At 67.4% G+C, this 112,374-nt stretch carries 102 protein-coding genes, 1 tRNA gene and 2 rRNA genes (2 of these 105 running past the window's edge); 46 read left to right on the top strand and 59 right to left on the bottom strand.

The features are described from left to right. Together hemH and EKM57_RS09750 are read right to left on the bottom strand one after the other, a co-directional pair. Positions 1 to 168: the 5' portion of a ferrochelatase gene (gene hemH / locus EKM57_RS09755; RefSeq protein ID WP_129792310.1), read on the bottom strand. The gene continues 840 nt to the left of window position 1, outside the view; 168 of the gene's 1,008 nt are visible here — the first part of the coding sequence; its start codon is at positions 166 to 168; its stop codon lies off the left edge, out of view. Beyond that, the gene (locus EKM57_RS09750) at positions 165 to 2,393 is read right to left on the bottom strand and encodes a xanthine dehydrogenase family protein molybdopterin-binding subunit (RefSeq protein ID WP_129792309.1); all 2,229 of its coding nucleotides are present in this window, start codon (positions 2,391 to 2,393) and stop codon (positions 165 to 167) included. Before EKM57_RS09750 ends, hemH begins: the two co-directional genes overlap by 4 nt. A 99-nt stretch (positions 2,394 to 2,492) precedes the next feature. On the opposite strand from EKM57_RS09750, the gene EKM57_RS09745 reads away from it, so the two are divergent. Further along, positions 2,493 to 2,771 (top strand): ETC complex I subunit, encoded by a 279-nt coding sequence (locus EKM57_RS09745; RefSeq protein ID WP_129792308.1) that lies wholly within the window; start codon positions 2,493 to 2,495, stop codon positions 2,769 to 2,771. Here the strand turns inward: EKM57_RS09745 and EKM57_RS09740 are convergent. The 8 genes from EKM57_RS09740 to EKM57_RS09705 all read right to left on the bottom strand — a co-directional run bounded on the left by EKM57_RS09740 (position 2,750) and on the right by EKM57_RS09705 (position 8,163). Next, positions 2,750 to 3,286 carry an NUDIX hydrolase gene (locus tag EKM57_RS09740; protein ID WP_129792307.1) on the bottom strand — a complete coding sequence of 179 codons (537 nt, stop codon included), beginning with the start codon at positions 3,284 to 3,286 and terminating at the stop codon, positions 2,750 to 2,752. The genes EKM57_RS09745 and EKM57_RS09740 overlap by 22 nt on opposite strands. Continuing rightward, complete coding sequence (locus EKM57_RS09735; RefSeq protein ID WP_129792306.1) at positions 3,283 to 3,960, bottom strand: TPM domain-containing protein; 678 nt, start codon at positions 3,958 to 3,960, stop codon at positions 3,283 to 3,285. Before EKM57_RS09735 ends, EKM57_RS09740 begins: the two co-directional genes overlap by 4 nt. After that, entirely contained in the window at positions 3,960 to 4,766 is an 807-nt protein-coding gene (locus EKM57_RS09730) for a YgcG family protein (RefSeq protein WP_129792305.1), read from the bottom strand. Before EKM57_RS09730 ends, EKM57_RS09735 begins: the two co-directional genes overlap by 1 nt. A gap of 138 nt (positions 4,767 to 4,904) precedes the next feature. Further along, positions 4,905 to 5,510, bottom strand: a complete 606-nt coding sequence (locus tag EKM57_RS09725; RefSeq protein WP_129792304.1) for a LemA family protein — start codon at positions 5,508 to 5,510, stop codon at positions 4,905 to 4,907. A 129-nt stretch (positions 5,511 to 5,639) separates the two neighbouring features. Continuing rightward, positions 5,640 to 6,068, bottom strand: a complete 429-nt coding sequence (locus tag EKM57_RS09720; protein WP_129792303.1) for a biopolymer transporter ExbD — start codon at positions 6,066 to 6,068, stop codon at positions 5,640 to 5,642. Positions 6,069 to 6,090: 22 nt separating this feature from the next. After that, positions 6,091 to 6,579, bottom strand: a complete 489-nt coding sequence (locus tag EKM57_RS09715; RefSeq protein WP_129792302.1) for a biopolymer transporter ExbD — start codon at positions 6,577 to 6,579, stop codon at positions 6,091 to 6,093. 84 nt (positions 6,580 to 6,663) lie between these two features. Next, entirely contained in the window at positions 6,664 to 7,449 is a 786-nt protein-coding gene (locus EKM57_RS09710; RefSeq protein ID WP_129792301.1) for a MotA/TolQ/ExbB proton channel family protein, read from the bottom strand. A 51-nt stretch (positions 7,450 to 7,500) separates the two neighbouring features. Continuing rightward, positions 7,501 to 8,163, bottom strand: coding sequence for an energy transducer TonB (locus EKM57_RS09705; protein ID WP_129792300.1), 663 nt, complete (start codon positions 8,161 to 8,163; stop codon positions 7,501 to 7,503). 317 nt (positions 8,164 to 8,480) lie between these two features. Between EKM57_RS09705 and EKM57_RS09700 the strand changes: the two genes are divergently transcribed. Further along, positions 8,481 to 9,230 carry a hypothetical protein gene (locus EKM57_RS09700; protein WP_129792299.1) on the top strand — a complete coding sequence of 250 codons (750 nt, stop codon included), beginning with the start codon at positions 8,481 to 8,483 and terminating at the stop codon, positions 9,228 to 9,230. 135 nt (positions 9,231 to 9,365) lie between these two features. Here the strand turns inward: EKM57_RS09700 and EKM57_RS09695 are convergent, their stop codons facing one another. Together EKM57_RS09695 and EKM57_RS09690 are read right to left on the bottom strand one after the other, a co-directional pair. Then, positions 9,366 to 9,767, bottom strand: coding sequence for a dihydroneopterin aldolase (locus EKM57_RS09695; protein ID WP_129792298.1), 402 nt, complete (start codon positions 9,765 to 9,767; stop codon positions 9,366 to 9,368). Between the two features lie 55 nt (positions 9,768 to 9,822). Next, on the bottom strand, positions 9,823 to 10,575 hold the full coding sequence (locus EKM57_RS09690) for an SDR family NAD(P)-dependent oxidoreductase (RefSeq protein ID WP_129792297.1): 753 nt from the start codon (positions 10,573 to 10,575) through the stop codon (positions 9,823 to 9,825). Between the two features lie 56 nt (positions 10,576 to 10,631). On the opposite strand from EKM57_RS09690, the gene EKM57_RS09685 reads away from it, so the two are divergent. From EKM57_RS09685 to EKM57_RS09675, 3 genes are read left to right on the top strand one after another with little or no spacing between them, the layout of a single operon-like run. Beyond that, on the top strand, positions 10,632 to 11,195 hold the full coding sequence (locus tag EKM57_RS09685) for a DUF1285 domain-containing protein (RefSeq protein WP_129792296.1): 564 nt from the start codon (positions 10,632 to 10,634) through the stop codon (positions 11,193 to 11,195). Then, the gene (locus EKM57_RS09680) at positions 11,192 to 11,797 is read left to right on the top strand and encodes a CoA pyrophosphatase (protein ID WP_129792295.1); all 606 of its coding nucleotides are present in this window, start codon (positions 11,192 to 11,194) and stop codon (positions 11,795 to 11,797) included. The genes EKM57_RS09685 and EKM57_RS09680 overlap by 4 nt, the downstream gene beginning before the upstream one ends. Beyond that, a complete protein-coding gene (locus EKM57_RS09675; RefSeq protein WP_129792294.1) occupies positions 11,794 to 13,026 on the top strand; it encodes a CCA tRNA nucleotidyltransferase in 1,233 nt (410 codons plus the stop codon). Before EKM57_RS09680 ends, EKM57_RS09675 begins: the two co-directional genes overlap by 4 nt. On the opposite strand, the gene EKM57_RS09670 is transcribed toward EKM57_RS09675, so the two are convergent. The 3 genes from EKM57_RS09670 to EKM57_RS09660 form a co-directional block, all read right to left on the bottom strand. Continuing rightward, positions 12,963 to 14,672, bottom strand: a complete 1,710-nt coding sequence (locus tag EKM57_RS09670; RefSeq protein ID WP_243450968.1) for a bifunctional diguanylate cyclase/phosphodiesterase — start codon at positions 14,670 to 14,672, stop codon at positions 12,963 to 12,965. The genes EKM57_RS09675 and EKM57_RS09670 overlap by 64 nt on opposite strands. A gap of 141 nt (positions 14,673 to 14,813) precedes the next feature. Further along, positions 14,814 to 17,051, bottom strand: coding sequence for a DNA topoisomerase IV subunit A (gene parC, locus EKM57_RS09665; RefSeq protein ID WP_129792292.1), 2,238 nt, complete (start codon positions 17,049 to 17,051; stop codon positions 14,814 to 14,816). Positions 17,052 to 17,132: 81 nt separating this feature from the next. Beyond that, entirely contained in the window at positions 17,133 to 18,059 is a 927-nt protein-coding gene (locus EKM57_RS09660) for a LysR substrate-binding domain-containing protein (protein ID WP_129792291.1), read from the bottom strand. Between the two features lie 120 nt (positions 18,060 to 18,179). Between EKM57_RS09660 and EKM57_RS09655 the strand changes: the two genes are divergently transcribed. The 4 genes from EKM57_RS09655 (at position 18,180) to purC (ending at position 21,608) form a co-directional block, all read left to right on the top strand. Further along, on the top strand, positions 18,180 to 18,374 hold the full coding sequence (locus EKM57_RS09655; protein ID WP_129792290.1) for a hypothetical protein: 195 nt from the start codon (positions 18,180 to 18,182) through the stop codon (positions 18,372 to 18,374). Positions 18,375 to 18,608: 234 nt separating this feature from the next. After that, positions 18,609 to 19,454, top strand: a complete 846-nt coding sequence (locus EKM57_RS09650; protein WP_206185370.1) for an alpha/beta hydrolase — start codon at positions 18,609 to 18,611, stop codon at positions 19,452 to 19,454. Continuing rightward, complete coding sequence (kynU, locus tag EKM57_RS09645; RefSeq protein ID WP_206185369.1) at positions 19,454 to 20,677, top strand: kynureninase; 1,224 nt, start codon at positions 19,454 to 19,456, stop codon at positions 20,675 to 20,677. Before EKM57_RS09650 ends, kynU begins: the two co-directional genes overlap by 1 nt. Positions 20,678 to 20,828: 151 nt before the next feature. Then, positions 20,829 to 21,608 carry a phosphoribosylaminoimidazolesuccinocarboxamide synthase gene (gene purC / locus EKM57_RS09640; protein ID WP_129792289.1) on the top strand — a complete coding sequence of 260 codons (780 nt, stop codon included), beginning with the start codon at positions 20,829 to 20,831 and terminating at the stop codon, positions 21,606 to 21,608. A 173-nt stretch (positions 21,609 to 21,781) separates the two neighbouring features. On the opposite strand, the gene EKM57_RS09635 is transcribed toward purC, so the two are convergent. Further along, the gene (locus tag EKM57_RS09635) at positions 21,782 to 22,192 is read right to left on the bottom strand and encodes a hypothetical protein (RefSeq protein ID WP_129792288.1); all 411 of its coding nucleotides are present in this window, start codon (positions 22,190 to 22,192) and stop codon (positions 21,782 to 21,784) included. Between the two features lie 244 nt (positions 22,193 to 22,436). On the opposite strand from EKM57_RS09635, the gene EKM57_RS09625 reads away from it, so the two are divergent. After that, entirely contained in the window at positions 22,437 to 22,835 is a 399-nt protein-coding gene (locus EKM57_RS09625; RefSeq protein ID WP_129792287.1) for a PRC-barrel domain-containing protein, read from the top strand. Between the two features lie 39 nt (positions 22,836 to 22,874). Here EKM57_RS09625 and EKM57_RS22230 read toward each other — a convergent pair whose 3' ends face one another. The 3 genes from EKM57_RS22230 to EKM57_RS21835 form a co-directional block, all read right to left on the bottom strand. Next, entirely contained in the window at positions 22,875 to 23,024 is a 150-nt protein-coding gene (locus EKM57_RS22230) for a hypothetical protein (protein ID WP_206185368.1), read from the bottom strand. 14 nt (positions 23,025 to 23,038) lie between these two features. Further along, entirely contained in the window at positions 23,039 to 23,521 is a 483-nt protein-coding gene (locus tag EKM57_RS21840) for a polymer-forming cytoskeletal protein (protein WP_165357317.1), read from the bottom strand. 109 nt (positions 23,522 to 23,630) lie between these two features. Beyond that, positions 23,631 to 24,005: a hypothetical protein gene (locus tag EKM57_RS21835; protein ID WP_165357315.1), complete on the bottom strand. Its 375-nt coding sequence runs from the start codon at positions 24,003 to 24,005 to the stop codon at positions 23,631 to 23,633. Positions 24,006 to 25,048: 1,043 nt separating this feature from the next. Here EKM57_RS21835 and EKM57_RS09615 point away from each other — a divergent pair. Beyond that, positions 25,049 to 25,750, top strand: coding sequence for a cytochrome c family protein (locus tag EKM57_RS09615; protein WP_129792285.1), 702 nt, complete (start codon positions 25,049 to 25,051; stop codon positions 25,748 to 25,750). 95 nt (positions 25,751 to 25,845) lie between these two features. On the opposite strand, the gene EKM57_RS09610 is transcribed toward EKM57_RS09615, so the two are convergent. Continuing rightward, positions 25,846 to 26,730: an LOG family protein gene (locus tag EKM57_RS09610; protein ID WP_129792284.1), complete on the bottom strand. Its 885-nt coding sequence runs from the start codon at positions 26,728 to 26,730 to the stop codon at positions 25,846 to 25,848. 286 nt (positions 26,731 to 27,016) lie between these two features. Next, a complete protein-coding gene (locus EKM57_RS09605) occupies positions 27,017 to 27,652 on the bottom strand; it encodes an extensin family protein (RefSeq protein WP_243450967.1) in 636 nt (211 codons plus the stop codon). Positions 27,653 to 27,840: 188 nt separating this feature from the next. Here EKM57_RS09605 and EKM57_RS09600 point away from each other — a divergent pair, with 188 nt between their 5' ends. From EKM57_RS09600 to EKM57_RS09585, 4 genes are all read left to right on the top strand, one after another. Beyond that, on the top strand, positions 27,841 to 28,998 hold the full coding sequence (locus EKM57_RS09600) for a phosphoserine transaminase (protein WP_129792282.1): 1,158 nt from the start codon (positions 27,841 to 27,843) through the stop codon (positions 28,996 to 28,998). A gap of 121 nt (positions 28,999 to 29,119) precedes the next feature. Next, positions 29,120 to 30,697: a phosphoglycerate dehydrogenase gene (gene serA / locus EKM57_RS09595; RefSeq protein WP_129792281.1), complete on the top strand. Its 1,578-nt coding sequence runs from the start codon at positions 29,120 to 29,122 to the stop codon at positions 30,695 to 30,697. Between the two features lie 64 nt (positions 30,698 to 30,761). Beyond that, entirely contained in the window at positions 30,762 to 31,151 is a 390-nt protein-coding gene (locus EKM57_RS09590) for a cupredoxin domain-containing protein (protein ID WP_129792280.1), read from the top strand. Positions 31,152 to 31,225: 74 nt separating this feature from the next. After that, on the top strand, positions 31,226 to 31,618 hold the full coding sequence (locus EKM57_RS09585) for a hypothetical protein (protein WP_129792279.1): 393 nt from the start codon (positions 31,226 to 31,228) through the stop codon (positions 31,616 to 31,618). Here EKM57_RS09585 and EKM57_RS09580 read toward each other — a convergent pair. From EKM57_RS09580 to EKM57_RS09570, 3 genes are read right to left on the bottom strand one after another with little or no spacing between them, the layout of a single operon-like run. Beyond that, positions 31,590 to 32,057: a CHRD domain-containing protein gene (locus tag EKM57_RS09580; protein ID WP_165357313.1), complete on the bottom strand. Its 468-nt coding sequence runs from the start codon at positions 32,055 to 32,057 to the stop codon at positions 31,590 to 31,592. The two genes, EKM57_RS09585 and EKM57_RS09580, sit on opposite strands and share 29 nt — an antisense overlap. A gap of 2 nt (positions 32,058 to 32,059) precedes the next feature. After that, positions 32,060 to 32,932 (bottom strand): NAD(+) diphosphatase, encoded by an 873-nt coding sequence (gene nudC, locus EKM57_RS09575; protein WP_129792277.1) that lies wholly within the window; start codon positions 32,930 to 32,932, stop codon positions 32,060 to 32,062. Continuing rightward, positions 32,929 to 33,930, bottom strand: coding sequence for an A/G-specific adenine glycosylase (locus EKM57_RS09570; protein ID WP_129792276.1), 1,002 nt, complete (start codon positions 33,928 to 33,930; stop codon positions 32,929 to 32,931). The genes nudC and EKM57_RS09570 overlap by 4 nt, the downstream gene beginning before the upstream one ends. A gap of 99 nt (positions 33,931 to 34,029) precedes the next feature. Here EKM57_RS09570 and EKM57_RS09565 point away from each other — a divergent pair, with 99 nt between their 5' ends. The 5 genes from EKM57_RS09565 (at position 34,030) to EKM57_RS09545 (ending at position 41,030) form a co-directional block, all read left to right on the top strand. Then, positions 34,030 to 34,536, top strand: coding sequence for a DciA family protein (locus EKM57_RS09565; RefSeq protein ID WP_129792275.1), 507 nt, complete (start codon positions 34,030 to 34,032; stop codon positions 34,534 to 34,536). Beyond that, positions 34,533 to 35,285, top strand: coding sequence for a thioredoxin domain-containing protein (locus EKM57_RS09560; RefSeq protein ID WP_129792274.1), 753 nt, complete (start codon positions 34,533 to 34,535; stop codon positions 35,283 to 35,285). The genes EKM57_RS09565 and EKM57_RS09560 overlap by 4 nt, the downstream gene beginning before the upstream one ends. A 90-nt stretch (positions 35,286 to 35,375) precedes the next feature. Beyond that, positions 35,376 to 36,077, top strand: coding sequence for a thioredoxin domain-containing protein (locus EKM57_RS09555; RefSeq protein WP_165357311.1), 702 nt, complete (start codon positions 35,376 to 35,378; stop codon positions 36,075 to 36,077). Positions 36,078 to 36,099: 22 nt separating this feature from the next. Beyond that, positions 36,100 to 39,537: a chromosome segregation SMC family protein gene (locus tag EKM57_RS09550; protein ID WP_129792272.1), complete on the top strand. Its 3,438-nt coding sequence runs from the start codon at positions 36,100 to 36,102 to the stop codon at positions 39,535 to 39,537. Positions 39,538 to 39,653: 116 nt separating this feature from the next. Continuing rightward, positions 39,654 to 41,030 (top strand): cytochrome P450, encoded by a 1,377-nt coding sequence (locus EKM57_RS09545; RefSeq protein ID WP_129792271.1) that lies wholly within the window; start codon positions 39,654 to 39,656, stop codon positions 41,028 to 41,030. On the opposite strand, the gene EKM57_RS09540 is transcribed toward EKM57_RS09545, so the two are convergent. The 5 genes from EKM57_RS09540 to EKM57_RS09520 form a co-directional block, all read right to left on the bottom strand. Beyond that, positions 41,008 to 41,598 (bottom strand): YdeI family protein, encoded by a 591-nt coding sequence (locus EKM57_RS09540; RefSeq protein ID WP_129792270.1) that lies wholly within the window; start codon positions 41,596 to 41,598, stop codon positions 41,008 to 41,010. The two genes, EKM57_RS09545 and EKM57_RS09540, sit on opposite strands and share 23 nt — an antisense overlap. A 261-nt stretch (positions 41,599 to 41,859) precedes the next feature. Beyond that, complete coding sequence (locus EKM57_RS09535; RefSeq protein ID WP_129792269.1) at positions 41,860 to 43,008, bottom strand: PepSY domain-containing protein; 1,149 nt, start codon at positions 43,006 to 43,008, stop codon at positions 41,860 to 41,862. An 11-nt stretch (positions 43,009 to 43,019) separates the two neighbouring features. Next, positions 43,020 to 43,703 (bottom strand): Fe2+-dependent dioxygenase, encoded by a 684-nt coding sequence (locus tag EKM57_RS09530; RefSeq protein ID WP_129792268.1) that lies wholly within the window; start codon positions 43,701 to 43,703, stop codon positions 43,020 to 43,022. Positions 43,704 to 43,722: 19 nt separating this feature from the next. Beyond that, positions 43,723 to 46,059: a TonB-dependent siderophore receptor gene (locus tag EKM57_RS09525; RefSeq protein WP_243450981.1), complete on the bottom strand. Its 2,337-nt coding sequence runs from the start codon at positions 46,057 to 46,059 to the stop codon at positions 43,723 to 43,725. A gap of 294 nt (positions 46,060 to 46,353) precedes the next feature. Further along, entirely contained in the window at positions 46,354 to 47,256 is a 903-nt protein-coding gene (locus EKM57_RS09520; protein ID WP_129792266.1) for a neutral zinc metallopeptidase, read from the bottom strand. Between the two features lie 99 nt (positions 47,257 to 47,355). Here EKM57_RS09520 and EKM57_RS09515 point away from each other — a divergent pair, with 99 nt between their 5' ends. Further along, positions 47,356 to 48,138 carry a 3-hydroxybutyrate dehydrogenase gene (locus EKM57_RS09515; RefSeq protein ID WP_129792265.1) on the top strand — a complete coding sequence of 261 codons (783 nt, stop codon included), beginning with the start codon at positions 47,356 to 47,358 and terminating at the stop codon, positions 48,136 to 48,138. Positions 48,139 to 48,153: 15 nt separating this feature from the next. Here the strand turns inward: EKM57_RS09515 and EKM57_RS09510 are convergent, their stop codons facing one another. Continuing rightward, a complete protein-coding gene (locus tag EKM57_RS09510) occupies positions 48,154 to 48,624 on the bottom strand; it encodes a peptidase S1 (protein ID WP_129792264.1) in 471 nt (156 codons plus the stop codon). Positions 48,625 to 48,774: 150 nt separating this feature from the next. On the opposite strand from EKM57_RS09510, the gene EKM57_RS09505 reads away from it, so the two are divergent. Beyond that, positions 48,775 to 49,434, top strand: coding sequence for a DUF4893 domain-containing protein (locus EKM57_RS09505; protein ID WP_129792263.1), 660 nt, complete (start codon positions 48,775 to 48,777; stop codon positions 49,432 to 49,434). A gap of 11 nt (positions 49,435 to 49,445) precedes the next feature. Then, positions 49,446 to 50,768 (top strand): amidohydrolase, encoded by a 1,323-nt coding sequence (locus EKM57_RS09500; RefSeq protein WP_129792262.1) that lies wholly within the window; start codon positions 49,446 to 49,448, stop codon positions 50,766 to 50,768. 55 nt (positions 50,769 to 50,823) lie between these two features. Here the strand turns inward: EKM57_RS09500 and EKM57_RS09495 are convergent, their stop codons facing one another. Further along, complete coding sequence (locus tag EKM57_RS09495) at positions 50,824 to 52,371, bottom strand: lipopolysaccharide biosynthesis protein (RefSeq protein WP_165357309.1); 1,548 nt, start codon at positions 52,369 to 52,371, stop codon at positions 50,824 to 50,826. Next, the gene (gene polA / locus EKM57_RS09490; RefSeq protein WP_129792260.1) at positions 52,368 to 55,133 is read right to left on the bottom strand and encodes a DNA polymerase I; all 2,766 of its coding nucleotides are present in this window, start codon (positions 55,131 to 55,133) and stop codon (positions 52,368 to 52,370) included. The genes EKM57_RS09495 and polA overlap by 4 nt, the downstream gene beginning before the upstream one ends. A 111-nt stretch (positions 55,134 to 55,244) precedes the next feature. Here polA and EKM57_RS09485 point away from each other — a divergent pair, with 111 nt between their 5' ends. Continuing rightward, entirely contained in the window at positions 55,245 to 56,081 is an 837-nt protein-coding gene (locus EKM57_RS09485) for an alpha/beta fold hydrolase (RefSeq protein ID WP_129792259.1), read from the top strand. Positions 56,082 to 56,103: 22 nt separating this feature from the next. Here EKM57_RS09485 and nadB read toward each other — a convergent pair whose 3' ends face one another. From nadB to EKM57_RS09465, 4 genes are all read right to left on the bottom strand, one after another. Further along, the gene (nadB, locus tag EKM57_RS09480; protein WP_129792258.1) at positions 56,104 to 57,693 is read right to left on the bottom strand and encodes an L-aspartate oxidase; all 1,590 of its coding nucleotides are present in this window, start codon (positions 57,691 to 57,693) and stop codon (positions 56,104 to 56,106) included. Beyond that, on the bottom strand, positions 57,686 to 58,615 hold the full coding sequence (locus EKM57_RS09475) for an ABC transporter ATP-binding protein (protein WP_129792257.1): 930 nt from the start codon (positions 58,613 to 58,615) through the stop codon (positions 57,686 to 57,688). Before EKM57_RS09475 ends, nadB begins: the two co-directional genes overlap by 8 nt. A 260-nt stretch (positions 58,616 to 58,875) precedes the next feature. Continuing rightward, positions 58,876 to 60,429: a Coenzyme F420 hydrogenase/dehydrogenase, beta subunit C-terminal domain gene (locus EKM57_RS09470; RefSeq protein ID WP_129792256.1), complete on the bottom strand. Its 1,554-nt coding sequence runs from the start codon at positions 60,427 to 60,429 to the stop codon at positions 58,876 to 58,878. Continuing rightward, the gene (locus EKM57_RS09465; protein WP_129792255.1) at positions 60,416 to 61,483 is read right to left on the bottom strand and encodes a polysaccharide pyruvyl transferase family protein; all 1,068 of its coding nucleotides are present in this window, start codon (positions 61,481 to 61,483) and stop codon (positions 60,416 to 60,418) included. Before EKM57_RS09465 ends, EKM57_RS09470 begins: the two co-directional genes overlap by 14 nt. Positions 61,484 to 61,804: 321 nt before the next feature. Between EKM57_RS09465 and EKM57_RS09460 the strand changes: the two genes are divergently transcribed. Together EKM57_RS09460 and EKM57_RS09455 are read left to right on the top strand one after the other, a co-directional pair. Further along, complete coding sequence (locus tag EKM57_RS09460; protein WP_129792254.1) at positions 61,805 to 63,175, top strand: NAD(P)/FAD-dependent oxidoreductase; 1,371 nt, start codon at positions 61,805 to 61,807, stop codon at positions 63,173 to 63,175. 220 nt (positions 63,176 to 63,395) lie between these two features. Then, positions 63,396 to 64,085: a Crp/Fnr family transcriptional regulator gene (locus tag EKM57_RS09455; protein WP_243450966.1), complete on the top strand. Its 690-nt coding sequence runs from the start codon at positions 63,396 to 63,398 to the stop codon at positions 64,083 to 64,085. 22 nt (positions 64,086 to 64,107) lie between these two features. On the opposite strand, the gene EKM57_RS09450 is transcribed toward EKM57_RS09455, so the two are convergent. The 3 genes from EKM57_RS09450 to EKM57_RS09440 form a co-directional block, all read right to left on the bottom strand. Next, positions 64,108 to 64,884, bottom strand: a complete 777-nt coding sequence (locus tag EKM57_RS09450; RefSeq protein WP_129792252.1) for a DUF2243 domain-containing protein — start codon at positions 64,882 to 64,884, stop codon at positions 64,108 to 64,110. Between the two features lie 330 nt (positions 64,885 to 65,214). Beyond that, positions 65,215 to 65,535, bottom strand: coding sequence for a hypothetical protein (locus tag EKM57_RS09445; protein ID WP_129792251.1), 321 nt, complete (start codon positions 65,533 to 65,535; stop codon positions 65,215 to 65,217). Continuing rightward, on the bottom strand, positions 65,532 to 66,155 hold the full coding sequence (locus EKM57_RS09440) for a hypothetical protein (protein WP_129792250.1): 624 nt from the start codon (positions 66,153 to 66,155) through the stop codon (positions 65,532 to 65,534). Before EKM57_RS09440 ends, EKM57_RS09445 begins: the two co-directional genes overlap by 4 nt. Before the next feature lie 517 nt (positions 66,156 to 66,672). Between EKM57_RS09440 and EKM57_RS09435 the strand changes: the two genes are divergently transcribed. Genes EKM57_RS09435 through EKM57_RS09410 form a run of 6 tightly spaced genes read left to right on the top strand, consistent with a single transcriptional unit; the run spans position 66,673 to position 71,089 of the window. Continuing rightward, positions 66,673 to 66,867 (top strand): zinc-finger domain-containing protein, encoded by a 195-nt coding sequence (locus EKM57_RS09435; RefSeq protein WP_129792249.1) that lies wholly within the window; start codon positions 66,673 to 66,675, stop codon positions 66,865 to 66,867. Further along, complete coding sequence (locus tag EKM57_RS09430) at positions 66,860 to 67,894, top strand: hypothetical protein (RefSeq protein ID WP_129792248.1); 1,035 nt, start codon at positions 66,860 to 66,862, stop codon at positions 67,892 to 67,894. The genes EKM57_RS09435 and EKM57_RS09430 overlap by 8 nt, the downstream gene beginning before the upstream one ends. Positions 67,895 to 67,946: 52 nt before the next feature. Beyond that, positions 67,947 to 69,371, top strand: coding sequence for a metalloprotease TldD (gene tldD, locus EKM57_RS09425; RefSeq protein ID WP_129792247.1), 1,425 nt, complete (start codon positions 67,947 to 67,949; stop codon positions 69,369 to 69,371). After that, positions 69,368 to 70,348, top strand: coding sequence for a PLP-dependent cysteine synthase family protein (locus tag EKM57_RS09420; protein ID WP_206185365.1), 981 nt, complete (start codon positions 69,368 to 69,370; stop codon positions 70,346 to 70,348). The genes tldD and EKM57_RS09420 overlap by 4 nt, the downstream gene beginning before the upstream one ends. Next, positions 70,345 to 70,884 (top strand): DUF924 family protein, encoded by a 540-nt coding sequence (locus EKM57_RS09415; RefSeq protein WP_129792245.1) that lies wholly within the window; start codon positions 70,345 to 70,347, stop codon positions 70,882 to 70,884. Before EKM57_RS09420 ends, EKM57_RS09415 begins: the two co-directional genes overlap by 4 nt. 4 nt (positions 70,885 to 70,888) lie before the next feature. Continuing rightward, positions 70,889 to 71,089 (top strand): DUF2007 domain-containing protein, encoded by a 201-nt coding sequence (locus EKM57_RS09410; RefSeq protein WP_129792244.1) that lies wholly within the window; start codon positions 70,889 to 70,891, stop codon positions 71,087 to 71,089. Between the two features lies 1 nt (position 71,090). Here EKM57_RS09410 and EKM57_RS09405 read toward each other — a convergent pair whose 3' ends face one another. Beyond that, positions 71,091 to 71,504, bottom strand: a complete 414-nt coding sequence (locus tag EKM57_RS09405; protein ID WP_129792243.1) for a TIGR01244 family sulfur transferase — start codon at positions 71,502 to 71,504, stop codon at positions 71,091 to 71,093. Further along, positions 71,501 to 73,276, bottom strand: a complete 1,776-nt coding sequence (recQ, locus tag EKM57_RS09400) for a DNA helicase RecQ (RefSeq protein ID WP_129792242.1) — start codon at positions 73,274 to 73,276, stop codon at positions 71,501 to 71,503. The genes EKM57_RS09405 and recQ overlap by 4 nt, the downstream gene beginning before the upstream one ends. A 237-nt stretch (positions 73,277 to 73,513) precedes the next feature. Here recQ and EKM57_RS09395 point away from each other — a divergent pair, with 237 nt between their 5' ends. After that, positions 73,514 to 75,673, top strand: a complete 2,160-nt coding sequence (locus EKM57_RS09395; protein WP_129792241.1) for a TonB-dependent receptor — start codon at positions 73,514 to 73,516, stop codon at positions 75,671 to 75,673. Next, positions 75,673 to 76,758 carry a PepSY domain-containing protein gene (locus EKM57_RS09390; RefSeq protein ID WP_129792240.1) on the top strand — a complete coding sequence of 362 codons (1,086 nt, stop codon included), beginning with the start codon at positions 75,673 to 75,675 and terminating at the stop codon, positions 76,756 to 76,758. Before EKM57_RS09395 ends, EKM57_RS09390 begins: the two co-directional genes overlap by 1 nt. Before the next feature lie 193 nt (positions 76,759 to 76,951). Here the strand turns inward: EKM57_RS09390 and EKM57_RS09385 are convergent, their stop codons facing one another. Together EKM57_RS09385 and EKM57_RS09380 are read right to left on the bottom strand one after the other, a co-directional pair. Further along, positions 76,952 to 78,769 carry a gamma-glutamyltransferase family protein gene (locus EKM57_RS09385; protein WP_129792239.1) on the bottom strand — a complete coding sequence of 606 codons (1,818 nt, stop codon included), beginning with the start codon at positions 78,767 to 78,769 and terminating at the stop codon, positions 76,952 to 76,954. 397 nt (positions 78,770 to 79,166) lie between these two features. Next, the gene (locus tag EKM57_RS09380) at positions 79,167 to 79,592 is read right to left on the bottom strand and encodes an NIPSNAP family protein (RefSeq protein ID WP_206185364.1); all 426 of its coding nucleotides are present in this window, start codon (positions 79,590 to 79,592) and stop codon (positions 79,167 to 79,169) included. A gap of 276 nt (positions 79,593 to 79,868) precedes the next feature. On the opposite strand from EKM57_RS09380, the gene EKM57_RS09375 reads away from it, so the two are divergent. Together EKM57_RS09375 and EKM57_RS09370 are read left to right on the top strand one after the other, a co-directional pair. Then, entirely contained in the window at positions 79,869 to 80,477 is a 609-nt protein-coding gene (locus EKM57_RS09375) for a uracil-DNA glycosylase family protein (RefSeq protein WP_129792238.1), read from the top strand. 3 nt (positions 80,478 to 80,480) lie between these two features. Continuing rightward, positions 80,481 to 81,035, top strand: coding sequence for a DUF488 family protein (locus EKM57_RS09370; RefSeq protein WP_243450965.1), 555 nt, complete (start codon positions 80,481 to 80,483; stop codon positions 81,033 to 81,035). Between the two features lie 33 nt (positions 81,036 to 81,068). On the opposite strand, the gene EKM57_RS09365 is transcribed toward EKM57_RS09370, so the two are convergent. Then, positions 81,069 to 82,892 carry an ABC transporter ATP-binding protein/permease gene (locus EKM57_RS09365; protein ID WP_129792237.1) on the bottom strand — a complete coding sequence of 608 codons (1,824 nt, stop codon included), beginning with the start codon at positions 82,890 to 82,892 and terminating at the stop codon, positions 81,069 to 81,071. A 92-nt stretch (positions 82,893 to 82,984) separates the two neighbouring features. Here EKM57_RS09365 and EKM57_RS09360 point away from each other — a divergent pair, with 92 nt between their 5' ends. Beyond that, complete coding sequence (locus tag EKM57_RS09360) at positions 82,985 to 83,284, top strand: hypothetical protein (protein WP_165357307.1); 300 nt, start codon at positions 82,985 to 82,987, stop codon at positions 83,282 to 83,284. A gap of 59 nt (positions 83,285 to 83,343) precedes the next feature. Here the strand turns inward: EKM57_RS09360 and EKM57_RS09355 are convergent, their stop codons facing one another. The 3 genes from EKM57_RS09355 to EKM57_RS09345 form a co-directional block, all read right to left on the bottom strand. After that, positions 83,344 to 86,583, bottom strand: a complete 3,240-nt coding sequence (locus EKM57_RS09355; RefSeq protein ID WP_243450964.1) for an error-prone DNA polymerase — start codon at positions 86,581 to 86,583, stop codon at positions 83,344 to 83,346. Positions 86,584 to 86,632: 49 nt separating this feature from the next. Then, complete coding sequence (locus EKM57_RS09350) at positions 86,633 to 88,204, bottom strand: DUF6504 family protein (RefSeq protein WP_371414129.1); 1,572 nt, start codon at positions 88,202 to 88,204, stop codon at positions 86,633 to 86,635. 97 nt (positions 88,205 to 88,301) lie between these two features. Continuing rightward, positions 88,302 to 89,078, bottom strand: coding sequence for an ImuA family protein (locus tag EKM57_RS09345; protein WP_129792390.1), 777 nt, complete (start codon positions 89,076 to 89,078; stop codon positions 88,302 to 88,304). Positions 89,079 to 89,279: 201 nt separating this feature from the next. Here EKM57_RS09345 and EKM57_RS09340 point away from each other — a divergent pair, with 201 nt between their 5' ends. The 4 genes from EKM57_RS09340 (at position 89,280) to EKM57_RS09325 (ending at position 94,997) form a co-directional block, all read left to right on the top strand. Beyond that, positions 89,280 to 92,138: a pitrilysin family protein gene (locus tag EKM57_RS09340; protein WP_129792233.1), complete on the top strand. Its 2,859-nt coding sequence runs from the start codon at positions 89,280 to 89,282 to the stop codon at positions 92,136 to 92,138. A 106-nt stretch (positions 92,139 to 92,244) separates the two neighbouring features. Continuing rightward, a complete protein-coding gene (locus EKM57_RS09335; RefSeq protein WP_243450980.1) occupies positions 92,245 to 93,282 on the top strand; it encodes a sensor histidine kinase in 1,038 nt (345 codons plus the stop codon). Next, the gene (locus EKM57_RS09330; RefSeq protein WP_129792231.1) at positions 93,279 to 94,079 is read left to right on the top strand and encodes a LytTR family DNA-binding domain-containing protein; all 801 of its coding nucleotides are present in this window, start codon (positions 93,279 to 93,281) and stop codon (positions 94,077 to 94,079) included. The genes EKM57_RS09335 and EKM57_RS09330 overlap by 4 nt, the downstream gene beginning before the upstream one ends. Before the next feature lie 120 nt (positions 94,080 to 94,199). After that, positions 94,200 to 94,997, top strand: coding sequence for an isocitrate lyase/phosphoenolpyruvate mutase family protein (locus tag EKM57_RS09325; protein ID WP_129792230.1), 798 nt, complete (start codon positions 94,200 to 94,202; stop codon positions 94,995 to 94,997). A 118-nt stretch (positions 94,998 to 95,115) separates the two neighbouring features. On the opposite strand, the gene EKM57_RS09320 is transcribed toward EKM57_RS09325, so the two are convergent. The 3 genes from EKM57_RS09320 to EKM57_RS09310 all read right to left on the bottom strand — a co-directional run bounded on the left by EKM57_RS09320 (position 95,116) and on the right by EKM57_RS09310 (position 97,796). Beyond that, on the bottom strand, positions 95,116 to 95,352 hold the full coding sequence (locus tag EKM57_RS09320; protein ID WP_129792229.1) for a hypothetical protein: 237 nt from the start codon (positions 95,350 to 95,352) through the stop codon (positions 95,116 to 95,118). A gap of 249 nt (positions 95,353 to 95,601) precedes the next feature. Further along, entirely contained in the window at positions 95,602 to 96,849 is a 1,248-nt protein-coding gene (locus EKM57_RS09315; protein ID WP_129792228.1) for an ABC transporter permease, read from the bottom strand. Then, positions 96,846 to 97,796 carry an ABC transporter ATP-binding protein gene (locus EKM57_RS09310; protein ID WP_129792227.1) on the bottom strand — a complete coding sequence of 317 codons (951 nt, stop codon included), beginning with the start codon at positions 97,794 to 97,796 and terminating at the stop codon, positions 96,846 to 96,848. Before EKM57_RS09310 ends, EKM57_RS09315 begins: the two co-directional genes overlap by 4 nt. Before the next feature lie 50 nt (positions 97,797 to 97,846). Between EKM57_RS09310 and queG the strand changes: the two genes are divergently transcribed. Beyond that, entirely contained in the window at positions 97,847 to 98,920 is a 1,074-nt protein-coding gene (queG, locus tag EKM57_RS09305) for a tRNA epoxyqueuosine(34) reductase QueG (RefSeq protein WP_243450963.1), read from the top strand. Between the two features lie 45 nt (positions 98,921 to 98,965). Here the strand turns inward: queG and EKM57_RS09300 are convergent, their stop codons facing one another. Both EKM57_RS09300 and EKM57_RS09295 read right to left on the bottom strand, forming a co-directional pair. After that, complete coding sequence (locus tag EKM57_RS09300) at positions 98,966 to 99,343, bottom strand: hypothetical protein (protein WP_129792225.1); 378 nt, start codon at positions 99,341 to 99,343, stop codon at positions 98,966 to 98,968. A gap of 152 nt (positions 99,344 to 99,495) precedes the next feature. Beyond that, a complete protein-coding gene (locus EKM57_RS09295) occupies positions 99,496 to 99,927 on the bottom strand; it encodes a nuclear transport factor 2 family protein (RefSeq protein WP_129792224.1) in 432 nt (143 codons plus the stop codon). Between the two features lie 140 nt (positions 99,928 to 100,067). Here EKM57_RS09295 and EKM57_RS09290 point away from each other — a divergent pair, with 140 nt between their 5' ends. Next, positions 100,068 to 100,493, top strand: coding sequence for a VOC family protein (locus tag EKM57_RS09290; RefSeq protein WP_129792223.1), 426 nt, complete (start codon positions 100,068 to 100,070; stop codon positions 100,491 to 100,493). A gap of 37 nt (positions 100,494 to 100,530) precedes the next feature. Here the strand turns inward: EKM57_RS09290 and EKM57_RS09285 are convergent, their stop codons facing one another. The 3 genes from EKM57_RS09285 to EKM57_RS09275 all read right to left on the bottom strand — a co-directional run bounded on the left by EKM57_RS09285 (position 100,531) and on the right by EKM57_RS09275 (position 104,185). After that, positions 100,531 to 101,052 (bottom strand): flavin reductase family protein, encoded by a 522-nt coding sequence (locus EKM57_RS09285; RefSeq protein WP_129792222.1) that lies wholly within the window; start codon positions 101,050 to 101,052, stop codon positions 100,531 to 100,533. Between the two features lie 95 nt (positions 101,053 to 101,147). Further along, positions 101,148 to 103,250 (bottom strand): M13 family metallopeptidase, encoded by a 2,103-nt coding sequence (locus tag EKM57_RS09280; RefSeq protein WP_165357305.1) that lies wholly within the window; start codon positions 103,248 to 103,250, stop codon positions 101,148 to 101,150. 59 nt (positions 103,251 to 103,309) lie between these two features. Next, on the bottom strand, positions 103,310 to 104,185 hold the full coding sequence (locus tag EKM57_RS09275) for an arginase family protein (protein ID WP_129792220.1): 876 nt from the start codon (positions 104,183 to 104,185) through the stop codon (positions 103,310 to 103,312). 41 nt (positions 104,186 to 104,226) lie between these two features. Here EKM57_RS09275 and hutI point away from each other — a divergent pair, with 41 nt between their 5' ends. The 3 genes from hutI to hutH all read left to right on the top strand — a co-directional run bounded on the left by hutI (position 104,227) and on the right by hutH (position 108,740). Further along, the gene (gene hutI, locus EKM57_RS09270; RefSeq protein WP_129792219.1) at positions 104,227 to 105,438 is read left to right on the top strand and encodes an imidazolonepropionase; all 1,212 of its coding nucleotides are present in this window, start codon (positions 104,227 to 104,229) and stop codon (positions 105,436 to 105,438) included. Positions 105,439 to 105,549: 111 nt separating this feature from the next. Then, the gene (gene hutU / locus EKM57_RS09265; protein ID WP_129792218.1) at positions 105,550 to 107,226 is read left to right on the top strand and encodes a urocanate hydratase; all 1,677 of its coding nucleotides are present in this window, start codon (positions 105,550 to 105,552) and stop codon (positions 107,224 to 107,226) included. Then, positions 107,226 to 108,740, top strand: a complete 1,515-nt coding sequence (gene hutH / locus EKM57_RS09260) for a histidine ammonia-lyase (RefSeq protein WP_206185363.1) — start codon at positions 107,226 to 107,228, stop codon at positions 108,738 to 108,740. Before hutU ends, hutH begins: the two co-directional genes overlap by 1 nt. Here the strand turns inward: hutH and EKM57_RS09255 are convergent. From EKM57_RS09255 to EKM57_RS09240, 4 genes are all read right to left on the bottom strand, one after another. Then, complete coding sequence (locus EKM57_RS09255; protein ID WP_243450962.1) at positions 108,737 to 109,312, bottom strand: Yip1 family protein; 576 nt, start codon at positions 109,310 to 109,312, stop codon at positions 108,737 to 108,739. The two genes, hutH and EKM57_RS09255, sit on opposite strands and share 4 nt — an antisense overlap. A 378-nt stretch (positions 109,313 to 109,690) precedes the next feature. Then, a tRNA-Met gene (locus tag EKM57_RS09250) sits at positions 109,691 to 109,767 on the bottom strand. Between the two features lie 94 nt (positions 109,768 to 109,861). Next, positions 109,862 to 109,976: ribosomal RNA gene (gene rrf / locus EKM57_RS09245) — 5S ribosomal RNA — on the bottom strand. Positions 109,977 to 110,070: 94 nt separating this feature from the next. Beyond that, a 23S ribosomal RNA gene (locus tag EKM57_RS09240) occupies positions 110,071 to 112,374 on the bottom strand (it continues 490 nt past the right edge of the window).

The raw sequence follows: 112,374 nt of genomic DNA, 5'->3' as shown, positions 1-112,374 counted from the left end.
CGGCTGCCAGACCAGCTGCGGAATCTCGATCACGCGCGGATCCGAAAGGAATTCGGCCAGATACAGCTTCACCGCTCCGGGCTCCGGCGCGTTCGGGGTTCCCAGGTTGATCAGCAGAACGCCGACCTTTTCCTCCGGTGTTTCGGGATGCTCGGCTGGCCGCTTCACCGTCGTCCTCCCAGGGGGAGGGGAAGCGTGCGCACCCGCCGCCCGGTCAGCGAGAAGAGCGCGTTGGCCACGGCCGGCGCTGCTGTCGGCACGCCCAGCTCGGTTACGCCGCCGGGCTCGTCCCCGCTGTCGAGCAGTTCCACCGTCACCTCCGGCGAATTGCGCAGGATCGGCAGGCGGTAAGCCCCGATCGTGCGCGCGGTCGGGATTCCGTTCTCGATCTCGACGGGATCGCCGACGGCCGCCGAGATTCCATGGATGATGCCGCCTTCGATCTGCTGCCGGACGATCTCGGGATTCACCACCCGGCCGCAATCGACCGCACAGACGGCGCGCAGCACCCGGACCCTCTGCTCACCACTCATCTCGATCTCCACGAGAGTCGCGACGTACGATCCGAAGGCGCTGTGCACGGCGATCCCCATGCCGCTGCCCGGCGGGCCGCCGTCCCAGCCGCCGATGGCGGTGGCGGTCTGGAGCACCCGGGCGAGCCGCGGATTCTGCCCGAGCATCGCCATCCGGTACGACAGGGGCTCCTGGCCCGCGGCGCGCGCCAGCTCGTCGACGAAACATTCGGTGAAGAAGCAGGTATAGCTGTGTGCGCCCGAGCGCCAGATTCCGGTATCGAGACCAGTCTCGACCGGGACATGATCGACGGCGACGTTGCCGATCCCGTAGGGCGGCGGCGCCCCGGCCACCGGCCCGCCGTCCGGACGGAAGAAGCTGCCTGCGGCACGTAATCGGCGCGCGACCTCGGCGCCGGTCGCAGGTGCCGCGATTCGGGCCTGCCAGGCGGCAATGCCGTTCGGCGCAACCCAGGCGGTCATCCGCGCCGCCGCGGGTGGACGGAAAGTGTCGCGCTGAATTTCCTGAATTCGTGGCCATGTGAGCTGGACGGGCCGCCCCAGCTTGACGGCGACGATCGCCGCCTGCTCGATGGCGTCGACCTCGAGCTTGCGCCCATAGCCGCCGCCGATCAGCATTGGATAGAGCGTCACCTGGCTTTCCGCGAACCCGGCGGCCCGGGCCGCCGCGGCGCGGGCGAGGCCGGGCGCCTGGGTCGGCGCCCAGATTTCGAGCCGATCCCCGATCAGCCGGGCGGTCGCGGTCAGCGGCTCGATCGGAGCGCTCGGCGCAAGGCCCACCTCGTAGCGCGCGGTGACGGCGCTCGAACCCGGAAAGGCCTGGCCGATATCGCCGGTCTCGAACATCCGGTCCGCGTCGCCGGAATCGAGCGCCTCTCCGATCCGGGCGGTAAGGTCGGCGCTCGACGGCAAATCGACGGGAACGTCATATTGAGGGTCCAACGCATCGAGCGCCCGGGCGGCCGCCCACCAATTGCCCGCCGCGACGGCGGTCCAACCCGGATTCTCGATCACCGTGAGGGCGTCCCAGATGCCTTCAGCGCGACTGTGGTCGATCGACGCGCGCCGGCTGCCGCGCGGCGCGCTTCGCAGAGCGACGTGGACCATGTCCGACAGCCTGACGTCGCCCGCGAACAAGGCCGATCCGTCGATCTTCGCCGGTATGTCGAGCCGGGGCAGAGGTTGGCCGGTCAGCCGGTTCTCGACCCCGCCCCGAATCGGCAGGTCCGGCGGGAGTTCCTGCTCGGCGGCGGCCTCGGCCAACTCGGCAAAGGCGATCCGGTCGGTGTCCCGCCAGACGAAGCCTTCGCGGGTGTCCAGTTCCTCCCAGTTCGCCTCCCAGCGCACGGCCGCGGCCTTGCTCAACAGGGCGCGAGCCCCGGCCCCGGCCTCCCGCAGTAGCCCCTCGAAGGCGCGCACCGAGGAGGAACCGGCCGTCAGCATCAGCGCCTCACGCGATGCATATTGGCGGGCGGCCCAGCGGTCGACGCCGAGCGCCGCCGGGAAGGCGCTGGCGTCCGCGGCCTCCTCGGCCAGCAGGGTATTGGCGTAGAGCGGTCCGACCGGCGCCGGTTCGACGGAGACGGTGCGCCAGTCGGCGCCGAGTTCATCGGCGAGGATCTGCGGCAGGCTCGTATAGACTCCCTGCCCGACCTCCGCCTGCGGCACGGCCACGATCACTCGACCGTCATTGGCGATCTTGAGGAAGGCGTTGAACAGGGTCTCGCCCGGAGCGACGCTTAGATTCGGCGAGTAGCTGCGCGGCCAGAAAGTCCAGGCGACGACGAGGCCGAGGCCGGCGCCGCCGCCGATCAGCAGCGTACGGCGGCTGATCCCTGGTCTCTCGCCGTCTGTGGCCATTCCGTGCCTGATAGAGAGCCTCCGCCGCACCCGCTAGACAGGAGCTTGATTCACCGGACGGAATTGGCCATCCCGGCGCCGACCAGCATGAGGGCGATCATGGCCGCGCGGATCTACCAGCGATACAAGAATGCGATGCAATCCGGGAAGGCGCGCACCGACGAATGGGTGCTCGAGTTCGAATCGGGCCGCGCCAAGCGTCCCGATCCGCTGACTGGCTGGTCGGGCGGCGCCGAGACGCAGGAGCAGGTGAAGCTTACCTTCCCGAGCCTGGAGGCGGCCCAGGCTTATGCAGAACGCCAAGGCATCGACGCGCACATCGTTCCGCCGACGCCACCCAGGCTCAAGCTCCAGGCCTACGCCGACAACTTCAAATAGTCGCCGGCGAGCAGCAGCAGCATCTTCACGTCCATCGCACAGCCTTCCGCCCGCTTCGCGGCGGCAAAGGCGGCGACTTCGGCCAGCGGCACACGATGGACGACGATATTCTCGCCAGGCACGCCGCCGCCGTCGCCGACCCGGGTCAGGCCCTCGGCCCGCATCAAATGGAAACCCTCGGACGACATCCCCGGCGATGCGTGGAAGCGGCCGAGATCGACCATCCGCTCGGCCCGATAGCCGGTCTCCTCCTCCAACTCGCGGATCGCGGCGGCCTCGGCTTCCTCTCCGTCCTCGTCGTCGCCGATCAGTCCGGCGGGGAGCTCGAGGCAGCGCGTGCCGAGCGGCACGCGATATTGCTCGACCAGGATCACGTCGCTCCCGTCGACCGCCAGGATCACCGCGGCCGTGATGCCGCGCGTACGGGAGACATATTCCCATTTCCCGCGCCGTTTGGCGGCGATGAAGCGCCCCTGCCAGACGGTCTCCTCGGGCTCCTCCGGTTCCTCGCTCACAGCTCGACCAGCCTGTCCGGAAGTTCGTTCGTGTCGCCGAGCTTGGGCGGAAGTATCCGCGCCAGCACCACGCCGACATGCTCCACCGCCTTCGCCATGCCGGAGCCGGCCCGGCCCGCTTTCACCTCGTCTACCAGGGCCGCCATCGCCTCGCCCCAGACTTCCGGCTCGACCTGATCGGCGATCGCCTTGTCGGCCAGGATCTCGGCGCGATGCTCGGCGAGCGACAGGTAGATGAGAATGCCGGTCCGTCCCCGCGTCTTCAGCTCACAGCCGGTCCGGAACAGCTCCACCGCGCGGCGATGCACCCGGCGGGTCTTGGTGCGACCCGGGGTCAGCGCCATGCGCAGCGGCCGGTAGGCGAGGATCAGGCGGACGAACAGGAAAGCGAGCGTCAGCAGGACGAACAGGGCCACCATGAGGGCGGCGCGGCTGAACTCTGCGTTCCAGCCGAATGCGATTGAGGAAGCCCAGTCGATCCAGCCCTGCGGAAGCAGCGCGAGCTTCGCAGGCACGACCAGCATCGCAAGCACCGCATAATGGAGCGCGACGTCGTGATAAGCGTCGGATTGGCGGGCGACGACGGTCACGATTTCGCCGTCGCTTTCCCGTTCGGCCGCGGCGACCGCCTCGGTGACTCGCTTATGGTCTTCGGCGCTCAGCAGCGAACTCATCACCATCCCCCCGACGCCCCCCCGCCTCCGAACGATCCTCCACCGCCCGAGAAGCCGCCGCCTCCCCAGCCGCCACCGCCACCGCCCCAGCCGCTGCCGCCCGATGAACCTCCACCCCAGCCGCCCATGCCCGGACCCCAGATGACAATCGGCCCGCCGCGACGCCGACCGCGACCGCGATACTTCCGGCCGCTGAACCCGCTGCTGACCACCATGGGGACGAATATGAAACCCAGCACGACGAGCCAGAAGACGAGCGGCAGGATCGAGCCTCCCTCCTTCCCGCCCGATTGCGCCTGCGCTGCCTCCAGCGCACGCTGCTCGGCCACTTCCGGCGGGGCCTGGAGCTGCTGGATGATCGCATCCGCTCCCGCGACGATTCCGCCGGGATAGTCGTTTTCGCGGAAGCGCGGCAGGACAATTCCATTGATGATCCGGCTCGACAGAGCGTCGGTCATGATCCCTTCGAGGCCATAGCCCACCTCGATCCTGACCTTCCGCTCGTTGGGCGCGACCAGCAGGATGATGCCGTTATTGGCCTCCTCCTGGCCGATGCCCCAGTGGCGCCCGAGGCGGTAGCCGTAATCCTCGATCGGATAGTCTTCCAGGCTGGTCACCGTCGCCACCACCAACTGGCGGGTCGACGCCTGCTCCAGCGCTTCGAGACGCTGGCTCAGCTCGGTTTCCTGCTGGGGCGGCAACAGGTCGGCCTGGTCGACGACCCTGCCGGTCAGCTCCGGAAAGCTTTGCGCCCAGGCCGGGACGGCGCACAGGAGCAGGAAAGCGACGAGGATGCGCTTGATCATGACCGTCCTTGCCTAGGTTGCCGCGCGTGGACGTTCAACATCGCGATGGAGAGATGGCGCGCCGGAGCGGACCCGTTCATGGCAACCTCCCGTCCGAAGCAGAGGCGGCGTACAGGGCGGATTCGGTTCGATCGACCGTCAGGGTGCACCGCTGTTCGTATCGAAGTCGACCGTCGGCGCGACGTCGGCATTGGGCACGGTCGCTTCGAAGGGAACCATCGGCTCCGCACCGTAGATGATCCGCGCGCCGATCACGGAGGGGAAGGTGCGGATCTCCGTATTAAAGGCCCGGACGGCTTCGTTATAGTCGCGGATGGCGATGGTGATCCGATTCTCCGTTCCTTCGAGCTGGCTCATCAGCGTCGCAAAATTCTGCTGGCTTTGGAGGTTCGGATAGGCCTCCTGCAGCCGCTGCAGCGGTATGATGGCGGCGCTGAGGCGGCTCTGCGCTTCCTGGAAGCGCTGCATCGCGGCCGGGTCGGTGAGCTGGTCGGGCGTGACCGTGATCCTGGTCGCATCGGCCCGCGCCTGCGTCACTCCGGTCAGGATCCGTTCTTCGGAGGCGGCCGCGCCGCGGACGGTGGCGACGAGATTGGGAATCAGGTTGGCGCGACGTTGGTAGGAGGCCTGGACGTCGGCCCAGCGGGCCTTCGCATTCTCCTCGGCGGTGGGAATCGAGTTGATCCCGCAGGCCGAGAGCATGACGCCCACCGCAGCGAGCAAGGCGAAGAGACGAGTGCGCATTTCGATCGCTCCCTGATCAGGTGTGTTAGTCAGGTAAGCGTTCCGGTCCGGCTCCGCAACGTCCCGGAGGCCAAAGAAAAAGGCGGCGATGTTGCCACCGCCGCCTTGGATTCTCGTCCAACGTTCCGATCAGAAGGTGGCGTAAGCCTCGTTGCCGACGAAGCCCATCGCCTGGACGTTGGCGCGCTTGGCCACGGCCAGCACTTCGTCGACCTGCTCGTAACGCGCATCCGGGTGCGGCTGGAGGTGAAGCTCCGGCGTCGGCGTCATCGTCGTCGTGATGTCGAGATACTGACGCAGCGTCACCAGATTGACCGGCGCGCCGTTCCACAGCACCGCGTCGTTCGGCATGATCACGATCTTGTTCTTGACCGGATCGATGGGCGGCGGCGTCTGATTGTCCTGGTTCTGCGGCAGGTCCAGCTTCACCGCATGGGTCTGCACCGGAATGGTGATGATGAACATGATCAGCAGCACCAGCATCACGTCGATGAGCGGCGTGGTGTTGATGTCCATCATCGGTTCGGACTGTTCAGGATTGAGGGTTGCTGCGCTCATTGTCTAACTCCTGATATCCGGATCAAAGCCTGCGGCCGCCACGGGGCGCCGGTTCGGAGATGAACCCGATCCGGGCATAGCCCGCCCGCTGCATCGTGAAGATGGCACCGCCGATGCAGCGATAGGGCGTGTCGATGTCGCCGCGGATATGCACCTCCGGCATATTTTCCTCGGTGAGGTTCTCCACCCCGCCGAGCGCCGCGATCTGGCCCTCAAGCTCGCTCACCGCCCGGTCGATCAACTGCTCGGAATCCAGCGGGGTGAGATCCCAATAGACCTGACATTCGCCGGCGTCATTCGCCAGGACCGAGAGGTTGACGTTCTCGGGCTTGGTCGTGGTCGCCTCGAACTCGACCTTCGGCAGCCGAACTGGCACCGTCTGCAGCACGACGGGAACGGCGATCAGGAAGATGATCAGAAGCACCAGCATGACGTCGACGAGCGGCGTCGTGTTGATGTCGGACATCGGTGTTTCTTCACCGTCTCCAGATTCGCCGACCTGCATTGCCATGTTTCGATTCCTATCCTGACTTCCAGCGGCCGATCGGGCCGCGGGCGGCGGCGGCGGAGCCCGGCTCCGCCGCCGCCCTTGCCGTTACGCCTTCTGACCGGCGGTTGCGCCCGTGGTCGTGGCGCCCGCCGCGGGACGGGTGGCGGTGGTGCCGGCCGCAGCCCGCGCCGGCGCAGCCGTCATCGGACGAACGGTGCCGCCCGACATCATGTAGCCGTGCACGTCGTTGGCGAAGCGCGCGAGTTCCTCGACGATCGCCTTGTTGCGGCGCATCAGCCAGTTGTACTGCATGACGGCCGGAACCGCCACGATCAGGCCGAGCGCGGTCATGATCAGGGCCTCGCCGACCGGACCGGCGACGGTGTCGATCGACGCCTGTCCCGCCGCACCGATCTTGATGAGCGCGCGGTAGATGCCGACGACGGTACCGAACAGACCCACGAACGGAGCGGTCGAGCCGACGGTGGCGAGCAGCGCCAGGCCGGTGGAGAGCTTCGACGCGATCGCGCCCTGGCTGCGCGCCAGCGAGCCGAGCATCCAGTCATGCTGGTCGATCGGATCGGTCAGCTTGGTGTGCTGCTCCTGAGCGATGATTCCGTCATCGACGATCTGGCGGTAGGCGCCATTCTTGTCGAGCTTGTTCGCCGCTTCGCGCAGATTGGCTGACTGCCAGAAGGACGTGCGGGCGCGCCGCCCTTCCTTGATGATCTTCTGCTGATCGATGAGTTTCACGAAGAAGACGTACCAGGACGCAACCGACATGATGACCAGAGCGGCGAAGGTAAGCCATGCGATGACGCCGCCCTGCTGCAGAGCGCCGACCAAACCGAAATCACCACCGCCATGGGCTGGTGCTGCTGGAGCTGCCATTGTCTCAATTCCTTCTCATGCAAAGACTGGGGATAAAGGTAACTCAGATATTTATTCGGCAATGCGCCAGGTGATGCGCGCGCTGACCGTGTCGTCGGTCGGCTGACCGAGATTGTTCCGCGCGGGAGTGAAACGAGCACGGCTGCGCATGATACGGCAGGTGGCATTGTCGAGCGCGCTCGACCCGCTCGACGAGGTGACGGTGCACTCGGTCACGCGTCCATTGGGTCCCACGGTGAGACGGAAGCCGGTCGTTCCCTCTTCCTCATTGCGAAGCGCCGAGGCCGGATAGTCGTCATTGGAGACGTAGGAGGCCAAGTTGGCGCGGGCGCGAGCGGGTTCGACGGTACGCGGAGGCGGCGGCGGGGCCGGCGGAGCCGGCGGGGCCGGCGGAGCCGTCGGCGTGATGACGACCGGAGGCGCGACCGGTGCAGTGGTGATCGGCGGGGCCGGGGTCTGGGTCCGGACGATCGGCGGCGGCGCGACCACGGGCGGAGGCTGGACCTCAACCTGTTCGGGGGGCGGCGGCAGCTCCTCGGGCGGGGGCGGCGGCTCCTCCTCCACGTCGAAGGTCTTCATATCCTCCTGGACGTTCTTGATGACCTTATATGCAAGGCCGGTCACGAACGCGTAGCCGAGCAGGGCATGGAGCAATGCGACGAGTACGATCGACCAGACGCGGCCCGTACTCATTCTCTGATCAACGTAGGACATTAACCAGCCACTCTCCCTCTCTCGTGCTGCCGGACCAAGCATAATCGCCGAGGTCCGTTTCCGGGTTCACCCATGTGAACTCCATGGGTGCGGTGGGTGTGTCTATAGTGACACTTTGGCCGACGCAATCCTTCTGTGACACATACAGAGCCGATGGATTTCTCATGCAATGAGCGGTTAAGGCTGGGAGCATTAACCGCATCTTCGCTCCACGATCAGGAAGATTCATGCGTACAACCAGCCTCGGCCTCCTCTGCTCATTGATTCTAATATGGTCGCAACCCGCTGAATCGCAACAGGTTTCTTCAGCGGCACCGATGACCTACGCCGATCTGGCCGATCTTGCGCTCGCGGCCCCCGTCGTCGCGCACGTTCGTGTCGAGCGCAGCGACGTGCTGTCCGAACGCGAGACGCCCGGCGTTCGCGCAGGGCATCGCCGATTTCTGATCGAGGCGAGTCTCGTGGCGCTGATTCGCGGCGAAGGGGGCCTCCCGCCACGCGTTCGCTATCTGGTCGACCTTCCCAATGACGAGCGTGGCAGACGACAGCGGATCCGGCGCGGCACCGAGTATCTGGTGCTCGCGACCCGCGCGCCCGGCGAGCCCGACGAGCTGCGGCTGACCGCGCCCGACGCGCAACTGCCGTTCAGCCCCGAGACCGCGGCGCAGCTGCGTGAAATATTGCGCGAATCAGCCGCCAGCGACGCGCCCCCCCGAATCGTCGGAATCGGCCGGGCCTTCCACGTTCCGGGTTCACTGCCCGGCGAGAGCGAGACCCAGTTCTTCCTGCTCGCCGCCGACGACCGCCCGATCTCGATCAGCGTCCTGCGCAGGCCCGGCGAGCAACCACGCTGGTCGGTGGCGCTGGGCGAGCTGGTCGACAATGCGGCGGCGGCGCCGAATCCGAACACGCTGCTCTGGTATCGGCTCGCCTGCACGCTGCCGCGGACCCTGCCCGCCGAGAGCCTGAGCGAGGCCGGCGCGGGCGAGGCGGAAGCGATTCGTGCCGACTACCGGCTGGTGCTCGAGAGGCTGGGGCCCTGTACACGGAACCGGCGACCCGTCTGATCCTGCCTCTGCGCCTGTCCGATCCGCTCGCCGCTTCCGGTCCCCTCTCTCTCGCCGCTTCCGGTCCCCTCTCTAATGACTCCCGCGCGCGTCGCGCGCGCGAGTCACGGATCAGGATGAAGGGTCCGCGTCGGATCAGAAGGAGGCCAGCTCGACGCCGACACCCGCACAATCGGGATAGATGTCCGGCTTGCGCGTCGACACGCGCAGCGCGGTCACGCCGGGTCGGGCGGCGACCTGCGCATAGATTTCGCGGACGAGGGTCTCCTGGAGATTGAAGCGACGGCCGGCGATAAGGGTCGCCACTTCGGTACGCAGGAAATCATAGTTCCATGCGCTCTCCGCCGCGTCCGCGGTCGAGAAGGAGGTCTCATCGACCCAGACCTCGACGGTGAGCAGCAGGCGCTGGGGATTGCCGATCTCGAAATCGTGAAAGCCGATGTCGATCTGGAGCTGGTAGTCCTCCAGCACGATCTTGCGGGTCTTCGGCCGGAGGGTCTCGGGCACGAGACCGTCAAGCGCGTCATGGTCGAGCATCAGTTTAGCTTTCGTTGCGGCCACCAGCGACGTCCGGCGCGGGAGGCATTCGGTCCTAGCCGATAAACTGGACGTCGCGGGGAAGCGACAGGAATCGCTGACCGCCGTCGAGCATGATGGTTTGACCGGTGAAGGTCGGCGTCGCGATGATGAATCGCAGGGCGCTCACAATCTCCGAGACGTCGACTCCGCGACCGAGCGCATTCAAGGCATGCACCGCTTCGAAATTGGCGCGGCTCTGGGGTCCGGATACCAGGGTCACAGAAGGCGCAATCCCGCACACCCGGATGGCTGGCGCGAAGGCGCGGGCGCACAATTCGGTAAGGCCGGCGAGGCCGATCTTCGAGACGGTGTAGCTGAAGAAGTCCGGATTGGGTGCGGCGATCTTGGCATCGAGCAGATTGACGATCAGGCCCGGACCCTTGCCGACCCGGGCCGCGAACGCCCGGGACAGCAAGGCCGGAGCGCGGAGATTGACGTCGAGATGCGCATCCCAGCCGTCGACCGGGAAATCGCCGGCGGCATCGTAGACGAAGCGAGACGCATTGTTGACGAGCAGCCGCGCCGGCGGGAGGCCGTCCAGCGCGGCCATCACCGCCTCCGCCGCTTCGGGGTCGGCGAGATCCGCGCGCACGATGCTGGCCGTGCCGAGCGAATCGGCGAGCGCGCGTGCCTCGTCGATCGACCGATTGCAATGGATCAGCACGTGCCAGCCATCCTGCGCCAAGGCACGCGTCAGCTCCGCCCCGATCCGCCTAGCGCCGCCGGTGACGATGGCTGTTCCGGGTCGTTCCAGCTCGGTCGGCATGGAGCGGCGATAGCCGCCTCCCTTGCGCAACGCCAGCCGCCGGTTAGACGCGAACCATGTCCCCTTCTCTTTCCGACCTGAGCAGCCTCGGCTTCGGCGACATCGCCGAGCTCGCGCAGGGGCGCAAGCTGCCGCCCGTCGACTCCTGGAACCCGCCGCATTGCGGACACAGCGGCATTCGCATCGCGCGGGACGGAACCTGGTTCCATGAAGGAAGCCCGATCGGGCGTCCGGCCATGGTGCGGCTTTTTGCCTCGATCCTGCGGCGCGAGCCGGACGGGCGGCATGTGCTTGTGACTCCCGTCGAGAAGCTCGACGTGGACGTCGAGGACGCGCCGTTCGTCGCCGTGGAGGTCAGAAGCGAAGGCGCCGGCCGGTCGCGCTCGCTCGCCTTCCGGCTCAACACGGGCGACGTCCTCGTCGCCGACGCCGACCACCCGCTGCGATTCGAGCAGAGTCCCGAAGGGCCGCGCCCCTATCTGCTGGTCCGCCGCGGCCTTGACGCCCTGATCGCCCGCCCGATCTATTACGAGTTGGCGGAATCGGCATTGGCCGAAGGAGCCGAGCCGCCCGGCCTCTGGAGCGGCGGGGTGTTCTTCGCGATGGATGGGCCGGAATGAGCCTGGCGGCCACCCTGCGCGCAGCGCTCGAACGCGGGCATCGCAACAGCCCGGAGCTGCTCGCCGGCGACGTGCTGGAGGGAGAGGAAGCGGAGCGCGGCATCACGCCCGCCGCGGTACTGGTTGCGGTCGTCGACCGGCCGCAGCCGACCGTGATCCTGACGCTTCGGCCCGAGACGATGCGCAAGCATCCCGGCCAGATCAGCTTTCCGGGCGGCCGGATCGATCCCGGCGACGCCGATGCGGTCGCCGCGGCCTTGCGGGAGGCGGAGGAGGAGATCGGGCTCGACCGCGCCGCGGTCGAGGTGATCGGGATTGCCGACCGCTATCGCACCATTACCGGATTCGAGGTGACTCCGGTGGTCGGGATCGTCCCGGCGGGGCTCGGACTGACCCCGCATCCCGGCGAGGTCGCCGCTCTGTTCGAGGCGCCGCTTCACTATCTGCTCGACCCCGCTCACCACCAGGTTCGCACCACCGAGTGGCGTGGCCGGCCACGATCCTATTATGAGATAGAATGGCAGGAACGTCGGATCTGGGGAGCGACCGCGGCGATGATCGTCAATCTGAGCCGTCGCCTGGCGCTCAACGAGTTGTCATGAAGCTCCCCGAAGCTCCTTGGCACACTTGGTCGGGAATGCCGCGGCTGTTGCGGACGCTCGGCGCGGACGCCGGGCACACCCGCTTCGTCGGAGGCTGCGTGCGCGATACCTTGCTCGAGCTGGAGGTGAGCGATGTCGATCTCGCCACCCGCCTCGCGCCCGAAGAGGTGATGACAAGGCTCGGCGCCGCGGGGATCAAGGCAGTGCCGACGGGGCTGGCCCATGGCACGGTCACCGCCGTGATCGGGGGCCGCCCGGTCGAGGTGACGACACTTCGCCGGGACGTCTCGACGGACGGGCGGCGGGCTACCGTCGCCTTCACCGAGGATTGGGAAGAAGATGCCGCCCGGCGCGACTTCACCATCAATGCGCTGAGCGCCGCGCCTTCCGACGGTGAGATATTCGACTATTTCGGCGGCATCGACGACCTCGTCGCGCGGTGCGTGCGTTTCATCGGGGATCCGTTGACCCGCATCGCCGAGGACCATCTCAGGATCCTGCGCTTCTTCCGCTTCCACGCCCGCTTCGGCGGGAGCGCGCCCGATGCCGCGGCGCTTGAGGCGTGCGCCGCGCGCGCCAACGATCTGATGGCCCTGTCGCGCGAACGGATTGCCGACGAACTGTTGAAGCTGCTCGCTTTGCCCCATCCCTGCGCAACGGTGCGGCTGATGATCGAGCAGGGCATATTCCGGCCGGTCCTGCCCGAGATCGAGAGCGCCAATCGGCTCGAGGCCCTGGTCGGGGCAGAGCAGGCCGCGGGCATCGCCCCCGATCCGGTTCGCCGGCTGGCGGCCCTGCTGCCGGCCGATCCGGCCATTGCCGCCGCAGTCGCGACACGGCTGCGCCTGTCCAGGCACAAGGCGAAGCGCCTGTCCAGCGCGGCCGACAGGCGGATCGACCAGCCGGAGGTGCTCGCCTACGAGATCGGCGCCGAGGAGGCCGTCGATCGCCTTCTCCTTGCCGGCGAGCCGGTGGAAGGATTGAGAGCCCTGCAGGCCTGGAGCCGGCCGCGCCTTCCGATCGGCGGCGGGGAGTTGATCGGCATGGGGCTCGAGCCCGGGCCGATCGTCGCCCAGGTGATGCAGGCGTTCGAGCGGGAATGGGCGCGTTCCGGATTTCCTGCCGACCAGGACGAGGTCAGGGATCTCGCCCGCCGGCACGTCGATCAGGCGTTGCGCGACAGTCCGAAAACGAGCGCCTCTTCCGGCGGCAGCGGCGCGGAGAAGTGATAGCCCTGTCCGTAGGTGCAGCCGAGCTCGGTCAGCATCTCGGCAAGGTCTTCGGAATCGATCCCCTCTGCGGTCGTTGCCATGCCGAGCGCGCGCGCCAGCGACAAGATGGCCCGCACGATCGCCGTCGAATCGTCGGCGGCCATCATCCCACCGACAAAGGTCTGATCGATCTTCAGAAGGTCGATCGGCAGCTTCTGCAGCATCGCCAGCGAGGTGAATCCGGTGCCGAAATCGTCCATCGCGATTCGCACCTGAGACTTCTTCAGCGCATTGAGCGCCTTCGCGACACGATCGGGATCCTGGATGATGGCGCTCTCGGTGAGCTCCAGGGTGAGCCGGTCGCCGCTGATGCCGGCCGAAGCCAGCGCTCCGACAACGGTCGCGGCGATATCGTCGCGGCTGATCTGGATCGGTGATAGGTTGACGCTCATGTTGAACGGAAGCACCGCCCCGGCGGCGCGGTCCCACTCGCTGAGCGTGCGCATCGCCGTGTTCAGCGCCCACCGGCCGAGCGGCACGATGAGGCCGGATTCCTCGGCGACCGGAATGAACTCGGCCGGCGGGATCGCATCGCCGTCATGGGACCAGCGCGCCAGCGCTTCGAAGCCGGCGACGCGGCCGGAGTCGAGGTCGATCAGCGGCTGGTAGGCCAGAGTGAGCGCGTCCGCCTCGATCGCGCAGCGCAATTCGGTCTCGATGCTGAACCGGCGCCGGACGGCGGCCGCCTGGATCGGCTCGTAGACCTGGGTAGTCCCAAGCCGCTTCGCCCGCTTGAGCGCGAACTGGGCGTTGCGCAGCACTTCGTCGGCGCTGTTCACGCCCGGGCTGAGCACGGCGCATCCAATCGCGCAATCCACCCTGATCTCCAGCTCGGACAGGCGAAAGGGCAAGGTCAGGACCGTCTTGATGCGCTCGGCGGCGCGCAGCGCATCGGACAGCCCGCGTTCCAGCCGCATGAGAACGCCGAACTCGTCGCCGGAGGTGCGCGCCAGCATGTCCGTCGGCCGCAGCGCCGACACCAAGCGGCGCGCGAAGGTGATCAGCAGCTCGTCCCCCGCCATCGCACCCATGCATTCGTTGACCCGGCTGAACCGGGTCATGTCGATCGCGAGCACGGCGAAGCTTCCTTCGCTGAAGCTGGGATCGGCAAGCACCGCATCGACGCGTTCGTTGAAGGCGAAGCGGTTGGGAAGGCCGGTCAGGCTGTCGCGCAGCATCTCGGACCTGAGGCTCTTCTCCGTCTCGACCTGCGCGGTGCGATCGATCAGCGAGACGAGCAGACGACGCGGCTGCCCCTTAGCGTGCTTGAGCCGCGAGAAACGGACGGTGAAGTGCCGCCCGGCGATGCTGCGCCCGTCGGCCGTCTCGAACTGGTAGGCGGGGTCGTCGGACTCGATGAAGTCGGCCAGCCGCGCACCGATCGGTCCCGAGCGCAGGATCGGCACGTGGGAGGCCCGCCGGTCACCGATGCGTTCATCCCATTCGGCGATGAAGCGAAAATGCTCGTTGGCGCATTCCACCAGCGTCTCCGACCCGGCGATCGAAACAATCGCGGCCGCGATCGGCAAGGCGTCGAGATAGGCCTGCCGAGACTGGGCGAGACGGCGCTCCACCTCCGACGCAATCGCCTCGGCGGGCGACACGTCTCCGGTGCTGTCCCCCGCATGCGATCGGCCTCGCCTTCGCGTCCCTGCAGCTTGCATGTCGAGGGCGATAAACGAACAGGGTTAACGCTTCATTTCGTTACGGGCGGCGATCGCCGCAACGGCCGCCGGGAACGAACGCTAGCCGAACGGGGCTTCCTTCGGAAAGCCCATGGGCGGCATACGCCCGGCGGCGCCGCGGGCGGTTCGCCAGGGATTCATGTCAGGCTCGGTTCGGATACGCTTGCTCTCCCCACCCATCGGCCAGGACAGGCCGTCGGCGAAGCGGAACCCGGTGACGTCGGCGAGGCCGCCGTCGCGATAGCGCTGGAGCTGAACACCCTGGCCTCGGCCCATCTCCGGCAGTTCGCTGAGCGGATAGACGACCATCTTGCGGTTTTCGCCGATCACCGCGACGAAATCGTCGCCTTCCTTGAGCGGCCGCACCACCTTGAGCTGCCCGCCCGACCGCAGGTTCATCACCTGCTTGCCCTTGCGAGTCTCGGCCAAGGCGGAAGCGGCAGTCGTGACGAATCCGCGGCCGTCGGAGGAGGCAAGCAGCAGCTTCTCCGCGTCGGCGGCGCGGAACAAGGCCACCACGTTGCCCTCGCCTTCTATGTCCACCATCAGCTTGACCGGCTCGCCGAAGCCTCGGCCGCCCGGCAGCTTGTCGGCGGCGAGCGTGTAGAAGCGGCCGGCAGTAGAAGCGAGCAGGAGCTTGTCGGTCGTGAAGGCGTGGAAGAAGAATTGCGGTGCATCGCCTTCCTTGAACTTCAGCGCGTCCGGGTTCGACAGCTCGACATGGCCCTTCATCGCGCGGATCCAGCCGCGCTTGGACATGATCACCGTGATCGGCTCGCGCTCAATCATCGCCTCGAGTGGGATCTCGCGGAGCGGGCCCGCTTCCTCGATCAGGGTGCGCCGGCGCCCGAGGTCCGTTGTCGGCCCATAGCGCTCCCGCAGCGCCGCCAGATCCTTCTTTAGCCGGTTGCGCTGGCGGGTCGGCGATTCGATCAGCTTCGTCAGCTCCTCCCGCTCGGCGATCAGCTTGTCGCGCTCGCGCCTCAGCTCCATCTCCTCCAGCTTGCGAAGGCTGCGCAAGCGCATGTTGAGGATCGCTTCGGCCTGCCGATCGGTGAGCGCGAACTCCGCGATCAGCACCGGCTTGGGCTCGTCCTCCGTGCGGATGATGTGGATCACGCGGTCGAGGTTGAGGAAGGCGACGATATAGCCTTCGAGCAGCTCGAGCCGGTCGTCGATCTTCGCGACGCGATGCTCGGCGCGACGGACCAGCACCTCGAACTGGAAGCGCAGCCATTCGCTGAGCACCTCCTTGAGGCCCATCACCCGCGGCGTCCGATTGGCGTCGAGGACGTTCAGGTTGAGCGAGATGCGCACCTCGAGGTCGGTCAGCCGGAACAGGCTGTCCATCAGCAGCTGTGGATCCACGGTGCGGCTGCGCGGTTCGAGAACGATCCGGATCTCCCCCGCCGATTCGTCCAGCACGTCGGCGAGGATTGGCAGCTTCTTTTCCGTGATCAGCACCGCGATCTGCTCGATCAGCTTCGATTTGGGCACCTGATAGGGGATCTCGGTGATGACCGCGGTCCACATGCCCTGGGCGCCTTTCTCGATCTCCCACTTGGCGCGCACGCGGAAAGCGCCGCGACCGGTGGCGTAGGCGGCCGCGATCGAATCCGGACCATCGACGATCACGCCGCCGGTCGGGAAATCCGGGCCGGCGACGAAGTCCATCAGGGCCGAATCCTCGGCCTTCGGATTGTCGATCAGGTGGGTCGCCGCATCGATCAGCTCGGCGACGTTGTGCGGCGGGATGGAGGTCGCCATGCCGACGGCGATGCCGCTGGCGCCGTTGGCGAGGAGGTTCGGGAACAGGCCGGGAAAGACCTCGGGCTCCTCCTCCTCGCCATTGTAGGTGGGGCGAAAGTCGATCGTCCCTTCGTCGAGGCCCGCCATCAGGTCGTAGGCGGCCTGAGTCAGCCGCGCCTCGGTGTAGCGCATCGCCGCCGCATTATCGCCGTCGACATTGCCGAAATTGCCCTGGCCGTCGACCAAAGGGTAGCGGAGCGAGAAATCCTGCGCGAGCCGGACCATGGCGTCATAGACCGACTGGTCGCCATGCGGGTGATATTTGCCGATAACGTCGCCGACGACCCGCGCGCACTTCTTGTAGCCGGACGCCGGATCCAGCCGCAGCAGGCGCATCGCCCACAAGAGACGTCTGTGGACCGGCTTCAGCCCGTCGCGCAGGTCGGGCAGCGAGCGGGCGGTGATCGTCGAAAGGGCGTAGACGAGGTAGCGCTGGGACAAGGCGTCGTCGAAGGGCGCCTCGACGATCTGGTCGAATTCGTCACTCATGGCGGAGCGTTAGCAGGGCCGGTCGCGCGAGGCGAGGTCCGCTTGATCGGCATCGATCCCCACGCGGGAGATCGGCCTAAGTCAGCCCGCCGGCGGAGGCATGAATATCTCTGCCGGCTCGCCTTTCGCCGCTTCGCGGACCTCGGCGAGCAGCCATTCGCGAAAGGCGACGATCTTCGGCTGGGTGCGTCGACCTTCCGGATAAACCAGCCACTGGCTGGATCCGGTGAGGTGAAAATGGGGAAAGGGTTGGACGAGCCGGCCCGATTCCAGCTCGGGTCGCCAGAACATCGGAGTCATCATCGCGATGCCGGCGCCGGCGAAGGCGGCATTCGCTTCCATCACCTGATTGTCGAGGACCAGACCCCGAGGCGGCGGGCCGTCGCCTGCCTCCACGCCGACGTTCGCCAGCCAGTCGCGCCACCAGGGATCGGAGGGCGCCAGCCGTGGCACTTCGAGCAGCCGCTCCGGCCGATCAAGCCGATGGCGCGCCGCGAACTCGGCGCTGCAGATCGGGCTGAAATGGGAGCGGAACAGGAAATGGCATCTGAGCCCGGGCCAATCGCCGCGCCCGATCCGCACGGCGGCGTGGAACTCGCCCGTGGAGAAATCGACCAGCCGATTGTCGGTGCTGAGCCGCACCGCCAGATCGGGATGCCGCACCTGAAAGGTGCCCAGCCGCGGCGCCAGCCAGGTGCTCGCGAAAGTTTGGGCGGTGCTGATCGACAGCAGGCCCAGATCGTCGGCGACCAGTCCGGAGAAGGCCTCCTCGAGCGTGTCGAAGGAAGAGGCGATGAGCGGCGCTATCCGCCGCCCGGCATCGGTCAACGACACACGCCCCTTCGAGCGCGTGAACAGCGGCAGCCCAAGCCGTTCTTCCAACAAGCGAATTTGATAACTCACCGCCGCCTGGGTCATCCCGAGCTCGGCTGCGGCCTGCGTGAAGTTCTCATGGCGAGCGGCGGCATCGAACACCCGGACGGCGCTTAAAGGCGGCAGACGGCGCATCGGCGCTTCATAAGGTCACCTTATATCTCTTGTCGAGACTTTCGTTGGCGCGAGCGGCCGTTCGGCGTCACATATCACGGCATCCACTGGAACCTCCGTTCACCGGAAAGGACTGGAAAGATGCGCGACGAAATCGATGCCCGGATCTGGGCCGACCACCACGAAGTTTTCGCCGAAGGAATCGATCGCGCGCTGCTGGGGCTGCGCTCCGCGGCCGCTCGATTTGCGGCTTGGGACGGGTCGTCCCACCAGCTGATCGCCTTGCTGCTCGCCTTCGCTATCACCGGACTGACCTTCAACAACACGGCAGCCTGACCGGCAGCCTCGCATCGAGGAGGATATCATGCGCGACAAGATCGAGAGCCTTTTCGCGGCATTTCTGCTGACCTTCCACAAGCTGCACGAAATCCAGTTCAACGCCCCCTGGAATCGCGGCACAGGTCGCTGCTGAAGCTTTGCGGAAGGGGCGCCCCGGTCTAACCCCGCCGGATGCGCCCCTCCCGCAATCGCCTTGCCCTTGCCGCCTCATTGGCGTTAGCCGCTTGCGCGATGACGACGAGCGGCGAACCCAGGGCCAGCGGACCAGACGGGCTGATGGCCTGGCCGGACCTGCTCGAGCGGCCACGGCCCACGCCTTCCGCCACGGTCAGTTATGGAACGGACCCGCTGCAGATCGTTGACCTGTGGCTACCGCAGGGCGAGGGTCCGCACCCGGTCGTGCTGATGGTGCATGGCGGCTGCTGGCAGACCGACATCGCCGACCGCACGATCATGAACTGGATCGCCGAGGATCTGCGTCGGCGCGGCTTCGCGGTTTGGAACATCGACTATCGCGGCGTCGATCGCCCCGGCGGCGGCTATCCCGGCACCTTCCTCGATGCCGCCGCCGCCGCGGACGCGCTGCGCGATCATGCCGGCCGGTACCGCCTCGACCCAACGCGCCTCGTGGCGGTCGGCCATTCGGCCGGAGGTCATCTCGCGCTCTGGCTGGCGGCGCGGCCGCGGCTTCCGCAAGGCTCTCCACTACGCACACGCGATCCCCTTCCGATTGCCGGCATCGTCAGCCTCGGCGGCTTGCCGGACCTCGAGGAGGCCGCGCGCGCGCCGGGCAGCGGCTGCGGCACCGAGGTGATCGGCCGGCTGACCGGCGGCCGATTCGAAGACACGTCGGTACCACGCCTCGCACCGATCGGCGCCCGCCAAGTGCTGATCAACGGCGATCAGGACAAGATCATTCCGACCGCTTACGCCGAAGCTTATGCGGGACCGATGCGCGCCGCCGGCGACACGGTGCGCGTTCGGATGATCGACCGTACCGGCCATGTCGAGCTGGTCGCGCCCGAGACGTCGGCTTGGGCGGCAGCGGTCGAGGAGATAGAAGGATTGATGGACTGATGGGGCTGACACATGCCGAAGCGGTCGCGGCCGACGCCGCCGATCCGCTGCGCCCGCTGCGCGCTCGATTCCACCTGCCTGCCGGCCTGATCTATCTGGACGGCAACTCGCTCGGCCCGCTGCCCCAGGCGGCCGACCTGCGCCAGCAAAAGGTCGTGCGCGAGGAATGGGGCGAGTCGCTGATCCGAAGCTGGAACGTGCATGGCTGGATCGACTCACCGCAGCGAATCGGCGCCAAGATCGCGCCGCTGATCGGCGCCCGGCCCCATGAGGTGATCGTCACCGATTCCACCTCGGTCAACCTGTTCAAACTGCTGACGGCGGCGGCGCGGCTGTCGGATCGGCCGGCCCTGATCTCCGAATCGGGCAATTTCCACACCGACCTGCACATCGCCAGCGGGGTGGCCGATCTGATGCGGCTTCGGCTGGACGTGGTGGCGCGCCAAGAGGTCGAGGCGCGCATCGGCGACGACACCAACCTGCTGCTGCTCACCCATGTCCACTACAAGACCGCTGAGCGGTTCGACATGGAAGCCGTGACGCGGCGGGCGAAGGCGGCCGGGGCGCTCACCGTGTGGGACCTCAGCCACAGCGTCGGCGCCGTGCCGCTCCACCTCAACGAATCGGGAGCGGAGCTGGCGGTCGGCTGCGGCTACAAATATCTCAACGGCGGACCCGGCGCGCCGGCCTTCCTCTACGTCGCCGAGCATCTCCAGGAACGGCTGGTCTCACCGCTACGCGGCTGGATGGGCCATGCCGCTCCATTCGACTTCACCGACGATTATGTGCCGGCGCGGGGAATCGACCGCTTCCTCGCGGGGACGCCGCCGATCCTCGGCCTGGCGGCCCTCGAGAGCGGAATCGACACGTTCGACGGTGTCTCGATGGAGCGACTCTGGGCGAAGTCGATCGCCCTGTTCGACGTCTTCCACGGCCTTGTCGAGGCGCGCTGCCCGGAGCTCATCTGCATCAGTCCGCGCGGTCCCGACCAGCGCGGCAGTCACATCTCCTTTCGTCATCCCCACGCGTTCGAGCTGTGCCAGGCGCTGATCGCCGAGCAGGTGATCGGCGACTTCCGCGCGCCAGACGTCATCCGATTCGGGCTGACACCGCTCTATCTCGGCTTCGAGGATATTTGGCACGCGGTAGACCGGATGGCCCGAATCCTGGAAACCGAAAGCTGGCGCGAGCCGCGCTTCGCCGTGCGCGGAAAGGTCACCTGAAGCCGGGCAAGGCCGCGGCCCTTTCGGGGCCGCTATGGGTTTGCGCCGTCGGGACCCTTGGAGTATAGCGCACGCCTTCGCCCCGTCCGTGCGTTGCCGAGCCGACGCCGGTTCGGGGCGCGCCTGTTTGAAAGCCGGGAGACCAAGTCTCATGTCCCGCCGTCGCATGATCTACGAAGGCAAGGCCAAGATCCTTTACGAGGGTCCTGAGCCGGGGACGCTGATCCAGTATTTCAAGGATGATGCCACCGCGTTCAACGCGCAGAAGAAGGGCACCATCTCCGGCAAGGGTGTGCTCAACAACCGGATTTCGGAGCACATCTTCACCCTGCTCGGGGCGATCGGGATTCCGACCCATTTCGTGCGCCGGCTCAACATGCGCGAGCAGCTGATCCGCCAGGTCGAGATCGTCCCGATCGAGGTCGTGGTGCGCAACGTCGCCGCCGGAACGCTGTCGCAGCGGCTCGGCATCGAGGAAGGCACGCAGCTCCCGCGGACGATCATCGAATATTATTACAAGGACGACGCGCTCGGCGATCCGATGATCGCCGACGAGCATATCGCCTGCTTCGGCTGGGCCAGCCAGGAAGAGATGAACGATATCGCCGACATGGCGATCCGCATCAACGACTTCCTGTGCGGACTTTTCGCGGGCATCGGCATCCGGCTGGTCGACTTCAAGCTCGAATTCGGCCGGCTTTGGGAGAATGACTACAGCCGCGTCATCCTCGCGGACGAGATCAGCCCCGACGGCTGCCGGCTGTGGGACATGAGCTCGGGCGAGAAGCTCGACAAGGACCGCTTCCGGCGCGACCTGGGCGGCGAGGCGGAGGCCTATCAGGAGGTGGCGCGCCGGCTGGGCCTGCTCAAGGAAGGCGACGCCAACATGGTGCTCGACCTGGACAGCCACAGGAAGATGCGGGGAAAGTGAGACCGGACGACCTGGCGGGCGCAGGTTGATCTAAGACGCTCAGGAGCGAGGCTGCCGAGGCAGGACCGCAGCCGTCACTCCGCCGGAGCCTATGCCTCGGCGCGGCGCCGAGGCCCTTTTCGAGACCTATTCGAGATCCCGACTTGCGTCAGGATGGCGTTGGATGCCCGCGACTATCCCGGAGCGCCGCGTCCGCCGCCGCCCAGATCGCCCGTGTCCGACGCAGTGCCGGAACCGACGGCGGCACGACCGGCGCCGGTACCGAGCCCTTCGCCGATGGTCGGGGCCAGGCCTTGCGCCGCCGCGACCTTTCCCTTCCCCAGCGCATCGCCGGCATCGCCGGAACCTTGGACCGCCGGATCCTTCTCGCGGTCCGCGGTGCCGCCACTGACGTCACCCTCCCCCGCGATCGCACCTCCGCCGCTGGAGCCGCCGGTGCCGGCCAGCGGATCCGTCTCCCGCCGGGCAAGCTCGGCGCCACTGAGGCCGCCGCCACGGCCGAGGTAGCCGAATAGCTGAGCGACATCCGGCCCGTCGATCCGGACGAAGCCATCGCGGCGGTGTTCGACGTCCTCAATCGCCATTTGTCCGCGGGACAGCTCGCGAAGATTAGAAATGCGCTGCCGAGGGGCCTGAGACTGGTTTGGGACGGCGCCGACGCCCGCATCCTCAGCGAAGCCGGCGCCTGACCGCGCGATTCGCTTCCGCTCGCATCCTCTGCGGCGGGTCTGGCGCGCTTCCCTGAAGCCTCGGATTTTGCTTCTGAAATCGTGCCTTTCGTGCACCGATCTGCTATAAGGAATCGGGGGCCACGAAAGGAGACGAATCATGTCTCAGCAAGCGCGTCCTCTCCTCGCACAGGACGAAGCAATCGATTACCGCCATCAACTCGTCTCATCGCGGCGGGTAGAGGGAACCCCGGTCTACAACCGCTCGGACCAGCGGCTCGGATCGATCCATTCCGTGATGATCGACAAGAGGAGCGGCCGGGTGGCTTATGCCGTCTTGTCGTTCGGCGGATTCCTCGGACTGGGCGAGAATGTGACGCCCGTACCCTGGGAGGTGCTCAGCTACGACGTCGAGCTCGACGCCTATGTGATCGACCTTACCCGCGAGCAGCTCGAGGCTGCGCCGACGCTCCGCCTCGATCAGGCCGACCGGCCGCAGCCGCAGGATTATGAGGAAGTCCAAGGCTATTACACCAAGCTCCCCTGGTGGGGCTTGTAAAAAGGTCAGGACGGCGACGATTTCACCACCACCTCGGCCTTAATCGAGTTGGCGATGAAACAGCACACATGCGCCGCCGCCTGCAGCCGAGCCGATGCTTCCGCCGAAGACGGCGGACGTGCGAACGCGATTCGCGATCTCAGCGTGATTCGGCTCGCGGCCGGAGGCGAACTGGCCATCGAACGCCATAGCCGCTCCGTCGATCAAGCGGCGGCTATGCGCGGCGGATCCTGACGCGAGAACAATTCGCTCCCATCCCCGTCAGTCCCGCCCTTGCCGTTGGTCGCCGGTGCCGCGATCAGCATTTCGCCCGCCGCCAAAGCCTCGCGCCGGGCCAGCCGTCCGTCGATACGGGCTCCCGCGGCAATGCTGATCGTCTCGTAGCTGATATCCCCGGTAATGCGGGCGCTGGCCTCGAGCACGACGGTCTTGCCGTTCACCGTCCCTTCGACCAGCCCGGCGATCCGCGCTTCGTCGGCGACGATGTCGCCGGCCACGATGCCGGTCGCGCCCTGGCAAAGCTGCGCGCAATGCACCGACCCATCGACCCGCCCATCGACATGCACCTGCGCGGTGGTCGCGAGATCCCCGCTAATCACCACCTCGGAGCCGATGAACGACAGGCCCGGCGGCCCCGACTTGGCCGGCCTCATTGCCGGCTTGGCCGGCTTGCTGCGTGAGAACATAGACGGCGCCTCCCTCGCCCCGCCCCGACTATCGCGCGTGGATATTACGAGATCAAGCGCAGGAGGGACCGTAACTTCACGGTCTGCGGCCGGGACCGAAGTTCGAAGCCTATTCCTCCTCGCCCGGCTCGGCCATCGGGCTGACTCCGCCCGGCGGTCGACCGTCGATGGCGCGGGCGTGCGCGCGCACGCCCCCCATTCCCCCGGGGTCGCCAGGATCCGGCGGCGAATCGAGTGCCCCCTTGCCTTCGCTGGTGCGACGGCCGCTCCGCTCCGCCGAGCTGCCGGCGCCGGCCGGTTTCCCTTCGGGGTTCCGGCCGATCGCCGCCTCGGCCGAATCATCGCCGCCGGCGAGCGTCGACTTGTCTTCCGGCCGCTCCCCTTCGGCGGCTTCCCCAGTCCTGCCGCCGCCGCTCTCGGGGTTGGTGTCAGGGGCGCCGGTGCCCGCCGTGCCACCTGTCGCGGCCTTCCTGCCGTCCGCCATTTCGCATCTCCGTTGGTTTTCACAAGCCAACGCCGGCGACGGCGCGCCGTTCCTGCCGCCTGGCGCAACGCGGGCCAGGCGGCGACGCAACAAGGCCGCATGTGCGGAGAGCAGAAAGAAATGGGGGCTGGCGTTGCCGCCAGCCCCCACTGTCCCTTCGCGGTGGTCACCAAGCCTGGGAGGCGAGGCAGTCCGCTTTGGGCTTCTTCGAGGGCCGAGCCTGAGCCGGGGGCTCGGGACCGTCCTCCGGAGTCCTTCGGGAGCTTACGCTCCTTCGGGTTTCCCCGCTGGTTCCCCGCCAGGGCCAGCCCTGACGGTTCGCCGTCGGCAGATCCGGAACCGGGGTTCCGGCACCCTGTCGTCTCGAGCCTCCGCCGAAGCGTAGGCCGTCAACGACAGGCTCCCTGGCCGAGGCCTGGGTCTGCCCGACAGTCCAAGGACTTGCATCCTGGGTCTGCCGTTTCGCAGCTCCCGGGCCGAAGCCCGGTCCTGCCCGACCGTCACAGAGCCGGGGCCCTGATTCCGCCGGTGGCAGTGCGCCGACTTTCGTCCCGCTTCTGCCGGACAGGTCGGGCGAAGCCCGGATCCTGCCTGTTCGGCACGGAACCCGAAGGTTCCGAACCTGGGTGCTTGACGATGCCTGCCACCTTCGCTTCCGCTAAAGGGCAAGCCCGCAGCTTCCGCCTGGCGGCGGCTTCGTCAGCCGCCCTGCCTTTGCTCACCCACCCTCATCGCCTGGTGGGACAAGAGGGCTTCGTGGCTCCGGCTGTGGCTGGGAAGGCTTTCGACCGTTGCCGGTCGATCGTCTCGGCCACGGATTGAAGGCTCTCATGAAAACCGAGTCGCACCAAGGGGATTCTGACTGTGGATAACGAGGATTACGGGCATAAGTCGGACCGTGTCCCGGCCCTTGCCCCATGTCACCGGATCGCACCGCTCTCGGGAAGCCCCGCTTGCGGCACGGACGATGCCCGCATAAAGGGGCGCCATTCATCTCATGGCTCGGCCGTCGCGGCCGCGCGTCTGCGGAGGTTCTTGGCGGCATGGACGATCGCTTCAACACGATTGCTGGTTGGGTGCTGGGGGGCGGCATCGTGCTGCTGGGCGCAAGCCTGATAACGGGCGAATATTTCAAAGCCGAGCGTCCCGAAACGATGGGCTATCCGATCGCCGGCGTCGTCGAGGAGGGCGCGGGCGAGGAAGAGGCCGAGCCGCCGATCGCGGCCTTCCTGCAGACCGCTGACGCCGCGGCCGGCGAAGCCGTATTCCGCAAGTGCACCGCCTGCCACACGATCAACCAGGGCGGCGCCAACAATATCGGACCGAACCTGTGGGGGACGATGGGCGCGCCGCTCGGCCACGTCGCCGGCTACAACTATTCCGACGCCCTGCGCAGCAAGGGCGGGACCTGGACCTGGGAAGCGATGAGCGACTGGCTGCGCTCTCCGCGCACCTTCGCGCCGGGCACCAAGATGACCTTCGCGGGCCTCAGCGATCCGCAAGACCGCGCCAATCTGCTCGCTTATCTGAACGCCCAGGGCAGCAACCTGCCGCTCCCGGCCCCGCCTGCCGCCGAGACACCGGCCGAGGCTGCCGCCGAGCAGGCCGACATGCCGGGGCAAGGCGACATGGCGGAGCCGCAGCCCGAGCTGGATCCGGCGACCACGCCGCGCACGCCGGGAACCGTCGGCGGTCCTGGCGCGCCGGACGTATCGGGCCGCGAGGGTCAGGAGAAGGGCCAGTAAGCCCCGGCCAGCCGCCGGCACGGATGTCGCGGCGGGAGGATGGAGCACCGCCTCCTGCGAGCTATCGGCGGTAGCCGCCCGGCAGGAAGGTCCTCTTAATCTGAGCAGCCGAGCGCGTCGGCATTGCCTGCATAGTGGCGGCAGACGCAATGCCACGCTTCTTCCGCGGTCTCACAGAAGGTGAAGAGGTCGAGATCCTTCGGCGCGATCACCCCTTCGTCCACCAGCGCCTGAAAGTCGACGACCCGGTCCCAGAATTCGCGGCCGAAGAACAGGATCGGCATCGGCTTGATCTTCTGGGTCTGGACGAGCGTGAGCAGTTCGAAGGACTCGTCGAACGTGCCGAAGCCGCCGGGGAAAACCGCTACTGCGCGCGCGCGCAGCAGGAAGTGCATCTTGCGCAGCGCGAAGTAATGGAATCGGAAGCTCAGCTCCGGAGTCACATAATCGTTGGGCTGCTGCTCGTGAGGCAGGACGATGTTGAGGCCGATCGATTCATGCCCTTCGTCGGCGGCGCCGCGATTGGCGGCTTCCATGATCGACGGTCCCCCGCCGGAGCAGACCACGAACTGCTTTCGCCCTTCCGAATCAGGCGTCACCCGGCTCGCCAGCCGCGCCAGCTTGCGCGCCTCGTCATAATATCTGGACTTGGCCTTGAGCCGCTCGGCGATCCGCCGCTGGTGGTCCGTCGAGGCCGCCTCGATCAGGGAATCGGCCTTGGCAGGCTCGGGGATCCGGGCCGATCCGTAGAAGACGAAGGTGGAAGCGATTCCGGCTTCGTCCAGCAGCAATTCCGGCTTGAGCAGCTCCAGCTGAAATCGGACAGGGCGAAGATCCTCGCGCAGCAGGAAATCCATGTCCTGGAACGCAAGCCGGTAGGCGGGGCTGACGGTTTGCGGAGTCTCGGCCGCCTGGGCCGCGACCTCGGCTTCCTCACGGGCTGGATGGAAGACGCGCTTGGGGGGTATCGGGTCGGACATGGCCGCTAGGGCTCGAGCTGGGTTCTGGAGGTGGCCGTGATCGGCCGGGAAAGGCGGGTGGGAAGGAGAGAGCCGAAGGCCGGGCCAGGCAGCCCGGGCAAGGCGATCGAAGCCCCCAGCCGCCTCTCCCGGCCGACCGCGCAGCGGCGGGTTGGCTTTTGTCGCCCGGACGGCGTCGTTACGTCGGTCACGATGGATTCACCATCGCTCCCTCCTCGCTCCTTGCCTGACAACAAAATCGAACCCGTCACGACGACCGCCTCCAGCACCCAGTTCGAGCCCGGGCTTAGCGGCAATAGGGGCCGCGACCCATATCAAAATGCATGTGGTTATAGTGGTAGGCGTCCGAATCGGGGCCGAGGCCGATATTGAACCGGCGGCAGCCGCCCTGATGGATCGCCGGCAGGAACTGGCGGACGCGCTCGTCTCCGCCATTCCATCCTTGCTGGACCGTCACGCGCCGCCCGTCATCGAGGAGGAAAGCGGACACATCCACGGCGTTGGCATAAGCATGCTCGCTCAGGCGCGCGCCCGGGCGGCTGTTGACCGAGCGGCAGGCATAGGTGCCGAACGTCTCGATCCGCCGCACCGTCGTCCCGAGCCACTGCCGGGCGGCCGGCTGCACCGACTCCCGCGTCCATCGCGCGAACTGCCGAGCGAGCGGGCAGGTCATCGCGCCCAGATTGGTCACGGGAGTCCCGATCTCGAGCAACTGGACCGCGCCCAGCGCCGAGCAGCCATTCTCGAAGCGCCGGTCCTCGAGCGCCCGGAACTCGACCGAGTTCCTGGCGAGCTCGGCATGGCATTGCCGTGTAGCCGGATCCCGCGAATCGGCGCGCGCTTCCGGCGCGGGTCGGGACGACGGCGGACGCTGCCGGTCGCCGCCCGGAATACAGGCGGTCAGCACGACCAGCGCTCCCAAGACTATCCCCCACCGCACGGGATCATTGAATCGACTGGGCGCCGGCCGGTCAAGCCGCTTGCGCCGAAAAACGGCGGCGGGACGGTTGCCGGCCGCTTCCTGTTGACAGCGCGCCGGGAAACCTTAGGAACGCCAGCGGGCCACGCCGTCCCAACGCGGCGCGTGCTCTCTGCGAGGAGAGTTGAACAGTGACGAATGTAAAGCCGGACGTGCGACCCGCACGTCCTTATTTTTCATCCGGTCCGTGCGCGAAGCCGCCCGGCTGGACCCCCGCCAAGCTCCCCATCGGATCGCTCGGCCGTTCGCATCGGTCGAAGCTCGGCAAGGCGCGCCTTGCCCACGCGATCGAGCTGACCCGGCACATCCTCAAGGTTCCGGCCAGCCATCGGATCGGCATCGTCCCGGCCTCCGATACGGGCGCGGTGGAGATGGCGCTGTGGAGTCTGCTCGGCGCCCGGCCGGTGACAATGCTCGCCTGGGAGAGCTTCGGAGAAGGCTGGGTCACCGACGTGGCCAAGCAGCTCAAGCTCGACGCGACCATCGTTCGCGCGCCTTACGGCGCCCTGCCCGACCTGTCCTCGGTCGACCCGGCGACCGACACCGTCTTCACCTGGAACGGCACGACCTCTGGCGTGCGCGTTCCCGATGCCGGCTGGATCTCCGACGCTCGCGAAGGCCTGACCATCTGCGACGCCACGTCCGCGGCGTTCGCGATGGACCTGCCGTGGGACAAACTCGACGTCACCACCTTCAGCTGGCAGAAGGTGCTCGGCGGCGAGGGCGGCCATGGCGTCATCATCCTCGGTCCGCGCGCAGTCGAGCGGCTCGAAAGCTACAGCCCGGCCTGGCCGCTTCCGAAGATCTTCCGCATGACCAAAAGCGGTAAGCTGATCGAGGGGATCTTCAAGGGCGAGACGATCAACACGCCGTCGATGCTCGCGGTCGAGGACTATATCTTCGCCCTCGAATGGGCGGAGCTTCAGGGCGGCCTTTCCGCGCTGGTCGCCCGCGCCGATGCCAATGCCGCCGCGCTCGACGAGTGGGTATCGCGGACGGACTGGATCGAGCATCTTGCCGCCGACCCGTCCACCCGCAGCAATACCAGCGTCTGCCTGCGCTTCTCGGACGAGGTTGCGGCGACGCGCGACGCGGAGGGCCAGCAGGTCCTGGTCAAGAAGATGGCGTCCCTGCTCGAAACGGAGGAGGCGGCATTCGACGTCGCCGGCTATCGCGATGCGCCGCCCGGCATCCGCATCTGGTGCGGCGCCACAGTCGACACCGCCGACATAGAGGCGCTCGGACCGTGGCTCGATTGGGCCTACGAGAGCGCCCGCTCGTCACTCTAGCCGTCCACCGGGCGCACTTTACCCCACCCTCCATTCCATTCTGGATCTCCGGCCGAAGTCCATCCCGAGCTACGCCACGGGCGGCGCGAAGGACCGGGGACGCTGCAAGGAACAAGACACCATGCCAAAAGTGCTGATCTCGGATCAGATGGATCCGAAAGCCGCCGAAGTGTTCCGCGCCAACGGCGTCGAGGTGGACGAGAGGCCGGGCCTGTCCAAGGACGAGCTCAAGGCGATCATCGGCGATTATGACGGGCTCGCCGTCCGCTCCGCCACCAAGGTGACCGCCGACGTGCTGGAAGCCGCGACCCGGCTCAAGGTGATCGGCCGCGCCGGTATCGGCGTCGACAATGTCGACATTCCGGCCGCCACGGCGCGAGGGGTCGTGGTGATGAACACGCCGTTCGGCAATTCGATCACGACGGCCGAACATGCCGTCGCCCTGATGTTCGCACTGGCGCGCGAGCTTCCGGCGGCCGACCTCTCCACCCAGGCCGGCAAGTGGGAGAAGAACCGCTTCATGGGGGTCGAGCTCACCAGCAAGACGCTGGGCCTGATCGGCTGCGGCAATATCGGCTCCATCGTCGCCGACCGCGCCCTGGGGCTCAGGATGAAGGTGGTCGCCTTCGACCCCTTCCTGACCCCGGACAGGGCCGTCGACCTCGGAGTCGAGAAGGTCGACCTGGACGAGTTGCTGGCCCGTGCCGACTTCATCACGCTGCACACGCCGCTGACCGATCAGACCCGCAACATCCTTTCGCGCGAGAATCTGGCGAAGACGAAGCCCGGGGTGCGCATCATCAACTGCGCCCGCGGCGGACTGATCGACGAAGCGGCGCTGAAGGAGGCGCTGGAGAGCGGCCATGTGGCCGGAGCGGCGCTCGACGTCTTCGTCGAGGAGCCGGCCAAGGCAAACCCCTTGTTTGGCGTCCCCGGCCTGGTCGCCACGCCGCATCTCGGCGCCTCGACCACGGAGGCGCAGGTGAACGTCGCAATCCAGGTCGCCGAGCAGATGGCCGACTTTCTGATGCGGGGCGGCGTCACCAATGCGCTCAACATGCCGTCGCTCTCGGCCGAGGAGGCGCCAAGGCTGCGCCCCTACATGGAGCTGGCCGAGAAGCTGGGATCCCTGGTCGGCCAGGCCGAGGGGCGGCGCATCGCCGGCGTCTCGATCGAGGTCGAAGGTGCTGCCGCCGCGCTCAATCAGAAGCCGATCACCGGCGCCGTCCTGGCCGGGCTGATGCGAGTCTATTCGGACACGGTGAACATGGTGAACGCGCCGTTTCTGGCGAAAGAGCGTGGCCTCGACGTGCGTGAGGTCCGCCACGACCGCGAGGGCGATTACCATACCCTGGTCCGCGTGGCCGTCTCGACCCCGGACGGCGAGCGCTCGGTGGCCGGCACCCTGTTCGGCAATGCGGCGCCGCGGCTTGTGGACATGTTCGGCATCGCCATCGAGGCCGATCTCAACGGCGAGATGATCTATATCGTCAACGAGGACCGACCAGGCTTCATCGGCAGCCTCGGCACCGCGCTGGGGGAGAAGGGAGTCAATATCGGAACCTTCCATCTCGGCCGTCGGGAAGCCGGCGGGGAGGCGGTCGCGCTCGTGTCGGTCGACGGCCACATCTCCCCGGAAGTGGTGGCGCGGCTCGAGGCGCTGCCGGGCGTCAAGAAGGTCAAGCCGCTGCGATTCTAGGATCGGAACGCAGCGAAATGTGATAAGCGCTGGAGGTTGCTCATGAGGCAAAGGATCGTGGACCATGCGTCCCGTGCTCCTGCTCCTCGCGCTTCTTCTTGCCGGCCCGGCCGCTGCCCAGCAGCCGGAATGGCGGGCGGCGCGCGAATATGAGGTGCTGATGCGGCCGTTCGCCTTCGAGCCGAAAACGATCCGGCTCGAGGCCGGCCGGCCGGTCAGGCTGCGTTTCCTGAACCAGGGACAGGCGACCTACAGCTTCTCGGCCGGCGACTTTTTCCGAGCCGCCCATGTCCGCGCCCGTGATGCCGAGCTGATCGCCGACGGTCATCTGCAGGTTGCGCCGGGCGAGCAAAAGGTGATCGCCCTCGTTCCCGCCGCCGGCCGCTACCGCGCCCGAAGCGGCAACTTCCTTCACCGCCTGCTGGGGATGAGCGCCGAGATCGTCGTGCAGTGACGGCTTGAAGCAGACGCCCTGCCTTACCAATATAAGACAGTAGAGCCCCTCTTGTGCAGGGGAGGAGAATGGACATGGCGAAGGTGAAGATCCCCAAGCGCGTCGCAGGCGTGAAGGTCCCGAAGAAGGTCCGCAAACAGGCGCGCAAGGCGATCAAGGCGACGGAGAGTCCGGTCGTCCGCAGCTTCGCCGCGGCGGCGCTCGGCGCGATGGCGGAGGCGCGCGCAGCGCAGGCGGTCGCGCGTACGCTGCGCAATGGGCGCGAGCCCGGCCGAACGGTGGCGATCGACGGCGACAGGCTGGCCGAAACGATCCGGACCGCGGCGCTCGACGGCATGCGCCGCTTTCTCGAGGGCTTCGACGAGGGCATGCGCAAGGCGTCCCGCCGCCCGGCGGAAGACGAGGAAGTGAGCGAAGCGCCGCCTCGGCGAAAGGGTGCTACCGACGCTGGCGCTGCTGACGGATGATTCCGCCGCGCAGCTGACCCCGAACGGCGCCCGCCGGATGCGAGGCGGTGTGGACGTTCACATAGAAATCGTGCGACCGCATCACCAGCTCGCGGGCGAGCGGCTGGTCGACTACGGTGCAGCCTTCGCTGCGGCCGTTCGCGTCCGGGGTGGTCAGAGTGACGACGGGGGGCCCCGCGGTCCCCGCCGGGCCGCGATGGATGTGGGCGGCTGTCGCGGGATCGATCTGGCGCACGTAGAGATTCCAGCAGACTTGCGCCGCACGCGGATCGACGCGGATCTCGGCCGTGCCGGTTCCGTCCGCATCGCCCGGCCCCGGGACCTCCTGAACGCCGGTCAGCGTGACCGCAAGGGTTGCCCGCTGGTCTTCCGGCGCCGTCGCGCATCCGCTCGCCAGCAGCAGGGCCGCGGCGCCCACGCCCATCCTCAGATAGCGCATTCTCATTCTCCCTCTTCTTCCTCGATCCAGCGGCGCAGCAACGTATTGGCGATGGCGAAAGGCGGCGGCGCCAGGAAGGGCGCGTCCGGATCACCCGCGAGAGCGGCCGTCACGCCGGCCCGGTCGACCCACATCGCGTCCTCCAGCTCGTTGCGGTCCAGCACCAGCGCGTCGGATCGCGCATCGGCGAGGCAGGCGATCATCAGCGAGCCGGGAAAGGGCCAGGGCTGGCTCGCGACGTAACGGACATTGTCGACCGCTGTGCCCGCTTCCTCGATCAGCTCTCGCGCCACCGCTTCCTCGATCGATTCGCCCGGTTCGACGAAGCCGGCGAGCGCGGAGTAGCGCCCTTGCGGATATTGCGGCTGGCGGGCGACCAGCACCCGGCCCTCATGCTCGGCGAGCATGATCACCACCGGGTCGACGCGTGGAAAATGCTCGGCGCCGCAGCCGGTGCAGCGCCTGCCCCAGCCGGCGCGGAACGGACCGTTCGGCGCCCCGCAAATGCCGCAATATCGATGCCGATTGTGCCATTCGTTGAGACTGCGCGCGGCGCCCCAGATCGCGGCGTCGCGCGGGGCCATCAGCGCCAGCAAGCGAAAGACGCTCCAGGCCCGTTGACCGAACGCCTCCACCGCCACCAGCGGCGCGAACAACGGCGCGTCCCCGTCCATTCCGAGGAAGATCAGATCGGCCGCCTCTTCGCCGAGGGGCGACCAGAGCAGCCGTCCTTCCTCGTCGAGGACCGGATCGAGCTCGGCCAGGCGCAGCAGCCTCGCGCCCTCATGCTGCGCGAGCACCCGCAACGCCGTCTCGTCGAGCCTGAGCTGGTCGGCCCGGTCTATGCCGGCGCCCGTGAAACCCGGCGCTGTCATGCGGCGCGCCTCCACTCGCTGCCGCGCACGGCCAGCTTGGCGAACAAGGTCGGCAGGCCGGCCTCGCCGATCCGCTCTACCGGCCACCATATCCCTTCCGCGGGCGTGTCGGTCTCCGCGCAGAGCAGCCGCATGGTCAAGGCGAAATGGGTGAAGACATGGTCGACCGCCCCCGCCTCGCGCCATGCCGCCTCGGCCGGAGCGCCGTCGGTCGGCAGCGCCAGCATGCCGCCGAGCAGGCCTTTCTGTGGACGCCGGACCAGAAGCACGCGGCCCCTATGCTCCAGCCAGTAAGCGACGCCCTCGCGGCGCGGCCGCGCGGCTTTCGGCGCCTTCACCGGAAAGGCGCCCGGGTCGCCGGCCGCGTATCCGGCGCAATGGGGCGTGAGCGGGCAGCGTCCGCAATCGGGGCGGCGCGGCATGCAGACGGTCTGGCCGAGCTCCATCATCGCCTGGACGAAGTCGCCCGCATTTTCCTCCGGCGTCAGCCGCTCGGCATGGTCCCTGATTGCGGCGCGGGCGGAGGGGAGCGGCGCCTCGACCGCGAACAGGCGCGCGACCACCCGCTCGACATTGGCGTCCACCGCCACCGCACGGCGGCCGAAGGCGATCGCCGCTACCGCCGCGGCGGTATAGGCGCCGATACCGGGAAGGCGCCTCAACGCCGCTTCGTCTTCGGGAAAGCGCCCCCCAAGCTGATCCGCCACTATTCGCGCGCAGGCGAGCAGGTTGCGCGCCCGGGCGTAATAGCCGAGCCCCGCCCAGGCGGCCATGACCTCCCCGTCGGACTCCGCGGCAAGCGCCTCGACCGTCGGCCACCGGTGGACGAACGTCTCGAAATAGGGCCGCGCATGCGCGATCGTCGTCTGCTGCAGCATGACTTCGGACAGCCAGACCCGATAGGGATCCGGCGCCTTTCCGGGCCCGGCCCGCCATGGCAGCGACCGCTTATCCACAGCATACCAACATAAAAGCGCCTGGCAGGCATCGACGGGCATGGGGCGGCTATGCCATGCTTGCCGCAAGGTGAAAATGGCGTGACGAAAACGGGCGGTCCACGGAAAAAAGAGGCGGCAGCGCCGGCCCGTTCGCGCCGGATGCGGCAGGTGTCCGAGCTCCTCCCGGAGATCGGGGGTGCGGCGTTCCGCCGCTTCGGCTTCGTCCAGTCCTCTATCGTCAGCCGCTGGCGCGAGATCGTGGGGCCGCGCTACGCCGTCGTGTCCTCCCCGGAATCGATCCGCTTCCCGCCGGGGAAAAAAAGCGGCGGCGTGCTGACCCTCGTCGTGGAGGGCGCGCACGCGCCGATGATGCAGCATGTCGCCCCCGCGATCGTCGAGCGGGTCAATCGCTTCTTCGGCTATCCGGCGGTGAACCGCATATCGTTCCGGCAAGGCATCGTTCAGGCGGAAAAGGCAAGGGCACGGCCGGAGCCGTCGCTTCGACCGATACCGGCCGAGCTCGGCGATTCACTGCGCGAAGTGGCGGATCCGGAACTTCGCGCTTGCCTTGAATCGCTTGCGCGCGGGCTTTCGAGCGGCGAAGTGACGCCGGTGGTGACGATGATCCCGGTCGTCGGCAGAATAGGTGGAGAACGAAAGAGATGAAGGCGAAGCTCAGCACCGGCGCGGTCGCGCTGACCCTCTTCCTCAGCGGCTGCGGCGGCGAGGAAAGCGGCAATCTCAATGCCGCGGCCGCCAATGACGCGGCCCCGCTCACCCAGATCGCGGCGCCCAACAATGGCGACTGGACCCAGGTCGTCAGCGAGACGCCCGAGGGCGGCTATCGGATGGGCAATCCGGACGCGCCGGTGAAGCTGATCGAATATGCCTCGATCACCTGCCCCCATTGCGCGGTCTTCGCCGAAGACGCGACCCAGCCGCTCGAGAACGTCTTCGTCCGCAGCGGCCAGGTCAGCTACGAATATCGTCCCTTCCTGCTGTTCCCGTCCGATCCGGCCATCTTCATGCTGCTGCGCTGCCAGGGACCGACGCCCTTCTTCCGCCTGGTGGAGCAGCTCTATGCGACCCAGCAGGAATGGTCGGCGCGGCTGCAGACGCTGTCGCCCGAACGTGCCCAGCAGATCCAGAACATGGCGCCCACCGCGCAGGCGGCAGCGATCATCGAGGTCACCGAGCTGGCGCCCTTCTTCCGGCAGCGCGGAATGCCCGAATCGCGGATCAACAGCTGCCTCGCCGACACGAGCCAGCTGGAACGGCTCGCCGAGATCACCCGGCACGGCAGCCAGGAGAACAATGTCACCGGCACGCCCACCTTCCTGATCAACGGCGAGAAAGCCGACGTCGCGGAATGGCCGGAACTCGAGCGGCGGCTCCGCGCCGCGATAGACGGATAGTCGGATGGCCGGAGTCCGGTCCGCTGGCTTGACGCCGCAATGGCGCAAGGCGTGCGGGCGGCTCCGCAAGATCCGAGTGGAGGCCGAGACATGAGGAAGCACGCCTTTTTCTTCCTGGCGGCAGCGGCCCTGGCCGCAACCGCTTTCGTCGCCCCGGCGCAGCAAAGCCAGCGACCGGCGCAGCGCGACTGGACCCGCACGGTGGTTCAGACGCCGGAAGGGGGCTTTCGGATGGGCAATCCCGACGCCCGCGTGAAGGTCGTCGAATATCTCTCGCTGACCTGCCCCCATTGCGCCGATTTCTCCCGGACCGGCGGCGCGGCACTCATCGATCAATATGTGCGCAGCGGCCGGGCAAGTCTGGAGATTCGCAACTTCGTCCTCAATGGCGTCGACGTCACCGCCTCCTTGCTGGCGCGATGCGGAGGTGCCGACCTTTTCTTTCCGATCACAGGCCAGTTCCTCGCGGCCCAGGAAGAATGGATGGGCCGGATCCAGGGCCTTTCGCAGGCGCAGTGGGACCAGATATCCGCGCTCCCGCCCGACCAGCGGCTGCCGCGACTCGCCGAAGTGGGTGGACTGACCGACATCGCGGTGCGCCACGGCGTCTCCGCCCACCGGGCTCGCGCCTGCCTGACCGACGAAGCGGCCCTCGGACGGCTGGGGGAGATGGCGCGCGCCGCGAGCGGGAGCGGCATCAACGGCACGCCCACCTTCCTGATCAACGGTAACCGCGTCGGGGCCAACGATTGGGGCGGTCTCGAGCCGCTGATCCGCCAGGCCGCGGGCTAGACGGGAGACGGGGGGGGCCGAAGTGCAGGTAAAGCGTCTCAAGCTCTCCGGGTTCAAGAGCTTCGTCGAGCCGGCGGAGCTGAGGGTCGAACCCGGCCTGACCGGCATCGTCGGCCCGAACGGCTGCGGCAAATCCAACGTGCTCGAGGCGATCCGCTGGGTGATGGGCGAATCCTCGGCCAAGTCGATGCGCGGCGCGGGCATGGACGACGTCATCTTCGCCGGCACGGCGCTTCGGCCTTCGCGCGACTTCGCCGAGGTTTCCATGCTCGTCGAGCGGCAAGCCGAAGACGTAGGCGGCGACGCCAGCGTCCCCGCCGGCGAGGTCGAGATCACCCGCCGCATCGAGCGGGGCGCCGGCTCGGCCTATCGGGTCAACGGCCGCGACGTGCGGGCAAAGGACGTCGCCTTGCTGTTCGCCGACGCCGCCACCGGCGCGCACAGCCCGGCCCTGGTCAGCCAGGGCAAGATCAGCGCGGTGATCGCCGCCAAGCCGACGGAGCGGCGCCTTCTGCTCGAGGAAGCGGCGGGGATCTCCGGGCTGCACGTCCGGCGCAAGGACGCCGAGCAGAAGCTGCGAGCGGCGGAAACGAATCTCACGCGCATCGACGAGATGCTTTCCGACATGGAGCAGCGCGGCGCCGCGCTCAAGCGGCAGGCACGCGCCGCCGAGCGCTACCGCAAGCTCTCCGAACAGATAAGGATCGCCGAAGGCCGGCTGGTCTACGCCCGCTGGAAGGAAGCGGCAGAGGCGGCGGAAGCGGCGAAGAAGGAGGCGCAGGTTGCCGAGACGGCCGTCCAGCGGACTGCCGAAGCGCAGCGCGCCGCCGCCGCCTGGCAGAATCAGGCCGCCACCGAGCTGGCGGACAAGCGCAAGGCGGCGGAAGCGGCACGCGAGCGCGCATCCGAGCTTGGCCACCGGCTTGCCACGCTGCGGGCGGAACGGGACACTGTGCGCCGCCGCATCGACGAGCTGGCCGACCGGCGAAGCACGCTCGCTGCCGACCGGATGCGCGAGGAGGCGCTGCGTGCCGACGCGGCCGCCGCGCTCACCCGGCTCGACGAGGAATTGGCGGGGATCGCGAATCGTCTCGCCGATGCGGAGAGGCGACGGGGCACGATCGAGATTCGCACGGTCGAATTGCAGGATTCCGCTCGCGAGGCCGAATCGGCCCTCGGCAAGGCTCGGGCCGTGCAGGCGGCGGAGCAGGCGGAGGCGCGGGTTGCACAAGCGGCGCTAGAGACCGCGCGCCAGAAGCTCGCGCGCGTCGAGGCCGAAGCACGGAAGCTCGAAGAGCAAATCGGATCGCTTGGCGACGAAGCGCCACTCGTCGAGGCGCTGGAGGCGGCGCGAACGCGGCGCAAGGAAGCCGAGGCCCGTCTCGAGCAAGCGGGCGAGGCGATCGGCGCGGCCGAAGCTTCGCGCCAGCAGGCCGCGGCCGCTCGCGATGCGGCGGAGAGCGAGGCGGCCGCCGCGCGCGCGGCGCTGGCGGCGCTGCAGTCCGAAGCCAAGTCCCTGGTCAAGGCGCTGGAAAATTCCGGCGGTGACCGCGCCATCAATCACGTCAAGGCGGAGGCCGGCTATGAGCGGGCGCTCGCCGCCGCTCTGGGGGACGATCTCGATGCCGCTCTGGGCGACGACGGCACGCGGCGCTGGGCCGGCGCCGAGCCCGCCGACGACGACCCAAACCTTCCGCCGGGCTGCGAGAGGCTGTCGGACCGTGTCCAGGCGCCGTCCGCTTTGCTTCGCCGGCTTCGCCAGATCGCCGTCGCCGACGGGGATGACGGGTCGGCCTTGCTGGCCGTCGGCCAGCGGCTGGTCACGCGCGAAGGCCGGCTGCGTCGCTGGGACGGCTATATCGCCACCGGCCTCGGCGCCGCCGCCGCAGAGCGCCTGATCCGGGTCAACCGGCTCGCCGAGATAGAAGCGGCACTGCCGCGATCCGCCGCCGCCGTCGAGGCGGCCGAGGAGCGAACCCGGCAGGCTCGCGTCGCGATGGACGCCGCCCGCGATGCCGCCGACGCGGCGCGACGCAGCGAGACGCAGGCCGCCGCCGCCATTCGCGAGGCGAATCGTGACGAAGATGCGGCGACGGTCGAGATGGAGCGGCTGGAGCTCCGCCGCACCGGCCTCGCGGAGCGCGCGCAGCGGGCCCAGGCCGATGTCGGCGAGGCCCGCCGCAGCTTCGATGAAGCAGAATCCTTATGGGCCACCCTGCCCGATCCGGCGGTGACCGAGACTCGGGTCGCCGAGCTTCGGGCGGCGGCCGAAAAGGCGCAGCAGGCGCTGGCCGAGGTCCGCGCCGAGGCTGCAACCCATGCGCGCGCCGTGTCCGCCGATCGTCAGCGCGCAGAGGCCGCCACGCAGGAGCAGGCCGAGTGGCGGACCCGCGTCGCCGAGGCCGAGAAACGGCATGAGGCGTTCGGCCGCCGGATCGCCGAGGCCGAGGCCGAGGCACAGCGCCTAGCCGAGGCGCCGGAGGACCTGGAGCGACGGCTCCAAGCCTTGACGAACGAATCGATCGACGCCTCCGAGGCCGCGCAGGCCGCGGCGGCGCACGAGCGCGACGGCGAGGAGAGATTGCGGCAGGCAGGGGCCCGCCTCGCCGAAGCCGCGGAAGCGCTTGCGGCCGCGCGGGAGGCCCGCGCCGGCGCTGCCGCTCGCGCCGAGAATCAGGAAAGCCGCCGCGCCGAGATGGCGCGCATCTCCGGCGAGAAGTTCGAATGCCCGCCGCCACTCCTTCCCGAGAAGCTGGGCTTCGCGGAAGCGGAGATCGCCGAAGTGGCGGTCGAGTCGGCACGGCTCGACCGGCACGTCCAGGAACGCGAACGGATCGGACCGGTCAATCTCGTCGCCGAGACCGAACTCGCCGAGCTCGAGGAGAATCGCGCCGCCTCCCAGGCAGAGCGCGAAGAGCTGGGCGTCGCCATCCACCGCCTGCGCGGCTCGATCGGCAGCCTCAACCGGGAGGGGCGCGCGCGCCTGCTCACCGCCTTCCAGGAAGTTGATCGCCATTTCCGCAGCCTGTTCACGACCCTCTTCGAGGGCGGCCAGGCGCATCTCGAGCTGGTCGAATCCGACGATCCGCTGGAGGCCGGCCTCGAAATCATGGCGCAGCCGCCGGGCAAGCGCCTCTCCGCCCTCACCCTCCTTTCGGGCGGCGAGCAGGCGCTGACCGCGGTCGCTCTGATTTTCGCCTTGTTCCTCACCAATCCGGCGCCGATCTGCGTCCTCGACGAGGTCGACGCGCCGCTGGACGACGCCAATATCGAGCGGTTCTGCGACCTGCTCGACCGGATGGTCGGCGAAACCGAGACACGCTATCTCATCGTCACCCACAATGCGGTGACGATGAGCCGGATGCACCGGCTGTTCGGCGTGACGATGATCGAGAAGGGCGTGAGCCGCCTCGTCAGCGTGGATCTGGGCGGCGCCGAGAAGCTGCTGGCGGCAGAGTAGGCCCAGCCCTCCTGTCGGCCGACGAGCGGCAGGATTACGATCTTCGATTATATTGACCCGGGCGGGCCGCGGCGCGTTCGTTTGCGTGCGCTTTCCGTGGCACGGAGCTAGGAGACATGATGGACGTGCCGAACCGCAACGCCCTTTACGTCCCGCCCTTTCCGCGGCGCACTGCCGGGCCGGTGCCGGTCTGGCGGGGCTTCTTCGGCGAGCGGGCGCGCACCGCCGTCTACGGGTGGTCGCAACGCGCCTTCGAGCTCGACTATTTCAAGCGCAACGTGTTCGGCCACAATGTCCATATCCCGCTGCACCCGGACCTGGTGCAACACGTCCTGCTCGACAATGCCGCCAATTATGTGAAACCCGACCTCGTCAAGAAGCTGCTCGTCCCGACCATCGGACGCGGCCTGCTGAGCTCGGACGGGCCGCTGTGGCGCGAGCAGCGCCGGATCGTCGCCGCCAATTTCGCGCCGGCCGCAGTCGATACGCTGGTTCCCGCCTTCGCGGGCGCCGCCTCGGCGGCGGCGGAAGGATGGGATCGAGGCGGGGTGCGCGACATGGCCGCGGAAGCGACCGCAACGACCATGCGGGTGATCTCCGACACCTTGTTCGCCGGCGACCCGCGTCTGACCACCGATGCCGCGATGGCCCATATCACCGCGGCGCTCGAAGGTGTGAGCGAGGCGCGGCTCCAGGTGCTGCTCGGCCTTCCGCTGATCCCGTTGAGCCTTCGCGGCCTCGCCGGACGGCGTGGGCAGCGATTCCTGCGCTCGACGCTGACCGCCGTGGTACGCGATCGCCTGCCGGACGGCGGGCCGGACGATTTCCTCGGAAAGCTCATCCGCGCGCTCAATGAAAGATTCGAGCCCAGGGAAGCGCTGGCGCTCGCGGTCGACAATGCCGCGACCTTCTACCTGGCGGGGCACGAGACGACGGCCAATGCGGTCACCTGGGCCTTGTTCCTGCTTTCCGAGCAAGCCGAGCTGCAGGAGCAGACGGCACAGGAGGCGCGCAAGGCGATCGCCGTCGGCAGCCAGGATCCCGAGCTGCCCGACCGCCTGCCGCTGCTGCGCCGGCTGCTCGAGGAATCCTTGCGCCTCTATCCGCCCGTCCCGCGCTTCGACCGCCAGGCGGTGGAAGCCGACCGGATCGGCGAGTCCGAGGTCGCGCCCGGCGACTTCATCTCGATCTGGCCCTGGCTCATTCATCGCCATTGCAAGCTCTGGGACGAGCCCGACGCTTTCGATCCGGACCGCTTCGCCGCCGGCCGGGTCGAACGCCATCGGTTCCAATATCTCCCGTTCGGCGGCGGGCCGCGCCTGTGCGTCGGCGCCCGCTTCGCCATGGCCGAGGCCCTGACGGTGCTGGCGCACTGGCTGGCGCGGTGGCGGTTCCAGCCCGTTCCTGGGCGCGAGGTCCGGCCGTCGGGGATGGTGACGCTTCGCCCGGCCGGCGGCCTGCCGCTCCGGATCAGCCCGGTTTCTTCCGGCTGATGTCGATGGCGCCGAGCTTGCGGCCCGCTTCGCTGTCCTCGATCAGAGTTGCGAGCCGCCGCGCCCGCGTCTCCGGCCGCTTGGCGCTCGTGACCCAGTGCAGCGCCATCCGGCGATAGCCGGGCGGTCTCTTCTCCCAATCCGCCCAGGCTGCCGCGTTCTTCCTGAACAAGCCGGTTTCCTCGGGAGAAAGCGCGCTCGGTTCGCTTTCGTAGGAATAATGGCTCCGATTCTCCCGGCCGCCGGCGAAGGCGCGCGCGCCCGCCTCGGTCATCCGGCCCGCCGCCTTCAACGCCTCGAAACGCTCCACATTCACCTTGCTCCAGATGCTGCCGGGCCGCCGCGGCGTGAAGCGTATCATGTAGCTGTCGGCGTCCAGCGACTTGCGCACCCCGTCGATCCAGCCGAAGCACAAGGCCTGATCGCGCGCCTGCGGCCAGTCGATCGAGGGCTTGCCGCTTCCTTTCTTCCAGAAGCCGACCAGCAGCTCGTCCGCTCCGGCGTGATTGGCGGCGAGCCAGCGGCGGAAATCCGCCTCGGTCGCGAAGAAGGCCGGGGTCTTGCTCACCTACATCGTCCTTCGATACGATGATCAGGTCCCCGTGTGCCCGCACATGGCTGCGGCATACCGGGGAAATTCGCACCTGATCATGTCGCCGACCCTTGCGGCTACTCAGGATGAGCGGAAAAGGGAATGGAAGCTCGTCCCAGTCCTTCCGACTTTGACGAAATCGTCATTGCGAGCGCGCCGACGCAATCCAGTGCAATGGTCGAGTCTCGCTGGATTGCTTCGTCGCCACGCTTTTCGCAATGACCATCCTGGTCGGCATCACTCCGCCGGCTGGGGGACCGGCTCGGCGCGTCCGCGCCGCTTGCGCTTCAGCTTCGCGCGCCAGCCGCGGCTGCGCAGCCACATGACGATGCCGGTGACCGCCAGCACGGCCGGGATGATCCCGCCGATGAAGATGATGGTCTGCCACAGCCAGCCCATGCCGACGCCGTCGTGCCAGCGCCGCATCAGCCGTGCCGTCGTTTCGGCGCGCGGCGGCCGCGGCGGCGTGACCTCGCCGCCCGCATCGGCCACCTCGACCTCGGCCGCGCCGCGTTCGCGGGCGAAGCCGACCTTCCATTCCGGTGCCTGGTCGGTCGGCCAGCCGATGCTGACCAGGGGCCCGGTGGCGTGCGGGCGGGCGAGCTCGAGTGCGCGGTCCGGGCTGGTCTGCGGATCGGCAAGCGGCCGCGCGCGCATGGCCCGCATCCGATCCGCGCCGCCTCCATTGCTCTTGCCCTTGGGCCGGCTCGCCTCGAACTGCCCGAAAAATGCCGGGAAGGAGATCCATGCGCCGGTGAAGGAGAGCATCGCCAGCGGCAGCAATATCCAGAAGCCCGTCTGGTGATGCAGGTTGGCATTGGTCGAATTCTGCCGCTTCCAGCGCAGACCGCGCCGCCAGCTGCCCGTGATCGGCCACCATAGCCACAGGCCGGTGAGGCACGAGACGAGCATCGCCACGCCCACCCACCCGACGATCTGCCGGCCGAGGCCGGGAATCATAAGGCTGCCGTGGAGGACATGGAGGAAGCGAACCGCGCCTTCGTTGCTGGCCGCCACGTCGAGTACCCGTCCGTCGGCCGGGTCGAGCCAGACGTTGGTCCGGACCGGCCGCCCCTCGCCGGGCTGCGGCGGCCTCGCCGCGACCACCTGGACCGGCCCCTCCCCCTCGGCATAGCGGATCGACATGACCTGCTCGCCCGGCCCAAGCGCCTGGCCTGCGGCGGCCGCATAAGCCGAGGGCGAAAGCTCCGGAGGACCGCTGACTGCGTGGCGAGCGGGGTTCAGCGTCTCGTCGAGCCAGTCGTGCCAGACCAGAGCGGAGCCGGTCAGCGACACGGGAATGATGAGGACGGCCAGAATGAGGCCGATCCATTTATGGATCTGGAGCCAGAGGCCGCGCAGCCGCAGGGTGGTCGATCGGGCCATGGACGCTCTTTCTAGCTGTCCGCCCAGCGGCGGAGCAGGTTGTGGTAGATCCCGGTAAGACGGATGATCTCCCGGTCGTCCTGCCCTCGATCGGCGGCGATCGACTGGATCGACCGGTCGAGATCGAACAGGAGGGTCCGCGCGGCGTCGTCCCGAACCATTGACTGCACCCAGAAGAAGCAGGCGATGCGGGCCCCGCGCGTGACCGGCTCGACGCGGTGCAGGCTCGAGGCGGGATAGAGGAGAAGGTGGCCGGCCGGGAGCTTGGCGGAATGGACTCCGAAATTGTCCTCGACCGTCAGCTCGCCGCCTTCATAGCTGTCCGGCTCGGCGAGGAACAAGGTGGCCGACAGGTCGCTGCGCACCCTGAACTCGCTCTCGCGGTGGATTCGCACGGCGTTGTCGACATGGACGCCGAACTCGCCGCCCCCTTCGTAGCGGTTGAACAGAGGCGGGAAGATCTTGAGCGGCAGGGCCGAGGCGATGAACAAGGCCGACCGCCCGAGCGCGTCCAGCACCAGCTTGCCCGCCTCGCGCGCCACCGGGCTGTTCTCCGGAAGCTGCAGGTTGCGCTTGGCGAGCGCGGATTGGTGCCCCGATGTCGCATTCCCGTCGACCCATTCGGCGGCGTCGACGAGGGACCGGACGCGCGCCACCTCCTCCTTGGTGAGCAGGTCCGGGACGGCGATCATCATCGATCCGAAGCCTAGCAGCTCAGAAGCTGTAGAACAGGCTCAACACCGCGGACCGCGCCTCGCCCGGCGTCGCCCAGCCGCCGGTGATGCGGCCGGTATCGCCGTTCACATTGTTGCGGACGCCGGTGAAGTAGCGCTCGTCGGTGAAGTTCTGCACGTTGAGCTGGGCGGTCAGGCCGTTACCGAAGGCGTACGCCAGAAAGGCGCGGTGGATCAGGAAATCGTCGGCGAAATATTGCGTGCGCTGCAGCAGGTTGCGCTGATGGGTGGCGAAGCGGCCCTGATAGGTGAGGCCGTAGCCAACCTCGAGCCCGAACGGCAACCGGTAGGTGGTGAACAGGCTGCCGGAATGGCGCGGGGTCTGGATCAGCCGGTCGCCGGCCTGCGGATCTGGCAGGTCCACGCTGTTGTCGCAGTCCGTCGACCCGGGATTGACCAGGCAGAAGTCGGAAACGCTCTGCCGCACCTCCGAGTCCAGATAGGTGTAGTTGGCGAAGATCGACCAGACCGGCGTGATGTAGCCGGTGGCGCCCAGCGCGATTCCGTCCACCCGCGAGCGGCCGTCGAGCACCTGCGGATCCGGCACGCCCGGTTCATTGGAAGGCACGCGGAAGTTGCTGCGCTCGTTGCGGAAGAACGCGGCGGTGAGCTGCAGGCGGCGGCCGAACAAGTCGGCCTTGGCGCCGATCTCGTAATTGCGGGCCGTCTCCGGCGCGACGTCGCAGAAGTCGACAAGTCCGGCTCCGGACCCGCTGGTACAACCGGCGCGAACGGTGGCCGAAGAGGGTGTACGCGAATTGGCAAAGGCGGCGTAGAGGCTGGTAGACGGACTCGGCTTGAAGACCACACCCAGGCGGTAGGAGAACAAGGTCTCCTCGCTGCGCCGCGGCGCCAAATCGGCCCCGGTCGGCGGATTGGTGCCCGGCGGGTAGAATGGCAGCGGCAGGACCCGGAAGTCCGCCTCGTTGCGTTCGAGCCGCACCCCGCCGTTCAGTTCGAACATCTCCCCGATCTCGAGCGTGTCGAACGCGTAGACGGCGGCGTTCCAGCTGTCGCTGCGCGACCGGGCGGTCACCGTATAGTTGATCGGGCCGGCATAGATGCCTGAGGGATTGGAGATGCTCTCGATCGGCAGCGGCGTTGCCGCCGATCCGTCCGCATTGCGCGGCAGCGACGCCGTCTCGATCCGATAATCCTCCCAGGTCATCGATCCGCCGACCACCAATGTGTTGCGCAGGCGGCCGTTCTCGCCCGACACGAAGGTGAGATCGGTCTGGTTGTGGATCAGCTGATTCTCCTGATCGCGGACCAGGCCGCGCGGGCCGGAGGGCTGCCAGAAACCGGGCGCCAGGCCGTCCGGGCAGGCAAGGCCGACCGTGTCGGTGGGGTTGGCGACCGGCTGCCGCCCGGTGGTCGACAGGCAGAAGGTCCCCTGCGGCGCGCTCGTCTGGCTGTACTGGCCGACACGCTGCCAGCGGGTGAGGTTGCGGACCGCTACATTCGGCGCGAATTGGTGGTGAAAGGTCGCGGTCAGGCGGTCGACCGTGATCTCCTGCAGGTCGAGGTTGCGATAGCCGAAATAGTCGCTGTCGTTCGCCTCCTCGAGCGGGCCCTCGTTGATCTGGTTCAGGTAGAAGGGGACGCCGTAGACCGGGACATTGTCGTCCTCCTGGTGGAGATAGGCGAGCGTCAGGCTGGTCGCCCCGCCGATGCCGAGGGTGATCGCCGGCGCGACGCCCCAGCGCTCATATTCCTCGAAGTCCCGGCCGGGAAAGTCGTTGCGGTGGACCATCGCGTTCAGCCGGACCGAGACGAAGTCGGACAGCCGGCGATTGGCGTCCACCGTTCCGCGATAATATTCGTCGGTGCCGACGCTCGCCTGGAGAATGGTGAGATTGTCCGTCTGCGGGACCTTCGAGACAAGATTGATCGTCCCGCCGACCGAGCCCGATCCGTTGAAGACCGAATTGGCGCCGTTATAGACCTCGATCTGCTGCAGGTTGAACGGGTCGGTGCGGCTGTACTGGGCGCTGTCCCGCACCCCGTCGACGGTGATGTCGTTATTGGCGCTGTAGCCGCGCAGGTTGATCGAATCGCCATAGCCGCCGCCGCCCTCGCCGGCGCCGAAGGTGATCCCCGGGATGGTCGTCAGCGCATCGCGCAGCGTCAGTAGGTTCTGCCGACGAAGAGTCTGATCGCTGATGACGGTAACCGTCTGCGGGGTGTCGAGCAGTGGTGCGGTCGCCTTGGGCGATTCCAGCTCGGGGTCGCCCAGCGTCCCGGTAACGATGATGTCCGGATTGCCGCGTTGCTGGACGTCGGTCTGCGCATCCTCGGCGAGCGCCGGCGACGACATGAAGCCGACGCATCCAAGCGCCAGGAAAACCGGCGCAGCGACGCCCGTCCGGGTCCTAACCAGATCCACTATTTGTCCCCTTATCCCGGCAATCTTCTCGCCTGCGACGCTACTGCAATTCATTCTCAATAGAGTCAAGCATGTTGAGAACGGTTCGCAGCGACTAAGTCAAGGGGCAGCGATTCGCCTCAGGCGCCGGGCGTGACGACGACTAGAGCTCCAGTGGTGGTCGTGATTTGCCGGGGCAGGCCGGAAGCGTACGTCGCCCGGCCAAGCGCCCCCGCGCGGCCGCGATCAAATTCCGGTGGTGTACGAGTCGCAGGCGTAGGGATCGCCGCCCTGATAGCCGCGCATCAGGGCTTCCTGTCTTTGGGCAGAGCTGCCGTGCGTGAAGCTTTCCGGCTGCACATAGCCCTGACCGGCGCGCTGCAGTGCGTCGTCACCGATCGCGGCAGCCGCGGTCATTCCTTCCTCAAGGTCGCCCGGCTCCATGGCGGCATTGCGTTCCCGCGCCGCCCAGACGCCGGCGTAACAATCCGCCTGCAGCTCCATTCGCACCTGAAGGGCGTTGGACTCACGCTCCGACGCACTGGATTGGGCGCGTCGTATGGCGTTGGCGGTCCCGGTCAGAGTCTGAACGTGGTGGCCCACCTCATGGCCGATCACATAGGCCTGGGCAAAGTCGCCGGGCGCCCCATGGCGGCGCGCAAGATCGTCGAAGAAGCTGGTATCGAGATAGATGCGTTGGTCCGCGGGACAGTAAAACGGTCCCATTTCCGCCAGCCCGGAACCGCACTCGGTCCGCGTGCGCCCCGGATAGAAGACGAGGCGCGGCGGCGCGTAGGTCGCGCCCGCCGCGGTGAACATCTGCGACCAATGATCCTCGGTGGACGCCAGCACCTGGCAAAGGAATCGCCGGTCGGGGTCGCTCTCGCACACTTCGGCCGCCGCGGGCGCCCCTTGGCTCCCAGTCCGCGGCGCAACCGCCTGCTGGCCCCCGCCGCTCAGCCCGAGCGGGTCTCCGCCGACGAGGAACATGATCAGCACCAGCACGACGACTCCACCGATCCCAAATCGGCTGAACACCATGCCGAGCAGCATCCCGGCGCCGCCGCCCAGTCCGCCGAGCCCGCCGCCTCCGCCGTCGCCGCTTCGGCTCTCGACGTTTCTGCTCGTCCTTCGATTGCCGAAACGCATCAGGGCTCTCCTTCAGCAGCCCGAATGCGCGCCTCGCCCGGCGGTTGCATTCGACGCCGCGAGACGCGAAAGGTCGGACCCTCAGTTGAAAGGTCGTTCATGTTTCTACAGGGAAAGACGGCGCTCGTCACCGGCTCGACGTCCGGCATCGGACTGGCCATCGCCCGGACGCTCGCTTCCGCCGGCGCGAACGTCATGCTCAACGGATTCGGCGATGCCGCCTCCATCGAAGCCACCCGCGCCGAGATTGCCGGCGGCGGGACAAAGGTCGGCTATGACGGGGCCGACCTTACCGACGCCGAGGCGGTCGAGCGGCTGGTCCGCCGAACCGCCGACGAGATCGGCCCGGTGGATATACTCGTCAACAATGCGGGCATTCAGCATGTCGCGCCGGTCGACGCCTTTCCGGTCGACAAGTGGAACCTGGTGATCGCTCTAAACCTCTCGGCCGCCTTCCACACCATCCGGCTGACCCTGCCGGCGATGAAGGAAAAGGGCTGGGGCCGGATCATCAACACCGCCTCCGCACACAGCCTGGTCGCCAGCCCGAACAAGTCGGCCTATGTCGCGGCCAAGCACGGAATAGCCGGGCTGACCAAGACGGTCGCGCTGGAGGTCGCCCAAGCGGGGATAACCGCCAATTGCATCAGCCCCGGCTATGTCTGGACCCCGCTGGTCGAGAACCAGATCCCGGACACGATGCGCACCCGCGGCCTCACCCGCGAGCAGGTGATGAACGACGTCCTGCTCGCCGCCCAGCCGACCAAGCGGTTCGTGAGCGTCGATCAGGTCGCGGGCCTGGCGCTGTTCCTGTGCCGGGACGAAGCGGCGGCGATTACCGGCGCCAACCTGTCGATGGACGGCGGCTGGACCGCGCAATAGCCCCTATTTCACGCCTTACTGGCTCGACACCTCGGAGATGTGGAGCTGCGCGGGCTGGAGGCTGGCATTGCCGTAGGTGCCGACCCAGATCTCGTACCGGCCGCTCGCGGGACGGTTGAATCGGACCGCGGGATTGTTCCCGTTCTCGCCGCCGTCATCGTCGCACGACCAGGATCCGTCCGGGCCATTGACGACCAGGGTGGTGTCCGCGTCGGCGCGCACCGAGATGATCAGCGGATAGGTGCCGGACGTGTAGACAAGCCGGACGTCCGGCGAGCTCGAGATGAACCCGCGGCAGCTATTGCTGACCGACTGGGCGTTGATCTCCCCGCCCGAGCGGACGGCCACCACTTGCGGGTCGGGCTCGAAGCCGGCCCTGAGATTGACGACCCCGTAATTCGGCTCGGCATTGATATCCTGTGCGGCCGCCGGAACGGAGGCAAGGATGCAAGCCGCCGTTGCGGCGAATGCGCGGTTGATGGACATGATTTCTTCCCCCTGCTGACCGGCAGGCGCCGGCCGATTCTCAATCTGTCGCATTATCGGCGGAGCCGCAATGGAGACTGTAAGCGAGGAATGTGGGTGGATTTGGCCTGCGCCCTTGCCCGGTCCGTCCGCTTCGGCTTAGCTGGCGCAATGTCCGGCATCCTGATCGCCGCCGCCTTTGCCGCCTGCGCGGCCGCGCAGGCCGAGCCATCGCTGGCGCCGTCTGCGCAACCCCCTCCTTCGCTGACCCCTCCTTGCGATCCGTTGACGGCTGCCTGGCGGGCAGAGGTGACGGACGAGGATCGGCGCCGGCTGCGCGACTGGCGACAGGCCTGGATCGATGCCCTGGAGCAAGCTCGCGCGGCCGGCCACGTGGACGAGATTGCACGCGAGGGAGCCTTGCTCGATCCCGACGCCGCGCTCACCGAACCGGCGCCGCCACCGGGCGACTATGATTGCCGCACCATCAAGATCGGTGCGAGGTCCGGCGAGGGGCTGGCTTATGTGTCCTACCCGCCCTTCCACTGCCGGATCGAGGTCCATGGCGAGCGAACAAGCTTCACCAAGCTCACCGGATCGCAGCGGCCGGTCGGAAGGCTGTTCGCCGATGTGGACCGGCGCATGATATTCCTCGGGACGCTGCAGCTCGGCGACGAGGGGCGTGCCTACGAATATGGCGTCGACGACGAACGTGACATGATCGGCCTGGTCGAGCGGGTCGGGGATACCCGCTGGCGGCTGGTCCTGCCCTATCCCCATTTCGAATCCCTGCTCGACGTGATCGAGCTGATCCCGGCCACCGGCCGCTGAGGAAGGTCTTGATGAAGAGAAGATTGCTGGCACTCATGCTTATGGCTTCGACGATCACAACCCCCGCGCTCGCTCAGGAACTCAATCAGGCGATAGGTCAGGACCTGCCGGACCTGATTGCCTTGTATCGCGACCTGCACCAGAATCCCGAGCTCAGCATGCAGGAGACCCGATCGGCGGGACTGCTCGCCGAGGAGGCGCGACGGCTCGGCTTCGAAGTGACGACCGGCGTCGGCAAGACCGGTGTCGTCGCCGTGCTACGCAACGGCAACGGGCCGGTGGTGATGCTGCGCGCCGACATGGATGCCCTCCCGGTCGAGGAACAGACCGGCCTCCCCTTCGCCAGCCGGGCCAGGGCCACCAGCCTTGCCGGGGTCGAGAGCGGCGTCATGCACGCCTGCGGACACGACACCCACATGGCCGCCTGGGTCGGCGCAGCGAGGCGCCTGGTGGCGATGCGCGACCAATGGTCCGGTACCTTGGTGATGGTCGCCCAGCCCGGCGAGGAAATCGGCCAGGGCGCAAAGGCGATGCTCGACGACGGACTGTTCACGCGATTTCCCAAGCCTACGCACGCCATCGCCTTCCACGATTCCGCCAGCCTGCCCGCCGGAACGATCGGCTATTCGGTCGGACCGGCCCTGGCCAATGTCGATTCGGTGGACATTCGCGTTCGGGGCCTCGGCGGCCACGGCGCCTATCCCCACACGACCCGCGATCCGATCGTGCTCGCCAGCCGCATCGTGACCACGCTGCAGACGCTCGTCAGCCGCGAGCTCAATCCGCTCGATTCGGCGGTGGTGACCGTGGGAAGCTTCCAGGGCGGCACCAAGCACAACATCATCTCGGACGAGGTCAAGCTGCTGCTCACCGTGCGCAGCTACACGCCGGAGATCCGCCAGCAGCTGCTCGATGGCATCCGCCGGGTCGTCCGCGGCGAGGCGATTGCCGGGGGCATTCCCGAAGACCGGATGCCGGAGGTGACGCTGCGCGAAGGCGATTTCACTCCCGCGACGCATAATACGGACACGCTGACCCAAAGCACCGCCACCCTGTTCCGCGAGCATTTCGGCGAGGACCGCGTCCGGCAGGTGCCACCGGTCATGGCCGGCGAGGACTTCTCGCGCTACCATCTTGCCGATCCCCAGGTGGAGAGCCTGATCTTCTGGGTAGGCGGGGTTCCGCAGGACCGCTGGGACGCGGCGAACGGAAACATTGCGGAGCTGCCCTCGCTACACAGCCCGTTCTGGGCGCCCGATCCGGAACCGACCATCGCGACCGCCACCGAGGCGATGGTGGTCGCCGCCTTGGGAGTCTTCGGCAACCGGCCCTGATCGCGGCCCGCTCGCGAACAGGCGAAGGCGGAATCCGCTCCGTCCGAGGCCCACCCTAGGGCCCTGGTCGGCTTTCCGGTGTCGGCAATGTCGGCGCCTCGTCGCCATGGCGACGGAATAGCGCTCGATCCTCGCTGGTGAAGCCGCGCTTCCAGACGACGATCCCGAACGTCAGCAGGATCAGCGGGATGCCGAGCGCGAGCTCGGCCCATTCGAACGTCTGCGGCAGCGCGGTGAAGCCGAAGCCGACCAGGACCGCGGCCGCCGCCGCCCAGACCAGGGGCCAGCGCCAGCCATGCACCGGCGCGCCGAGAAGGCGCGACAGCAGGTTCGCCTTCAGGATCGAGGCGAGCCCGAGGGCGAGCGCCAGGCCGATTGCCGCCCCGGCCGCCTGAAACGCCTGGCGACGCTCGGGATCGCTCGGCCACTGCAATTCGTCCAGGGAGACGATGATGGCTACGGTGAGCACGGCCTGGGTCGCCACCATCAGCAGCGAGATGAGCAGGTTGCGGTGCCGTGCCACATAGACGAGCGCGGCTTCCGAGACCGCGGCGGTCGCCGCCACCACTTCCGCGGCGAGCAGGAAGGCAAGCGCCGCGGTTCCGCCGACGAATTCGGGACCGACCAGGCCCATTACCGCCTCGCCGGGGATTCCAAGCGATAAGCCGATCGCGGCCTGGGCGGCGATGATCCAGAAGCCGACCTGGCGGACCTGCCGTGCCACCGCCGCTTTGTCCCCTTCCGCCAGCCGTTGGGTGATGACCGGGGCGAGTATCGGGTCGAAGCTCGTCTTCAGCTTCTGCGGCAGCGAGGCGACCTGCTGCGCGACATAATAGACGCCGACATAATAAGGTGCGACGAACAGGCCGAGTATGGCGATGTCGAGCCGGCGCGAGCCCCATTCGATCGCGTCGGCCGCGGCCAGCGGAACGTTCTGGCGCGCCACCGCCAGCAGGCCGGCGGGCTCAGGCCGCCAGCCTTCGGGAAGGCCGTAATTGCGGTAGAGTCGCCAAAAAGCGGTGGCGAGGCCGGCGGCGATCGAGACGACATAAGCGATGATGAGCCCATCGCGCGACGAGAGGAAGATGAGCACGCCCGCCGCGATGCTGATCGTCCAGGGCTCGACGATCGCTCGGACATGGACGGTCGAGGCCACGTCGTGCCGATACGCCAAGGCTGCCAGCGCGATGTCCGCGCCGGCGATCCCGAATATCACGAGCGGCAGCAGCCATTCCGCGCCGTAGATCTCGCCGGCCGGGAACATTACCTGCGGGAATATCATCAGCACCGTGCTCGCGACGGCGGAGGCGATGAACGCCGCGAGAATTCCGTCCAGCACGACGCAGGCATGAGGACGGTCGGCAACGGCGAGCTGCTGAGCCAGGCCTCGCTTGAGGCCGAGCGTCGCCAGCTGCGCGGCCAGCTCTATGACGATGATCGCATAGGCGAAGCGGCCGAGCAGCTCCGGACCATAATAGCGCCCGGCGATGAACAGGAAGGGCAGCCGCGCGACGAGGCGGAGCAGGAAGCCGAAAAAGTTGGTCCGGCCGCCCTTCGCCAGCGCGGCGATGTCGTCAGGGGGACGGTCGCCCGTCTGCGTCAATGCGCGGCGCCCCAGTTGACCCCCGTCCCGATCTCGACGCCCAGCGGAACGCTGAGGGTGACGGCGGGCTCGGCGGCGCTCTCCATCACGCGGCGGATGACCGCCGCAGCCGGTTCGACCGCATTCTCCGGAACTTCGAACACTAGCTCGTCATGGACCTGGAGCAGCATTCGCACGTCTGCCAACCCCTCTGCCTCCAGCGCCGGATAGATCCGGACCATCGCCCGCTTGATGATGTCGGCGGCAGTGCCCTGGATCGGCGCGTTGATCGCGGCCCGCTCGGCGCCTTGGCGTTCGCCCTGATTGTGCGACTTGATCCGCGGGAAATGGGTCTTGCGCCCGAACAGGGTTGTGGTGAAGCCGGTCTCGCGCGCGTGGGTCAGGGTGTCGCCGATATAGTTGCGGATGCCCGGGAAGCGGTCGAAATAACGGTCGATGATCGCCTGCGCCTCGTCGGCGGTGACTCCGAGCCTGCCCGCCAGACCCCAGCGCGATATGCCGTAGAGAATGGCGAAGTTGATCGTCTTGGCGCTGGCACGCGTGTCGCGATTGACCTCGCCGAACAGCTCCTGGGCCGTCAGGTTGTGGATGTCCGCGCCCTGCCGGAAGGCCTCCTTCAGCTGCGGCACGTCGGCGATATGGGCGGCGAGCCGCAACTCGATCTGGCTGTAGTCGGCGGACATGACGACGAAGCCCGGCTCGGCGATGAAAGCGTCCCTGATCCGCCGGCCGATCTCCGTGCGGATCGGGATGTTCATCAGATTGGGATCGGTCGAGGCGAGCCGGCCGGTCTGCGCGCCGGACAGGCTGTAGCTGGTGTGGACGCGGCCCGTCTCGGGATTGATCTGCTCCTGAAGGGCGTCGGTATAGGTGCTCTTGAGCTTGGTGAGCTGTCGCCAATCCAGCACGAGCTGCGCGATCGGGACTCCGTCCCGGGCCAACCGCTCGAGCTCGGTCACGTCCGTCGACCAGGTGCCCGACTTGCCCCGGCGCCCGCCCTTGAGCCCCATCTGGTTGAACAGCACGTCGCCGAGCTGCTGGGGACTGCCGATGGTGAACTTGCAGCCCGCCTCGCCGCAGATCCGTTCCTCGAGCGCGGCGATCTGGACGTTGAACTCGGCCGACAAGGCCTTCAGCGCCGCTCGGTCGACCTTGACACCGTCCCGCTCCATGCGCCCGACCACCTCGATCAGCGGCCGGTCGACCATCTGATAGACGCGGGTCACACGCTCGAACGGCAGCCGATTGCGAAAGCGCATCCACAGCCGCAGGGTCACGTCGGCATCCTCTGCGGCATATTCGGTGGCGCGGTCGACCGGCACCTTGTCGAAGCTGATCTGCTTCTGACCGGTACCGCAAAGCTCCTTGTAGCTCAGGCAGTCATGGTCGAGATGCTTCTTCGCCAGATCGTCCATCGCATGGCTGTTGAGCCCGCCGGCATCGAGGTTGAAGCTCATGACCAGCGTGTCGTCATAGGGCGCGACGCGGATGCCGCGGCGATCGAGCACGACCCAGTCGAACTTGAGGTTGTGACCGATCTTGAGGACCGCCGGATCCTCGAACAAGGGCTTGAGCCGGGCCAGGACCAGATCGGCGGCAAGCTGGTCGGGACGCTCGGAGATGAGGTCGTGACCGCCATGCTCGAGCGGGATGTAGCAGGCCTTGCCGCATTCGGTGGCAAGGCTGATCCCGACCAGGCGCGCGGTGACGCAATCGCGTCCGTCCGTCTCGGTATCGAAGGCGATGAAGCCGTTGGCATAAGCCTCGGCGATCCAGCGGTCGAGCGCCGCCGCATCGGTCACCGTTTCGTAGGCGGAGCGGTCGATCTTCGGTTCGGGACGAACCTCGGCCTGGGCGGGAGACTGAGACGTCGCCGGCACGGTCGATGCCTGCATCTGCGCACCCAATCGGGCGAGGAGAGTGCGGAAGCCGTGATGCTCGAGAAACTCGCGCAGCGGCTCTTCCGGAATTCCCTTCATCTCCAGCGAGTCCAGCGGTTCGGGCAGCGGCGCGTCGCAGACCAGCCGCACCAGCTCGCGCGAAAGACGCGCCGATTCGGCATGCTCGATCAGATTCTGCTTCAGCTTGGGCTTCTTGATCTCGTCGACATGGGCGAGCACCCCTTCGACGTCGCCATATTGCTGGATCAGCTGCGAGGCCGTCTTCGGCCCGATGCCGGGGACTCCCGGCACGTTGTCCACGCTGTCGCCCATCAGCGCCAGAACGTCGCCGAGTTGCTCGGGCGGAACACCGAACTTCTCGATCACCTCGTCCCGGCCGATTCTCCGGTCGTTCATCGTGTCGAGCATGTCGAGCCCGGGTTCGATGAGCTGCATCAGGTCCTTGTCGGACGAGACGATCGTAACCTGCCAGCCCTGAGCCAGCGCCGCCTTGGCGTAGCATGCGATGATGTCGTCCGCCTCGAGACCTTCCTCCTCGACGCAGGGAATGGAAAAAGCGCGGGTCGCGTCCCTGATGAGCGGGAATTGCGGCACCAGCTCGGGCGGCGGCGGCGGCCGCTGCGCCTTGTAGCCTTCATACATTTGCTTGCGGAACGTGCTCTCGGAAGCGTCGAGCACCACGGCCAGGTGGGTCGGCCCTTCGGCCTTCTTGAGACCGTCGGCCAACTTCCAGAGCATGGTCGTGTAGCCATAGACCGCGCCGACATTGAGGCCGTGCTTGTTGGTGAGCGGCGGCAGCCGGTGAAAGGCGCGGAAGATGTAGCCGGAGCCGTCGACGAGATAGAGATGCGGGGATGGCATCGCAGCGATGTAGCCCAATCAAGGCTCGAAACAACCGGATTCCGGCGCGTGCGGCAGCCTCTTCCTAAACTGTCAGCCCCGGTTAAACTGGCGGCCGCTACGGGAAAAGGAATGAATCGCAGGAACTTCCTCCTTTCCGCCCTCGCCGCGGCGCTCGCCGCCTGCTCGCCGGCGGCGGTCGACGCGGCACCGCCTTTCGAGCCGACGCGTTTCTCGGTCCAGGTTAGCGGGCGTGGTCCGGACGTCATCCTGATCCCCGGCCTGACCTCGGGACGCGAAGTCTGGCAGAGCACAGTGCGCGCCGTTCCGGGCTATCGCTACCATCTCGTACAGGTAGCGGGGTTCGCCGGGGAACCGGTGCGCGGCAATCGTCAGGGTCCCGTGGTGGCGCCGGTGGCCGACGAGATCGCGCGCTACATCGCCGACCGCGGATTGCGGCGCCCGGCGATCGTCGGCCATTCGATGGGCGGGACACTGGCGATGATGATCGGCACCCGCCATCCGGATCTGGTCGGCAGGATCATGGTCGTCGACATTCTGCCCCAGCCCGCCGGCCTGTTCGGCGGCACCTCCGCAGACATGGGACCGCTTGCGCAAAGCATCATGTCCAGCCCGAGCGGCCGCCGGCTGTTCGGATCGCTCGTGGCCGCCTTCAGCCCGCCCGATGCCAGCAACCGGCTGAGCGATTCCGACGTGGTCGCGCGCGCGATGCACGATCTGGCCGGCATGGATCTCGGCCCCCAGCTGCCGCGGCTGCGCGCGCCGCTGACGGTGGTCTACGCCGCGCCCGATCCGAGCGGCCGCGCGGCGATCGATCGCAGCTTCGCCAACGCTTACGCCCCTGCCCGCGGCGCCCGGCTGGTCCGGATCGACGGCAGCGGGCATATGGTGATGCTGGATCAGCCGGAACGTTTCGCGGCGGCGATGAGGAATTTCCTCGCTCGATAACTGGCGTCCCGGCGAAGGCTGGCTACGGCGCCAGCACCGTGTCCGCCGCCTTGGCCAGCGTCTTCGGGTAATCGAGCGTGTAGTGCAGGCCGCGGCTCTCCTTGCGATGGAGGGCGGAGCGGACGATCAGCTCGGCCGTCTGCAGCAGGTTCCGAAGTTCGACCAGGTCCGGCGTCACCCGGAAATGACCGTAATAATCGTCTACTTCCTCGGTCAGCATCTTGATCCGGTGCTGGGCGCGCTCGAGCCGCTTGGTGGTGCGCACGATGCCGACGTAATTCCACATGAAGCGGCGGATCTCGGTCCAGTTCTGCTTGATCACCACCTCTTCGTCCGAATCGGTCACCCGGCTTTCGTCCCAGGCGCGGATCGGCGGCGGGGGCGGCATCGATTCCCAGTTGGCGGCGATGTGCAGCGCCGCCGCATCGCCGAAGACGAAGCATTCGAGCAGGCTGTTGGAGGCGAGCCGGTTGGCGCCGTGCAGGCCCGACTGGCTGACCTCGCCCACCGCATAAAGGCCGGGAAGGTCGGTGCGCCCGTCCTGGTCGATCACCACCCCGCCGCAGGTATAATGCTGGGCCGGCACGACCGGGATCGGCTCGGCCGTGATGTCGATGCCGAGCTCGAGCAGCCGCGCATGGATGTTCGGGAAATGCGCCTTCACGAATTCGGGCGGCTGATGGCTGATGTCGAGATGGACATAGTCCAGGCCGAGCCGCTTGATCTCATGATCGATTGCCCGGGCGACGACGTCGCGCGGCGCGAGCTCGGCGCGCGGATCGAAGTCGGGCATGAAGCGATGGCCCGTCTCCGGAATCCTGAGCCGGCCGCCCTCGCCGCGCACCGCCTCCGTGATCAGGAAGTTCTTGACCTCGAGATTGTAGAGACAGGTCGGGTGGAACTGCATGAACTCCATGTTGGAGACACGGCAGCCCGCCCGCCACGCCATGGCGATCCCGTCCCCGGTGGCGCCTCGCGGCGCGGTCGAGAAGAGATAGACGCGCCCCGCCCCCCCAGTGGCCAGGATGGTCGCCCGCGCGGTAAAGGTCTCGACCTTGCCGCGTTTCCGGTCGAGCGCGTAGACGCCCCAGACGTGGCCGTCGCCGGAATAGCGCTCCCCGTGACGACTGGTGACCAGGTCGATCGCGACCCGGTCCGGAAGCAGGGTGATGTTGGGATTGGCGGCGGCCGCACGCTCCAGCGCCTGCTGCACCGCGCGGCCGGTGGCGTCGTCGACATGGACGATTCGGCGATGGCTGTGCCCGCCCTCGCGGGTCAGGTGCCAGCCATTGGCGTCCGGCGCGACGTTGAACGGGACGCCGAGCGCCGCCAGCCGCTCTATCGCCGCCGGCGCGCTCTCGACGACGAACTCGACCGTGGCGCGGTTGTTGAGACCCGCGCCGGCGATCATCGTGTCCTCGACATGGCTTTCGAACGTGTCGCCCGGCTCGAGCACGGCGGCGATGCCGCCCTGCGCCCAGGCGGTCGACCCCTCAGACAGCCCGCCTTTGGCCAGGACCGCGACCTTGAAGCGCTGTGCGAGGTTGAGCGCCGCGGTCAGCCCGGCAGCGCCGGAGCCGATGACGATGACGTCGAACGGCCGCTCAGCCATCCGTCCCGGTCGTCCGAGTGAGGTTCAGGAAGACGTCCTCGAGATCGGCCTCGCGGGTCGACACGTCGACGATGCCCAGCCCTTCACGCTGGAGCGCCGCCAGCACATCGCCGGCATTGACCCGGTCCTTGCGATAGGTGATCGCGAGCGTCCGATCTCCCTTGAGCTCGACCTTCTCGAAGCAGGAGGCGTCCACTGGTGTCGTGACGTCGCGATCGACCGTCACTTCGACCACCTTCTCCTGCGCCATGCCGACCAGGACGCGGGTCGCCTCGTTGGCGATCAGCCGGCCGTGATTGATGATCGCGATGCGATCGCACAATTCCTCCGCTTCCTCGAGATAATGGGTGGTGAGGACGATGGTGACGCCCTGGGCATGGAGGCTGCGGACATAGTCCCAGAGCTGCTGGCGCAATTCGACGTCGACGCCGGCGGTCGGCTCGTCGAGCACCAGGATCGGCGGCGAATGGACCATAGCCTTGGCGACGAGCAGGCGCCGCTTCATGCCGCCCGAAAGGGTGCGGGCATAAGCGTCGGCCTTGTCCTCCAGCCGCACCGCTCGAAGCAGCTCCATCGTCCGGCGATCGGGCCTGGGAATGCCGTAGAGGCCGGCCTGGAGCTCGAGCGCCTCGCGCGGGGTGAAGAAGGGATCGAACAAGATCTCCTGCGGCACCACGCCGATCGACCTCTTCGCGTTGCGCGGATGCTGGTCGACGTCGAAGCCCCAGATCGAGGCGTTTCCGCCGCTCTTGGTCACCAGCCCCGCGAGAATATTGATCAGGGTCGACTTGCCGGCGCCGTTGGGGCCGAGCAGCCCGAAAATCATGCCGCGCGGCACGTCGAGCGTCACGCCGTCAAGCGCGCGCTTGCCGCCCTGGTAGGTTTTCTGAAGATCGAGGATCGAAATGGCGGCTTCGGACATGGTCGGGGGCATAGCGGCCTTGGTCGTCGTCGGGAAGCGCGCGCTCCGCAGTCTCGCGTTCGACAGCTTGCTGGAGCGGCTGTCCTCCGGGTCCTGACCAAGGAGGCTTACGTCATGCTCGTCGAACGTCCCGAAGATCCGGCGCCGGAGGGTCCGCTCCAGCTGGTCATCTCATACCCGCCGGCTCGCCATAGTAGATCCGGCGGACTCCGGCCGGCCGTTTGGATCACCCGCGCCGGGTGACCGGCGCGCTTTGCGACTTACCGGCGAAACCCGTCATGATGGCTACGGCGGTGGAGCTGGACATCGCCTTCTCCTCTGCTTGCCTGATCCGACCCGCCCGGGCGGAGCGCCGTGCCGTTCGCGCGGTTTGGCTGCGCGGCTTCGATCCCGCGACGGATGCCCAAGCGCCCCGCCATAGCTTCGACATGGTCGGCCAGTCGCCCGAACCGGCCGCGCGAATAAGCAAGACCGTGGTAGAGCGCCAAAGCGGCTCGCGCCCAGTCGACATAGAGGCGCGGCCTGGCCTGGCGATGGGCGAGGAGCGACATCCTGGCGCTCCAGACCGCAATATGATGGCGCATCCGGTAGATCAGCCGGCGCCTCAGCGGCAGGCCCCGAGCCCGGGCATCGACCCGCTTGCACAGGCGCAGTCGCGTCGGCCCTAGCCAGGCAAGGCGATAGGCCAGTCCCTCCCGCCGATGGCGCAGGCCCGCCTCCTGCGTCCGTTCGATGAAGCGGGCATCGACGGCGCTTAAATCCAGCCGCCCGCGGGCGATGGCGCGGCGCACCAGATCGTGCAGCGCCGGGGAGCGGACGACGATCACGTTGGTACCGCGGCCGTCGGACGAGAAAGGCTCGACCCAGGCATCGCCGAATGAGATGTCGGCCGTTTCGGCAATCACGTCGTCGCAATAGTCGCAGGCGGAGTTCTGGAAGAAGCCGGCGCCCCAGTCGCCGTCGGCGAGATGCCACCAATCGCGGATTGCGCTGGTTCCGTCCCTGAGGGCGAGGTGGGCCGTGTACCAGTTGGCCGGCCGATCGGGATTCTTGAGCCGGAAGTCGACGCGGGCGATCTCCTCGGCCTTTACTCCCATCTGCCAGGCGAAGCTCTCGACGAAACGGGCGCTCTTCATATGCCCGCAGAACAGGCCGAGCGTGAAGGCGATACGGTCCCGCAGGACCGGATCCTCGTCGCGGAGCAGATTGATCGCCTTGATGAAGCAGGGAATCCCGACCACCGCATAACGGCCCGGCACCGCGCGCACTTCGCGGATCACGTCGGACATCTCGACCGGGTAGTAACGCGACTTCGCGCCCGAGCGCACCGCTTCCTCGGAACGGGACAGACGGTAATGGAAGAAGCGGCCCTCCGCCTGAGGATCCGCCGCCGCGACGACATGGGCCACAGCATCGACGAGCCCCGCCCGAAGCAGCTCGGCCGCGACCCAGCTCACCATTCCGCCCGAGCTGCCCGCCTCGCGGAAGCCGCCTTGCGCGACATGGCCTACATAAGCGGCATCGAAGCGGCCGACGACGGCGTCGTCATGGGTCGCCTTCGGAAATTGCTCGAGGCCGATGGTGGTCTCGTTCTTCGCATCGGGCGAGAAGGGGCAAGTGCGGGAGACGTCCGCCAGCTCTCCGCCGAAGCTTTCCGGCACCGGCTTGAGATGCCCATGGACGTCCCAGCGCATCTGCGCGTCCCCTCCGAAACGGCCCGCGCACGCGCCGCAGCCGATGCACAGGCCCGCGCTCACCACGTCCTCCACTCGCAGCGGAGCGCGGGTGGTGGCGGGGATGCTAGCCGAGGACATGGTCGAGATAGCGGTCGGACTGGCGGCGCAGCCCGGCAATGCGGTCCCTGATCGATAGGCCAGGAGGTTCGGCGAGAATGCGGTCGAACCAGGCGCTGCCGGTGCGCTCGGTCGTGAGACGCGCCTCGAGGCCCAGGGCGTGCGCGAGGTCCCGCACCTTGTTCTCGCGGTAGCGCGACGAAGCACAAGCGAAGGGACGACCGGTCAGCAAGGCGAAGACGCAGCCGTGGAAGAAATTGGTGGCCACGGCGGTCGCCTGGGCGATCAGCCGAGCGAAATCGCCTGGCGCAGCGTCGATCCTCTGATCGTCCGCCCAATCGTTGCGATAGCCGATGCTGAGCAGCCGGTAGCCGCGACTCCGGGCCCAGCGCCTCACGGCGGCGGCGAACCAGGCGGGGAAGCTGTGGCCATAGACCGCCACGAAAGGCGGTCCGACGGGCCCGCCGTCGGGAATGGCGGGCGGGAATTGCAGGCATGGGTCGAGGACGACGGCCGGCTCATGGCCGAGCGCCGACCTCACCATGTGTCGGCTGTTTTCGTCCCTGACGGATATGGATTCGAAGCGCCGAAGCCGATCCGCCCACCAGCGTCCCAGCCCGTCGGCCGCGTCATGATTGCCGAAGCTGGCAGCATAAGAAGCGAGCCGGCGCGACCTAAGTCCATCGCCGTAGAAGATGGACCGCCCGCCATACCAGGGGTGGTGCAGGTTCCAGACCTCGTCGCTGCCGACGATCACCAGCTCATGATCCTCCGCCTCCTCCGGTCGATCGAGCGGAAAGCGAGGCGACCGGGGGACGGCGTCCATCGCGGCGAGAAGCTTGCGGGCCTTGGCGGCGTAGAGCGGAAAGTCCGAGCTCGGGACCCGCGCCGGCAGCAAGGGCTGGAGTGCGCAACGCCATTCGGCCCGGTTCACCTGCGCCGAGTCATGATCGAGAAGCACCGCTTCGTGCCCCTTCGCCTTCAGGCCTTCGACGAGGCAGCGGGCCTGCCAGTAGGATCCGTAATTGATGCACCGGTGGAAAGTGAGGACGCCGATCTTCTTCGGACGAGGCATGGACATCGATCCTCTGGACAAGAGCGGCGGTTCGGCCGGCCCGCAACCACGTGCCGCGGCGACACGAGGCCAATTCCCCGACCCCGAAGCGGGTTCCCACGGACCTGCGAATCGGCCCGAATGGTGTGTGGCCGACCCGCGAAACCATCAGCGCAAGGTCGGCGTTTGCTGTCCGGTCGCATATCCGCACCGACGAGTCCGCGGATCGGGTGTCCTTGGTTGAATTCCGCTGGTCGGTCCGCCCCAGCTGCATATGAAGAGGAAGAACCGCAGCGATCCGGCGGCAAGCGTCGGGCAGGCGGACTTCCGGATGGAGACGCGATGGACGATGCCCACAGCGACGACCTGACGCCCGCGCCAACGGGCGGGCTGCCGCACGTGGTGATCGTCGGCGCCGGTTTCGGCGGACTTGCCTGCGCCCAGGCGCTCGGCCGGCACCCGGTGCGCGTCACCGTTGTCGACCGGCATAATTACCACTTGTTCGTTCCGCTTCTCTACCAGGTCGCGACGGCCGGCCTCTCGCCTGCCGATATCGCCGAGCCGATCCGCAAGGTGCTGCGCCGCCATCCGCGGATCGACGTCGTCATGGGAGAGGTGATCGGGGTCGACCTTTCCGGCCGCCGGGTCCTGCTCGCCGGCAGCGGCCACATCGCCTACGACCAGCTCGTCCTCGCCACCGGATCAGCCTATACCTATTTTGGTCATGACGACTGGGCAGCGCACGCGCCGGGGCTCAAGTCCATCGCCGATGCGCGCGCGATCAGGGCCCGCGTGCTCCGGGGCTTCGAGCAAGCGGAGATCAGCCGCGATGCCGATGAGCAACGGCGCCTGACCACGACGGTGATCGTCGGCGGCGGCCCCACTGGCGTCGAGATGGCGGGAGCCATTGCCGAGCTCGCCAACTGGAGCCTGCAGCGGGATTTTCGCAACATCGATCCGAGAACCGCAACGGTGCTGCTGATCGAAGCCGGTCCGCGCATTCTTCCCGCCTTCCCGGAGCCGCTGGCGGACTATTCGCGCCGCAAGCTTGAAAAGCTCGGCGTGACGGTCCGGACCGGCGCGCCCGTGGAGGAGGTCAGGGAAGACGGAGTCGTCATCGCCGGCCGGCTCTGTCCCGCCAATGTGATCGTCTGGGGCGCCGGGATAAAGGCTTCGCCGGCGGCCGCCTGGATCGGCGTGCCGCCGGACCGGCTCGGCAGGATCGCGGTAGAGGCGGACCTGTCCGTCGCGGGGATCGAGCGGGTCTATGCGATCGGGGATACGGCCTTGTCGCTCGACGAATCCGGGCAGCCCCTCCCGGCCCTGGCGCAGGTCGCCAAGCAGCAGGGTCTGCATCTCGGTCGTCATCTGCCCCTCCTCGTCGGGGACGGGAAGGCGATTCCGCCCTTCCGCTTCAGGAACAGGGGCAATACGGCGGTGGTCGGACGAAGCTCCGCCATCTTCGATTTCGGCGGCGGCCGGCAAATGAAGGGCTGGCTCGCCTGGATCCTTTGGGCGCTGATCCACGTCTATCTTCTGGTGAGCTTCGAGAAGAGACTGCTGGTGAGCGCTCAATGGCTCTGGCGATGGGCGACTTACCAGCGGGGTGCGCGCCTCATCACCTGGGATACCCCGTCCGACAGCGACCCCCGGGCGGCTCCGAGTAGCCAGCCCGGGTCGGAACCGAAGATCCCGGATCATCGAAGGATCTAGGTCGATCGCGCAACGTGGAACTTATGTGCCCCAACCATGTTAAGGTTTTGGGCCGGCCCGTGTCCACTGGCTGCCGCGCCTGAGAGTCGGACAGGCTCCCGCCACAGCGAAAGGGAGCACCATGTCCACGTCCCCCACAGCCGCGAACCCATTCCCGCTCGAGGCGGCACCACGTCGAGGGCTCGGATTATTCCTGCGAAAGATCGAGCATTGGACGCGCTTGGACGCGGCCGACAGGGCGGCGCTGCTCGGCCTGTCCCACAGCGTGCGCCACTTCTTCCGGCACGCGACGATCGTCAGGGAGCGGGACAGGCCGACCCATTCATGCGTGCTGCTTTCCGGCCTGACGATCCGGCACAAGCTGGTTTCCAGCGGGGCGCGCCAGATCGTGGGCATCCAGGTCGCTGGCGACATGATCGACCTGCAGAATTCGATGTTCGAGATTGCCGATCACAGCATTCAGACGCTGACGACTGCAGAGGTTGCGCTTGTCCCGCGTCAGGCACTTCGCGATCTCGCCGCGAGCCGGCCTTCGGTCGGCACTGCCATGTGGTTCGACACGTTGCTCGATGCGTCGATCGCGCGCGAATGGATCGCGAACGTCGGCCGGCGCGATGCCAGGACCCGCCTCGCTCATCTCCTTTGCGAAATGGCGGTGCGTTTCGAGATGGCGGGAATTGGCCGACAGAGTTGCTACGAGCTTCCGATGAGCCAGGAGCAGATTGCCGACGCTCTCGGCCTGACCTCCGTTCACGTCAATCGAATGCTGAAGGCGCTCGAAGGCGACGGCCTCATCGTTCGGACGCGCCGTTCCGTGACGATCGCGGATTGGGCGCAGCTGATCAGGGCCGGCGACTTCGACAGCACCTATCTGCACCTGGAGCAAAGATCGCCCGGCTCGATCCAGTAACCGAGACATCTGCCGCCCGACCTCACCACGATTTCGTCCAGGCGAGGCAACCGGCGCCCGCCAGGGAGGTGCTGACGAGCATGGCGCCTTCCTCGTAGAGACGACCCGGCCTCGGCTCGTCGCGCCATCGTACGGCCCAGGCTCCACGCGACTGCCACAGGATGTCGGCCCCTGCGATCCTGATCGCATTGACCGCCTGGCCGTCGCTCAAGTCCGGCCTGAAGAGGACGATGGCGCTCCTTGCCTCGGCTGGCGGCAGGGCTGCCCACGGCGCGGCCACCGCGATGCACAGGGCAATTCCAAGCGCGGCGGCGCGTCCGGTCGTGCCGCTGCCGCCAGGACCCTGCCCGCGGCGCAATAGCCAGCCGGAAAGGACAGGCGCCAGGCCGAAGAGAGCGAACCAGGCCAGATCCCACAACAGCGGATTGGAACTGGCCAGATTGATCCTGTGGATTCCCAGCACCCAGTGCGAAACCACCGCATCGACGACATGCCAAAATCCGAAGCCGATCAGAGCGTTGGCGAAGATGAACCGACCGGTTCCGGGCGCGCCGAGAACCGCTCCACTCCGCGCCAGCAGGGTGAGGCCGACAGCCGCGACCAGGTACATGAGCGCGTGAAAGAGGCCGTCGAAGAATATCTGATCGGCGATGCTGCCGACCCCTGGCACCAGGCTGAGAAGGTGGTGCCACTGCAGGATCTGGTGAAGGAGAATGCCGTCGAAAAAGCCGCCGAGCGCGAATCCCAGGCAATAGGCCGACCAACGAAGCCGGCCCGCTGCGCGCATCTTGGGGGACATGGCTCACCTCCTTCGGTGCACAAAGTCCGCGTGCGGCGGACGTTCCATGAGAGGGCACGATCCGCCTAGTCCCTCCGGCCCCACCCGCGCCGCGCTGCGAGGAAACGCCATACGGGACCCCAAGTCGAAGGGGCGGGCCGCGCACCTACGCCGCATGGCACATCAGGAGGCGCACACATGGTTCGCAGGCTTCGCGTCCAGCGAAGACGATGCCCAGCTGCGATCCGTGAGGGACGATTTCAGCCCTTCGCCAACATTGCGCGATGGTCGAGGCGGCTTCAGCCTGAGCCACCGGCCGCGGGAGCATCGCGGCGAGGCTTCAGGTCGGGGTCAGCGGGAAGCGGACCCCCCGGAGCGCATGGGCGCCAAGCTGGCCCAGCGGAACAGCGGCAGGCTTTCAATCCCGGCTTCCTCGCACCGGGGGCCGTTCGTCGCCATCTCCATCTCGACCTCCTGCCACAGCACGTCGAGCAGGCCGGAGAGTTCCTTGATGTGGGGAATGTCGTGGCGCCGGACGTTGCGATACTTGCCGGTGAGCAGGGAGACCTCGGCGAGGATCAGCCGCGCCAGCTCGCCATGCGCGTCCAGCGAAGGAATGCTCTCATAGGCCTCGAACGCCTCGGCTCGGGCCAGCCCGTCGGAAACGGTCATCGCCAGCCTCCGTCGATAGCGGGAAGATCGATAGGGGGAAGCCGGCCGAGCAGATCCTGCCCAGCCGCCGAGAAGTAAAGGAAGGCGCAGCCAGCCAGCGCCAGGAGGACGATGGTGAGCAGCGCCGCCATCCATCTCGACGATCCGGCGTAACGATCGCGCCGGGTCGGCGCCGGAGCCGCGCCCCGGTCGTCCTGCGGTTCGGCGACTTCGCCCAGCGGCCCTCGCACCGGGGCTTCGGCGGCGGGGACGGCAAGCGGCGCGGCGGGCTCCACCCACGGAGCTCGACCGGTCGAGAGACGCGGCCCGGCCATTCCGGCGGCCAACGCGAACTTCTCGCGGGCCAAAGCGCGACCCTGCGCCTCGACTTCCTCGCGCGCAGCCGAAACCTTCTCACCATTGATCGGAAGGTCGTCGAGGAAATCGCTGATGCGCCGGTCGAGCCGCATCAGCTCATCGACTGCCTCCAACGCCGTGCGCCGGTCGCGGCGCTCCATCGCCAGCTGCAACCGCACCACCTTGATGGCGCTCGCCTGGACCAGGAGCAGGCCCTGGGCCAGATCATCGCTACCTACCGCCCGCGTCCCGGCGGTCAGGGCCGCCGCGGCTTCGTTGGACATCCCACTCGCTCCCGCCGTCCGGCCGCAATACTGCGCGACCGGCCCGAGGGTGGGATAAACCGCTTGTCTGCGAGGCAAAATCCCCCGGCACCGGAGAAGCCGGCGGAACGTTGCGCAGGCGCGACGAGGTCGCATTATCGCGGGTCCGGCGCACCGATCCCGCGCGAATCACCGACGCGCCGTTAACCTCGCGCGGGAAAGGCGCGTTAACCGCGGAGGGCCGAAGGGTGTCCGCATGTTCGTTCGGTTCCACTTTCAGGGCTTTTCGCGCACCGCCTTGCTGCTGTCCGCGGTCGGCGCGATGCTCCTCGCCTTGCTCGCTCCCGGCGGCGCCGGCGCCGTCTGAACGCCGTCAGCGCGGCAGCGGGAGCAGCCGGAACACCTTCCCGCTCGCGGGGAGGAGGAGTGGATGCGCCCCCGGCTGGCATGACACTCCCGGCGCGCATCCACTCCTGACTTCGCGATCGCCGTTCCGAAGGCGATTGTCCGCTCCCCCCGGCATTGCTAGAGCGCGGCCATGGTCGCGATCGATCCCTACACACCCGAGACCGTCTATACGGACAGCCCGCGGGTTGCCTGCGACGGTGCGGCGGAGATTTCGCCGGCGCTCGGTCATCCCCGAGTCTATATGCAGATCGACGAGAAGGGCTATGTCGACTGCGGCTATTGCGACAAGCGCTTCATCCTGAAAGGCGGCCCCGCGGATGCATAGCCTTCGGGCGGCGTGTGCCGCCTTGGTCGTGCTTCTCGCCAGCCCTGCTCAAGGACAAGCGCCGACAGGCGCCCCTTTCGCAACGAGCCAGGCCCCGGAATACGTCTATCGCAACGACTTCTGGCGCAACCTGCACCATACGCTCTATGCCTTTGCGAGCGTCCACCCCGCGGCCGGGCGAGTCCGCCGGTTGAGATTGACCCCGGCCGACATCGCCGTGCGCGACGCACTTTCCGGAGACGAGGCCGCCGCCTGGGAAGAGGCGGTCCGCTGGTACGCCACCAACTTTTCCGGTCGAAACCTGCTGTTCGACGACGAGATGGTGGCGATCGGCGATGCCCTGAGCCGCTCGGGCGATGCACAGCGCCTCGCGGCTCCGCAGCTTCCGGAGGAGCTGCGCGGCATCCTCATGCGCGCCGGTCCGATCTATCGCACGCGCTGGTGGCCGGCGCACCGGCGCGCGAACGATGCATGGCGCGCCGCCGTGGCGCCCCTACTCATGGCGCACGGGGCCGAGGCTGCCGCGCGTCTCTCGCGCCTGTACGGCGTGGACTGGCCTGACCAGCCGATCGAGGTGACGCTCACGCCTTATGCCAACAGCATGGGCGCCTACACTTCGCTGGGGCCGGTGCGGATCACGCTCGCGACGAGCGACTCGAGCTATCAGGGCGATGCGGCCTTCGAAATGCTCCTGCACGAAGCCGGCCATGGATTGGTCGCCCCGCTGCGCGAGCGGCTGGCGGAAATCGTCTCCATCGAAACGGCGGCTCCGGGCGCCCGTTCCGAGGCCGTCCGGCGCGATCTCTGGCACGAGGTCCATTTCTATCTGGCCGGCAAGGTCGTGGCCGAAACCATGGACGGCTATGTCCCCTACGCCGATCGCAACCGGCTGTGGGACCTGGCCTGGCCCGGACCCGACCGCGAAGCTCTGGCCCGCCATCTCGATCCCTATCTTGCCGGCCGCACGACCTTGGACTCCGCGCTGGGCGCGCTGGTGCGGGACCTCGCCGCGACCCCGGCGGGCTAGCCGATCCGGCACGACGCCTTACACGCGGTCGCAAATTCCTTATATCGGCCGGATGACCTCCGATCCACGCCGATTCATCTACCGCCCCGGCGGTCTCGATCCCGATGCCGCCCTTCGCCTCACCGCCGAAGCGCTAGGACGCTGCGACGATGGCGAGCTCTACCTGCAATATATTGCGTCGGAGAGCTTCGGCTTCGACGACGGTCGGCTGAAGACGGCCGACTTCAACACCCAGGCCGGGTTCGGCCTGCGCGGCGTTTCCGGCGAGACCACCGCTTTCGCCCAGGCCAATGAGATCAGCGAGGCGGCGATCCGCCGTGCCGCCGAGACGATGGCAGTGCTCGATCCGGCCCGGGACGCGCGCCCGGCTCCGCCGCGCCGCACCAATTCGCGCCTCTATACCGACGACGACCCGCTCGGTCTGATCCCTTTCGCGAGAAAGGTCGCGCTCTGCCAGCAGATCGACGCCGCCGCGAGGGCCCGCGATCCGCGCATCGCTCAGGTCTCGGTGTCGCTGTCGGGAAGCTGGAGCATGGTCGAGATCGTCCGTCCCGACGGGTTCGTCGCGCAGGACGTGCGCCCTCTGGTCCGGTTGAACGTTCAGCTCGTCGTCGAGCAGAACGGCCGGCGCGAAACCGGCTTTCACGGCTTGGGCGGCCGCTATCTCTATGACGAATTGTTCGAGCCTGCGACCTGGAACCGTGCGATCGACATCGCCCTGGCCCAGGCGCTGGTGAATCTCGAATCCGTCGCCGCTCCGGCCGGCGAGATGCGGGTCGTCCTCGGCCCGGGCTGGCCGGGCGTGCTGCTGCACGAGGCGATCGGCCACGGCCTGGAGGGCGACTTCAATCGCAAGGGCACGTCCGCCTTCTCGGGACGGATCGGCGAGCGGGTCGCCGCGCCGGGCGTGACCGTGATCGACGACGGATCGATCGACCAGCGCCGCGGCTCGCTCACGATCGACGACGAAGGCACGCCGACCCAGCGCAACGTGCTGATCGAAGACGGCATCCTCAAAGGCTATATCCAGGACCGGCTGAATGCGCGGCTGATGGGCGTCGCCCCGACCGGCAACGGCCGGCGAGAGAGCTTCCAGCACGCGCCGATGCCCCGCATGACCAATACCTTCATGGTCGGCGGCAGCGACGATCCTGCCGAGATCATCGAGCGGGCCGGAACCGGGATCTATGCCAAGAGCTTCGGCGGCGGCCAGGTCGACATCACCTCCGGCAAGTTCGTCTTCTCCTGCACGGAGGCCTACAGGATCGAGAATGGCCGGCTCGGCGCGCCGATCAAGGGCGCGACCCTGATCGGCGACGGTCCGACGGTGCTCACCCGGGTCTCCGCGATCGGCAACGACATGGCGCTCGACGAAGGTGTCGGCATATGCGGCAAGGGCGGGCAGTCGGTCCCTGCCGGCGTCGGCCAGCCGACCCTGCTGGTCGAGGGGCTCACCGTCGGCGGTACGGCGGCGTGATCTCCGTTCGCCCGGATATCCTGTCCTGCATCGGCGACACGCGCCTGCTGGCACTGCGCAGGATCGTTCCGGCAAACGGCGCGCGCCTGCTGCTCAAGCTGGAGAGCGACAATCCGACCGGAAGCATGAAGGACCGGATGGCGCTGGCCATGATCGAAGCGGCCGAGGCCGACGGCCGCCTCAGGCCGGGCGGGGCGGTGGTCGAATATACCGGGGGCAGCACCGGCGTCTCGCTCGCGCTCGTCTGCGCGGTAAAGGGTTATGCGCTCGACATCGTCAGCTCCGACGCTTTCGCCCGCGAAAAACTCGACCATATGCGGATCCTGGGCGCCCGTCTCCACATCGTGCCGAGCGACGGCGGCCGGATGACCGGCCAGCTCACCCGCGACATGGTCGCGGCCGCCGGTGACATCGCCGCAAGGACTGGAGCCTTCCTGACCGACCAGCTCAACAACACCGACCAGCTTTCCGCCTATCGGCGGATGGCCGATGAGATATGGGCCCAGACGGGCCGCCGGATCCATGGCTTCGTCCAGAGCGTCGGCAGCGCCGCCTCGCTGCGGGGAGTCGGCGAAGCGCTGCGCGAACGCGATCCCGGGGTGCGTGTCGCCGCGGTCGAGCCGGCGGAATCGCCGGTCCTTTCCGGCGGAGCGACCGGCGCCCACAAGATAGACGGGATCGGCGCCGGCTTCGTCGTGCCGCTGTGGAGAGCCGATGCGGCCGACGCGATCGAATGCGTCTCTACCGACGAAGCGATGGCGATGGCCTTCCGGCTCGCCCGCGAGGAAGGGCTCTTCGCCGGTACCTCCACAGGCGCCAACGTGGTCGCGGCGCTCCGCGTCGCCGAGCGGCTTGGCTCCGACGCGACGGTGGTCACGATCATGTGCGACACCGGAATGAAATATCTGAACGCGATGGGCGCGCAGGCGCAGAGCGACCAGAGGCTCGTCCTCACTCCTCGGGTGCCGGCACGATGAGCTTGGACTGGTCGCGCCAGGTGCTCGATTTCTGGTTCTCCCGCGATCCGGACGACTGGTGGACGCCGTCGGAAACCTTGGACGAGGAGATCCGGCGGCAATTCCTGGATCTCTGGAAGGAGCAGCAAGGGCGGCAGGTGGCCGACTTCCTCGGTTCGCCCGAGGATGCGCTGGCGGCGGTGATCCTGTTCGACCAGTTCCCACGCAACATGTTCCGCGGTCATGCCGACCAGTTCTCCACCGACCATTTCGCTTTGGCCATTGCGCGGGAGGCGGTCGAACGGGGCTATGACGACGGCATGGACGAGCAGCGGCGCGGCTTTCTCTACATGCCGTTCCAGCATAGCGAGGATCTGAAGGATCAGATCCAGTCGCTGCTGCTGTTCACGGCGCTCGGCGATGCCGAGATGCTCCATTATGCCCGGCTCCACCACGAAGTGATCGAGCGGTTCGGGCGTTTTCCCCACCGCAACAAGGTCCTCGGACGCAAGCCCACTGCAATGGAGCGCGCCGCGGGCGACGTGGTGCCCTGGTAGCGGAATGGCGCTCGTCGAACTCACCCAGTGCGCGAACGGCATGGAAGCGGCCGTGCTCCAGTCGGCGCTCGAAGCGGAAGGCATTCAGACCTTCGTGTTCGACGCCGAGATGAGCTGGATCGGCAACGCGCTGCAGGCGCGTCTCATGGTGGACGAAGGGGATCTGGCGCAGGCGAGGCGGATCCTCGCCCGAGAAATCCGCTGATCTACAGATAGGGCCGCAAGCTGCTGAGATCGTAGCCGGCGGCACCGGCCTTGGCGATCAGGCTCTCGCCATCACCGCCTCGGCTCGCTTCGGCGAGGGCCCAGAGATGAGCTGAGCGCGTGCCGGACCTGCAGAAGAGCATCACCTTGCCCTCCGCTCCGCCGAGCGCTTCGGCCAGCGCCTCGACCTGCTCCTTCGAAAAGCCTCCCGCGACCGGGATATGGCGGTAGGCGATCCCGGCCGCCTCGGCCGCCGTCCGAAGCTGATCGCTCGCGGGCTGGCCCGGCTCCTCGCCCTCAACGCGATTGTTGACCACGAGGGTTACGCCCTCGGCGGCCAGATCGGCCATTTCGTCGGGAAAGACCTGTCCGCCGACGAAGGTTCGCTCGTCGAGCGGGATGCGCCGGCCGATCATTCCTGTTTCTCCAGCTGTGCCTCGATCACTTCGAGGAAGGCTTCTCCATAGCGTTCCAGCTTGGCGGCGCCGACGCCGGCCACCCGGGCAAGCGCCTGGAGCGTCTTCGGCTGCGCCTCGGCCATTTCGCGAAGCGTGCTGTCGTGGAAGATGACGTAGGGCGGAACGCCGGCCGCATCGGCAATCTCGCGCCGGCGCGCGCGCAGGGCGTCGAACAAGGGGTCGTGGGGGAATTCGGCGGAGTCGCGACGGCGGCGGCCTCGCGCCTTGGCGGGCGGCAGCACGATTTCGAGCTGGGCCTCTCCCTTCAGGATCGGCCGCGCGGCGGGACCGAAGGACAGGCCGCCATAGTCGTCGGCCCGCAGCGCATCGCGCGCGAGCAAGGCGCGCGCCACCGGCTTGACCAAGGCAAGCTCGTCCGCGTCGGCGATGCCGAAGACGCTGAGCCGATGATGGCCGGATCCCAGCACCTTGTCGGTCTCGCGGCCGGCGAGCACGTCCGTGAGGTGGCCGATGCCGAACCGCATCTCGGTGCGGAACGCGGCGGAAAGCAATTTCTGCGCCGTCGTCGTCGCATCGACCGACTTGGGCGGTTGCAGGCAATTGTCGCAATTGCCGCAGCGTTCGGGCGGGTGCTCGCCGAAATGGCGCAGCAGGATGGCACGACGGCAGCCGGCGCTCTCGACGAGGGCAGCGAGGGCGTTCAGCCGCTCGCGCTCGCCATGCTGACGTCCCTCCTCGATCTCGGTCGCGATGCGGCGCCGCGCGCGGGCGAAATCTTCGGCGCCCCAGAACATCCAGGCCTCGGCCGGCTCGCCGTCGCGGCCAGCGCGTCCAGTCTCCTGATAATAAGCCTCGATCGACTTGGGGATGCCGGCATGGGCAACGAAGCGCACGTCGGGCTTGTCGATGCCCATGCCGAAGGCGATGGTCGCGACTATCACCATTTCTTCCGACGAGACGAAGGTGGCCTGGTTGCGCGCCCGCACTGCCGGGTCGAGCCCCGCATGATATGGGAGCGCGGGGCGCCCGCCGGCACCGAGCTGCTCGGCCAACCGCTCGGCCTTGTCGCGACTCGGCACGTAGACGATGCCGGGCCCGGGCTGGGCAGCGAGCAGCGACTTCAACTGCGCCGCGACACCGTCGCGCGGGCGGACATTGTAGCGGATGTTGGGGCGGTCGAAACCGGCGACGATCAGCCCGTCGTCGGGAATGCCGAGCTGGACGAGGATGTCCTCGCGCGTGCGTCGGTCGGCCGTGGCCGTGAGCGCCAGGCGGGGCACATCGGGAAAGGCCTCGAGCAAGGGCCGGAGCTGTCGGTAATCGGGCCGGAAATCGTGGCCCCACTCCGAGACGCAATGCGCCTCGTCGATAGCGATCAGCGCCAGTTTCGAACGCGAGAGGAGATTGCGGAAGCTCTCCCCGGTCGCGCGCTCCGGCGCGACGTAGAGCAGGTCGAGCTCGCCCCGCTTGAAGCGGTCCACGGTCTCGGCACGATTATTGTCGACCGACGTCAGAGCCGCGGCTCGGATTCCGAAAGCATCGGCGGCGCGGATCTGGTCGTGCATCAGCGCAATCAGGGGCGAGACGACGAGAGCCGTTCCCTCCCGCGCCAGCGCCGGAACCTGGTAGCAGAGCGACTTGCCGGCGCCGGTCGGCATCACCGCCAATGTGTGATCGCCCACCATGACTCGGCCGATCACCTGCTCCTGGACGCCGCGGAATGACTGGAAGCCGAAGGTTTCGCGAAGGATGGACAGGGGCGATGGCACGCACCCTGCCTAGCCGCCCCCTGCAGGGAAAGTCGACCCGGTCGGCGCACCGTGCGACCATGTTCGAAGGGAAATCCTCCAAGCGCGTCGGGAATTTGCGGCCTGTGTCATTGGCTTTCCAAGCCCCAGGGATCTTCGGCGTCAGCGATGGCTGACGGGCACGCAAATTGGGCCACTGCTATTGCGACCTATTCCTATTAGCGTTAGGCCGCCCGCCAGTCATTGCCGGGGGTCCCAATGTTGCGCGTGTCCTTGCCTGCCCTTGCGGTCGCTTTTGCCTGTCCAGGCGTGGCCATCGCCCAGACCGATGCCGCCGAACAGGTGGGCAGCAACGGGAACATCGTGGTGACGGCCACGCGCACCCGGCTCCCGGCGAGCGCTCTGCCTCTGACGATCGACGTGATCGACAGCAAGTCCCTCGAGCAGCAAGTGCAGATATCGGGTTCGACCGTCGATGCGGTTTCGGCACTGCTGCCGTCCTTCTCGCCCACGCGCGAGAAGCTCTCCGGCTCGGGCGAGAGCCTGCGTGGCCGCGCCCCGCTCTACGCGATCAACGGCATCCCCCAATCGACCCCAATCAGGGACGGCTCGCGCGACGGCTACACGATCGATCCCTTCTTCATCGACCGGGTCGAAGTGATCTACGGATCGAACGCGCTTCAAGGCATTGGGGCCACTGGCGGGGTGGTCAACCAGGTCACTGTCGGTGCGCCGATCCGCGACGGTTTCGCCGTGCGCACCCTGCTACAGGGCAGCGCCGCCGATGGGCTCGACGGCGCAGGGTTGGGCGGAAAGCTGGGCGGTCTCGTCGGCTACCGCGCCGGCGCGTTCGACGCGAGCGTCGGGACCACTTTCGAACGGCGGGGCGTGTTCCGCGACGGCCACGGCCGCAATATCGGAGTCGACGGCACGCAAGGCGAGGTCCAGGACAGCGACAGCTGGTCCGTGTTCGGCCGGTTCGGTTATGAAATCACCCCCGACATGCGCCTGGAGGTCATCGCCAACCGGTTCGAGCTGGAAGGCAACGGCCATTACGTGCTGGTCCCGGGCGACCGCGCGGCCGGCATCCCGGCGAGCAGCACACGCGGCACGATTCAGGGGGCGCCGCCCACTAATCGCGCCGAGCTGCTGTCCGCCGCGTTGACGCACGATGATCTCGGCGGCGGCACGTTTGCGGTGCAGGCCTTCTTCAGCCGCACGCGCGACATTTTCGGCGGGCTCGTCACCGCGACCTTCCAGGACCCCACCATCGACCCGACCGGACGGCTTTTCGACCAGTCGGCCAATCTTTCGCGCAAGCTGGGCGGCAAGATCAGCTACGAGCGCGCCGTTCCGGGCTTCGAGGACCTGACGCTCATTGCCGGTCTCGACATATTGTTCGACCGCACCGAGCAATATCTGGTCCAGACTGGACGCGCCTGGGTGCCGGAGACCGAGTTCCGCAGCTATGCACCGTTCGGGCAGGCCAATCTGGCGCTGTTCGACGGCCTGCTGCGCCTCGCCGGCGGGATGCGCTACGAGGACGTCGCACTCAAGGTCGACGATTTCGAGACGCTCGCTTTCTACGGCGCCACCGATCCGGCCGATGTCTCGACCTACCGCCCGGTATCCGTTTCGGGCGGCAATCCTTCTTTCAACGATCTGTTGTGGAATGGGGGCGTGATCGTCGAGCCGATGCGGGGCCTTCGCGCCTATGGGAGCTATGCCGAGGGCTATACCATCGCCGACGTGGGCCGCATCCTGCGCGGAATCACCCAGCAGGACGTCGACGTCGACGATTATCTTGCGCTCGAGCCGGTGATCTCGAACAATCGCGAGATCGGGCTCGAATGGAAACGCGGACCCGTCGATGCGGCCATCAGCTATTTCTGGTCCTCGAGCGACTTCGGGTCGCTCCTGGTCCTCGGGCCGGACGGCATCTACGACGTGGCGCGCCAGCCGATCGACCTCGAAGGGCTGGAGGCCAGCCTATCGTGGCGTACCCCGTTCCCAGGCCTGACGCTCAGCGCCGCCTATAGCGACATACAGGGGCAGACCGACGCCGACGATGACGGTCTGGTCGACGAGGATCTGGACGGCGCCAACATATCCCCCGACCGTCTCAACCTGGCCGCCGATTTCAGCCGTGGCCCGCTGACCGCACGGCTGCAGTCGCGCTTCTATCTTTCGCGGACGTTCAACGATGCGGCGACCGCCACCGACTTCGAGGGCTATACGCTGCTCGACGCCTTCATCGCCTACGACACCGCCATCGGCCAGATCGCGCTGTCGGTGCAGAACCTCACCGACAAATTCTACCTGACCTACGACAGCGATACCGTGCAGGTGACGAGCAACACCCGCTACTTCGCTGGGCGCGGACGAACCTTCACCGTGAGCTGGCGCGGGACCTTCTGATGCCTCTCCTTTCCCTCCTGCACCGCTGGACGGGAGGGATCGTCGGCCTGCTGCTGACGGTCATCGGCCTTTCGGGCACGCTCCTAGTGTGGGAGGAAAGGTGGATCGGCCTCCCCGGCGCCAAGGATCCGCTGCGTGCCGACGCGGCCGAGATCGGCACCACGGTGGCGGCCGCGATGGCGGAGGCCCCCGACCTTTCGCGAATCACCTTCGCCGACGATCGGATGGGCCTCCACCAGGCGATCTACGCCGACGGCGGCGGCGCCTATCTGACGCAAGGCGGCGAGATCGTCGATCGCTGGGATAGCTTATGGGGCCGCCCCGAGCTGTGGCTGTTCGACCTCCACCATTATCTGTTCCTCGGCGAGATCGGGAAGTTCATCACCGGCTTGCTCGGATTGCTGCTGCTGGCTTTCTCGGTCACGGGCCTCATCCTGTGGTGGCGCACGCGGAAGACCTTCAGCTTTCGCCTCTGGCCGGCGCGGATGACGAGGAGCGCGATCGTCCGCCAGCATCGCGATATCGGCGTGGTCGCCTCGCCGCTGCTGATCCTCGCCGCGCTGACCGGGTCGTCCATGGTGTTTCCCGCTTTGCCGGACGCGCTGCTCGCGCCCTGGGCGGCGGCCGAGGCAGCGCCTGAGGCTCCGGCCGCAGCCGGTGCGGTCAGTCCGGCGACCGACTGGCGGGCGGTCATGGCGAACGCGCAGGCCATGTTCCCCGAAGCGGCCCCGCGCCGCCTGATGCTGCCGAAAGAGACCGGCGCGCCGCTCGCCTTGCGCATGAAGCAGCATTTCGAATGGACGCCGAATGGGCGCACCTACGTCTATCTCGATCCGGCTACGGCCGAGGTGCTTGCCACCGATGACCCTGCTGCAGGCGACGCCTCTTCGGCCATCATCGAGAAGTTCTACCCGGTCCACGCGGGCAAGGTAGGCGGCCTGCTTTGGCAGCTGGCGCTGACGTTCTGCGGGCTGACGCTTGCGCTGCTCGGATCGCTGGCGACCTGGAGCTTCTGGTTCCTCAAGCCTGCAAAGGCGCCGACCGCACGGGCCAGGCGGCCCGTCGTCCCCGAGGCCGCGGAATAGGCCGGCCGGCGCCGACGATGCCGTGCGGCATCCCGGCCGGCTCCATCTTCTTAGGCGCCGGTCTCGTCCCTCCGAGGCCGCGGTGAAATCCGGCGATGATCTGCGCTCGCGGATTCTGCGATCGAGCGCGCCAGGCTCGCGGGCATTGGGTACCAGGGCGAATTGAGTGCGGAGGCTGGAACGCCGACCGCGCTCAATAAGCCAGCCCGATCCCGTCGGCCCGTACGTCGGAAGCGGCGGCGTAGACCAGATCGCCGCCGCTTTCGCGTCGCTCGACCGAGGAATAGCGGCCGAACCCGCCGTCGGAGGGGCCGAGGCGCCAGCCCATGTCGGCCAGCGCCCGGGCGGTGCGCTTTGGGACGCCGGTCTCCAGCCGCAGGAGGCCGGTTCCGCCGATGCTCTTGTCGTCCTCGCCCATCTGCTCCGACGAGCCTTCATGGTGCCAGCGCGGGGCATCGCCCGCGGCCTGGCCGTCCAGGCCGTGATCGACGCGGTTGATTATGACCTGGGCCTGGCCCTGAGGCTGCATATCGCCGCCCATGACTCCGAAGGACAGCCAGGGCTTGCCCTCGCGCGTGGCGAATCCGGGAATGATCGTCTGGAACGGCCGCTTGCCGGGCGCATATTCATTCGGATGCCCCTCCTGCAGGGTGAAGAGCTGGCCCCGGTCGTGGAGCATGAAGCCGAGCCCATCCGGGACCAGCCCCGAGCCCATGCCGCGGAAGTTGGACTGGATCAGCGACACCATCATGCCGTTCCGGTCGGCTACGCTGAAATAAGTGGTGTCGCCCTGGCTGGGCGCCTGTCCCGGCGCGACGGACGGATTGATCCGGTCGGGACGGATCAGCTTCGCCCGGTCGGCGGCATAGTCTCTGGAGACCAGCCAATCGGTGGGAATGCGCGAAAAGTCGGGATCGGCATAATAGCGGGCGCGGTCCTCGTAAGCGAGGCGCTTGGCTTCGGCCTGGAGATGGATCGACAGCGGCGTCTGGAAGCCCGCCTCTTTCATGTCGAACGTCTCGAGCATGTTCAGCATCTGCAGCGTGGCGATGCCTTGGGTATTCGCGCCGATGGCGTGAACGGTGACGCCGCGATAATCGGTCGCGACCGGCTCGCTCCACTCGCTCCGGTGGGCTGCAAGGTCTTCGCGCGTCATCCAGCCGCCGATCCGCCGGAAATAGGATTCGATCGTGGCCGCAATATCGCCCTCGTAAAAGGCGTCGCGGCCCCCCTCGGCAATCCTGCGGTAGGTGCGGGCCAGATCGGGATTTCGAAAGATCTCCCCGGCCCGAGCGCGGTCGCCCGACGCATAGGTCGCCTGTGCATTGGCGATCTCCTCGATGCCGATCCCCGGGCGCGCATAATTCGCCATCGCTCGGTTCATGTAGTAAGCGACGATCGGCGAGAGCGGCACGCCGCCTTCCGCATAGGCGATGGCCGGCTCGAACAGCTCGGCCCAGGGCAGACGGCCGTAGCGCTGGTGGAGCCGCCACCAGGCGTCGACCGTGCCCGGCACCGTCACCGTCACCGCGCCGTAGGGCGGCAGGACGCCGTCGCGGGCGCGCGAGCGGACCGTTTCCAGGCTGAGCCCGCGCGGCGAGCGCCCGGACCCGGCGATCCCGACAACACGCGACGCCTGCGGGTCCCACAGCATTGCGTAGAGATCGCCGCCGATGCCGTTGGCGGTGGGCTCGAGGAAACCGTGGGCGGCATTGATCGCGATGGCTGCGTCGACCGCCGATCCGCCCTTCTTCAATATCTCGATCCCGGCGAGGGTGCCGAGCGGATGGGAGGAAGCAGCCGCGCCGTTCCGGCCGAACACCTCGGAGCGGGTGCCGAAGCTGGCGCCGACGGGACGGTCGCCTGCCTCCACATCCGGATAATGTTGGGTGGCCGGCAAGGATGGGCTGAGGGGCGGAGCGACTGGGGCCGTCTGCGACAAGGCCTGGCGGGCGGAGGCCAGGCCGACGGCGGCAAGCGGAGCGGCGGCGAGGAAGGTTCGTCTTTTCACGTGTCGGTTCTCCGGGGCTGCGGCGAAGGTGGTAGCAGAAGGGGGGCGCCCGTGTCGAAAACAGGCTCGATACGCCTCGCGGGCTGGATTGCTTCGTCGCTGCCCCCTCGCAAGGATCGTCTGGATAGAGCAATATAATGGTCCGGACTCCGCCGCTGAACAAGCGGCCGGCGGCTAGGACGGCCCGTCCAGCACCGGACTGCGGGCCGCCGCAGGTTGGACGTTCGGCGAAGCTCTCCGGTGCGTCCTAGACAGGGATCCGTCGGCTCTGCGCTCCTCCCAATGCCGCTTCAGGGCAAGGCGATCATGCCCCGGACAGGACGGGCGAAGATGCGCTCAGCGCTGCCGGCGCGGCGGAAGATCGCCTCGCCGACGGTGCCGCCGCCTCGGGAGCCCATCACCGGAGCGCAGGAGAATAGTCGGTCGGACGCAGGACGCGCTCCTCGATATCCCCGACCATCGGACCGTGCTCGGAGGCGCTTTCCTGCTTGATGCGGATCCACTCGTCGTCGGCGAGGAAGGCCCGCCAGGCGCGGCGCATCGTTGCCTCGTCGGGCCAGTTCAGCAGGTAGACGAATTCCGGCCCGCGCTCGGTGCGGGTTTCCCACATGGCGACAATGTCGAAGCCGTGGCGCGCCATGATCCGCCGTGCATGGTCGCGAAAGCGATCGTGGAAGGCGCCGCTGGTGGCGTCGAACAGCTGGTAGACGCGCAGCTGCTGAACCGGCCGTGCGGGCGGATCGACGGCGTGAACGGCCAGCGGCGTGATCCCCACCGCAAGCGCGGCAAGGATCGCTCGGTACCTCGAAGGTGGCGATCTCACTTCGATCAACGCTCCCTCACAGTTCCTGCCATTAGCGCGACCGGACGTCGCGGCCGCTGCCGTGGCCGTTCTCCACCCACGCCGCGCCGCTCATTCCCTCGGTTTCTCGCGGCGAACGGCGAGGTTCGTGAAATACCAAGCGCCGGGTTCGACGGCAACGAGCGGCAGCCGCGTGCCTGCGCGCCTCCGTGCTCGAGGGCGAGATTCGACGAAGCCGCTGCCCCGGCCGGCGTCCACCGGACTTGAAAGTCGGACCCGGGGTCCGACGTTGCGACCATGCCGGACCTCGACGACCTGCTGGCCGAAATTCGCGCCTGCCGCGCCTGCGCGGAGTATCTGCCGCTCGGGCCGCGCCCGGTGCTGCAGGCCGGGGCCGGCGCCCGAATCCTCGTCGCCAGCCAGGCGCCAGGCACTCGCGTCCATACCTCCGGAGTGCCGTTCGACGATCCCTCGGGCGACCGGCTGCGGGCCTGGCTCGGAGTCACGCGGGCGCAGTTCCACGACCCCCGTCTGTTCGCAATCGTTCCGATGGGCTTCTGCTATCCTGGCCGCGGCGCCGGCGGCGACTCGCCGCCGCGGCCGGAATGCGCGCAGCTGTGGCGCGACCGGCTGCTGTCGAGGCTGCCGTCGATCGACCTGGTGCTGCTGGTCGGCAGCCATGCCCAGCAGCACGTTCTGGGCAAGGGGTCGATGACCGATCGGGTGCGCCGCTTCCGAGACCATCTGCCGCTCCACTTGCCGCTACCGCACCCGTCCTGGCGGTCGCGACTCTGGGAGGCGCGCAATCCCTGGTTCGGCGAAGAGGTGATCCCCGAGCTGCGCCGGCTGGTGGCCGCGCGGATAGGCGACATCGCCGAGGGCGGTGTGGAAAGACGGGGGGCCTGAGCGGTGGCGGCGGAGGCGCCCCTTCCCGTCTACACGGTCGGGCATTCAACCCGCTCGATCGAGGAATTCGTCGAGCTGCTAAGGGCCGGACCGGCCGACATGGTCGTCGATGTACGCACGGTGCCGCGGTCGAGAACCAACCCGCAATATAATGAGGATGCGCTGCCGGATGCTTTGGCCGACTACCAGATCGGCCATACGCGCATTCCAAGCCTCGGCGGGCTACGGGGCAAGGCCGTCGGGGTCTCGCCGGAGACGAACGGCCTGTGGCGCAACGTCAGCTTCCACAATTATGCGGACCATGCCCTCGGCGATGCCTTTCAGGAAGGCTTGGCCGAGCTTCTGCGCCTGGCAGAGGTTCGCCGCTGCGCGATCATGTGCGCGGAGGCCGTGTGGTGGCGCTGCCATCGCCGTATCGTCGCGGACTATCTGATGCTGAATGGCCGCACCGTGCTGCACCTGATGGGCTCGTCGAGGGTCGAACCGGCGAAAATGACCCCCGGAGCCGAAGCGAGCGGCGACCGGATCCACTACCCGAAGCGGGGCGACGATCCATAAAATTGACTGCCCCATGCTGACGGCTGATCCGGCCTATTCGGCGGCCTGGGTGGCCTCAGCCTCCTCTTCTGCCTCGCTCTGCTGACGCGCCCACATCTCCGAATAGAGACCGCCCTTGCGCAGCAAGGCTGCGTGGGTGCCGCGCTCGGCGACGCGGCCCCGGTCGAGGACGATGATCTGGTCGGCGTCGACAACCGTCGACAGGCGGTGGGCGATGACGATGCTGGTCCGGCGCGCGGCGACGTTGCGCAGCGTCTCCTGGATCGCTGCCTCGGTGCGACTGTCGAGGGCGCTGGTCGCCTCGTCGAGGATCAGGATCGGCGGGTCCTTGAGCAGGGTGCGGGCGATCGCCACGCGCTGCTTCTCTCCGCCCGACAGCTTGAGCCCCCGCTCGCCGACCAGTGAGTCGTACCTGAGCGGCAACTCCATGATGAAATCGTGGATCGCCGCGCCCCGGGCGGCGTCCTCGATCTCCTCGCGCGTCGCCTCGTCCTTGCCGTAACCGATATTGTAGCCGATCGTGTCATTGAACAGCACGGTGTCCTGCGGCACGATCCCGAGCGCCGCCCGCAAGCTCGCCTGGGTCACCTGGCCGATATTCTGGCCGTCGATGGTGATCCGCCCTGAGGTCGGCTCGTAGAAGCGGAACAGCAGCCGTGACAGGGTCGACTTGCCGGCGCCCGACGGGCCGACGATCGCCGTCATCGTCCCCGGCTTCACCTCGAGGTCGATTCCCTTCAAGATGTCACGGTCGGGCTCGTAGGCGAAGTGGACGTCCTCGAACCGGACGTGGCCGGCCCGGACGACGAGCGCCGGTGCGCCGGGCGCGTCGGCGATCTCGGCCGGCGTGTCGACGATGCCGAACATCGCCTCCATGTCGATGAGGCCCTGGCGAACGGTTCGGTAGACCCATCCGAGCATGTCCAAGGGTCGGAAGAGCTGCATCAGGAAGGTGTTGACGAAGACGACGTCGCCGGCCGTGAACGCGCCGCGGCTCCAGCCCCAGACCGTATAGGCCATTGCGCCGGCCATCATCAGATTGGTGATCAGCGACTGGCCGACATTGAGCCAGGCGAGCGAGGTTTCGTTGCGCACCGCCGCCTCGCGAAAGGCTTCCATCGTCCGGCCGTAGCGGCGCGCTTCGCGATCCTCGGCGTTGAAATATTTGACCGTCTCGTAGTTGAGCAGCGAGTCGACGGCACGAGCGATGGCCTGGTTGTCGACATCGTTCATCTCGCGCTGCAGCCGGGCACGCCATTCGGTGACGACGCGGGTGAACCAGATGTAGAGGACAACCATCGCAAGCGTCGCCGCGACCAGGCCGGGACCGAATTTCACGCCGAAGATGATGCAGATCGCGGCCAGCTCGATCAGGGTCGGGGCGATGTTGAACAGCAGGAAATAGAGCATCATGTCGATGCTCTTGGTGCCCCGCTCGACGATGCGCGTGAGCGCACCGGTCCGCCGCTCGAGGTGGAAACGCAGCGACAAAGCGTGGATGTGCCGGAACACCGTCTCGGCGAGGCGCCGCGCCGCATCCTGCCCGACCCGCTCGAAGATGGCGTTCCGGAGATTGTCGAACAGGACGCTGCCGAAGCGGGCGGCGACATAAGCGAAGACCAAGGCAACGATCAGCCCGGCCGCTTCGTCCATCCCGGTCGACATCCGATCGACCACCGCCTTGTAGGCGAAGGGCATGGTGAGCGTCGCCGCCTTCGCCGCCAGCACGAGCAGGACGGCGATGACGACGCGGGTCCGTAGCGCGGGCTCCCCGGGCGGCCAGAGATAGGGCAGGAAGCGGCGCAGCGCGCTCCAGCCGCCCGTCGCTTCTTCGGTCTTGATTTCTTCGGGCGCCATTGCCGACCTAGATAGGCGCGCGGCCGCGGCTTCCCAAGTGACGGGGGCGAAACGTCAGGAACCGGTTCGCCGCCGGACGGTTCAACGCTCATATGGAACCGTTAATCTATGTCATGGCAATCCTCGGCTGCGGCGAAAGCGACGCGCCCTGCCGCGAAGTGACGGTCGCAGAGGCGCGTTACGAGAGCGAGGCCGCGTGCGTCGCCGCGACGGAAGCCGAGCTTCTGCGGCGCGACGACCTGCTTTTTCCTTCGGTCGTGGCGCAGTGCCGGCCGGGCGAGAGCCGACCGCAGCTGCTGCGTGGCAGCGATGTCCTCCTCCCCGATCCCGCTGCGGGACGGCATGCGCCGCCGCGCTTCGCTTCCGCGGAGCCCGGGCGCGACCGGCCCTAGCGCCTGCGGCCGCTGCCTCGGGAGCCGCATTGACGAGATTGGCTGCCGCGCGCTGCGTCTCAATGAAAGTCGCGTGACTTGATCCGGATTCCTTCGGCCTTCCGATAAGGTTTGAGCGGCAGCGGCCCGCGCTGGCGGTGGTCGGGCCCGCCGCCCTTCGCCCCGTCGCCCGGCCCGGTGCGGTGTGGAAATTCGCGATCGCCAACCGCGCGCAGCAGGAAGGATTCGTCCTCGAGCCGGTCGGCGATGACGTGGATGACGTCGCCCTCCTTCTGGACACGCCCCTCGATCCCGATCATCGCTGCCGACAGAACGGTGCGGCGATAGGTCTCGTAGAGACGCTGCCAGATGATGATGTTGGCGATTCCGCTCTCATCCTCGATCGTGACGAAGGTGACGTTGCCGGCGCCGGGGCGCTGGCGGATGAGAACGATCCCGGACAGGCGGACCTTGCGGCCGTCTTTGATCCGCTTCAACGCCGAGCAGGGAACCGATCCGCGACTCTCCAGCTCCGGCCGGACGAAGGACAAAGGGTGATCGCGCAAGGTGAGCTGGACCGCGCGATAATCCTCGACGACCTCGCGTCCGGCGGTGAGCGGCACCAGCCTGACCTCCGGTTCGATGTCCCGGGCGGCGGCGGCGGCGAACAGAGGCAGCGGCGCTTCCCCAAGTCCGCGCACGCGCCACAGGGCCTGGCGTCGGTCCAGGCCGAGACCGGCGAAGGCGTCCGCGTCGGCGAGCTTCTCCAGCGCCGCCACCGGCACGCCGGACCGGCGCCAGACATCCTCGACCGAATCGAACGGACGCTCGTCGCGCGCGGCGAGGACTCGGGCGGCATGGTCGTTGGAAAGGCCGCGCACCATGCGCAGGCCGAGGCGGATGGGGAGCCGTTCCTCCCCGGGCTTGCTCGGGGAGGAGTTTTCGACCGTGCAATCCCATCGGCTGGCGTTGATGCAGATCGGGCGCACCTCCACGCCGTGTTCCCTTGCGTCACGGACGATCTGGGCGGGGGCATAGAAGCCCATCGGCTGGGCGTTGAGCAGGGCCGCGCAGAAGATGTCGGGATGATGGCATTTCACCCAGGACGAGGCGTAGGCGATCTTGGCGAAGCTGGCGGCGTGGCTTTCGGGGAAACCGTAGCTGCCGAATCCTTCGATCTGCTTGAAGGTCCGCTCGGCGAAGTCGCGCGTATAGCCGTTCTTGATCATGCCCTTCACCAGCTTGTCGTGAAAGGCGCTGACCCCGCCGGTCACCTTGAAGGTCGCCATCGATCGGCGCAGCGCGTCCGCCTCGGTCGGCGTGAAGCCGGCGCCGACGATCGCCACCTTCATCGCCTGCTCCTGGAAGAGCGGCACCCCCTTGGTCTTCTGCAGTACCTCCTTGAGCGCCTCGGAGGGATATTCCTCCGGCTCCTTGCCTTCGCGCCGGCGCAGATAGGGATGGACCATGTCGCCCTGGATCGGCCCCGGCCTGACGATCGCCACCTGGATGACGAGGTCATAGAACTCCCTGGGCTTGAGCCGGGGAAGCATGCTCATCTGCGCCCGGCTCTCGATCTGGAAGGTGCCGAGCGTGTCGGCCTTCCGGATCATCGCATAGACCGTATCGTCGTCCTTCTGGAGGACTTCGGAATCGAGCCCCAGGGCGATACCCTTATGCGCCGCGAGCAGATCGAAGGCGCGGCGCATGCAGCCGAGCATGCCGAGGCCGAGCACGTCGACCTTCATGAAGCCCAGTTCCTCGATATCGTCCTTTTCCCACTCGATGACCCGTCGGTCCTCCATCGCCGCGGGCTCGATCGGGACGAGATCGTCGAGGCGGTCGCGGGTGAGGACGAAGCCGCCCGGATGCTGGCTCAGGTGGCGCGGCGTCCCGATCAGCTGGCGGGCGAGATCGAGGGTCAAGGCCAGCCGCGGATCGCCGCTGTCCAGGTTGAGCTCGGCGGCATGGCCTTCGGTGACTCCTTCGGTCGACCAGCCCCAGATCTGGCCGGCAAGCGCGCCGGTGACGTCTTCGGGAAGGCCGAGCGCCTTGCCGACTTCGCGGACTGCGCCGCGGCTGCGGTAGCGGCTGACGACGGCGGTCAGTGCGGCATGCCGGTGGCCGTAGGTTTCGTAGATCCACTGGATCACTTCCTCGCGCCGCTCATGTTCGAAATCGACGTCGATGTCGGGCGGCTCGTTCCGGCTTTCCGAGATGAAGCGCTCGAACAGCAATTTATGTTTGACCGGATCGATCGAGGTGACGCCGAGCACGTAGCAGATCATCGAATTGGCGGCCGAGCCGCGTCCCTGGCAGAGTATCCCCTGGCTGCGCGCAAAGGCGACGATCGAATTGACCGTGAGGAAATAGGGGGCGTAGCCGAGCCGCCCGACCAGCCTCAGCTCATGCTCGAGCAGGTCCGAATAGGCCTTGGGCACGCCGTCCGGGAAGCGGGCGGCGAGCATCTCGCGGGCGAGCCGTTCCAGCGCTTCCTGCGGCGTGCGGCCCGACATCACGATCTCGTCGGGATATTGGTAGCTTAGTTCCCGCAGCGAGAAGGTGCAGCGCTCGGCAATGTCGGCGCTCGCGCGGATCGCGTCGGGAAAGGCGGCGAAGCGGCGCGCCATTTCCTGCGGGCTCTTGAGATGACGATCGGCGAAGCGCTCGCGGCGGAAGCCGAGTTCGTCGATCGTGCATTTGTGGCGGATCGCGGTAACGACGTCCTGCAGCAGCCGTTTGTCCGGGCTGTCGTAGAGGACGTCGCCCACGGCGAGGCTGCGCAGACCGTGGCGGCGCGCCATCGCCTCCAGCGCGTGCAGCCGCTCCGCCTCGCCCGGGCGGCGGCGCAGGACCAGCGCGCCATGCGCCCGGTCACCGAAAATGTCGGCGGTCTGGCGCAGCCCAGCTTCGGCCGCACCGTCCGCCTCATTGGAGAGGAAGGCGGCGACCAGTCCTTCCGAATGCGCGTCGACATCCTCCCAGTGGAGAAAGCATTGCCCTTTCTCGCCTTTCTGCGGGTCGGCGCGCTGCTTGCCGAGGGTGAGCAGGCGAACGAGGCGTGACCAGCCGCCCCGGTCCTCCGGCCAGACCAGCAGCGAACCGCCCTCGACCAGGTCGAGCCGGCAGCCGGCGACGAGCCGCACGCCCGTGGCATCGGACGCCCGCAGCGCATGGACGAGACCGCCCACCGTGTTGCGATCGGTGATTCCGAGCGCCGGATAGCCGAGCAAGGCCGCGGCCGAGAACAATTCCGCCGCACTGGAGACCCCACGCAGGAAGCTGAAATGGCTGGTGACCTGAAGCTCGGTATAGGTCACCGGTTCCTCCCTTCCATTCCGTGAGGAGGGATGAGCTGTGGCCACCTCATCATCCGAACACCCCATGCATGTACCAGCTGAGATCGCCGGTGCGGGGGTCCTCGCCGTCGCCGCGGCGGAACAGCCAGAAGCGGTGGCCCGCTTCGTCCTCGACCTGGAAATAATCGCGCACCGCCTCGACCTCGGTGCTGCGCTTCCACCATTCGCCGTGGATGCGTTCGGGGCCGTCCGCCTGGCGCACGCGGTAGGAACGGCCGCGCCAGGTGAAGCGCCGCGGCGGCTGGTCGGGAAGCAGCGCAAGAACGTCGCCGATCGGTTCGGGCGGCGACAGCAAGCGGGTCGGGCGAGGCCAGCCCGGCCAGGCGGCCGGTCGGTCGAGCGGGCCGATGCGGCGCACGCTGCGTTCCGGCACGTCGCTTTCGACCGCGCTCATCCGGTAGAGGCGGCGCGCACCGAGCCGGCCGACGAGGCGGTCGATCAGGGGGACAAGATCGGGCGCCGGCGGCTCTCCGGCGAGAATGCCGGCGATCGCCTGCGGACCGAGCGGCTCGACGCGCCAGGCAAGGAGGCAGACGCGCTCGATGCCGAAGCCAGGCTCGATCGTCTCGATCTTGGGAGAAAGCAGGCGAAGCAGGTGGAGAGTATCGCGAGTGGCGCGGGCGGTCCCGACCCTCACCCTGAGTTCGGCGCCGTCGATGCGTTCGCAGATGAAATCGAGACCGCGGACGCCGAGGCCGGCCCGCTCGAGCAGGCGGACGAGACGGCGCAGCGCCTCCGCCATCGCTTCGGCGATCGCCTCGGCGGTGGCGATCGGCTCGACGAAGCGCAGCAGCACCGACGGCGGATCGCTGGGAACGATCGGATCGAACGGCTCGCTGGCCCGGCCGAGCGCCTGGTCGAGGCGGGTGAGCAGATCGGCCCCGAAGCGGCGCTGCAGCGGCGCGCGCGGCATTGCCGCCAGCGCTCCGATGGTCTCCACGCCGAGCCGTCGAGTGGCAGCGAGCGTGGCCTCGCCGAGCCGCAGCGCGGCGAGCGGCAGCGCCGCCAGCGCCGCCCCCTCCCCGCCTTCGGGGCAGGAGACGATCGACGTGCTGCCGAAACGGGCGAGGGCATGGGCGGCTCCGGTCGTCCCGGCGACGGCGATCCGGGCTGAAAAGCCGAGCCGTGCGCAGAAGGCGAGAATTCGCTCGCACATAAAACGTTCGCCGCCGAACAGATGGGCCACCCCGCTGAGGTCGAGCCACAGGCCATCGGGGCCGGAGACGGCCGCGCGCGGCGTCCAGCGGCGGGCGGCGAACAGGCCCAGCCGGGCGAGGAAGGCGCCATCTCCCTCGGGATCGGCATCGCGGACATCGAGCCCCGGGACGAGCATCCGGGCCTGGGTCAGGGCCATGCCGACCTCCAGCCCGAGTGCCCCCGCTGCCGGGTCGATCGCGGCGAGGGTGATGCGCTGCCCGGTTCGCTGGGTGGTGACGAGGGGCGTCTCCGACGCGGCGCGCGGCGCCAGCGCCCTTGTCGCCTCCTCCCGCGCCCAGCGCGCGCCGGGGCGAAAGCCGGGCGCGTTGGGACAAGAGCAGGTGAGGCGTTCCTCCTCATCGGCTGGTGGGGAGGGGGATCCCACGAAGCGGGGCGGAAAGCTGGCTTCCAGCCCGGCGTTGAAAATTGCCCCTCCACCGGCCCGCAAAGGGGCCCCTTCCCCCGCCATGGGCGGGGAAGAACTAGGCCGCTCTTCTTTCCGCTCCGACCGCCTGATCCGGTCGATCGGCAGCCAGGGCAGGTAGAGCGAGGCGAGCCTCGGCATCGGGGGCCTCCAATATCCACATATGGGGTTCACCGCCGCGCTGGCGGAGCAGATCGACCTGCCAACGTGCCCGGCCTATCCCGGGCACCGCCAGCCTCTCCGACGGCACGCAGCCGATCCGCCAGCGGGTCACCGCCGGGGAGGACGAGACCAGAGGGTCGGTACCGGCCCGCCGCCAGCGCCGCAGCATCAAGGCGGTCGTTCCCCCTTCTTCGGCGGCAAGCTGGAGACGGCGGCCGGCGGCAAGGCGCATATTCCCCACCTCCCCGACCACCGCGGCGAGGCCGCCATGACGCAGCCCCTCCTCCATCACCGCCAGCACCTCCTCGTCGCGCCGGCATTCGGCATAGATCAGCCGCTCCGGCGCCAGGCCGGCCTGGGCCAAACCGGGCGCGAACAGGTCGCGGCGAGCAAGCGCCCAAAGCACCGTTCCTTCGCTCCGGCTCATCGCCAGCCGCGCCGCGGCGGCGGCGAGGAACAAGGTGGCGGCAGCATCGTCGCCGAGCGCCGGCGTCGCCGGCGCCGCCTCGTGCAGCGCCGCCACCGCCAGGCCGCCGTCCGCCAGCCGCCGATCGACCGCGTCCAGGCCGAACGGCACGGCGAGGCGGCCGGCAGCGCGACCGGCACTTTCTATCGCCCGCACCTCTTCGCGCAGAGCGGCAAGGCGTGCGTCGGGGGAAAGCGTGGCAAGCATGCGACTCGGACTCATATGTTCCTGATATGTTCCGAGCATGGTTGAACAGAGTCAAGTCAGCGAAGTCATCTCGGAAGCGCATTCCTTGGAACGCCTGCCTTCTACCGAGGATACCACTCCGCCTTTGCCTGCACAGCGGTCAACACCCAAGAGAGCCCGTATCGCTCGACAAACCGTTCGACGCTCCCCACAAAGCCATCGATGACCCTGCTGCGCTCGCTCCTGCTTGCCCCCCTCCTGCTGATCGCTACCCTGCTGATCGCCCTCCCGGCCACCGCCCGGAGCGGCGATGCCGAGTGGCTCTATCGCGGCAGCGACATCGCGCCCGATCCGGCGTGGCGGTTCGGCACCCTGTCCAACGGGCTCCGCTATGCGGTCCGGCGAAACCCGCTGCCGGCCGGGCAGGTTTCGATCCGCATCCGGATCGGCGCCGGCGCCCTCCACGAGGAGGATCATGAACGCGGCTGGGCCCATTATGTCGAGCATATGCTGTTCCGCGGCACCGACGGATTCCCGGACCGGCGAGCCCGGCAGATCTGGCAGGAGCTGGGCGCGAGCTTCGGCAGCGACAGCAACGCCCGCACCAGTGCCAACGAAACCGTCTACCAGCTCAACCTCCCCCATGCCGGCCGGGAGCCGCTCGACACCAGCCTCGGCGTTCTGGCCGAAATGATGTCTAGGGCCCGCTTCGATCCGGCCGCGGTCGAGGCGGAGCGGCCGGTCGTGCTGGCCGAGAAGGCGCGCCGCCCCGAGCTCACCCAGCGCATCGTCGAGCTCTCCCAGGAACTCTTCTATGCCGGCCTGCGCTTCGCCGAGCGCGACACGATCGGAACCGAGGAGACGCTGAACGCCGCTACGGCCGAAGGACTGAAGGCCTTCTACCGCCGCTGGTACCGACCCGATCGGACCACCGTGGTCCTCGTCGGAGACGCCGATCCGGAAATGATGGAGGCGCTGATCCAGCGCCATTTCGGCGGCTGGACGGCACAAGGGCCGGCGCCGGCAGACCCCGACTGGGGCCGCATCGCCGAGATCGAGCGGCCGGTCCGCAATCTCGCTTATCCCGGCGCGCCGGTGACCGGCTCCGTGATGTGGCTGCGGCCCTACGAGCACATCCCCCACACCGTCGCGCGCGAGAGGCTGTTCCTCGAGGAGAATCTCGCCGAACGAATCATCAACCGGCGCCTGGAAGCCCATGCCCGCGGCGAATCCGCCTTCATCAACGCGTCGGTCGATGCAGGCCGGTCGCGCAATGTCGCCAATGCCACCCAGCTCGCGATCGTCGCGCGGGAGGGGCAGTGGCAGCCTGCGCTCGAACAGGCCTTCGCCATCGTCGCCGACGCGACCCGCGCGCCCCCCAGCCAGGCCGAAATCGACCGCGAGATCAGCAATTTGAGAACGGCGGTCACTTCGGCGGTTCAGGGCGAGGCGACCGTGCTGTCGCAGGTTCGCGCCGAGCAGCTGATCGGCGCGGTCGGCAACGGCGCGGTGGTGGCGAGCGCCCAGACCGTGCTCGACAATTTCGAACGCAACGTGCCGCTTATGACACCGGAGCGGATCGGCGAGGCCATGCGCGGCCTCTTCGCAGGGTCCGGACCCAGAATGATGCTGATCTCGCCGCAGCCGGTCGCCGGCGGCGAGGCCGCACTCACGGAAGCATTCGCCGCCGCCCGGGCCGTCGCGCCCGCTGCCCGCTCGGCCGAGCGCCGGGTCAGCTTCGAAGATCTGCCGCCGCTGGGGCCGCCCGGCCGCGAAGTCTCGCGCCATCGGATCGACGACATGAACGTCACCATCGTCCGTTTCGCCAATGGCTCGACTCTGACCTTCAAGCCCACCCGGTTCGAGAGCGGCTCGATCCAGGTCCGCCTGCGCTTCGGGGCCGGCATCTCCGGCCTCGATCCCGACCGCCCGTCGCTCGGCTGGCTCGCCGGGCTGGTCGCGCCGTCGGGCCTCGCCGGGCTCGATCTGGAGGGGATGGAGCGGCTGCTCACCGGCCGGCGCATCGGCCTCGCCTTCCAGGCCGACGAGGACGCCTTCGTTCTGGCCGGACAGACCAACGCCGCCGATCTTGCCGATCAGCTTCGGCTGCTCGCCACCAAGCTTACCCATCCGGAATGGGACCCGGCCCTGCTCGCGCGGTTCCGAAGCGCCGCGGTGGAAAGCTACGACATGCATTTCTCCTCCGCGTCCGCCCGCGCGTCGCGCGAGCTGGGCGGCGTGGTCCGACCGGGCGACCGGAGATGGCGGCCGACCGAACGGCAGGAGATGGCGGCGGTCACCGTCGAGCAGTTTCGCGACTTCTTCTCGCCACTGCTGGCACAAGGACCGGTCCACGCGATCATCGTCGGCGACATGGAGCTGGAAAGCGCGGTCGAGGCGATGCGCCGAACCGTGGCATCGCTGCCACCGCGACCGGCACCCGCCATTCCCCCGGCGGCGACCGGGGTTCGGCCGCCGGAGCCCGATCCGGAGCCGCGCACCTTCACCCATGAAGGCGATCCCAATCAGGCTTATGCGATGATCGGCTGGTCGACATTGGGTGGGCGGGACCGCATCGACGAACGCCGAGCTCTGGCGCTTGCCGCCAACATGTTCGAGGTTCGGCTGTTCGACCGGTTGCGCGAGGAGGAAGGCGCCACCTATGCGCCCAACGCGGCGCATCTCAGCTCCGATTCCTTCCCGCAATGGGGTATCTTCTACGCCTCGGCCGAGATCCGCCCGGACGGAGCGCCGACCTTCTTCCGGATCGCGCGCGAGATCGTCGCCGATCTCGCCGCCCGGCCGGTCGAACCGGATGAGTTCGCCCGGGCACGAAATCCGGTGGTAAGCGGGATCGAGCGGCGCCTGGAGACCAACGGCTATTGGGTGGAAGCGCTGGAAAATTGGATCGACAGCCCGGAGGCGATCGAGAATGTCCGGAACTATCTCGCCGACTATCGCGCGCTGACGGCCGAAGACGTTCGGCGGGCCGTAGCCGACTGGGTGACGGACCAGGCCGACTGGTCCATGCTCGTGCTTCCCGCTAGAAATGCCGCGGAGGCAGCGAATAGTGGCCCATAGCGCCGTCCCGATCGCCGCGCCCCAGCCGGGCCAGGCCGAAGCCAGCTGGAACCCGTTCCGGCTGCGAGGCAGCCCCTTTTTCGAGGACAAGAACCGCGCCTTCTGGATGCTCCAGTCGATCGGCTGGGGCGGCTACTTCGTGCTGCGCACCCTGTCCGGCCTCGCCAATGCGGTGGAGTGGACCTACGTCGTCCACACCCTGCTGCTCACCGCCACCGGCTATTCGATCACCTTGCTCATGGCGGCGGTCTATCGCCGGCTCATACGGATGAAGCCGATCTACACCTGGGTCGGCTCGATCATCATCGTCATCGTCGCCGCCGCCGCCTTCTCGGCGATCGAGACCTGGAGCTACGGCACGATCATCCGGCCAGGCTCCAGCCTCGGCGGAATACGCTTTCTCGGTGCGATCCTGCTCACCGCGGCGTTGCTCATCGCCTGGTCGGCCCTCTATTACAGCATCAATTTCTATCTGCTGCTCGAAGAGCAGAGCGACCGGCTGCTGAGGCTCGAGAACCAGGCCTCCAGCGCCCAGCTCGCCATGCTTCGCTATCAGCTCAATCCCCATTTCCTGTTCAACACGCTGAACTCGATCTCCACGCTGGTGCTGCTGAAGCAGACCGAACGCGCCAATGCGATGCTTTCGCGCCTCTCCTCCTTTCTGCGCTATACGCTGGTCAACGAATCGACCGGACTGGTGACGGTCGCCCAGGAGATCGAGACGCTGAAGCTCTATCTCGAAATCGAGAAAATGCGGTTCGAGGAACGCCTGCGGCCCCATTTCCACATCGATCCAAGCTGCAGCCGCGCACTGCTGCCCTCGCTCCTGCTCCAGCCGCTGATCGAGAATGCGATCAAATATGCGGTAACGCCGCAGGAAGAGGGCGCGGATATCGCGATCGAGGTCAAATGCCAGACCGGGCGCGTGCTGATCACCGTCTCGGACACCGGGCCGGGGGCCGACACGCTCAACCGGACCCGCGCCGACGGGTCGACCGGAGTCGGTCTGGCGAACATTCGAGACCGCCTGGCGCAGGCCTATGGCGACAACCATCGCTTCGAGACACAGTCGGAGATTACAGGGGGCTTCCGCGTTCTCATCGATATTCCCTACCAAGTTGAAGAAGCCGAGGAGCCGAAATGACAATTCGCACCATCCTGGTCGACGACGAGCCGCTTGCCATCCAGGGCTTGCAGCTGCGCCTGGAGAAGCACGAGGATGTCGAAGTCGTCGACACCTGCTCCAACGGGCGCGAAGCCATCCGATCGATCAAGACCCACAAGCCCGACCTCGTCTTTCTCGACATCCAGATGCCGGGATTCGACGGTTTCTCCGTCATCCAGGGGCTGATGGAGGTCGAACCCCCCTTGTTCGTCTTCGTCACCGCATATTCGGATCATGCCATCCGCGCCTTCGAGGCGCAGGCCGTGGACTATCTGATGAAGCCGGTGGAGGAGGCGCGCCTCGCCGATACGCTCGACCGGGTGCGCCAGCGCCTCAGCGAGAAGAGAGGCGTCGAGGAGGTCGACCGCCTCAAGGAAGTGCTCGCCGAGGTTGCCCCCGGAGCGATGGAAAATGTCGAAGCGATCGATGACGCGCACGCCGCCAGCCGCTATGAAAAGATGATCAACATCAAGGACCGCGGCCAGATCTTCCGCGTCGACGTGGACTCGATCGAGAAGATCGATGCCGCCGGCGACTATATGTGCATCTACACCGGCGACAACACCTTGATCCTGCGCGAGACGATGAAGGACCTCGAGAAGAGGCTTGACCCGCGCCGCTTCCAGCGCGTCCACCGCTCGACCATCGTCAATCTTGACCAGGTCCGCCAGGTCAGGCCGCACACCAACGGCGAATGCTTCCTGGTGCTCGACAGCGGAGCCCAGGTGAAGGTCAGCCGCTCCTATCGCGACGTGGTCGCGCGCTTCGTTCACTAGTCCGGAGCCGCCCGGGCGCTTGACCGCAAGAAACGAGGCGCGCGCCCGGATCCGCCACGCCAGGGCGGATCCGGCACCTTGTCCGGCGGGACGACCGCCGGTGCACCCTAGGGGAGATAAATGCCGTCAGAAAGAGCCGCCGCCTTCGCCGCCCTCCATCGCCCGGGCAATCCGCTGATCCTGTTCAACGCGTGGGACGCCGGTAGCGCCAAGGCCGTCGCCGAGGCGGGTGCGGCGGCGATCGCGACGGGCAGCGCGTCGGTCGCGTCCGCGCACGGTTTCGCCGATGCCGAGGCACTGCCGCTCGAACTCGCCCTCGCCAATGCGGCCCGCGTCGTCGCGGCGGTCGACCTGCCGGTCACGATCGACTTCGAAGGCGGCTATGCCGCCGATGCGGAGCCTCTCGCGACCAATATGAAGCGGCTCGCGCAGACGGGAGCAGTCGGCTGCAACTTCGAGGATCAGGTCGTCGGCGGCGAGGGGCTATATTCGATCGACGTGCAGGCGGCCCGGATCCGCGCCGTCCGCGCGGCCGTCGGCCCCGATTTCTTCATCAACGCCCGTACCGATATCTTCCTCAAGGCCAAGCCGGAAACCCACGATGCCGCGATGGTGGACGCAGCGATCGAGCGCGCCCAGGCTTATGCCGAAGCAGGCGCCAACGGCTTCTTCGCGCCGCTTCTATCCGATCTGGCCCTTCTCGAGCGGCTCTGCGCGGCCTCGCCGCTTCCGGTCAACTTCATGGCCTTCCCCGGAGCGCCAGCCGCGGCCGAAGTGGCGGCGACCGGCGTGGCGCGGATCAGTCACGGGCCTTTCCCCTACATGCAGGCGATGAAGGCGCTGAAGGAGGCCGCCGAGGCCGAATATAGCCGCGCGCGGGCCGCCGAGCCTCTCCCCATTCCTGCGCATCGCGAGTAGCGCGATCCTGGTGCATGATCCGACCTGATTCGACCCGGATCATTCGCGAGAGAACGGATCAGCCGACCTCCCGAGGCCTTGGAGGCTGAGCCGGCCGACCCGAAACGCATCGGGCGGTTCAGCCGCCCGCGCGCTCCAACAGGGCGATCAGCCGATCCATTCGCTCGATGATCTGGCGCTGGCGGTTGGCACGCTTGTCGGTGACGTCGCGCGCCGTGTCGCCGGGCCCTTGCGCCTCATAATGGGCCCAGCCTTCCTCCTCGATCAGGCGCAACGCCTCTATCGCGCGATCGCGCTCGTCACGGAGCAGATCGAGCGCGTCGTGCCCGCCCTCCAATACGAATTCGTGCGGCATGAGCGGAAGCATAATGAAGAATAGAGCTCGGCGCATCGCTCGTCATCGGCCCGGCTTTCGCGATCCGGCCGTGACATCGGACGACCTCTCCGGCCGACGATTGTCGGCGCGACACGATCATCGTCGCCGAGAGGACGCTGCTCGCCGTCGCGGAACGGCGCGGCAGGCGCCCCTGAAGGGGATAGGAGAGCCTCCACCTTTGTGCGCCTGGTGCCGTCCGGCGCGCCATGAAGGCCGACGGAGGGCCGGTCAGCCGGCCCGGCCGCGGCGAAACGCGGCGAGGCTGAAGAAGGCGCCGTCGGCCGAGGATTTCAGCACCGTCCTGCGGAACAAGCGGGCCGAACCGCGGACGATCACGAACACCCAGGTCGCGTGCCAAGAGAGGGCCAGCAGGTGCGGCCACAGCGTCTCGTGCTTGGCGGCATGGGCAACCATCGCCATCGGCGAGCTGAAGGGGAAGATGTAGGCGAACCAGGTGAGCGCGCCCGTATCGCGCCCGATGACGGTCATCGCCAGCAGGAAGACGCCGACCTGGAGCAGAGTCACGGGCATCGAGACCGTCTGGATCTCGCGGATGTTGCTGGCCTGGGCGCCGATGCCGAGGAAGAGTGCGCCGAGCAGCATGAAATTGGCGCAATAATAGAGCAGGAGCAGGATCGCGAAGGGGCTCCAGCCCACCGCCGGCGACACCTGGGGCAGCGCCACCCAGTCGGCCAGGACCTGCCAGAACAGATAGCCGGATGCGAGCATCCCGCCCCACAGGGTCAGGCCGACGCCCGATATGCCGAGCATCGCGATCAGCTTTCCGAAGAAGACCGCGTCCAGCGGCACGGCGGCCGCCAGCACCTCGATCACCTTGTTCGATTTCTCCTCGACCAGGTTCGAGAGAAGGAGCGTGGACAACATCAGGCTGACGCCGAAGATGAGGCCCTGGGCGCTGCCGGCGAGCTGGCGCCGCAGCATCTGCAGGTTTCCCGCCGCCTGGCCCGTGACGATGCGGCGGATCGGCACGGGCGGCACCTCGACCCCGGCCGCCTCGAGAGCCGCCGTTCGCCGGGCGCGGTCGACGATCAGGCGAATGCGCGTGCCGACATGGAAATCGACCTGCGCCGGGCCGATGAGGACGGGCTGGTCGAGCGTGCCGGTGAACACCGCCGAATAGCCCGCCTCTTGGTCGGCGAGCAGCCAGCGGGCCTGGGCGACGAGATTCTCCGCCGGGGCGACGGCCCGCAGCAGCGGGAAGCTCTGCTCAGACGTGGCGGTGGCAAGCTCGTCGCGCGCCCCCTCGAGGCGGGCAACGGTGTCGCTGTCGGCGACGAGGGCGACGACCGGGCGGGACGCGTCGCGCTCGGCCTCCCCGGCCATGCCGGCGGCGAACAGCAGGAAGCCGAACAGCAGCAGCGGCGCGATCAGGAAAAGAATGAAGCTGCGCGAAAAGACGCTGGCGACGAAGTCCCGCCGGGCGATCACCCAGGCGGCATCGAACACGCTCATCATGCCGCCGCGCCTGCCCGCTCGGTTGCGCCATTCGCCATCTCTCGCGCCGCCGCCTCGCCGGCGATGACGACGAACGCGTCATGCAGACCGGGGCGCTCGATCGACAGCTCCTCGATGCCGGCCCCGCCGGCGATTAGCACCTTCAGCAGCGGCTCGATCCCGTCGCCGGGCAGTTCGAACTCCCAGACGCCCTCGACCGGACGCGCATCCGCCGGAAGCGCGCTGTGCCACGATCCCTCCGCCTGACGGGTGCGCAGCCGCACCTGCGGGCGCAGCCGGTCGCGCGCCTCGGCGACAAGGCCTTCGAAGCGGATCCGGCCGCCGACGATGATTGCGATCCGCTCGCACAGGCGCTCGGCATGGGCAATGACGTGGGTCGAGAAGATGATCGTCGTTCCGGCCGCCGCCTCCTCCCGGATCAGATGCTCGAGCCGGCCCTGATTGATCGGGTCGAGGCCGGAAAAGGGCTCGTCGAGCACGACCAGCTTCGGCTTGTGGACGATCGTGCCGAACAGCTGGATGGTCTGGGCCATGCCCTTCGACAGGCTCTTGATCGGCTTGTCGACATAGTCGCCCAGGCCATTCTCCCGCAGCAATATCTCGGCGCGCCTACGCCCCACGTCGAGCGGCAATCCGCGCAATGCCCCCATGAAGGCGATCGCCTCGCGGGTCGCCATCGCCGGATAGAGGCCCCTCTCCTCGGGCAGATAGCCGACGATGCGGGCGGCATCGAGCGGTCGCTCATGGCCGAGCAGGGCACGCCTGCCGCCATCGGGCTCGATGATGCCGAGGAGCATCCGCAAGGTCGTGGTCTTGCCGGCGCCATTCGGGCCGAGAATGCCGTAGATGCTGCCTTCGGGGATGGCGATATCGATGCCTTGGACTGCCGGCTTGCCGTCGAACGACTTGAAAAGGCCCTGGGCCTCTATAGCTAAAACGCTGGCCACGCCCGGTTGCCGCCCCTCTGTGCAAGTATTCGGGTAAAGCGGAGAAGATTTTGGAAGGCAAGACAAAGCTTGTCGCCGCGCTGGAGCGCAAGGCGGCCGAGCTCGGCTTCTCCGCCGTCGGAATCGCGCCGGCAGACGCGGCTCCGGAAACGGGCCGGCGATTGCGGGCCTGGCTCGATTCCGGCGCCCATGGCGAGATGATCTGGATGGAAGAGACGGCGCAGCGGCGCGGATCCCCCGCCGCCCTGTGGCCGGAGGTCCGCAGCATCGTCTCGCTGGGGATGAGCTACGCGCCCGCGGGCGACCCGCTGGCGCTGGCGGACCGGCCAGACGTCGGCCGGATCTCCGTCTATGCGCAGGGCGCGGATTATCACGACGTCGTCAAGAAAGGGCTCAAGGCGCTTGCCCGATGGTTGATCGAGGAAGCGGGGAAGGAAGGCACTACGGCCGACCTCAAGGTCTTCGTCGATACCGCCCCGGTGATGGAGAAACCGCTGGCGGAGGCGGCGGGGATCGGTTGGCAGGGCAAGCATACCAACCTGGTCAGCCGCCGCGACGGAAGCTGGCTGTTCCTCGGCGCAATCTATACGACATTGGAACTCCAGCCCGGTCAGCCTCATGAGGTGCGCTGCGGGCGATGCAGTCGCTGCCTCGACATCTGCCCCACGGCGGCTTTTCCTGCGCCTTTCCAACTGGATGCGCGTCGCTGCATCTCCTATCTGACGATCGAGCATAAAGGCCCGATTCCCGAGGAGTTCAGGGCGGCGCTCGGCAACCGCATCTATGGCTGCGACGATTGCCTGGCGGTTTGTCCGTGGAACCGCTTCGCCGACACTGCGCGTGCCCATCGAGCCTTTCTCCCCCGCGCCGAACTGGCCGCGCCTTCACTTGCCGATCTGCTGAAGCTGGACGATGCGAGTTTCCGAAACGTGTTCGCCGGATCGCCGATCAAGCGGATCGGTCGCAACCGCATGGTGCGCAATGCCGCCATCGCAGCCGGCAATAGCGGGTTGCACGAGCTGGCAGAGCCCCTGCGCAAGCTGGTCGCGGACGAGGACGAGACGGTGGCCGAGGCGGCGCGCTGGGCGCTGGCGCGGCTCGGGGAGCCTTGGTTGGCGCCATGATTTGCTTGCCGCCAGCAGCCCACATCCCGTCGGCTCGAAATCGCTCTAGCGCGCCGCCTCACGTCGGCTGAGCGCGGCGACGCAGGACGAACGATCCATCTCGCGACCGTCGGGAAGACGTGCGTCGACATGGGTGACGACCGGGTCGCCGCCCCTGCGGGGCGGGTAGAGATAGGCGTCGAGCACGCAGACCGGGCTCAGGAACTGCAGCTTGCGGGCGCTCCCCTCGCGCAGGTCGAGATCGGGACGGCCGAACTGTGCGGCAAGCGACGCCGCGGTGCTGCCGATGACGGATTCGAGCCCCACCGTGCTGTAGGCGCGCGGCGGCGGCACCACGGGTGCCTGGGGTGCGTCCGCCGTGGGTGCCACACAGCCGGAGAGCACCAGGCCCCCCACCAGCAGCAGGCTCGTTTGACGCCACATACTCACCCCTTCGGCTCACCTTCTACGAATCGTTCCATGGCCGGTACCCCACCCGCCGCGGCGCCATGTCGACGCAACGGACCGCCGCAATCAAGCGTTCCCCGCGCGAGGTAGTGGATTGGCTTGAATTTTGACAGTGCAGGACATGAACTTCAGATGATGCCATGCTTCCTCAGAAGCGCCTGCTCGTCGCCCGCTACCCAGCCGAAAACCTTCGACACGCCGTCCAGTGTCTGAACGAAGTAGTGAACGTCGAAATCTATCGCCGTTTCCGCTTCATCCTTGCGCTCATACGTTGCCGTCCAGGCGACATGCGCCACGCAATGACGTTCGTCTATCGGCGAGAGGCGGACATTGCGTATCCGCATCTCCTTCGTTCCTATCGATCGATAATATTCATAGCCTTGCGCCATGACCTGCCTGAGCTGATCGTCATTCTTCCCGGCCATGACACCCGCAGGCAACGCCGCGATGAACTCCGAGGCGTAGAGGGATGCGACCTCATCCATGTCCATGTCCCCGCCGAGGGCCTGCGTGAAAGAGCGCTCGTATCGCTGGAACAGCTTTCTGACGCTGTTCTCCATCCTTTTCTCTCCAGCTGCAGCCATGTCCTGCCCGGCTCAATGGCAACGTCGTGGCTCAACGCGCAGGCGACGACGGCGCGCAAGCCCGATTCGAATTGAGGCACTACCGCGCGCGACGTCGACTTTGCTATGAGGCCGCCATGCCCGCTCTTCCTCCCTTCCATCTCGCTTTCCCCGTCCACGACCTCGCCGCGGCGCGCGCATTCTATGGCGGCCTGCTCGGCTGTCCCGAGGGGCGAAGCGCTGCGGAATGGATCGACTTCGACTTTTTCGGGCATCAGATCGTCGCCCATCTCGATGCCCACATGGCGCCGCGCCGGCATAGCAATCCCGTCGACGGCCACGACGTGCCCGTGCCCCATTTCGGAGCGGTGCTGGACATGGACCTGTGGGAGGCCCTCGCCGAAAGGCTCAAGGGAGAAGGAACCGCCTTCGTCATCGAGCCGACGGTGCGCTTCCGGGGACAAGCCGGCGAGCAGGCGACGATGTTCTTCCTCGATCCGTCGGGCAACGCCATCGAGATCAAGGCGATGCGCGACCCGGACAAGCTGTTCGCCAAGGCGTGAGCCGGCCGCTCCCGGCAGGGCGTCGCGGCGGACCTGCTCAGACGTCGGCCCGCCCGTAGCGGCCGTCGAGATAGACGAGCGGGTTCACCTCATCGCGCGATTCCGCCTCCTCGACGAGGCCGATGAAGATGCTGTGCGTCCCAAAGCTGTGGCTGTCGATTCGGCGGCAGAGGATGGTCGACTGGGCCTCGAGCAAGCGGGGCGGCCCGGCCGCATCCACCTCCCACCCCGACAGGAAGCGCAAGGCGTGCTGAGTCCGATCGGCGAACATGCGGGCGATCTCGACCTGATCTCGATGCAGGACGTTGACGCGGAAGTGCGACATGTCGCCCATCGGCGCATGCACCGCCGCCGCACGATTGATGCAAACCAGCAGGCTCGCAGGATCGAGAGAGATGGACGACACGGCGGTCGCGGTGATGCCCATCGGCTGCCCGTCGACGCAGATGCTGATGACGTTCACCGTGGAGGCGACCCGCCGCATCGCCCGCCGAAAGGAGTCGGCAAGATGAACGTCGGCCTCTATCATCGTGACGAGATGGTCCAGACGCGGCGCCATGACAACCGCCTTCGCTGGACAAGGCCATCAAATATCGGTTTTTGCTTGGAAAAATTCCGGCGATCCGGGCGACCTCCCGAAACTACGTCCCCGTTTTACCAGATTCTGATCCGCTCTTCCGGCGGCAGATACAGCCGGTGGCCGGGACCGACGCCGAACGCCCGGTACCAGGCGTCGTGATTGCGCACCGCCCAGGTGCGCCACCGGCTCGGCGAATGGACTCCGGAGAGCACGGCCCGGCGAAGCTCCTCCTCGCGGAAGGCGACGCGATTGACCTGGGCGCGTCCCATGAAGAAGCGCTGATCGCCGGTGAACCCGTCGATTACCGGCGCTTCCCGGCCGCCGAGCGACAGCCGGTAAGCGTCATAGGCGATGGCCAGGCCGGCATTGTCGGCAATATTCTCGCCCAGCGTCTGCGCGCCCCTGATGTTGAGGCCGGGCAGCGCTTCGTAGCCGTCATATTGAACGACCAGCCGCCGCGTGCGCTCGCGAAATGCCGCCATGTCGGCCTCGGTCCACCACGGGATCATCCGCCCCTGCGGATCCCGACGGCTGCCCTGATCGTCGAAATGATGACTGATCTCGTGGCCGATCACATAGCCGATCGCGCCATAATTGACCGCAGGATCGGCGTTCGCGTCGAAATGCGGGGGCTGGAGATAGGCGGCGGGAAAGACGATCTGGTTGTTGGCGAAGCTTGCATAGGCATTCGGCGTGATCGGCATCATCCACCATTCGCCCCGGTCGACCGGCTCGTCGATGCGCGCGAGGCGACGAGCATGGTCCCACTGGGCCGACCGCCGGAAATTGCCATAAGCATCGCCGCGGACCACTTCCAGCCCGTCATAGCTGCGCCAGCGATCGGGATAGCCGATCATCGGGGTGAAGGCGGCAAGCTTCGCCCGTGCACGCTCTCGCGTCTCGGGCTGCATCCATTCTAGGTTGGCCAGCCGGCGGTCCATCGCCGCCAGCACGTTCGCCACCAGCTCGTCCATCGCCGCCTTGGTCGCCGGCGGGAAATGGCGCTCGACATAGGGTTTCGACACCGCGTCGGTGAGCGCGACGCCTGTCAGTTCCACCGCCTGCATCGACCGCGCAGGGGCCTCGGTCGCTCCGCCGAGCACGCCCCCCGAGAAGGCGAACTCGGCCTCGCTGAACGCTCTGGGCAGCACCATCGCCCGATCCTTGGCGAGGTGGAGCGTCAGCCAGTCCTTGAGCACCGGGAGCGGCGTTTCGCTCCAGAGGCGGGCGATGCCGGAGACGGCGCTCAGCTCGCCGACGATATAAGTAGGACGTCCGGCAAGGCCGGCGCCGTCGAAAAAGGCGCCCCAATCGAAGCCCGGGGCTTCCGATTCGAGTTCCGCCTGCGAGCGCGGATTATAGGTCTTTTCCGAATCGCGGGAATCGGCGAGCGGCCAATGCAGCTGGGCAATCGCGCGTTCGAAGGCATGGACCGCATCGGCGCGAGCGGCCGCCTCGTTCCCCGGAACTCCCGCCAGCGTCAACATCGTCGCGATATGCTCGCGATAGGCGGTCTGCGTCCGCAGCGAAGCTTCGTCGTCCCCCAGATAATAATCGCGGTTGGGCATGCCGAGCCCGCCTTGCCCCAGCGCGGGCACGTAACGCTCGGGCTGGCGCGCATCCTGGGTAATCCCGATGTCGATCGGCGCCGGGAAATAGCGCGGCATCCGCCCGACCGGCGGCGTTCCCCGCCAGCCGCGCACCAGGCGCCCCATTTCCCGTGCCAGCGCCGCGCGGTCCGCTGCGGCCAGAGCCGGCGCCAGCTCCTCGCGAAGGGGCGCGGCGCCGCGGCGGTCGATCGCGTCCTGGTCCATCAGGCTGGTCCAGTAATCGACCACCCTCAGCTCGTCGCCGCTGAGCGCGGCGCGACGCGCCGACATCTCGTCGAGGATCGCACGCACCTGGGAGGCCGCCAGATCGTTCAGCCGCGCGACCTGGCTTTGCGCGCCGCGATCGGCCGGAATGGAGACGGTCGCGGCCCAGCGGCCGTTCACATATTGCCAGAAATCGTCGCCCGGGTGGACGCTGCGGTCCATCCCGTCGAAATCGACTCCGAAAGTGCCCCACGCCGCCTTGCCCGGCGCCTGCGCTGGCGCCGGACCCGGAACCGCCTCCTGCGCCATCACCGGCGGGGTGCCGAGCAGAGCCAGGCCGATCAGAAATGGTCGCAAGGTCATGTCCGCCCCTCCGGGGGACATCATGCTTCGGGCCAGTCAGCGGGACAAGTCCCGTCCGCTCAGCGGCGGGCGAAGCCGGCCAGAATCTCGCAGACCCAGCGGCCGGCGGCGAGGGCCGTGATTTCGCCGAGATCGAGGCTTGGGTCGAATTCCGTAAGGTCGACGAGGCGCACGCGCGAATCGGCGGCGAGGTAGCGGGCGGCGTCGAAGAACATGTCCACCGGCATGCCGCCCGGCCGGGCGCCGGGCGCACCAGGGCATTGGGACCGGTCGATCACGTCGATGTCGAAATCGACCATCACCGCTTCGGCATGGCCGATCCGGTCCAGCGCGTCCTTCAGCACCGGAACGATGCCGCGCTGCCGGCAATCGGCGATGGTCCAGACGCCGATCCCGGCCGCCCGAGCGTCCCCATGCATCTTGGCGGTGTTGGCGAAGGGCGCCAGTCCGACCTGGCAGATATTGGCGCCGGGAAGCCCGTCCTCGAGCAGGGCGCGAATCGGATTGCCGTTGCCGAGACCCTGGTCGGTCTCGCGAAGATCGAAATGGGCATCGAGCGTGATGAGGCCGACCTTGTCGAGCGGAAGGCCGAGCGCGTGGGCGCCTGGTCGGGTCACCGCATTGTTGCCGCCGAGCAGGAGCGTGAGGCCGTGGTCGATCGTGCACCGGCGAACGGCGTTGACGATCGGCGCGAAGCCGTCCGAGGGCATTGTCCCGACTACGTCCGCGTCGCCCGCGTCGAGCAGCCGCAGCGACAGCTCGGCGCCGGTTTCGACGTCATAGGTGCTGAACCGCCGCAAGGCCCGGCGGATGGTCGCCGGCGCGAGATCGCAGCGCCCGGGCGTCACCGATCCGGCCTCCATCGGCGCACCGACCAGCGCCACGTCCGCCGCGCCGGCCTCTACCATCAAGTCGGCGATCGATTTCCAGCTCATGGCTTTGCCCTTACAACGCCGCGAGCCTAGAAGGCGACCCTATGTGGGACAGGCTGCTCGTCGACTGCCATCTCGCGACCATGGACCCGGCGGTGGGTACGCCGTTCGGGACGATCGAAAATGGCGCGGTCGGAATTCAGGAGGGACGAATCGTCCGAGTCGGCCGGCGCACGGAGCTGGCCGGCTACCAGGCCCGTCGGGTGGAGCCGCTCGGCGGCGCCTGGGTGACGCCGGGCCTGGTCGACTGCCACACCCATGTGGTGTTCGGCGGCAACCGCGCGGGCGAGTTCGAGCAGCGGCTCGAGGGCGCCACCTACGAGGAGATCGCCCGCGCCGGCGGCGGCATCGCGTCGACGGTCCGGGCCACGCGCGAGGCTTCGCTGGACGCCCTCGTCGACGCTTCTCGCCCGCGCCTCGAGGCGCTGATGCGCGGCGGCGCGACGACGATCGAGATCAAGTCGGGTTACGGCCTCGACATCGACAGCGAGCTCAAGATGCTGCGCGCCGCGCGCGCGCTCGGGCTGAACGCGCCGGTGCGGATCGCCCCGACCCTTCTCGCCCTCCATGCGTTGCCGCCCGAATTTCGCGGCAGACGCGAGGAATATGTACGCCTGGCGATCGACAGCATCCTCCCGGCCGCCGCCGAACAGGGTCTGGCGAGCGCCGTCGACGCCTTTTGCGAGACGATCGGCTTCACGCCGGAGGAGGTGCGCCATTTCTTCGACGCCGCAACGGAGTTGGGCCTCGGCATCAAGCTTCACGCCGAGCAATTGAGCAATCTCGAGGGCGCGGCCCTCGCCGCCCGCTACGGCGCCCTGTCCGCCGATCATCTCGAGCATGTCGACGAAGCCGGCATTCGGGCGATGGCGGCCGCCGGAATGGTGGCGGTGCTGCTCCCCGGGGCCTTCTACGCGCTCAAGGAGACGAAGCGTCCGCCGGTCGACCTGCTTCGCCGCCACGGCGTGCCGATGGCCGTGGCGACCGACTGCAATCCCGGCACCTCGCCGGTCCTGTCGCCCACGCTGATGATGAGCATGGCCTGCACCTTGTTCGGCCTGACGCCGGAGGAAGCGGTCGCCGGCATGACCCGCAACGCCGCGCGGGCGCTCGGCCTGCAGGAGGAGATCGGTACGATCAGCCCCGGCAAGGCCGCGGACCTTTGCGTCTGGCGGATCGATCGGCCGGCCGAGCTCGCTTACTGGGTCGGCCTGCCGGGGCCGGAGCGGCGCATTTTCGCGGGACTGGACAGCTGAGGTCGCGGACTTTCCCCTGCCGCGCATCCTGAGTAGGGACGGACATCCTCGAAGCGGCTTCGCGGCAAGGCTTCGCGGCGCGGCATGAGCACCGCCCGCCGGGATCAGACCATGGAGAAAGAATTGCAGTCCAGACGCGACAATAGCCGCCACATCCAGGCGCCGACGGGCCCGGAGATCAGCGCGCGCAGCTGGGCGACCGAAGCGGCGATGCGGATGCTGATGAACAATCTCGATCCGCGCGTCGCCGAGGCGCCCGAGGAATTGGTCGTCTATGGCGGGATCGGTCGTGCCGCGCGCGACTGGGACAGCTTCGATGCGATCGTCGAGACGCTGAAGCGGCTCGGCGACGACGAGACCCTTCTCGTCCAGTCCGGCAAGCCGGTCGGCGTGTTCCGCACCCATGTCGACGCGCCGCGCGTGCTGCTCGCCAATTCCAACCTGGTGCCCAAATGGGCGACCTGGGAGCATTTCCACGAGCTCGATCGCAAGGGCCTGATGATGTACGGCCAGATGACGGCCGGCAGCTGGATCTATATCGGCACCCAGGGCATCGTTCAGGGCACCTACGAGACGTTCGTCGAAATGGGGCGCCAGCATTATGGCGGCGACCTTCGGGGCCGCTGGATCCTGACCGCCGGGCTCGGCGGCATGGGTGGCGCCCAGCCGCTCGCCGCCGTGATGGCGGGGGCACATTGCGTCGCGATCGAGTGCCAGGAGAGCCGGATCGAGAAAAGGCTCGAGACCCGCTATCTCGATCGGCGCGCCACCAGCATCGACGAAGCGATGGAGATGATCCGGACCGCGGACGAGCCCATTTCGGTCGGGCTGCTCGGCAACGCAGCGGAGATTCTGCCGCAGATGGTGCAAAGGGGCATCCGCCCCGACGCCGTGACCGACCAGACGTCGGCGCACGACCCCGTCAACGGCTATCTGCCGATCGGCTGGACGGTCGAGCAGTGGATCGAGCGTCGGGAGCGCGATCCGAAGGCGGTCGAGGACGCCGCGAGGGCTTCGATGGCGGTCCATGTCGAGGCGATGCTCGCCTTTCGGGCGATGGGCATTCCGACCTTCGACTACGGCAACAATATCCGGCAGGTGGCCAAGGACGAAGGCGTCGCCCATGCCTTCGACTTTCCCGGCTTCGTCCCGGCCTATGTCCGGCCGCTCTTCTGCCGCGGAGTCGGTCCGTTCCGCTGGTGCGCCTTGTCCGGCGATCCGGAGGACATATACCGCACCGACGCGAAGGTGAAGGAGCTCATCCCGGACGATCCGCACCTCCACCGCTGGCTCGACATGGCGCGCGACAGGATCGCCTTCCAGGGCTTGCCGGCGCGGATCTGCTGGGTCGGGCTCGGCCAGCGCCACCGCCTCGGCCTCGCCTTCAACGAGATGGTCGCTTCGGGCGAACTGAAGGCGCCGATCGTCATCGGGCGCGACCATCTCGACAGCGGCTCGGTGGCCAGCCCCAATCGCGAGACCGAGGCGATGAAGGACGGCTCCGACGCGGTCTCGGACTGGCCCCTGCTCAACGCCCTCCTGAACACGGCCTCGGGCGCGACCTGGGTGTCGCTGCACCATGGCGGCGGAGTGGGCATGGGCTATTCCCAGCATGCCGGGATGGTGATCGTCGCCGACGGCAGCGAGGCGGCGGCACGGCGGTTGGAACGGGTCCTGTGGAACGATCCCGGCACCGGCGTCATGCGCCATGCCGATGCCGGCTATGAAGACGCGATCGCCTGCGCGCGCGAGCAGGGGCTCGATTTGCCGATGATCGGGAGCCGCTGATGGAACGGGTGATGCTTCGGCCGGGCTCGGTCACCCTCGCCGAGCTGCGCGCGGTCTGGAACGGCGCGCCGGTGGCGCTGGACGAAGCGGCCTGGGATGCGGTCGAGGCCTCGGCGGCGGCGGTCGGCCGGATCCTCGAAAGCGGCCGCACGGTCTATGGCGTCAATACCGGCTTCGGACTGCTCGCCCAGACCCGCATCCCCGCCGACCGACTCGAAGAGCTGCAACGAAACCTGATTCTCTCGCACAGCGCGGGCCTCGGCGATCCGCTCGACCGGCGGGTGGTCCGCCTGATGATGGTCCTGAAGGTCATTGGCCTCGCTCGAGGCCATAGCGGCATTCGCCGCATCGTGGTCGAGCGGCTGCTCGCCATGTTCGAGGCGGACGTCTTGCCGGTCATTCCGAGCCAGGGCTCCGTGGGCGCCTCGGGCGACCTGGCACCGCTCGCCCATATGAGCGCCGCCCTGATCGGCGAGGGACGGATCGCGATCGGTGAAGAGACGCTTCCCGCAGCGCAAGCGCTGGCGCGCTCGGGGCTTGCGCCGCTGGTGCTCGGGCCCAAGGAAGGGCTGGCGCTGATCAACGGCACGCAGGCCTCGACCGCGATCGCGCTCGACGTCCTGTTCACCGCCGAACGCGTGTTCGGGGCAGCCTTGGTCGCGGGCGCGCTGTCCCTCGACGCGCTCAAGGGCACCGACGCCGCCTTCGACCCGCGCATCCATGCGGCGCGCGGCCAGCCGGGGCAGATCGCCGTCGCGGCGGCGCTGAACCGGCTGCTCGACGGCAGCGAGATCCGGCACTCGCATGCGGGGTGCGACCGGGTGCAGGATCCCTACAGCTTCCGCTGCCAGCCGCAGGTGATGGGGGCGGCGCTCGACCTGATCGGCAATGCCGCGCGCACGCTGGAGATCGAGGCCAATGCGGTCAGCGACAACCCACTGCTGTTTGGCGACGACGCCCTGTCCGGGGGCAATTTCCACGCGCAGCCGGTCGCCTTCGCGGCCGACATCCTCGCCATCGCCTTGTGCGAGGTCGGATCGATCTCGGAGCGGCGCGTCGCCGTTCTGATCGATCCGAAGATGAGCGGCCTGCCGCCCTTCCTGATCGAGGATAGCGGAGTGAATTCCGGCTTCATGATCGCGCAGGTGACCGCCGCCGCTCTGGTGTCGGAGAATAAGAGCTTCGCCTTTCCGGCGAGCGTCGACACGATCCCCACGTCCGCCGGGCAGGAAGACCATGTCTCGATGGCGACGCACGGCGCGCTCAAGGCGCGGCGGATCGCCGGAAATGCCGCGGGCGTGATCGGGATCGAGCTGCTGGCCGCAGCGCAGGGGATCGACCTGCATGCGCCGCTGAAGACGTCGCCGCGGCTGGCGGAGGCGATCGGCGCCATCCGCGCGGCCGTGCCGTTCCACGCCCGCGACCGCTATCTGGCCGACGATATGGGCTGGGCGAAGCAGGCGGTCCTGGACGGCGCCCTTTCGAGCGCCGTCCAGGCCGGGCTGTTTCGCTAGTAGCGGATGGTTCCGCCGGTCAGGGCGCCGAGCCCGAAGAAGCTCGTCACCAGGGCGCCGACGATCATCAGCGCGACGAAGTAGACGACGATATAGACGACGATTACGACAACGGTGTAGCCGACCGCCTTGTCCGCCGGCACCTTCATCAGGAGCGGCAGACCCAGATAGAGCAGGTAAAGGCTGTAGAGACCGAGGAGCCCGAGGAAGGCGAGCATCGGAATGATCTGGAAGATGCCGGCAAGCCAGGCGGCTGTCGAGGCGTAGGCGGCGACCTTGAAGGCCTTCACCTGGTTCTTGGTTCCGCCGAAGCTGGGCGCCAGCGCATCGATGATCAGCGCCATCACATAGACGCTCACCAACGACAACAGGTAGGTCAGCACCGCGCTGCCGACCGAATAGCCGATCGACGGCTTGTAGCTGATGCCGAGGACATTGATCCCGACAAGCTGCTGTCCGATCAGCATCGCGATCGGCCCGATCGCCGCCAGGATCATGACGTAGGACGTGTAGATTCCGCTTATCGTCGCCGGCTCGGCGTCGATGCGTGGCCACTCGGTCTTCGGCGACATGATGATGTTCTTGGCCCTGTCGACCAGAGATGGCGCTGGTGCCCCAGGCATCCCGCCCGGCGGTGGCGTTGGAGTCGTAGGCCCGTCGGTCATGCAATGCCTCCCCTGTTTGGCCCGGCGAATGAAGCATGTTCGGAGAGGAATCTCAAGCGAGGGGAATTGGGGGACGCTGCGCCGTTCGCCGGGCTCGGGATTTGGAACGCCGGCCGGAACAGCGGGGCCAGTCGCGGAGCCAGCGCGCGCTTGCGCAAGACACAAAAAAAGGCCGGCCCCGCGTGGGGGCCGGCCGAAACTGTGTTCGCTGGCGGACTGGGCCCCGGCCTTCGCCGGGGCAACGCAAACCTTCGCGCGGCGCTTTCGCGCCGCTGAGGTTTGCGTTGGTTGCGGGGGCAGGATTTGAACCTGCGACCTTCAGGTTATGAGCCTGACGAGCTACCGGGCTGCTCCACCCCGCGCCAAGCCAACGCTAGATCCACGGAGCCTTGCTCGACGCGGTCGAAAATCGACGACATGTGAATGGGTTCTGATCCGTCCTGCGCCGGCCGCAAAGCCTGGCGACGACCTACTCTTCCATCGCTTAAGCGATAGTACCATCGGCGCTGTCAGGTTTCACGGCCGAGTTCGGAATGGGATCGGGTGGGTCACTGACGCTATGGCCACCAAGCTATGGGGCCGGCGCATGGCGGATCTGAAATCGATGCACTTTAACTGCTGCACTGTCGACGACAGCACCAGTGCTGTCGTTGATGGTGGGATTCTTCAAGCGCGAATAGAGCAATTAGGACCGGTTAGCTCCACAGGTTACCCTGCTTCCACATCCGGCCTATCAACGTGGTGGTCTTCCACGGCTCTGAGATATCTTATCTTGAGGGAGGCTTCCCGCTTAGATGCTTTCAGCGGTTATCCCGTCCATGCATAGCTACCCTGCTGCGCGGCTGGCGCCACGACAGGTCCACCAGAGGCATGTTCACCCCGGTCCTCTCGTACTAGGGGCAACTCCTCTCAAATATCGACGCCCACGGCAGATAGGGACCAAACTGTCTCGCGACGTTCTGAACCCAGCTCACGTACCACTTTAATTGGCGAACAGCCAAACCCTTGGGACCTGCTCCAGCCCCAGGATGTGATGAGCCGACATCGAGGTGCCAAACAACCCCGTCGATATGAGCTCTTGGGGGTTATCAGCCTGTTATCCCCGGCGTACCTTTTATCCGTTGAGCGATGGCCCTTCCACGAGGGACCACCGGATCACTATGACCGACTTTCGTCTCTGCTCGACTTGTCAGTCTCGCAGTCAGGCGGGCTTATGCCATTGCACTCTAACAGACGGTTTCCAACCGTCCTGAGCCCACCATCGCGCGCCTCCGTTACTCTTTGGGAGGCGACCGCCCCAGTCAAACTACCCGCCACAGAGGGTCCCAGCACCGGATAACGGTGCGTGGTTAGACATAAGGAACAAACAGGGTGGTATTTCACCAATGGCTCCACCTGAGCTGGCGCCCAGGCTTCAAAGCCTCCCACCTATCCTACACAGTTTGCTCCTCATGCCACTCTGAAGCTGCAGTAAAGGTGCACGGGGTCTTTCCGTCTAACCGCGGGTACTCCGCATCTTCACGGAGAATTCAATTTCGCTGAGCAGGTGTTGGAGACAGTGGGGAAGTCGTTACGCCATTCGTGCAGGTCGGAACTTACCCGACAAGGAATTTCGCTACCTTAGGACCGTTATAGTTACGGCCGCCGTTTACCGGGGCTTCAATTCGGAGCTTGCACCCCTCCTCTTAACCTTCCGGCACCGGGCAGGCGTCAGACCCTATACGTCGTCTTGAAGCCGACTTAGCAGAGCCCTGTGTTTTTGCTAAACAGTCGCTACCCCCTGGCCTGTGCCCCCTCAAACCGGTTGCCCGGAATGAGGGCCTCCTTCTTCCGAAGGTACGGAGGCAATTTGCCGAGTTCCTTCAACACCCTTCTCTCAAGCGCCTTGGTATACTCTACCTGCCCACCTGTGTCGGTTTCGGGTACGGTCTATATGGAGGGGCTATTTCCTGGAACCTCTTCGAAGCCGGTCCAATCCGATAAGGACCGACAACTTACGAGATCCGTCACACACCTCCAGGTGCAGGAATATTAACCTGCTTCCCATCGACTACCCCCTTCGGGCTCGTCTTAGGGGCCGACTCACCCTGCGCGGATTAGCCTTGCGCAGGAACCCTTGGGCTTTCGGCGACAGGGCATCTCACCCTGTTTATCGCTACTCATGTCAGCATTCGCACTTCCGATACCTCCACCGTCGGTTACCCTCCGGCTTCATCGGCCTACGGAACGCTCCGCTACCGCTTGGATCCGAAGATCCAAACCCTAAGCTTCGGCACGTATCTTGAGCCCCGTTACATCTTCGCCGCAGGACCTCTTATTTAGACCAGTGAGCTGTTACGCTTTCTTTAAAGGATGGCTGCTTCTAAGCCAACCTCCTGGTTGTTTTGGAAGTCCCACATGCTTTCCCACTTAGATACGATTTGGGGGCCTTAGCTGTAGGTTAGGGCTGTTTCCCTTTTGACGACGGACCTTAGCACCCGCCGTCTGTCTCCCGGATAGTACTCGTTGGTATTCGGAGTTTGGTTAGGTTTGGTAGACCTCGCGGCCCCCTAGCCCATCCAGTGCTCTACCCCCAACGGTATTCGTCCGAGGCACTACCTCAATAGTTTTCGCGGAGAACCAGCTATTTCCCGGCTTGATTGGCCTTTCACCCCTAAACACAACTCATCCGGTAACTTTTCAACGTTAATCGGTTCGAGCCTCCAGTGGGTGTTACCCCACCTTCACTCTGGTCATGCCTAGATCGCCGGGTTTCGGGTCTAATGCATCAAACTCAGTCGCCCTATTCAGACTCGCTTTCGCTGCGCCTACACCTAACGGCTTAAGCTTGCTTGATACATTAAGTCACTGACCCATTATGCAAGAGGTACGCGGTCACTCCTCAAGGGAGCTCCCACTGCTTGTAGGCAATCCGTTTCAGGTACTGTTTCACTCCCCTCATCGGGGTGCTTTTCACCTTTCCCTCACGG

Source organism: Sphingosinicella sp. CPCC 101087, from assembly GCF_004151485.1.
In the GTDB taxonomy this organism is placed as follows: Bacteria; Pseudomonadota; Alphaproteobacteria; order Sphingomonadales; family Sphingomonadaceae; genus Allosphingosinicella.
Note: the sequence above shows the minus strand (reverse complement) of the source record. Positions and strands in the feature narration are given on the sequence as shown.

What these genes read in the sequence shown, in the direction of transcription:
- EKM57_RS09440 (WP_129792250.1), bottom strand. Translation starts at nt 66,155, where the DNA reads ATGTCCAACGAAGCCGCGGCGGCCCTGACCGCCGGGACGCGGGCGGTA.
- EKM57_RS09560 (WP_129792274.1), top strand. Translation starts at nt 34,533, where the DNA reads ATGAAGGCGAAGCTCAGCACCGGCGCGGTCGCGCTGACCCTCTTCCTC.
- EKM57_RS09680 (WP_129792295.1), top strand. Translation starts at nt 11,192, where the DNA reads ATGAGCCTGGCGGCCACCCTGCGCGCAGCGCTCGAACGCGGGCATCGC.
- EKM57_RS09500 (WP_129792262.1), top strand. Translation starts at nt 49,446, where the DNA reads ATGAAGAGAAGATTGCTGGCACTCATGCTTATGGCTTCGACGATCACA.
- EKM57_RS09395 (WP_129792241.1), top strand. Translation starts at nt 73,514, where the DNA reads ATGTTGCGCGTGTCCTTGCCTGCCCTTGCGGTCGCTTTTGCCTGTCCA.
- EKM57_RS09345 (WP_129792390.1), bottom strand. Translation starts at nt 89,078, where the DNA reads ATGCTTGCCACGCTTTCCCCCGACGCACGCCTTGCCGCTCTGCGCGAA.
- kynU (WP_206185369.1), top strand. Translation starts at nt 19,454, where the DNA reads ATGGGGCTGACACATGCCGAAGCGGTCGCGGCCGACGCCGCCGATCCG.
- EKM57_RS09520 (WP_129792266.1), bottom strand. Translation starts at nt 47,256, where the DNA reads ATGCGTTTCGGCAATCGAAGGACGAGCAGAAACGTCGAGAGCCGAAGC.
- EKM57_RS09485 (WP_129792259.1), top strand. Translation starts at nt 55,245, where the DNA reads ATGAATCGCAGGAACTTCCTCCTTTCCGCCCTCGCCGCGGCGCTCGCC.
- EKM57_RS09565 (WP_129792275.1), top strand. Translation starts at nt 34,030, where the DNA reads ATGCGGCAGGTGTCCGAGCTCCTCCCGGAGATCGGGGGTGCGGCGTTC.
- EKM57_RS09610 (WP_129792284.1), bottom strand. Translation starts at nt 26,730, where the DNA reads ATGTCCGACCCGATACCCCCCAAGCGCGTCTTCCATCCAGCCCGTGAG.
- EKM57_RS09515 (WP_129792265.1), top strand. Translation starts at nt 47,356, where the DNA reads ATGTTTCTACAGGGAAAGACGGCGCTCGTCACCGGCTCGACGTCCGGC.
- EKM57_RS22230 (WP_206185368.1), bottom strand. Translation starts at nt 23,024, where the DNA reads ATGGCGTTCGATGGCCAGTTCGCCTCCGGCCGCGAGCCGAATCACGCT.
- EKM57_RS09750 (WP_129792309.1), bottom strand. Translation starts at nt 2,393, where the DNA reads ATGGCCACAGACGGCGAGAGACCAGGGATCAGCCGCCGTACGCTGCTG.
- EKM57_RS09505 (WP_129792263.1), top strand. Translation starts at nt 48,775, where the DNA reads ATGTCCGGCATCCTGATCGCCGCCGCCTTTGCCGCCTGCGCGGCCGCG.
- EKM57_RS09510 (WP_129792264.1), bottom strand. Translation starts at nt 48,624, where the DNA reads ATGTCCATCAACCGCGCATTCGCCGCAACGGCGGCTTGCATCCTTGCC.
- EKM57_RS09735 (WP_129792306.1), bottom strand. Translation starts at nt 3,960, where the DNA reads ATGAGTTCGCTGCTGAGCGCCGAAGACCATAAGCGAGTCACCGAGGCG.
- EKM57_RS09280 (WP_165357305.1), bottom strand. Translation starts at nt 103,250, where the DNA reads ATGACCTTGCGACCATTTCTGATCGGCCTGGCTCTGCTCGGCACCCCG.
- EKM57_RS09320 (WP_129792229.1), bottom strand. Translation starts at nt 95,352, where the DNA reads ATGCCGCACGAATTCGTATTGGAGGGCGGGCACGACGCGCTCGATCTG.
- EKM57_RS09475 (WP_129792257.1), bottom strand. Translation starts at nt 58,615, where the DNA reads ATGTCCGAAGCCGCCATTTCGATCCTCGATCTTCAGAAAACCTACCAG.
- EKM57_RS09655 (WP_129792290.1), top strand. Translation starts at nt 18,180, where the DNA reads ATGCGCGACGAAATCGATGCCCGGATCTGGGCCGACCACCACGAAGTT.
- nudC (WP_129792277.1), bottom strand. Translation starts at nt 32,932, where the DNA reads ATGACAGCGCCGGGTTTCACGGGCGCCGGCATAGACCGGGCCGACCAG.
- EKM57_RS09695 (WP_129792298.1), bottom strand. Translation starts at nt 9,767, where the DNA reads ATGCTCGACCATGACGCGCTTGACGGTCTCGTGCCCGAGACCCTCCGG.
- EKM57_RS09335 (WP_243450980.1), top strand. Translation starts at nt 92,245, where the DNA reads ATGCTCCAGTCGATCGGCTGGGGCGGCTACTTCGTGCTGCGCACCCTG.
- EKM57_RS09285 (WP_129792222.1), bottom strand. Translation starts at nt 101,052, where the DNA reads ATGGCGCCGCGTCTGGACCATCTCGTCACGATGATAGAGGCCGACGTT.
- EKM57_RS09715 (WP_129792302.1), bottom strand. Translation starts at nt 6,579, where the DNA reads ATGGCAATGCAGGTCGGCGAATCTGGAGACGGTGAAGAAACACCGATG.
- EKM57_RS09590 (WP_129792280.1), top strand. Translation starts at nt 30,762, where the DNA reads ATGCGTCCCGTGCTCCTGCTCCTCGCGCTTCTTCTTGCCGGCCCGGCC.
- EKM57_RS09435 (WP_129792249.1), top strand. Translation starts at nt 66,673, where the DNA reads ATGGTCGCGATCGATCCCTACACACCCGAGACCGTCTATACGGACAGC.
- EKM57_RS09745 (WP_129792308.1), top strand. Translation starts at nt 2,493, where the DNA reads ATGGCCGCGCGGATCTACCAGCGATACAAGAATGCGATGCAATCCGGG.
- EKM57_RS09535 (WP_129792269.1), bottom strand. Translation starts at nt 43,008, where the DNA reads ATGGCCCGATCGACCACCCTGCGGCTGCGCGGCCTCTGGCTCCAGATC.
- nadB (WP_129792258.1), bottom strand. Translation starts at nt 57,693, where the DNA reads ATGGCTGAGCGGCCGTTCGACGTCATCGTCATCGGCTCCGGCGCTGCC.
- EKM57_RS09450 (WP_129792252.1), bottom strand. Translation starts at nt 64,884, where the DNA reads ATGTCCCCCAAGATGCGCGCAGCGGGCCGGCTTCGTTGGTCGGCCTAT.
- hutI (WP_129792219.1), top strand. Translation starts at nt 104,227, where the DNA reads ATGTGGGACAGGCTGCTCGTCGACTGCCATCTCGCGACCATGGACCCG.
- EKM57_RS09705 (WP_129792300.1), bottom strand. Translation starts at nt 8,163, where the DNA reads ATGTCCTACGTTGATCAGAGAATGAGTACGGGCCGCGTCTGGTCGATC.
- EKM57_RS09390 (WP_129792240.1), top strand. Translation starts at nt 75,673, where the DNA reads ATGCCTCTCCTTTCCCTCCTGCACCGCTGGACGGGAGGGATCGTCGGC.
- EKM57_RS21840 (WP_165357317.1), bottom strand. Translation starts at nt 23,521, where the DNA reads ATGTTCTCACGCAGCAAGCCGGCCAAGCCGGCAATGAGGCCGGCCAAG.
- EKM57_RS09415 (WP_129792245.1), top strand. Translation starts at nt 70,345, where the DNA reads ATGAGCTTGGACTGGTCGCGCCAGGTGCTCGATTTCTGGTTCTCCCGC.
- polA (WP_129792260.1), bottom strand. Translation starts at nt 55,133, where the DNA reads ATGCCATCCCCGCATCTCTATCTCGTCGACGGCTCCGGCTACATCTTC.
- EKM57_RS09530 (WP_129792268.1), bottom strand. Translation starts at nt 43,703, where the DNA reads ATGATGATCGCCGTCCCGGACCTGCTCACCAAGGAGGAGGTGGCGCGC.
- EKM57_RS09555 (WP_165357311.1), top strand. Translation starts at nt 35,376, where the DNA reads ATGAGGAAGCACGCCTTTTTCTTCCTGGCGGCAGCGGCCCTGGCCGCA.
- EKM57_RS09685 (WP_129792296.1), top strand. Translation starts at nt 10,632, where the DNA reads ATGTCCCCTTCTCTTTCCGACCTGAGCAGCCTCGGCTTCGGCGACATC.
- EKM57_RS09315 (WP_129792228.1), bottom strand. Translation starts at nt 96,849, where the DNA reads ATGATGAGCGTGTTCGATGCCGCCTGGGTGATCGCCCGGCGGGACTTC.
- EKM57_RS09585 (WP_129792279.1), top strand. Translation starts at nt 31,226, where the DNA reads ATGGCGAAGGTGAAGATCCCCAAGCGCGTCGCAGGCGTGAAGGTCCCG.
- EKM57_RS09295 (WP_129792224.1), bottom strand. Translation starts at nt 99,927, where the DNA reads ATGGAGAACAGCGTCAGAAAGCTGTTCCAGCGATACGAGCGCTCTTTC.
- EKM57_RS09675 (WP_129792294.1), top strand. Translation starts at nt 11,794, where the DNA reads ATGAAGCTCCCCGAAGCTCCTTGGCACACTTGGTCGGGAATGCCGCGG.
- EKM57_RS09300 (WP_129792225.1), bottom strand. Translation starts at nt 99,343, where the DNA reads ATGTGGCGTCAAACGAGCCTGCTGCTGGTGGGGGGCCTGGTGCTCTCC.
- EKM57_RS09625 (WP_129792287.1), top strand. Translation starts at nt 22,437, where the DNA reads ATGTCTCAGCAAGCGCGTCCTCTCCTCGCACAGGACGAAGCAATCGAT.
- EKM57_RS09360 (WP_165357307.1), top strand. Translation starts at nt 82,985, where the DNA reads ATGGAACCGTTAATCTATGTCATGGCAATCCTCGGCTGCGGCGAAAGC.
- EKM57_RS09650 (WP_206185370.1), top strand. Translation starts at nt 18,609, where the DNA reads ATGACGACGAGCGGCGAACCCAGGGCCAGCGGACCAGACGGGCTGATG.
- EKM57_RS09465 (WP_129792255.1), bottom strand. Translation starts at nt 61,483, where the DNA reads ATGCCTCGTCCGAAGAAGATCGGCGTCCTCACTTTCCACCGGTGCATC.
- EKM57_RS09525 (WP_243450981.1), bottom strand. Translation starts at nt 46,059, where the DNA reads ATGTCGTCGCCGGCGCTCGCCGAGGATGCGCAGACCGACGTCCAGCAA.
- parC (WP_129792292.1), bottom strand. Translation starts at nt 17,051, where the DNA reads ATGAGTGACGAATTCGACCAGATCGTCGAGGCGCCCTTCGACGACGCC.
- tldD (WP_129792247.1), top strand. Translation starts at nt 67,947, where the DNA reads ATGACCTCCGATCCACGCCGATTCATCTACCGCCCCGGCGGTCTCGAT.
- EKM57_RS09275 (WP_129792220.1), bottom strand. Translation starts at nt 104,185, where the DNA reads ATGAGCTGGAAATCGATCGCCGACTTGATGGTAGAGGCCGGCGCGGCG.
- EKM57_RS09615 (WP_129792285.1), top strand. Translation starts at nt 25,049, where the DNA reads ATGGACGATCGCTTCAACACGATTGCTGGTTGGGTGCTGGGGGGCGGC.
- hutH (WP_206185363.1), top strand. Translation starts at nt 107,226, where the DNA reads ATGGAACGGGTGATGCTTCGGCCGGGCTCGGTCACCCTCGCCGAGCTG.
- EKM57_RS09375 (WP_129792238.1), top strand. Translation starts at nt 79,869, where the DNA reads ATGCCGGACCTCGACGACCTGCTGGCCGAAATTCGCGCCTGCCGCGCC.
- EKM57_RS09570 (WP_129792276.1), bottom strand. Translation starts at nt 33,930, where the DNA reads ATGCCCGTCGATGCCTGCCAGGCGCTTTTATGTTGGTATGCTGTGGAT.
- EKM57_RS09730 (WP_129792305.1), bottom strand. Translation starts at nt 4,766, where the DNA reads ATGATCAAGCGCATCCTCGTCGCTTTCCTGCTCCTGTGCGCCGTCCCG.
- EKM57_RS09635 (WP_129792288.1), bottom strand. Translation starts at nt 22,192, where the DNA reads ATGGCGATTGAGGACGTCGAACACCGCCGCGATGGCTTCGTCCGGATC.
- EKM57_RS09290 (WP_129792223.1), top strand. Translation starts at nt 100,068, where the DNA reads ATGCCCGCTCTTCCTCCCTTCCATCTCGCTTTCCCCGTCCACGACCTC.
- hutU (WP_129792218.1), top strand. Translation starts at nt 105,550, where the DNA reads ATGGAGAAAGAATTGCAGTCCAGACGCGACAATAGCCGCCACATCCAG.
- EKM57_RS09725 (WP_129792304.1), bottom strand. Translation starts at nt 5,510, where the DNA reads ATGCGCACTCGTCTCTTCGCCTTGCTCGCTGCGGTGGGCGTCATGCTC.
- EKM57_RS09545 (WP_129792271.1), top strand. Translation starts at nt 39,654, where the DNA reads ATGATGGACGTGCCGAACCGCAACGCCCTTTACGTCCCGCCCTTTCCG.
- purC (WP_129792289.1), top strand. Translation starts at nt 20,829, where the DNA reads ATGTCCCGCCGTCGCATGATCTACGAAGGCAAGGCCAAGATCCTTTAC.
- EKM57_RS09410 (WP_129792244.1), top strand. Translation starts at nt 70,889, where the DNA reads ATGGCGCTCGTCGAACTCACCCAGTGCGCGAACGGCATGGAAGCGGCC.
- EKM57_RS09405 (WP_129792243.1), bottom strand. Translation starts at nt 71,504, where the DNA reads ATGATCGGCCGGCGCATCCCGCTCGACGAGCGAACCTTCGTCGGCGGA.
- EKM57_RS09700 (WP_129792299.1), top strand. Translation starts at nt 8,481, where the DNA reads ATGACCTACGCCGATCTGGCCGATCTTGCGCTCGCGGCCCCCGTCGTC.
- EKM57_RS09340 (WP_129792233.1), top strand. Translation starts at nt 89,280, where the DNA reads ATGACCCTGCTGCGCTCGCTCCTGCTTGCCCCCCTCCTGCTGATCGCT.
- EKM57_RS09470 (WP_129792256.1), bottom strand. Translation starts at nt 60,429, where the DNA reads ATGTCCTCGGCTAGCATCCCCGCCACCACCCGCGCTCCGCTGCGAGTG.
- EKM57_RS09255 (WP_243450962.1), bottom strand. Translation starts at nt 109,312, where the DNA reads ATGTCGCCGAAGACCGAGTGGCCACGCATCGACGCCGAGCCGGCGACG.
- EKM57_RS09330 (WP_129792231.1), top strand. Translation starts at nt 93,279, where the DNA reads ATGACAATTCGCACCATCCTGGTCGACGACGAGCCGCTTGCCATCCAG.
- EKM57_RS09445 (WP_129792251.1), bottom strand. Translation starts at nt 65,535, where the DNA reads ATGACCGTTTCCGACGGGCTGGCCCGAGCCGAGGCGTTCGAGGCCTAT.
- EKM57_RS21835 (WP_165357315.1), bottom strand. Translation starts at nt 24,005, where the DNA reads ATGGCGGACGGCAGGAAGGCCGCGACAGGTGGCACGGCGGGCACCGGC.
- EKM57_RS09720 (WP_129792303.1), bottom strand. Translation starts at nt 6,068, where the DNA reads ATGAGCGCAGCAACCCTCAATCCTGAACAGTCCGAACCGATGATGGAC.
- EKM57_RS09325 (WP_129792230.1), top strand. Translation starts at nt 94,200, where the DNA reads ATGCCGTCAGAAAGAGCCGCCGCCTTCGCCGCCCTCCATCGCCCGGGC.
- EKM57_RS09660 (WP_129792291.1), bottom strand. Translation starts at nt 18,059, where the DNA reads ATGCGCCGTCTGCCGCCTTTAAGCGCCGTCCGGGTGTTCGATGCCGCC.
- EKM57_RS09460 (WP_129792254.1), top strand. Translation starts at nt 61,805, where the DNA reads ATGGACGATGCCCACAGCGACGACCTGACGCCCGCGCCAACGGGCGGG.
- EKM57_RS09365 (WP_129792237.1), bottom strand. Translation starts at nt 82,892, where the DNA reads ATGGCGCCCGAAGAAATCAAGACCGAAGAAGCGACGGGCGGCTGGAGC.
- EKM57_RS09580 (WP_165357313.1), bottom strand. Translation starts at nt 32,057, where the DNA reads ATGCGCTATCTGAGGATGGGCGTGGGCGCCGCGGCCCTGCTGCTGGCG.
- EKM57_RS09430 (WP_129792248.1), top strand. Translation starts at nt 66,860, where the DNA reads ATGCATAGCCTTCGGGCGGCGTGTGCCGCCTTGGTCGTGCTTCTCGCC.
- EKM57_RS09710 (WP_129792301.1), bottom strand. Translation starts at nt 7,449, where the DNA reads ATGGCAGCTCCAGCAGCACCAGCCCATGGCGGTGGTGATTTCGGTTTG.
- serA (WP_129792281.1), top strand. Translation starts at nt 29,120, where the DNA reads ATGCCAAAAGTGCTGATCTCGGATCAGATGGATCCGAAAGCCGCCGAA.
- EKM57_RS09690 (WP_129792297.1), bottom strand. Translation starts at nt 10,575, where the DNA reads ATGCCGACCGAGCTGGAACGACCCGGAACAGCCATCGTCACCGGCGGC.